General features: G+C 59.8%; 97 protein-coding genes, 7 tRNA genes and 3 rRNA genes (1 of these 107 running past the window's edge). 49 read left to right on the forward strand and 58 right to left on the reverse strand.

Annotated features, from left to right (window positions below; all coding sequences use genetic code 11):
* The 19 genes from rplJ to tyrS all read right to left on the reverse strand — a co-directional run.
* Positions 1-97: the 5' portion of a 50S ribosomal protein L10 gene (rplJ, locus tag CD58_RS25710; protein ID WP_025215759.1), read on the reverse strand. The gene continues 404 nt to the left of window position 1, outside the view; only the first 97 of its 501 coding nucleotides appear in the window; it begins with the start codon at positions 95-97; its stop codon lies off the left edge, out of view.
* Positions 98-295: 198 nt separating this feature from the next.
* Positions 296-991, reverse strand: a complete 696-nt coding sequence (gene rplA, locus CD58_RS25715) for a 50S ribosomal protein L1 (RefSeq protein ID WP_003186095.1) — start codon at positions 989-991, stop codon at positions 296-298.
* Positions 991-1,422 carry a 50S ribosomal protein L11 gene (gene rplK / locus CD58_RS25720; RefSeq protein WP_003176435.1) on the reverse strand — a complete coding sequence of 144 codons (432 nt, stop codon included), beginning with the start codon at positions 1,420-1,422 and terminating at the stop codon, positions 991-993. The genes rplA and rplK overlap by 1 nt, the downstream gene beginning before the upstream one ends.
* Before the next feature lie 117 nt (positions 1,423-1,539).
* A complete protein-coding gene (nusG, locus tag CD58_RS25725; RefSeq protein WP_003186097.1) occupies positions 1,540-2,073 on the reverse strand; it encodes a transcription termination/antitermination protein NusG in 534 nt (177 codons plus the stop codon).
* Between the two features lie 9 nt (positions 2,074-2,082).
* Positions 2,083-2,451 carry a preprotein translocase subunit SecE gene (gene secE, locus CD58_RS25730; protein WP_003186101.1) on the reverse strand — a complete coding sequence of 123 codons (369 nt, stop codon included), beginning with the start codon at positions 2,449-2,451 and terminating at the stop codon, positions 2,083-2,085.
* A gap of 45 nt (positions 2,452-2,496) precedes the next feature.
* Positions 2,497-2,572 (reverse strand) — tRNA-Trp (locus CD58_RS25735).
* A 53-nt stretch (positions 2,573-2,625) separates the two neighbouring features.
* Positions 2,626-3,819 (reverse strand): elongation factor Tu, encoded by a 1,194-nt coding sequence (gene tuf / locus CD58_RS25740; RefSeq protein WP_003186103.1) that lies wholly within the window; start codon positions 3,817-3,819, stop codon positions 2,626-2,628.
* A gap of 84 nt (positions 3,820-3,903) precedes the next feature.
* Positions 3,904-3,979, reverse strand: a tRNA-Thr gene (locus tag CD58_RS25745).
* A 26-nt stretch (positions 3,980-4,005) separates the two neighbouring features.
* A tRNA-Gly gene (locus CD58_RS25750) sits at positions 4,006-4,079 on the reverse strand.
* A gap of 24 nt (positions 4,080-4,103) precedes the next feature.
* A tRNA-Tyr gene (locus CD58_RS25755) sits at positions 4,104-4,188 on the reverse strand.
* Positions 4,189-4,330: 142 nt separating this feature from the next.
* Positions 4,331-4,777 (reverse strand): hypothetical protein, encoded by a 447-nt coding sequence (locus tag CD58_RS25760; protein WP_025215760.1) that lies wholly within the window; start codon positions 4,775-4,777, stop codon positions 4,331-4,333.
* A gap of 7 nt (positions 4,778-4,784) precedes the next feature.
* Entirely contained in the window at positions 4,785-5,534 is a 750-nt protein-coding gene (locus tag CD58_RS25765) for a pantothenate kinase (RefSeq protein ID WP_025215761.1), read from the reverse strand.
* The gene (birA, locus tag CD58_RS25770; protein ID WP_025215762.1) at positions 5,524-6,480 is read right to left on the reverse strand and encodes a bifunctional biotin--[acetyl-CoA-carboxylase] ligase/biotin operon repressor BirA; all 957 of its coding nucleotides are present in this window, start codon (positions 6,478-6,480) and stop codon (positions 5,524-5,526) included. The genes CD58_RS25765 and birA overlap by 11 nt, the downstream gene beginning before the upstream one ends.
* 133 nt (positions 6,481-6,613) lie before the next feature.
* Positions 6,614-6,729 (reverse strand): 5S ribosomal RNA (gene rrf, locus CD58_RS25775).
* Between the two features lie 167 nt (positions 6,730-6,896).
* Positions 6,897-9,788: ribosomal RNA gene (locus CD58_RS25780) — 23S ribosomal RNA — on the reverse strand.
* 246 nt (positions 9,789-10,034) lie between these two features.
* A tRNA-Ala gene (locus tag CD58_RS25785) sits at positions 10,035-10,110 on the reverse strand.
* Positions 10,111-10,120: 10 nt separating this feature from the next.
* A tRNA-Ile gene (locus tag CD58_RS25790) sits at positions 10,121-10,197 on the reverse strand.
* A gap of 123 nt (positions 10,198-10,320) precedes the next feature.
* A 16S ribosomal RNA gene (locus CD58_RS25795) occupies positions 10,321-11,857 on the reverse strand.
* Together the 16S, 23S and 5S rRNA genes with 2 tRNA genes alongside form the textbook arrangement of a ribosomal RNA operon.
* A 550-nt stretch (positions 11,858-12,407) precedes the next feature.
* Positions 12,408-13,607 (reverse strand): tyrosine--tRNA ligase, encoded by a 1,200-nt coding sequence (tyrS, locus tag CD58_RS25800; protein WP_025215763.1) that lies wholly within the window; start codon positions 13,605-13,607, stop codon positions 12,408-12,410.
* A 211-nt stretch (positions 13,608-13,818) separates the two neighbouring features.
* Here tyrS and CD58_RS25805 point away from each other — a divergent pair, with 211 nt between their 5' ends.
* Together CD58_RS25805 and CD58_RS25810 are read left to right on the forward strand one after the other, a co-directional pair.
* On the forward strand, positions 13,819-15,234 hold the full coding sequence (locus tag CD58_RS25805) for a peptidoglycan DD-metalloendopeptidase family protein (protein ID WP_025215764.1): 1,416 nt from the start codon (positions 13,819-13,821) through the stop codon (positions 15,232-15,234).
* Positions 15,235-15,237: 3 nt separating this feature from the next.
* Positions 15,238-16,329, forward strand: coding sequence for an anhydro-N-acetylmuramic acid kinase (locus tag CD58_RS25810; RefSeq protein ID WP_025215765.1), 1,092 nt, complete (start codon positions 15,238-15,240; stop codon positions 16,327-16,329).
* A 69-nt stretch (positions 16,330-16,398) separates the two neighbouring features.
* Here the strand turns inward: CD58_RS25810 and erpA are convergent, their stop codons facing one another.
* Both erpA and argC read right to left on the reverse strand, forming a co-directional pair.
* A complete protein-coding gene (gene erpA / locus CD58_RS25815) occupies positions 16,399-16,749 on the reverse strand; it encodes an iron-sulfur cluster insertion protein ErpA (protein WP_025215766.1) in 351 nt (116 codons plus the stop codon).
* A 155-nt stretch (positions 16,750-16,904) separates the two neighbouring features.
* Positions 16,905-17,939: an N-acetyl-gamma-glutamyl-phosphate reductase gene (argC, locus tag CD58_RS25820; RefSeq protein WP_025215767.1), complete on the reverse strand. Its 1,035-nt coding sequence runs from the start codon at positions 17,937-17,939 to the stop codon at positions 16,905-16,907.
* A gap of 134 nt (positions 17,940-18,073) precedes the next feature.
* On the opposite strand from argC, the gene hemJ reads away from it, so the two are divergent.
* The 6 genes from hemJ to coq7 all read left to right on the forward strand — a co-directional run bounded on the left by hemJ (position 18,074) and on the right by coq7 (position 22,542).
* Positions 18,074-18,505, forward strand: a complete 432-nt coding sequence (gene hemJ / locus CD58_RS25825; RefSeq protein WP_003206117.1) for a protoporphyrinogen oxidase HemJ — start codon at positions 18,074-18,076, stop codon at positions 18,503-18,505.
* Positions 18,506-18,541: 36 nt separating this feature from the next.
* Positions 18,542-19,510, forward strand: a complete 969-nt coding sequence (locus tag CD58_RS25830; RefSeq protein ID WP_025215768.1) for an NAD(P)H-dependent flavin oxidoreductase — start codon at positions 18,542-18,544, stop codon at positions 19,508-19,510.
* A 46-nt stretch (positions 19,511-19,556) separates the two neighbouring features.
* Entirely contained in the window at positions 19,557-20,546 is a 990-nt protein-coding gene (locus CD58_RS25835) for a DUF805 domain-containing protein (RefSeq protein ID WP_025215769.1), read from the forward strand.
* 62 nt (positions 20,547-20,608) lie between these two features.
* Positions 20,609-21,397 carry an SDR family NAD(P)-dependent oxidoreductase gene (locus CD58_RS25840; RefSeq protein WP_025215770.1) on the forward strand — a complete coding sequence of 263 codons (789 nt, stop codon included), beginning with the start codon at positions 20,609-20,611 and terminating at the stop codon, positions 21,395-21,397.
* Between the two features lie 82 nt (positions 21,398-21,479).
* Positions 21,480-21,818: a histidine triad nucleotide-binding protein gene (locus tag CD58_RS25845; protein ID WP_025215771.1), complete on the forward strand. Its 339-nt coding sequence runs from the start codon at positions 21,480-21,482 to the stop codon at positions 21,816-21,818.
* A gap of 76 nt (positions 21,819-21,894) precedes the next feature.
* On the forward strand, positions 21,895-22,542 hold the full coding sequence (coq7, locus tag CD58_RS25850; protein ID WP_025215772.1) for a 2-polyprenyl-3-methyl-6-methoxy-1,4-benzoquinone monooxygenase: 648 nt from the start codon (positions 21,895-21,897) through the stop codon (positions 22,540-22,542).
* Positions 22,543-22,631: 89 nt separating this feature from the next.
* Here coq7 and speD read toward each other — a convergent pair whose 3' ends face one another.
* Together speD and CD58_RS25860 are read right to left on the reverse strand one after the other, a co-directional pair.
* On the reverse strand, positions 22,632-23,426 hold the full coding sequence (gene speD, locus CD58_RS25855; protein WP_025215773.1) for an adenosylmethionine decarboxylase: 795 nt from the start codon (positions 23,424-23,426) through the stop codon (positions 22,632-22,634).
* Positions 23,427-23,665: 239 nt separating this feature from the next.
* Positions 23,666-24,088, reverse strand: coding sequence for an OsmC family protein (locus CD58_RS25860; protein WP_003206127.1), 423 nt, complete (start codon positions 24,086-24,088; stop codon positions 23,666-23,668).
* Positions 24,089-24,319: 231 nt separating this feature from the next.
* Here CD58_RS25860 and crp point away from each other — a divergent pair, with 231 nt between their 5' ends.
* Positions 24,320-24,964 (forward strand): cAMP-activated global transcriptional regulator CRP, encoded by a 645-nt coding sequence (crp, locus tag CD58_RS25865; protein ID WP_025215774.1) that lies wholly within the window; start codon positions 24,320-24,322, stop codon positions 24,962-24,964.
* Here the strand turns inward: crp and CD58_RS25870 are convergent.
* From CD58_RS25870 to CD58_RS25935, 14 genes are all read right to left on the reverse strand, one after another.
* Entirely contained in the window at positions 24,961-25,662 is a 702-nt protein-coding gene (locus tag CD58_RS25870; RefSeq protein WP_025215775.1) for a lipoate--protein ligase family protein, read from the reverse strand. The genes crp and CD58_RS25870 overlap by 4 nt on opposite strands.
* 4 nt (positions 25,663-25,666) lie before the next feature.
* Complete coding sequence (gene trpC / locus CD58_RS25875; RefSeq protein WP_025215776.1) at positions 25,667-26,503, reverse strand: indole-3-glycerol phosphate synthase TrpC; 837 nt, start codon at positions 26,501-26,503, stop codon at positions 25,667-25,669.
* Complete coding sequence (gene trpD / locus CD58_RS25880) at positions 26,500-27,549, reverse strand: anthranilate phosphoribosyltransferase (protein WP_025215777.1); 1,050 nt, start codon at positions 27,547-27,549, stop codon at positions 26,500-26,502. The genes trpC and trpD overlap by 4 nt, the downstream gene beginning before the upstream one ends.
* A 9-nt stretch (positions 27,550-27,558) precedes the next feature.
* Entirely contained in the window at positions 27,559-28,152 is a 594-nt protein-coding gene (locus tag CD58_RS25885) for an aminodeoxychorismate/anthranilate synthase component II (protein ID WP_025215778.1), read from the reverse strand.
* 84 nt (positions 28,153-28,236) lie between these two features.
* Positions 28,237-29,718, reverse strand: a complete 1,482-nt coding sequence (gene trpE / locus CD58_RS25890; RefSeq protein WP_025215779.1) for an anthranilate synthase component I — start codon at positions 29,716-29,718, stop codon at positions 28,237-28,239.
* Positions 29,719-29,788: 70 nt separating this feature from the next.
* Positions 29,789-30,607: a phosphoglycolate phosphatase gene (locus CD58_RS25895; RefSeq protein ID WP_025215780.1), complete on the reverse strand. Its 819-nt coding sequence runs from the start codon at positions 30,605-30,607 to the stop codon at positions 29,789-29,791.
* On the reverse strand, positions 30,604-31,278 hold the full coding sequence (gene rpe / locus CD58_RS25900; protein ID WP_025215781.1) for a ribulose-phosphate 3-epimerase: 675 nt from the start codon (positions 31,276-31,278) through the stop codon (positions 30,604-30,606). Before rpe ends, CD58_RS25895 begins: the two co-directional genes overlap by 4 nt.
* A gap of 78 nt (positions 31,279-31,356) precedes the next feature.
* Positions 31,357-32,505 carry an iron-containing alcohol dehydrogenase gene (locus CD58_RS25905; RefSeq protein WP_025215782.1) on the reverse strand — a complete coding sequence of 383 codons (1,149 nt, stop codon included), beginning with the start codon at positions 32,503-32,505 and terminating at the stop codon, positions 31,357-31,359.
* A 203-nt stretch (positions 32,506-32,708) separates the two neighbouring features.
* Positions 32,709-33,533 carry an ABC transporter permease gene (locus tag CD58_RS25910; RefSeq protein ID WP_025215783.1) on the reverse strand — a complete coding sequence of 275 codons (825 nt, stop codon included), beginning with the start codon at positions 33,531-33,533 and terminating at the stop codon, positions 32,709-32,711.
* Positions 33,534-33,546: 13 nt separating this feature from the next.
* Positions 33,547-34,794, reverse strand: a complete 1,248-nt coding sequence (locus CD58_RS25915) for an ABC transporter permease (RefSeq protein ID WP_025215784.1) — start codon at positions 34,792-34,794, stop codon at positions 33,547-33,549.
* Between the two features lie 226 nt (positions 34,795-35,020).
* Positions 35,021-36,064, reverse strand: coding sequence for an ABC transporter substrate-binding protein (locus CD58_RS25920; RefSeq protein ID WP_003206153.1), 1,044 nt, complete (start codon positions 36,062-36,064; stop codon positions 35,021-35,023).
* Positions 36,065-36,114: 50 nt separating this feature from the next.
* Positions 36,115-37,239, reverse strand: coding sequence for an ABC transporter ATP-binding protein (locus CD58_RS25925; RefSeq protein WP_025215785.1), 1,125 nt, complete (start codon positions 37,237-37,239; stop codon positions 36,115-36,117).
* 351 nt (positions 37,240-37,590) lie between these two features.
* Positions 37,591-38,220, reverse strand: a complete 630-nt coding sequence (locus CD58_RS25930) for a response regulator transcription factor (RefSeq protein ID WP_003177702.1) — start codon at positions 38,218-38,220, stop codon at positions 37,591-37,593.
* Positions 38,221-38,341: 121 nt separating this feature from the next.
* The gene (locus CD58_RS25935) at positions 38,342-40,738 is read right to left on the reverse strand and encodes a PAS domain-containing sensor histidine kinase (RefSeq protein WP_025215786.1); all 2,397 of its coding nucleotides are present in this window, start codon (positions 40,736-40,738) and stop codon (positions 38,342-38,344) included.
* A 74-nt stretch (positions 40,739-40,812) separates the two neighbouring features.
* Between CD58_RS25935 and CD58_RS25940 the strand changes: the two genes are divergently transcribed.
* Complete coding sequence (locus tag CD58_RS25940; RefSeq protein WP_025215787.1) at positions 40,813-41,808, forward strand: alpha/beta hydrolase family protein; 996 nt, start codon at positions 40,813-40,815, stop codon at positions 41,806-41,808.
* A gap of 177 nt (positions 41,809-41,985) precedes the next feature.
* On the opposite strand, the gene CD58_RS25945 is transcribed toward CD58_RS25940, so the two are convergent.
* Genes CD58_RS25945 through CD58_RS25955 form a run of 3 tightly spaced genes read right to left on the reverse strand, consistent with a single transcriptional unit; the run spans position 41,986 to position 44,448 of the window.
* Positions 41,986-42,753: a TerB family tellurite resistance protein gene (locus tag CD58_RS25945; protein WP_025215788.1), complete on the reverse strand. Its 768-nt coding sequence runs from the start codon at positions 42,751-42,753 to the stop codon at positions 41,986-41,988.
* Between the two features lies 1 nt (position 42,754).
* A complete protein-coding gene (gene murU / locus CD58_RS25950; protein WP_025215789.1) occupies positions 42,755-43,426 on the reverse strand; it encodes an N-acetylmuramate alpha-1-phosphate uridylyltransferase MurU in 672 nt (223 codons plus the stop codon).
* Positions 43,423-44,448, reverse strand: coding sequence for an aminoglycoside phosphotransferase family protein (locus CD58_RS25955; RefSeq protein WP_025215790.1), 1,026 nt, complete (start codon positions 44,446-44,448; stop codon positions 43,423-43,425). Before CD58_RS25955 ends, murU begins: the two co-directional genes overlap by 4 nt.
* 130 nt (positions 44,449-44,578) lie before the next feature.
* On the opposite strand from CD58_RS25955, the gene CD58_RS25960 reads away from it, so the two are divergent.
* The 11 genes from CD58_RS25960 to CD58_RS26010 all read left to right on the forward strand — a co-directional run bounded on the left by CD58_RS25960 (position 44,579) and on the right by CD58_RS26010 (position 58,669).
* Positions 44,579-47,377 carry an LPS-assembly protein LptD gene (locus tag CD58_RS25960; protein WP_025215791.1) on the forward strand — a complete coding sequence of 933 codons (2,799 nt, stop codon included), beginning with the start codon at positions 44,579-44,581 and terminating at the stop codon, positions 47,375-47,377.
* A complete protein-coding gene (locus tag CD58_RS25965) occupies positions 47,358-48,674 on the forward strand; it encodes a peptidylprolyl isomerase (RefSeq protein WP_038436953.1) in 1,317 nt (438 codons plus the stop codon). The genes CD58_RS25960 and CD58_RS25965 overlap by 20 nt, the downstream gene beginning before the upstream one ends.
* On the forward strand, positions 48,671-49,660 hold the full coding sequence (gene pdxA, locus CD58_RS25970; RefSeq protein ID WP_025215793.1) for a 4-hydroxythreonine-4-phosphate dehydrogenase PdxA: 990 nt from the start codon (positions 48,671-48,673) through the stop codon (positions 49,658-49,660). The genes CD58_RS25965 and pdxA overlap by 4 nt, the downstream gene beginning before the upstream one ends.
* Positions 49,657-50,475, forward strand: a complete 819-nt coding sequence (gene rsmA, locus CD58_RS25975) for a 16S rRNA (adenine(1518)-N(6)/adenine(1519)-N(6))-dimethyltransferase RsmA (protein WP_025215794.1) — start codon at positions 49,657-49,659, stop codon at positions 50,473-50,475. The genes pdxA and rsmA overlap by 4 nt, the downstream gene beginning before the upstream one ends.
* A gap of 114 nt (positions 50,476-50,589) precedes the next feature.
* Entirely contained in the window at positions 50,590-50,970 is a 381-nt protein-coding gene (apaG, locus tag CD58_RS25980; protein WP_025215795.1) for a Co2+/Mg2+ efflux protein ApaG, read from the forward strand.
* Entirely contained in the window at positions 50,970-51,848 is an 879-nt protein-coding gene (locus CD58_RS25985; protein ID WP_025215796.1) for a symmetrical bis(5'-nucleosyl)-tetraphosphatase, read from the forward strand. The genes apaG and CD58_RS25985 overlap by 1 nt, the downstream gene beginning before the upstream one ends.
* Positions 51,849-51,881: 33 nt before the next feature.
* A complete protein-coding gene (gene glpE / locus CD58_RS25990) occupies positions 51,882-52,211 on the forward strand; it encodes a thiosulfate sulfurtransferase GlpE (RefSeq protein WP_025215797.1) in 330 nt (109 codons plus the stop codon).
* 299 nt (positions 52,212-52,510) lie between these two features.
* Positions 52,511-54,433: a PrkA family serine protein kinase gene (locus CD58_RS25995; protein WP_025215798.1), complete on the forward strand. Its 1,923-nt coding sequence runs from the start codon at positions 52,511-52,513 to the stop codon at positions 54,431-54,433.
* A gap of 112 nt (positions 54,434-54,545) precedes the next feature.
* A complete protein-coding gene (locus CD58_RS26000; RefSeq protein WP_025215799.1) occupies positions 54,546-55,817 on the forward strand; it encodes a YeaH/YhbH family protein in 1,272 nt (423 codons plus the stop codon).
* Positions 55,814-57,379 (forward strand): SpoVR family protein, encoded by a 1,566-nt coding sequence (locus CD58_RS26005; RefSeq protein ID WP_025215800.1) that lies wholly within the window; start codon positions 55,814-55,816, stop codon positions 57,377-57,379. Before CD58_RS26000 ends, CD58_RS26005 begins: the two co-directional genes overlap by 4 nt.
* 63 nt (positions 57,380-57,442) lie before the next feature.
* The gene (locus CD58_RS26010) at positions 57,443-58,669 is read left to right on the forward strand and encodes a multifunctional CCA addition/repair protein (RefSeq protein ID WP_025215801.1); all 1,227 of its coding nucleotides are present in this window, start codon (positions 57,443-57,445) and stop codon (positions 58,667-58,669) included.
* 153 nt (positions 58,670-58,822) lie between these two features.
* Here CD58_RS26010 and folK read toward each other — a convergent pair whose 3' ends face one another.
* Both folK and folB read right to left on the reverse strand, forming a co-directional pair.
* Positions 58,823-59,341, reverse strand: a complete 519-nt coding sequence (gene folK, locus CD58_RS26015) for a 2-amino-4-hydroxy-6-hydroxymethyldihydropteridine diphosphokinase (protein ID WP_025215802.1) — start codon at positions 59,339-59,341, stop codon at positions 58,823-58,825.
* The gene (gene folB, locus CD58_RS26020; RefSeq protein ID WP_025215803.1) at positions 59,332-59,685 is read right to left on the reverse strand and encodes a dihydroneopterin aldolase; all 354 of its coding nucleotides are present in this window, start codon (positions 59,683-59,685) and stop codon (positions 59,332-59,334) included. Before folB ends, folK begins: the two co-directional genes overlap by 10 nt.
* A gap of 74 nt (positions 59,686-59,759) precedes the next feature.
* On the opposite strand from folB, the gene plsY reads away from it, so the two are divergent.
* Positions 59,760-60,329, forward strand: coding sequence for a glycerol-3-phosphate 1-O-acyltransferase PlsY (gene plsY / locus CD58_RS26025; protein ID WP_025215804.1), 570 nt, complete (start codon positions 59,760-59,762; stop codon positions 60,327-60,329).
* An 8-nt stretch (positions 60,330-60,337) separates the two neighbouring features.
* On the opposite strand, the gene tsaD is transcribed toward plsY, so the two are convergent.
* Positions 60,338-61,363, reverse strand: a complete 1,026-nt coding sequence (gene tsaD / locus CD58_RS26030; protein WP_025215805.1) for a tRNA (adenosine(37)-N6)-threonylcarbamoyltransferase complex transferase subunit TsaD — start codon at positions 61,361-61,363, stop codon at positions 60,338-60,340.
* 199 nt (positions 61,364-61,562) lie between these two features.
* Here tsaD and rpsU point away from each other — a divergent pair, with 199 nt between their 5' ends.
* The 7 genes from rpsU to CD58_RS26070 all read left to right on the forward strand — a co-directional run bounded on the left by rpsU (position 61,563) and on the right by CD58_RS26070 (position 73,490).
* Positions 61,563-61,778 (forward strand): 30S ribosomal protein S21, encoded by a 216-nt coding sequence (rpsU, locus tag CD58_RS26035; protein ID WP_002551877.1) that lies wholly within the window; start codon positions 61,563-61,565, stop codon positions 61,776-61,778.
* A gap of 482 nt (positions 61,779-62,260) precedes the next feature.
* Positions 62,261-64,219, forward strand: a complete 1,959-nt coding sequence (gene dnaG / locus CD58_RS26040; protein WP_025215806.1) for a DNA primase — start codon at positions 62,261-62,263, stop codon at positions 64,217-64,219.
* Positions 64,220-64,286: 67 nt separating this feature from the next.
* Positions 64,287-66,134 (forward strand): RNA polymerase sigma factor RpoD, encoded by a 1,848-nt coding sequence (gene rpoD, locus CD58_RS26045; protein WP_025215807.1) that lies wholly within the window; start codon positions 64,287-64,289, stop codon positions 66,132-66,134.
* Positions 66,135-66,257: 123 nt separating this feature from the next.
* Positions 66,258-70,001 carry a bifunctional diguanylate cyclase/phosphodiesterase gene (locus tag CD58_RS26050; RefSeq protein WP_025215808.1) on the forward strand — a complete coding sequence of 1,248 codons (3,744 nt, stop codon included), beginning with the start codon at positions 66,258-66,260 and terminating at the stop codon, positions 69,999-70,001.
* 15 nt (positions 70,002-70,016) lie between these two features.
* Positions 70,017-70,093, forward strand: a tRNA-Ile gene (locus CD58_RS26055).
* 536 nt (positions 70,094-70,629) lie between these two features.
* A complete protein-coding gene (locus tag CD58_RS26065) occupies positions 70,630-72,993 on the forward strand; it encodes a hypothetical protein (RefSeq protein WP_235195282.1) in 2,364 nt (787 codons plus the stop codon).
* 35 nt (positions 72,994-73,028) lie between these two features.
* Positions 73,029-73,490 carry an Lrp/AsnC family transcriptional regulator gene (locus tag CD58_RS26070; RefSeq protein WP_025215811.1) on the forward strand — a complete coding sequence of 154 codons (462 nt, stop codon included), beginning with the start codon at positions 73,029-73,031 and terminating at the stop codon, positions 73,488-73,490.
* A 35-nt stretch (positions 73,491-73,525) separates the two neighbouring features.
* On the opposite strand, the gene CD58_RS26075 is transcribed toward CD58_RS26070, so the two are convergent.
* Together CD58_RS26075 and CD58_RS26080 are read right to left on the reverse strand one after the other, a co-directional pair.
* On the reverse strand, positions 73,526-73,840 hold the full coding sequence (locus CD58_RS26075; RefSeq protein WP_025215812.1) for an XRE family transcriptional regulator: 315 nt from the start codon (positions 73,838-73,840) through the stop codon (positions 73,526-73,528).
* Positions 73,833-74,198: a type II toxin-antitoxin system RelE/ParE family toxin gene (locus CD58_RS26080; RefSeq protein ID WP_025215813.1), complete on the reverse strand. Its 366-nt coding sequence runs from the start codon at positions 74,196-74,198 to the stop codon at positions 73,833-73,835. The genes CD58_RS26075 and CD58_RS26080 overlap by 8 nt, the downstream gene beginning before the upstream one ends.
* Positions 74,199-74,560: 362 nt before the next feature.
* Between CD58_RS26080 and CD58_RS26085 the strand changes: the two genes are divergently transcribed.
* The 9 genes from CD58_RS26085 (at position 74,561) to CD58_RS26120 (ending at position 84,969) form a co-directional block, all read left to right on the forward strand.
* Positions 74,561-76,243: a flavin monoamine oxidase family protein gene (locus tag CD58_RS26085; RefSeq protein ID WP_025215814.1), complete on the forward strand. Its 1,683-nt coding sequence runs from the start codon at positions 74,561-74,563 to the stop codon at positions 76,241-76,243.
* A gap of 12 nt (positions 76,244-76,255) precedes the next feature.
* Entirely contained in the window at positions 76,256-77,050 is a 795-nt protein-coding gene (locus tag CD58_RS26090; protein ID WP_025215815.1) for a carbon-nitrogen hydrolase family protein, read from the forward strand.
* 90 nt (positions 77,051-77,140) lie between these two features.
* Positions 77,141-79,570, forward strand: coding sequence for a pyrroloquinoline quinone biosynthesis protein PqqF (pqqF, locus tag CD58_RS26095; RefSeq protein WP_025215816.1), 2,430 nt, complete (start codon positions 77,141-77,143; stop codon positions 79,568-79,570).
* 157 nt (positions 79,571-79,727) lie between these two features.
* Positions 79,728-79,802 carry a pyrroloquinoline quinone precursor peptide PqqA gene (pqqA, locus tag CD58_RS29620; RefSeq protein WP_003177660.1) on the forward strand — a complete coding sequence of 25 codons (75 nt, stop codon included), beginning with the start codon at positions 79,728-79,730 and terminating at the stop codon, positions 79,800-79,802.
* A gap of 81 nt (positions 79,803-79,883) precedes the next feature.
* The gene (gene pqqB, locus CD58_RS26100) at positions 79,884-80,795 is read left to right on the forward strand and encodes a pyrroloquinoline quinone biosynthesis protein PqqB (protein ID WP_025215817.1); all 912 of its coding nucleotides are present in this window, start codon (positions 79,884-79,886) and stop codon (positions 80,793-80,795) included.
* Positions 80,796-81,008: 213 nt separating this feature from the next.
* A complete protein-coding gene (gene pqqC, locus CD58_RS26105) occupies positions 81,009-81,761 on the forward strand; it encodes a pyrroloquinoline-quinone synthase PqqC (protein WP_025215818.1) in 753 nt (250 codons plus the stop codon).
* Positions 81,758-82,033: a pyrroloquinoline quinone biosynthesis peptide chaperone PqqD gene (gene pqqD / locus CD58_RS26110; RefSeq protein ID WP_025215819.1), complete on the forward strand. Its 276-nt coding sequence runs from the start codon at positions 81,758-81,760 to the stop codon at positions 82,031-82,033. The genes pqqC and pqqD overlap by 4 nt, the downstream gene beginning before the upstream one ends.
* Positions 82,005-83,174, forward strand: a complete 1,170-nt coding sequence (gene pqqE, locus CD58_RS26115) for a pyrroloquinoline quinone biosynthesis protein PqqE (RefSeq protein WP_025215820.1) — start codon at positions 82,005-82,007, stop codon at positions 83,172-83,174. The genes pqqD and pqqE overlap by 29 nt, the downstream gene beginning before the upstream one ends.
* Positions 83,140-84,969: an alpha/beta hydrolase family protein gene (locus CD58_RS26120; RefSeq protein ID WP_025215821.1), complete on the forward strand. Its 1,830-nt coding sequence runs from the start codon at positions 83,140-83,142 to the stop codon at positions 84,967-84,969. Before pqqE ends, CD58_RS26120 begins: the two co-directional genes overlap by 35 nt.
* 79 nt (positions 84,970-85,048) lie before the next feature.
* On the opposite strand, the gene CD58_RS29625 is transcribed toward CD58_RS26120, so the two are convergent.
* The 11 genes from CD58_RS29625 to bioB form a co-directional block, all read right to left on the reverse strand.
* Entirely contained in the window at positions 85,049-85,207 is a 159-nt protein-coding gene (locus CD58_RS29625) for a YqaE/Pmp3 family membrane protein (RefSeq protein ID WP_038436734.1), read from the reverse strand.
* A gap of 346 nt (positions 85,208-85,553) precedes the next feature.
* Complete coding sequence (locus CD58_RS26130; RefSeq protein WP_025215822.1) at positions 85,554-87,332, reverse strand: acyl-CoA dehydrogenase C-terminal domain-containing protein; 1,779 nt, start codon at positions 87,330-87,332, stop codon at positions 85,554-85,556.
* 139 nt (positions 87,333-87,471) lie between these two features.
* Positions 87,472-89,268, reverse strand: a complete 1,797-nt coding sequence (locus CD58_RS26135; RefSeq protein ID WP_025215823.1) for an acyl-CoA dehydrogenase C-terminal domain-containing protein — start codon at positions 89,266-89,268, stop codon at positions 87,472-87,474.
* A gap of 91 nt (positions 89,269-89,359) precedes the next feature.
* Positions 89,360-90,649, reverse strand: a complete 1,290-nt coding sequence (locus CD58_RS26140; RefSeq protein WP_025215824.1) for a GGDEF domain-containing protein — start codon at positions 90,647-90,649, stop codon at positions 89,360-89,362.
* Between the two features lie 331 nt (positions 90,650-90,980).
* Positions 90,981-92,786: a phenylacyl-CoA dehydrogenase gene (locus tag CD58_RS26145; RefSeq protein WP_025215825.1), complete on the reverse strand. Its 1,806-nt coding sequence runs from the start codon at positions 92,784-92,786 to the stop codon at positions 90,981-90,983.
* Between the two features lie 277 nt (positions 92,787-93,063).
* Complete coding sequence (locus CD58_RS26150; protein ID WP_025215826.1) at positions 93,064-93,360, reverse strand: hypothetical protein; 297 nt, start codon at positions 93,358-93,360, stop codon at positions 93,064-93,066.
* Positions 93,361-93,481: 121 nt separating this feature from the next.
* Positions 93,482-94,162 (reverse strand): dethiobiotin synthase, encoded by a 681-nt coding sequence (gene bioD, locus CD58_RS26155; RefSeq protein ID WP_025215827.1) that lies wholly within the window; start codon positions 94,160-94,162, stop codon positions 93,482-93,484.
* Entirely contained in the window at positions 94,159-94,971 is an 813-nt protein-coding gene (gene bioC / locus CD58_RS26160; protein WP_025215828.1) for a malonyl-ACP O-methyltransferase BioC, read from the reverse strand. Before bioC ends, bioD begins: the two co-directional genes overlap by 4 nt.
* Complete coding sequence (locus tag CD58_RS26165) at positions 94,964-95,695, reverse strand: alpha/beta fold hydrolase (protein WP_025215829.1); 732 nt, start codon at positions 95,693-95,695, stop codon at positions 94,964-94,966. The genes bioC and CD58_RS26165 overlap by 8 nt, the downstream gene beginning before the upstream one ends.
* A complete protein-coding gene (gene bioF / locus CD58_RS26170; protein WP_025215830.1) occupies positions 95,688-96,866 on the reverse strand; it encodes an 8-amino-7-oxononanoate synthase in 1,179 nt (392 codons plus the stop codon). The genes CD58_RS26165 and bioF overlap by 8 nt, the downstream gene beginning before the upstream one ends.
* A 153-nt stretch (positions 96,867-97,019) precedes the next feature.
* The gene (gene bioB / locus CD58_RS26175; RefSeq protein WP_025215831.1) at positions 97,020-98,075 is read right to left on the reverse strand and encodes a biotin synthase BioB; all 1,056 of its coding nucleotides are present in this window, start codon (positions 98,073-98,075) and stop codon (positions 97,020-97,022) included.
* A gap of 90 nt (positions 98,076-98,165) precedes the next feature.
* Here bioB and CD58_RS26180 point away from each other — a divergent pair, with 90 nt between their 5' ends.
* The 5 genes from CD58_RS26180 to rarD all read left to right on the forward strand — a co-directional run bounded on the left by CD58_RS26180 (position 98,166) and on the right by rarD (position 103,943).
* Positions 98,166-98,906, forward strand: coding sequence for a ComF family protein (locus CD58_RS26180; protein ID WP_025215832.1), 741 nt, complete (start codon positions 98,166-98,168; stop codon positions 98,904-98,906).
* Positions 98,907-98,964: 58 nt separating this feature from the next.
* Positions 98,965-99,729: a TOBE domain-containing protein gene (locus CD58_RS26185; protein WP_025215833.1), complete on the forward strand. Its 765-nt coding sequence runs from the start codon at positions 98,965-98,967 to the stop codon at positions 99,727-99,729.
* Positions 99,730-99,795: 66 nt separating this feature from the next.
* On the forward strand, positions 99,796-101,697 hold the full coding sequence (locus tag CD58_RS26190; protein WP_025215834.1) for a PhoX family protein: 1,902 nt from the start codon (positions 99,796-99,798) through the stop codon (positions 101,695-101,697).
* A 162-nt stretch (positions 101,698-101,859) separates the two neighbouring features.
* Positions 101,860-102,834: a serine/threonine protein kinase gene (locus CD58_RS26195; protein WP_025215835.1), complete on the forward strand. Its 975-nt coding sequence runs from the start codon at positions 101,860-101,862 to the stop codon at positions 102,832-102,834.
* 221 nt (positions 102,835-103,055) lie between these two features.
* Entirely contained in the window at positions 103,056-103,943 is an 888-nt protein-coding gene (rarD, locus tag CD58_RS26200; RefSeq protein WP_025215836.1) for an EamA family transporter RarD, read from the forward strand.
* 216 nt (positions 103,944-104,159) lie between these two features.
* On the opposite strand, the gene CD58_RS26205 is transcribed toward rarD, so the two are convergent.
* Positions 104,160-104,678 carry a glycine cleavage system protein R gene (locus CD58_RS26205; RefSeq protein ID WP_025215837.1) on the reverse strand — a complete coding sequence of 173 codons (519 nt, stop codon included), beginning with the start codon at positions 104,676-104,678 and terminating at the stop codon, positions 104,160-104,162.
* A gap of 445 nt (positions 104,679-105,123) precedes the next feature.
* Here CD58_RS26205 and CD58_RS26210 point away from each other — a divergent pair, with 445 nt between their 5' ends.
* Positions 105,124-107,301 carry a malate synthase G gene (locus CD58_RS26210; protein WP_025215838.1) on the forward strand — a complete coding sequence of 726 codons (2,178 nt, stop codon included), beginning with the start codon at positions 105,124-105,126 and terminating at the stop codon, positions 107,299-107,301.
* A 218-nt stretch (positions 107,302-107,519) separates the two neighbouring features.
* Here CD58_RS26210 and CD58_RS26215 read toward each other — a convergent pair whose 3' ends face one another.
* Positions 107,520-107,966, reverse strand: coding sequence for a response regulator (locus CD58_RS26215; protein ID WP_025215839.1), 447 nt, complete (start codon positions 107,964-107,966; stop codon positions 107,520-107,522).
* Between the two features lie 254 nt (positions 107,967-108,220).
* Between CD58_RS26215 and CD58_RS26220 the strand changes: the two genes are divergently transcribed.
* The 5 genes from CD58_RS26220 (at position 108,221) to CD58_RS26240 (ending at position 115,216) form a co-directional block, all read left to right on the forward strand.
* Positions 108,221-110,161: a putative nucleotidyltransferase substrate binding domain-containing protein gene (locus CD58_RS26220; protein ID WP_025215840.1), complete on the forward strand. Its 1,941-nt coding sequence runs from the start codon at positions 108,221-108,223 to the stop codon at positions 110,159-110,161.
* Entirely contained in the window at positions 110,158-110,865 is a 708-nt protein-coding gene (locus CD58_RS26225) for a PolC-type DNA polymerase III (RefSeq protein WP_025215841.1), read from the forward strand. The genes CD58_RS26220 and CD58_RS26225 overlap by 4 nt, the downstream gene beginning before the upstream one ends.
* Positions 110,866-111,036: 171 nt before the next feature.
* Positions 111,037-111,555 carry an RNA polymerase sigma factor gene (locus CD58_RS26230; RefSeq protein WP_025215842.1) on the forward strand — a complete coding sequence of 173 codons (519 nt, stop codon included), beginning with the start codon at positions 111,037-111,039 and terminating at the stop codon, positions 111,553-111,555.
* Complete coding sequence (locus CD58_RS26235) at positions 111,552-112,526, forward strand: FecR domain-containing protein (protein WP_025215843.1); 975 nt, start codon at positions 111,552-111,554, stop codon at positions 112,524-112,526. The genes CD58_RS26230 and CD58_RS26235 overlap by 4 nt, the downstream gene beginning before the upstream one ends.
* 251 nt (positions 112,527-112,777) lie before the next feature.
* Positions 112,778-115,216: a TonB-dependent siderophore receptor gene (locus tag CD58_RS26240; RefSeq protein ID WP_025215844.1), complete on the forward strand. Its 2,439-nt coding sequence runs from the start codon at positions 112,778-112,780 to the stop codon at positions 115,214-115,216.
* The last annotated feature ends 127 nt before the right edge of the window (positions 115,217-115,343 follow it).

Genomic DNA, 115,343 nt, shown 5'->3' on the forward strand with positions numbered 1-115,343 from the left:
CACCGCGGGCATCAGCCACAACAGCGGAAAGAGCGACTTTGGCAGCCTCGTTGACTTCAGCGACGATGGCCTTCTTGTCTTCGAGATTAATTGCCACGGGTTTAACTCCTGCTTGTTACCGTTTCATCCGGTCGAAACCGAATGTCGTTTTGGTGTCTGATTCGGTAAGGAACCGGGAGCACCATCTGCGTAGGCTTGTGGTTTAAGACTTGCGTCGCCTACGGTCTTGGACAGCCCCCGCCAGGCAGGGACCCCAATTTTTCGATTGGCGCAATCGCTTGCGCCAACCTGAGTCTTACGCGTCGAGCGAGCTCTGATCGATGACCAGACCTGGGCCCATGGTGGTGCTCAGGGTAACGCGCTTGACGTAGATACCTTTCGAAGAAGCTGGCTTGATACGCTTCAGATCAGCGATCAGGGCTTCAACGTTTTCTTTCAGCTTGACGGCATCGAAGCCAATCTTGCCAACGGAGGTGTGAATGATGCCGTTTTTGTCGGTGCGATAACGAACCTGACCAGCCTTGGCGTTTTTAACCGCGGTGGCTACGTCTGGCGTTACGGTGCCGACTTTAGGGTTAGGCATCAGACCACGTGGACCGAGGATCTGACCCAACTGACCTACAACGCGCATGGCATCCGGGGATGCGATAACCACGTCATAGTTCAGGTCGCCGCCTTTCATTTCAGCAGCCAGATCGTCCATGCCTACGCGATCAGCGCCAGCAGCCAGAGCAGCTTCAGCTGCTGGGCCCTGGGTGAAAACGGCAACACGAACAGTCTTGCCAGTACCGTGTGGCAGCACAGTAGCGCTACGAACGACCTGGTCGGATTTACGTGGGTCAACGCCCAGGTTTACAGCAACGTCGAACGACTCGCTGAACTTGACAGTCGACAGCTCGGCCAGCAGAGCTGCGGCGTCTACAAAGTTGTAGGCCTTGCCTGCTTCGATTTTGCCGGCGATAGCCTTTTGGCGCTTGGTCAGCTTAGCCATTACACACCCTCCACGTTAAGGCCCATGCTACGAGCAGAACCGGCGATAGTACGCACGGCTGCATCCATATCAGCTGCAGTCAGATCCGCGTTTTTGGTTTTCGCGATTTCTTCCAGCTGAGCACGGGTAACGGTGCCAACCTTAACGGTGTTTGGACGAGCGGAACCGCTGGTCAAACCTGCAGCCTTCTTCAGCAGAACCGAAGCAGGGGTGCTTTTTGTTTCGAAGGTGAAGCTACGGTCGCTGTAGACAGTGATGATCACTGGAGTCGGCAGACCTGGCTCAAGACCCTGAGTACGGGCGTTGAAGGCCTTGCAGAATTCCATGATGTTCACGCCGTGCTGACCCAGAGCAGGACCAACAGGTGGGCTTGGGTTAGCCTGAGCGGCCTTCACTTGCAGCTTGATGTAAGCGGTAATTTTCTTGGCCATGAGGCACTCCAATTACGGGTTCGAACGCCTCGAAAGGCTCCCCGGTTACTTGCGCGTTTATCCCAGTGACGACAAAACCCCACAGCCTAGGGCTGCGGGGTTGGGATGCCTGCTCAATCAGACCTTTTCGACCTGACTGAACTCTAGCTCTACCGGGGTAGAGCGACCGAAAATGAGCACTGCCACTTGGATCCGGCTCTTTTCGTAGTTAACTTCTTCAACCGTGCCGTTAAAATCGGCGAATGGACCATCGGTGACGCGTACAACCTCACCTGGTTCAAACAACGTTTTCGGCTTCGGCTTGTCGCTACCATCAGCGACGCGACGCAGAATCGCTTCTGCCTCTTTATCGGTAATCGGTGCAGGCTTATCGGCGGTACCGCCAATGAAGCCCATCACCCGAGGGGTATCCTTGACCAAGTGCCAAGTCCCTTCGTTCATATCCATTTGTACCAGCACGTAGCCCGGAAAGAACTTGCGTTCACTTTTGCGCTTCTGGCCATTACGCATCTCAACCACTTCTTCAGTGGGGACCAGAATCTCGCCAAAGCCATCTTCCATGCCAGCCAGCTTGACGCGCTCTACCAGCGAGCGCATAACATGCTTCTCGTAACCCGAGTAAGCATGCACAACGTACCAACGCTTAGCCACGGGACACCCTTAGCCAACAATCAAGGAAACAAGCCAGCCGAGCAGGGAATCAAGCCCCCACAACAGCAACGCCATTACCAGAACAACAGCCACAACGATCAACGTGGTCTGCGTGGTTTCTTGGCGAGTCGGCCATACGACTTTACGAATCTCGGTGCGAGCTTCCTTCGCGAGTACAAAGAACGACTTACCCTTGGCTGTTTGCAGACCAACGAAGGCAGCAACGGCAGCAATGGCAAGCAATGCGAGTACGCGGTACAGGATCGGCGAAGCAGAGTAATACTGATTACCAACAACGCCAACAACCACCAAAGCGACTACTACTAGCCACTTGAGCAGATCGAAGCGAGAGCCTTGAGCTTCAGCTTTAGGAGTCATCTATGAAGATCCTGTGAAAAGAAAGCCAGACACACCAAGTGAATCTGGCAGGTCAGGAGGGAATCGAACCCCCAACCTACGGTTTTGGAGACCGTCGCTCTGCCAATTGAGCTACTGACCTAAAACAAAATCAGGCCGACCATTATGCCGGCCCGAAAAAGACATTACAACTGTTTACTCGATGACTTTGGCTACGACACCTGCGCCGACGGTACGACCGCCTTCACGGATAGCGAAACGCAGACCATCTTCCATCGCGATGGTTTTGATCAGGGTAACAGTCATCTGAATGTTGTCACCCGGCATTACCATCTCAACGCCTTCTGGCAGCTCGCAGTTACCAGTCACGTCAGTTGTACGGAAGTAGAACTGTGGACGGTAGCCTTTGAAGAACGGAGTATGACGACCGCCCTCTTCCTTGCTCAGAACGTAAACTTCTGCAGTGAACTTTGTGTGCGGCTTGACGGTGCCTGGCTTGACCAGGACCTGGCCACGCTCAACATCATCACGCTTAGTGCCACGCAGCAACACACCGCAGTTTTCGCCAGCGCGACCTTCGTCGAGCAGCTTACGAAACATCTCAACGCCGGTGCAGGTAGTTTTCTGAGTATCACGCAGACCGACGATCTCAACTTCTTCCTGGATGCGGACGATGCCACGCTCAACACGACCAGTCACAACAGTACCGCGACCCGAGATCGAGAATACGTCTTCGATTGGCATCAGGAACGGCTTGTCGATAGCACGCTCAGGCTCTGGGATGTAGCTATCCAGAGTCTCCACCAGCTTCTTGACAGCAGTGGTGCCCATTTCATTGTCGTCTTGGCCGTTCAGAGCCATCAGAGCCGAACCAATGATGATCGGAGTGTCGTCACCTGGGAAATCGTAAGTGCTCAGCAGATCGCGCACTTCCATCTCAACCAGCTCCAGCAGCTCAGCGTCGTCAACCATGTCGGCCTTGTTCAGGAAGACAACGATGTACGGAACACCTACCTGACGGGACAACAGGATGTGCTCACGAGTTTGCGGCATCGGACCATCAGCGGCCGAGCAAACCAGGATCGCACCATCCATCTGGGCAGCACCGGTAATCATGTTCTTTACGTAGTCAGCGTGACCTGGGCAGTCAACGTGTGCATAGTGACGCACGGCCGAATCGTATTCAACGTGGGCGGTATTGATGGTAATACCACGAGCTTTCTCTTCCGGGGCGCTATCGATCTTGTCGAAGTCAACCTTGGCCGAACCGAAAACTTCGGAGCAGACCCGAGTCAGAGCAGCGGTCAGCGTGGTTTTACCATGGTCGACGTGACCGATAGTACCAACGTTGACGTGCGGCTTATTACGTTCGAACTTTTCCTTAGCCATCGAAATCACCCTCAGGAGAAGAATTTAACAAGTCACACAAGCCATTAAAACAAAGGCAGATATTTTCATATCTGCCTTGTTATATGGAGCTCTTGAGCGGATTTGAACCGCTGACCTCACCCTTACCAAGGGTGTGCTCTACCAACTGAGCTACAAGAGCAAAACACTATGCACAACCTGCAAACTTGGAGCGGGTAGCGGGAATCGAACCCGCATCATCAGCTTGGAAGGCTGAGGTTCTACCACTAAACTATACCCGCGGAGCTTGCAGCTCACGCTAAAAATGGTGGAGGGGGAAGGATTCGAACCTTCGAAGTCGTAGACGTCAGATTTACAGTCTGATCCCTTTGGCCGCTCGGGAACCCCTCCTAAGCGAGCCGGCATTCTATATTATGCCGACCTTCTGTCAAGCATTTTCTCATTAAAAACCTGAGGTTAGCTGCGTTGACCATGCTTCGCATCGTTAACCGTTAAAGGTCTTCACTGCGAAGCGGGCGCCATTCTATGCAAACTATCCTGCCGGTGCAACCCCTTCGCAAGGCATTATTTTATGTTTTAACTCATTGAATTCTTTAGAAAGGTTTTGAAGCAGCGCTTCATTCACTTTCCCCGCGCTATCAGGGGGAACCTGAACCCAAAACCCTGCACCCTCAGGCGAGCCCAACGCAGCAGGACGAGCTCCAACCCCCAATACCGTCAGTCGCTGCTCCAGCTGCTTCGCTATTTCCAGGCGAGCAAAACCACCCAAGTAAACACACGTCTTTTGCGCCTCAGCGGATTTTCCTGAATCACGCCTCACCAGCGCATCAGCTGTTTCGCTCAATAGATGAATATCCTGCTGCGAGCCACGGTACAAACTCAGCGGCGTAACATCCTTTGCGCGAAGCGGGGCCTCCTGTTGATGCCAGACGTAGTAGAAGACATTCAAAACCAGCAATAACAGGAACAGCCACCGCATAGATACCTCAGGACAAAGGACAGGCCATTGCCAATCCAACAAAAACCAGGTCAGGCACCACCTTGGCATCAGGAACGACCCCAGAAACCAAATTGGCATCTCCTCCCGTGAGAAACACCACGAAATTGCTCCCCCAATATTCCCGAGCCAACTCAAGCTGAGTCAGGACAAACCCCCTGAGCATCAGCATGCAACCACGCTCGACCGCTTCAACAGTCGTGCGACCCGGGACCAGACTTTCATGAGCTCGCTCGGCGGCCGTATCGTCATAACGAATTCGTCGTGTATGAGTACGCAATTGATTACGCATCAAAGGCATACCTGGACAAATGAACCCCCCAAGATGCTCACCATCAGCAGCCACGAAATCCGCCGTGATAGCCGTACCAAAATCGAGTACCAGGCAGGCCCCCGAAGCAAGATGAAACCCACCGAGTAGCGCTAGCCAGCGGTCAAGCCCCAACCGCTCGTAATCCTCATAGCCATTACTCACGCCCGCCATCTCCCGAGCAGGTACGGCACGAGCCACGGACACTCCAAATACATCCACCAGCGAGGCGACTAACGAGTCAGTCTCTTCTGGAGTTCTCACACTAACCAGGCGACATTTTTTGAGCTGGAATTTGTCAGCGCAACTCAGGCTTGCCAACAGATCGCCGTCAGAACTGACCACCCCCCCGTCAACCGGAGTAAGACCATCGGACTGAAGGACACGCCATTTGATAAAGCTATTGCCGCAGTCGAGCTCAAGAATCATCACGCAACCTCAAACTGAGCTCACCACCGCTAAAGATCTTTTCCACGCCATCCACCTTCAAACGCAGCGCACCCTGGCGGTCAATACCCATCACAACGCCGTCGATTTGATTAATGCCGGCAATCAATGATACAGCTCGCCCCTGCCACAGATGGTATCTCTCCCATTCCGACTGGATCGCAGCAAACCCCGATGCATGATGAAGCCTCAGATATTGCTGAAGCTGGGCCCCCAAGCGGGCCACCAGTTCATTCCGGTCGAAATCCCTACCCGCCTCTAGACACATGGACGTCCACTGCTGATCGACTTCGTCGGTCGATTGCATATTCACATTGATTCCTACACCGAGGACAACGTGGCAGACGTCCGCAGGATCCCCTACCAACTCAAGCAAAATACCTGCAATTTTTTTCTCACCAATCAGGACATCGTTAGGCCACTTAAGTCCTGCCTCCACAATCCCCATATCACGCAAAGCGTGCATGACAGCAAGCCCCACAACAAGACTGAGCCCTTCGATCTGCCTCATGCCGCCATCAATGCGCAATACCAGACTGAAATAGAGGTTATCGGCAAAAGGACTGACCCATTTACGACCGCGACGACCACGACCAGCCACCTGTCGCTCAGCCAACACCATGAAGGGAGCCGCCACTCCGCGCTCTATAGAGCGCAGCGCCTCTGCGTTAGTGGAATCGATGGAGTCAAATATGTGAATAGGCCATTCACATAGCCCTTGTGCGCCGATCTCAGCCGCCTCCAAAAGCAGCAGAGGCTTGGCCAGCTGGTACCCTTTGCCTCGAACCTTGTGAACAGACAACCCCAACTCTGCCTCCAGGTGCTGCAGTTGCTTCCATACAGCACTGCGACTGATACCCAGCGCAACGCCCAGCGCTTGACCCGAATGGAAGCGGCCATCCTTCAGAAGTTTTAGCAACGTGAGCATGCGAACTGCGCCCTGATAATGAGGCCCGCATGATAGCTATGCGCAAGACAGTTGCATAGAAACACAAAGTGCCTTTCCTGCGGGCAAAACAAAACCCCTACCTGCGTCAGCAGATAGGGGTTTCGGAATTTAATCTTGACGATGACCTACTCTCACATGGGGAAACCCCACACTACCATCGGCGATGCATCGTTTCACTGCTGAGTTCGGGATGGGATCAGGTGGTTCCAATGCTCTATGGTCGTCAAGAAATTCGGTAGCCAGCGCGTGCCTTGCGGGCACGTTCCAGCGAATGGGTATGCGATAGTTTGTGTGTTGCTTTGTGAGCAGCGTCGAACTTTCGGTTCGTGTCGTCTTCACACACCGCAATCTGATGCTCCGTATTAAAGAGCCGACTCAAATTGCTTGGGTGTTATATGGTCAAGCCTCACGGGCAATTAGTACAGGTTAGCTCAACGCCTCACAGCGCTTACACACCCTGCCTATCAACGTCGTAGTCTTCGACGGCCCTTCAGGGGACTCAAGGTCCCAGTGAGATCTCATCTTGAGGCAAGTTTCCCGCTTAGATGCTTTCAGCGGTTATCTTTCCCGAACATAGCTACCCGGCAATGCCACTGGCGTGACAACCGGAACACCAGAGGTTCGTCCACTCCGGTCCTCTCGTACTAGGAGCAGCCCCTCTCAAATCTCAAACGTCCACGGCAGATAGGGACCGAACTGTCTCACGACGTTCTAAACCCAGCTCGCGTACCACTTTAAATGGCGAACAGCCATACCCTTGGGACCGGCTTCAGCCCCAGGATGTGATGAGCCGACATCGAGGTGCCAAACACCGCCGTCGATATGAACTCTTGGGCGGTATCAGCCTGTTATCCCCGGAGTACCTTTTATCCGTTGAGCGATGGCCCTTCCATACAGAACCACCGGATCACTAAGACCTACTTTCGTACCTGCTCGACGTGTCTGTCTCGCAGTCAAGCGCGCTTTTGCCTTTATACTCTACGACCGATTTCCGACCGGTCTGAGCGCACCTTCGTACTCCTCCGTTACTCTTTAGGAGGAGACCGCCCCAGTCAAACTACCCACCATACACTGTCCTCGATCCGGATAACGGACCTGAGTTAGAACCTCAAAGTTGCCAGGGTGGTATTTCAAGGTTGGCTCCACGCGAACTGGCGTCCACGCTTCAAAGCCTCCCACCTATCCTACACAAGCAAATTCAAAGTCCAGTGCAAAGCTATAGTAAAGGTTCACGGGGTCTTTCCGTCTAGCCGCGGATACACTGCATCTTCACAGCGATTTCAATTTCACTGAGTCTCGGGTGGAGACAGCGCCGCCATCGTTACGCCATTCGTGCAGGTCGGAACTTACCCGACAAGGAATTTCGCTACCTTAGGACCGTTATAGTTACGGCCGCCGTTTACCGGGGCTTCGATCAAGAGCTTCGCGTTAGCTAACCCCATCAATTAACCTTCCGGCACCGGGCAGGCGTCACACCCTATACGTCCACTTTCGTGTTTGCAGAGTGCTGTGTTTTTAATAAACAGTCGCAGCGGCCTGGTATCTTCGACCGGCATGGGCTTACGCAGTAAATGCTTCACCCTCACCGGCGCACCTTCTCCCGAAGTTACGGTGCCATTTTGCCTAGTTCCTTCACCCGAGTTCTCTCAAGCGCCTTGGTATTCTCTACCCAACCACCTGTGTCGGTTTGGGGTACGGTTCCTGGTTACCTGAAGCTTAGAAGCTTTTCTTGGAAGCATGGCATCAACCACTTCGTCACCCAAAGGGTAACTCGTCATCAGCTCTCGGCCTTAGAATCCCGGATTTACCTAAGATTCCAGCCTACCACCTTAAACTTGGACAACCAACGCCAAGCTGGCCTAGCCTTCTCCGTCCCTCCATCGCAATAACCAGAAGTACAGGAATATTAACCTGTTTTCCATCGACTACGCTTTTCAGCCTCGCCTTAGGGACCGACTAACCCTGCGTCGATTAACGTTGCGCAGGAAACCTTGGTCTTTCGGCGTGGGTGTTTTTCACACCCATTGTCGTTACTCATGTCAGCATTCGCACTTCTGATACCTCCAGCAAGCTTCTCAACTCACCTTCACAGGCTTACAGAACGCTCCTCTACCGCATCACCTAAGTGATACCCGTAGCTTCGGTGTATGGTTTGAGCCCCGTTACATCTTCCGCGCAGGCCGACTCGACTAGTGAGCTATTACGCTTTCTTTAAAGGGTGGCTGCTTCTAAGCCAACCTCCTAGCTGTCTAAGCCTTCCCACATCGTTTCCCACTTAACCATAACTTTGGGACCTTAGCTGACGGTCTGGGTTGTTTCCCTTTTCACGACGGACGTTAGCACCCGCCGTGTGTCTCCCATGCTCGGCACTTGTAGGTATTCGGAGTTTGCATCGGTTTGGTAAGTCGGGATGACCCCCTAGCCGAAACAGTGCTCTACCCCCTACAGTGATACATGAGGCGCTACCTAAATAGCTTTCGAGGAGAACCAGCTATCTCCGAGCTTGATTAGCCTTTCACTCCGATCCACAGGTCATCCGCTAACTTTTCAACGGTAGTCGGTTCGGTCCTCCAGTTAGTGTTACCCAACCTTCAACCTGCCCATGGATAGATCGCCCGGTTTCGGGTCTATTCCCAGCGACTAGACGCCCTATTAAGACTCGCTTTCGCTACGCCTCCCCTATTCGGTTAAGCTCGCCACTGAAAATAAGTCGCTGACCCATTATACAAAAGGTACGCAGTCACCCAACAAAGTGGGCTCCCACTGCTTGTACGCATACGGTTTCAGGATCTATTTCACTCCCCTCTCCGGGGTTCTTTTCGCCTTTCCCTCACGGTACTAGTTCACTATCGGTCAGTCAGTAGTATTTAGCCTTGGAGGATGGTCCCCCCATATTCAGACAAAGTTTCTCGTGCTCCGTCCTACTCGATTTCACTTCTAAGATCCTTTCGCGTACAGGGCTATCACCCACTATGGCCGCACTTTCCAGAGCGTTCCGCTAAAATCAAAGAAGCTTAAGGGCTAGTCCCCGTTCGCTCGCCACTACTAAGGGAATCTCGGTTGATTTCTTTTCCTCAGGGTACTTAGATGTTTCAGTTCCCCTGGTTCGCCTCTTGCACCTATGTATTCAGTACAAGATAACCATCTTATGATGGCTGGGTTCCCCCATTCAGACATCTCCGGATCAAAGTCTGTTTGCCGACTCCCCGAAGCTTTTCGCAGGCTACCACGTCTTTCATCGCCTCTGACTGCCAAGGCATCCACCGTATGCGCTTCTTCACTTGACCATATAACCCCAAGCAATCTGGTTATACTGTGAAGACGACATTCGCCGAAAATTCGTACGCTTGCTCACTTAAGAGCAACTCACAAATTTTACCTTAGCCTGAGCCGTTACCAGTGAAAGTAACGTCCAGTCTATCTTTCTATCACATACCCAAATTTTTAAAGAACGATCTAATCAAAAGACTAGAAATCAACATTCACCATCACCTTGATGGAATGCTCATTTCTAAGCTTTCAGAAGCAGTTTATGGTGGAGCCAAGCGGGATCGAACCGCTGACCTCCTGCGTGCAAGGCAGGCGCTCTCCCAGCTGAGCTATGGCCCCATAACAAAATTGGTGGGTCTGGGCAGATTCGAACTGCCGACCTCACCCTTATCAGGGGTGCGCTCTAACCAACTGAGCTACAGACCCAATTTCGAGCTTGTAACTGTTAGCTATGAGCTATCAGCTTGGAGCTTAAAGCTGCTTCTATCGTCTTCTTCAATGAATCAAGCAATTCGTGTGGGAGCTCATGAAGCAGCTGCGGTCGTCGATTAAGGAGGTGATCCAGCCGCAGGTTCCCCTACGGCTACCTTGTTACGACTTCACCCCAGTCATGAATCACACCGTGGTAACCGTCCTCCCGAAGGTTAGACTAGCTACTTCTGGTGCAACCCACTCCCATGGTGTGACGGGCGGTGTGTACAAGGCCCGGGAACGTATTCACCGCGACATTCTGATTCGCGATTACTAGCGATTCCGACTTCACGCAGTCGAGTTGCAGACTGCGATCCGGACTACGATCGGTTTTGTGGGATTAGCTCCACCTCGCGGCTTGGCAACCCTCTGTACCGACCATTGTAGCACGTGTGTAGCCCAGGCCGTAAGGGCCATGATGACTTGACGTCATCCCCACCTTCCTCCGGTTTGTCACCGGCAGTCTCCTTAGAGTGCCCACCATAACGTGCTGGTAACTAAGGACAAGGGTTGCGCTCGTTACGGGACTTAACCCAACATCTCACGACACGAGCTGACGACAGCCATGCAGCACCTGTCTCAATGTTCCCGAAGGCACCAATCCATCTCTGGAAAGTTCATTGGATGTCAAGGCCTGGTAAGGTTCTTCGCGTTGCTTCGAATTAAACCACATGCTCCACCGCTTGTGCGGGCCCCCGTCAATTCATTTGAGTTTTAACCTTGCGGCCGTACTCCCCAGGCGGTCAACTTAATGCGTTAGCTGCGCCACTAAGAGCTCAAGGCTCCCAACGGCTAGTTGACATCGTTTACGGCGTGGACTACCAGGGTATCTAATCCTGTTTGCTCCCCACGCTTTCGCACCTCAGTGTCAGTATCAGTCCAGGTGGTCGCCTTCGCCACTGGTGTTCCTTCCTATATCTACGCATTTCACCGCTACACAGGAAATTCCACCACCCTCTACCATACTCTAGCTTGTCAGTTTTGAATGCAGTTCCCAGGTTGAGCCCGGGGATTTCACATCCAACTTAACAAACCACCTACGCGCGCTTTACGCCCAGTAATTCCGATTAACGCTTGCACCCTCTGTATTACCGCGGCTGCTGGCACAGAGTTAGCCGGTGCTTATTCTGTCGGTAACGTCAAGACAGTTACGTATTAAGCAACTGCCCTTCCTCCCAACTTAAAGTGCTTTACAATCCGAAGACCTTCTTCACACACGCGGCATGGCTGGATCAGGCTTTCGCCCATTGTCCAATATTCCCCACTGCTGCCTCCCGTAGGAGTCTGGACCGTGTCTCAGTTCCAGTGTGACTGATCATCCTCTCAGACCAGTTACGGATCGTCGCCTTGGTGAGCCATTACCCCACCAACTAGCTAATCCGACCTAGGCTCATCTGATAGCGCAAGGCCCGAAGGTCCCCTGCTTTCTCCCGTAGGACGTATGCGGTATTAGCGTCCGTTTCCGAGCGTTATCCCCCACTACCAGGCAGATTCCTAGGCATTACTCACCCGTCCGCCGCTCTCAAGAGAAGCAAGCTTCTCTCTACCGCTCGACTTGCATGTGTTAGGCCTGCCGCCAGCGTTCAATCTGAGCCATGATCAAACTCTTCAGTTCAAACATCTTTGGGTTTTGAGAAAACCCTAAACTTGGCTCAGCAATCGTTGGTTACATCTTTGATTTCTCGCGGAGTAACTTGTGATGCTGATAATCTGTTGACTAGCAGTCTGACTCCACAAGCACCCACACGAATTGCTTGATTCAGTTGTTAAAGAGCGGTGGGTTGAGCCTTTCGTCTCAACCGAGGCGCGCATTCTACAGCGCCCCGTGTATCTGTCAAGCGGTTATTTTCAGAAGTTTTCAAAGTTTCCTTTGCAACTTCAACCACTTGCGCTTCCGATCTCTCGTTAGCGGGAGGCGAATTCTACAGCGTTACTCGCTGCTGTCAACACCTCTTTTTCTCCGCTTTCGACCGAGAAGATCGAACCGTCGACAGGGCCAAACAACACCGCCCCATTGACTCCTTCCAGGCTTCGATGAACTGAAGCAGGCTGCTGTCGAAAACCATATAACTCTTTGAATCTCAAGGAGTTTTCCGTTTCGACTGCGCCGGAAGTGGGGCGAATTATAGACGTCTAGGACTTGCCGTCAACAGCTATTTTCAGCTTTATTCGGATTTCAGCGTAATACGGGCGAAAGCCTTTTTACCGGCCTGGCATACATGGGTAGAACCCAGCTCATATATATAGGCGCGATCCACAACCTCACCATCGATACGCACACCGCCGGAACCAAGGAGATCTCGCGCTACCGCCGCGTTCTTGACCAGGCCCGCCTTGTTAAGAACAGCCGCGATCGGCATATTCTCGGCCGCTGTCAGTTCGATCTCTGGCAGATCGTCCGGCAGCTCACCATCCTTCATACGATTACCTGCCGCACGGTGAGCATTAGCCGCAGCCTCTTCACCATGAAAACGAGCGACAATTTCTTCGGCCAGCTTGATCTTGATGTCCCGCGGATTAGCTCCAGCCTCAACATCTGCACGGAATGCATTGATTTCATCCATGGAGCGGAAGCTCAACAGCTCGAAGTAACGCCACATCAGTACATCTGGAATGGAAACCAGCTTGCCGTACATAACGCCCGGCGCTTCCTGAATGCCAACGTAGTTGCCCAACGACTTGGACATCTTCTTCACACCGTCCAACCCCTCAAGCAACGGCATGGTCAGGATGCACTGGGCCTCCTGGCCATAACCGCGCTGCAGCTCACGCCCCATCAACAGATTGAACTTCTGGTCGGTGCCGCCGAGTTCAACGTCCGCTCGCAACGCGACCGAGTCATAACCCTGCACAAGCGGGTAGAGAAACTCATGAATGGCGATTGGCTGATTGGTTGTATAGCGCTTGTCGAAGTCATCGCGCTCAAGCATACGAGCCACGGTGTACTGGGAAGTCAGGCGAATGAAATCCGCCGGCCCCATCTGGTCCATCCAAGTGGAGTTGAAAGCCACTTCGGTCTTGGCCGGATCAAGGATCTTGAAGACTTGAGTCTTGTAGGTCTCGGCGTTATCGAGAACCTGCTCGCGGGTCAGCGGCGGACGGGTAGCACTCTTGCCACTCGGATCACCGATCATCCCGGTGAAGTCACCTATAAGGAAGATGACCTGATGCCCCAGATCCTGGAACTGGCGCAGCTTATTAATAAGCACGGTGTGACCCAAGTGAAGATCAGGTGCCGTCGGGTCGAAACCAGCCTTGATACGCAGCGGCTGCCCGCGCTTGAGCTTTTCGATCAGCTCGGACTCGACCAACAGTTCTTCCGCACCACGTTTGATCAGCGCTAGCTGCTCTTCAACCGACTTCATAACAGACCCGCAAGGCTCAGATTCAAAGGGACCCAACCATACAAGAACGCACACCAAATACAAGGTTTGCCCGGCGCGGGGACGCCAATCCACAGACAGAGCGTCCGCGGGCTTGCTTCGAAGGGGTTTTGGTTATATTTTATACAGTTATTTCATCTTCATCATGTCATTCATCTTTTCCAATTCATCTTTTCAAAAGTCAAAATTACCTATGACCACAGAACCGTCTAAAGCGCCGCCGCTTTACCCAAAGACCCACCTGCTTGCCGCAAGTGGTATCGCAGCCCTCCTTAGCCTGGCGCTCCTGGTGTTCCCCTCCAGCGATGTTGAAGCCAAAAAGACGACTCTGAGTCTTGAACTGGAAAGCCCTGCTGAACAACTGACACAAGATCAAGACGCTGCCGAAGCCGCTCAAGCCACAAACGAACCGGCCGCCTCCCCTTTCGCGCAGATTGAAAACAGCCCTGAAGACACCACCGAGGCCGCTCAGTCAGAGCCTCCAGCTGTAGAAGAAAAGAAAGGACCGGACCACCGCGAGGTCATAGTCGCCAAAGGCGATACGCTCTCCACCCTCTTCGAAAAGGTGGGCCTGCCCTCGACTTCGGTCCACGAAATCCTGGCCAGCGACAAGCAAGCCAAACAATTCACCCAACTGCAGCGTGGCCAGAAACTCGAATTCGAACTTAATCCCGACGGACAGCTGACCAACCTGCACACCAAGTTAAGCGACCTGGAAAGCATCACCCTGACCAAGAATGACCAGGGTTATGTATTCAATCGGGTGACCGCCAAGCCTACCGTGCGTTCGGCGTACGTCCATGGCGTGATCAACAGCTCACTGTCGCAGTCCGCCGCGCGCGCAGGCCTTTCCCATAGCCTGACCATGGACATGGCCAGCGTGTTTGGCTACGACATCGACTTCGCCCAGGATATTCGCCAGGGCGACGAGTTCGACATCATCTACGAACAGAAAGTGGTCAACGGAAAGAGCGTCGGCAACGGTCCGATCCTTTCCGCGCGCTTCACCAACCGCGGCAAGACCTACACCGCGGTGCGCTACACCAACAAACAAGGCAACAGCAGCTACTACACTGCCGATGGCAACAGCATGCGCAAGGCTTTCATCCGTACGCCGGTTGATTTCGCCCGCATCAGCTCGAAGTTCTCCGCAGGCCGCAAGCACCCGATCCTGAACAAAATCCGCGCCCATAAAGGCGTCGACTACGCAGCGCCCCGTGGCACGCCAATCAAGGCCGCCGGCGACGGTAAAGTATTGCTGGCCGGGCGCCGCGGCGGTTATGGCAACACCGTGATCATCCAGCACGGCAACACCTACCGCACGTTGTACGGCCACATGCAGGGCTTCGCCAAAGGCGTGAAGACCGGCGGCAGTGTCAAGCAAGGCCAGGTCATCGGATATATCGGCACCACCGGCCTGTCCACCGGACCGCACTTGCACTATGAGTTCCAGGTCAACGGGGTCCACGTCGACCCTCTGGGCCAGAAGCTGCCGATGGCCGACCCGATCGCCAAATCCGAGCGCTCGCGCTTCCTGGCTCAAAGCCAGCCCTTGATGGCTCGCATGGATCAAGAGAAAGCCACCATGCTGGCTTCGAGCAAGCGCTAAGCCATGGCGCTCTATATCGGTGTGATGTCCGGGACCAGCCTGGATGGCCTGGATATCGCACTGATCGAACTGGCCCCGGCGATCCGATTGATCGCTACGCACTACATCCCCATGCCCGCCGCCCTGCGCACCGAATTGCTCGGATTGTGCAGCAGCGGGCCCGATGAGATCGCCCGCTCCGCCATTGCCCAGCAAAACTGGGTAGAGCTGGCTGCCCAGGGGGTTAATACCCTACTCAATGAACAGAACCTCAGGCCCGAAGACGTAACGGCGATTGGCAGCCACGGCCAGACCATTCGCCATGAACCAGCCCGTGGCTTTACCGTGCAGATCGGCAATCCCGCACTGCTGAGCGAGTTGACCGGCATCACCATCGTCAGCGACTTCCGCAGTCGTGACGTAGCGGCTGGCGGGCAAGGTGCGCCTCTGGTCCCAGCCTTTCACGAAGCACTGTTCGAAGAACGAGCCGGCAATCGTGCGGTGCTGAATGTTGGCGGCTTCAGCAATTTGAGCCTGATAGAACCCGCAAAACCGGTAGCCGGTTTCGATTGTGGCCCCGGCAACGTCTTGCTCGATGCCTGGATACACCAGCAACGGGGCGAGCATTTCGATCGCGACGGACAATGGGCCGCCAGCGGGACGGTCAAACCGGTTCTGCTCAAGGAACTGCTTAGCGACCCTTTCTTTGTCACCAAAGGTCCGAAAAGCACTGGGCGAGAAGTCTTCAACTTGGCCTGGCTGACCCAACACCTGTCACGCCTACCAGCCTTTGCCGCTGAAGATGTACAGGCAACACTGCTTGAGCTGACAGCCCTGACCATCGTCGAATCACTGCAAAACGCCCAGGCAGAGACTCAAGAGCTGCTGGTCTGCGGTGGCGGCGCGCATAACCATACACTCATGAAGCGTCTGGCCGATTTACTGCCGGATGCCAAAGTCAGCAGCACGGCAGCTTACGGTGTGGACCCGGACTGGGTCGAAGCCATGGCCTTCGCCTGGCTGGCCCATTGCTGCCTTGAAGGCATTCCAGCCAATCGCCCAAGTGTCACCGGCGCCCGGGGCTTGCGCATACTCGGCGCCATCTATCCCGCCTGAACCCAATAATCCCGGACAAAAAAACGCCGCAGGGCTGTAAGGCACTGCGGCGCTTTTTTGTTGAAGCGGTCAGATCGAGAACGATGAACCGCAACCGCAGGTCGTGGTGGCGTTCGGGTTCTTGATCACGAAACGCGACCCTTCCAAGCCTTCCTGGTAATCCACCTCAGCACCTGCCAGGTACTGGAAGCTCATCGGATCGACCACCAGACTGACGCCTTCGCGCTCGACGATGGTGTCGTCTTCAGCCACTTCCTCATCGAAAGTGAAGCCGTACTGAAAACCGGAACAACCGCCGCCCGTCACGAACACGCGCAGCTTCAAACGATCATTGCCCTCTTCATCGACCAGGCTCTTCACCTTGTGCGCGGCACCGTGGGTGAATTGCAAAGCCATGGGGGTGAAGGTTTCGACGCTCATGCTGAATATCTCCCGGCGCTTACGCCGCCATAATGCGTGATGGCGGGCATTATCCGCTTCTCCTAGAAAATCGGTCAACTATTTGAGGGGCAGCTGCAAGCTACAAGTTCAAAGCTGCAAGCTTGTAGCTTAACGCTTGCAGCTTTTAACTGCTGTTAAGGCAACATCCCCGCGTGGGAAAGCCCCAGACGCTCATCCAGCCCGAACAGGATGTTCAGGTTCTGCACCGCCTGGCCCGACGCGCCTTTGACCAGGTTATCGATGACCGACAACACCACCACCAGATCCCCGTCTTGCGGACGATGCACAGCGATCCGGCAAACGTTCGCGCCGCGCACGCTACGGGTTTCCGGATGGCTGCCGGCTGGCATTACGTCGACGAACGGTTCGTTCGCGTAACGCTTTTCGAACAATGCCTGCAGGTCCACCGAGCGATCAACGACGGTAGCGTAAAGCGTCGAGTGGATGCCACGGATCATTGGGGTCAGGTGCGGCACGAAAGTCAGGCCGACGTCCTTGCCCGCGGCCCGACGCAGCCCCTGGCGGATTTCTGGCAGGTGACGGTGACCCTTGACCGCGTACGCCTTCATGCTTTCCGACGTCTCGGAGTACAGCGAACCGACACTGGCACCGCGCCCAGCGCCACTGACACCGGACTTGCAGTCAGCGATCAGGCGCGAAGTATCGGCAAGACCGGCCTCGAGCAGGGGCAAGAACCCCAGTTGCGTTGCCGTCGGATAGCAACCCGGCACCGCGATCAGCCGGGCCTGCTTGATGTTCTCCCGATTGACTTCCGGCAATCCGTAGACCGCCTCGTCGAGCAGCTCCGGCGCCCCATGGGGCTGGCCATACCATTTGGCCCATTCGTCGGCGTCCTGCAGGCGGAAGTCTGCCGACAGGTCGATGACCTTGGTCCCGGCGGCCAGCAGCTCACCTGCCAGCGCGTGGGCGACACCATGGGGCGTGGCGAAGAACACCACATCGCAAGCGCCGAGGGTCTTGACGTCCGGAACGCTGAACGCCAGGCCGTCGTAATGACCTCGCAGGTTCGGATACATGTCGGCAACGGCCAGGCCGGCCTCGGATCGGGAGGTAATGACCACCACCTCAGCTTGCGGATGCTGTGCCAACAGACGCAGCAGTTCGACACCGGTGTAACCCGTGCCGCCGACGATACCGACCTTGACCATAAACCTGCCCTCAACGAACCCACTGGAAAGCCGTCGATGATAGGGGCCGCAGGACGCGGCGACAACCGCCAAGGTGACGTGTGGGCGCTCTAACCTCTACTATCGAGTCACCGTGAATCTGGGAATAACTAAAAATGCTCTATCTGTGGCTCAAAGCACTTCATATCGTCAGCATGGTCTGTTGGTTCGCCGGCCTGTTCTACCTGCCTCGCCTGTTTGTCTATCACGCCCAAAGCGAAGACAGCGTCAGCAAGGAACGTTTCAGCGTCATGGAGCGCAAGTTGTATCGCGGCATCATGGGCCCGGCGATGATCGCCACCCTGGTATTCGGCATCTGGCTGCTCAGCCTTAATGCCGGCGCCTACTTCACCCAAGGCGGCTGGATGCACGCCAAGCTGACCCTGGTCGTGCTGCTGATCGGCTATCACCATATGTGCGGCGCCCAAGTGAAGCGCTTCGCCCGTGGCGAAAACACCCGCAGCCACGTCTTTTATCGCTGGTTCAATGAAGTGCCGGTCCTGATATTGCTGGCTATCGTAATTCTGGTCGTGGTTCGGCCGTTCTAATCTCCAATCGGCACTACTTAATCCGGGGTACTTCCAATGTCGCTGCCCGCTCTGCTCGAACAACGCTTGCACCTGCCCGTCGTGGCGGCGCCGATGTTCCTGATTTCCAACCCACAGCTGGTGCTGGCCTGCTGTCGCAACGGCATTGTCGGCAGCTTCCCGGCGTTGAATCAGCGCGAAAGCAGTGGCTTCAAGGCCTGGCTGGAGGAAATCGAGGCAGGGCTGGCGCCCCTGGAAAAACCGGCGCCCTACGCCGTCAACCTGATCGTCCACCACAGTAACCCGCGGCTTCAGGCCGACCTGGCCATCTGCATCGAACATAAGGTGCCGATTGTCATCACTAGCCTGGGCGCAGTGAAAGAACTGGTGGACGCCGTTCACAGCTACGGCGGCCTGGTGTTCCACGACGTCACCACACGGCGTCATGCGGAAAAGGCCGCCGAGGCCGGTGTCGATGGTCTGATCGCCGTTGCCGCCGGTGCGGGTGGGCATGCCGGGACCTGGAGCCCATTCTCGCTGATCGCCGAGATCCGGCAGTTCTTCGACAAAACCGTTCTACTTGCGGGATGCCTGAACCACGGTCATCAGATTCTGGCCGCACAGTTGCTCGGTGCGGATTTGGCCTACCTCGGAACGCGCTTTATCGGCACGACTGAAAGCCATGCGCCTGACGCTTATAAAGAGATGTTGCTCACATCCCGAGCCGCAGACATCGTGCATACTCCTGCAGTGTCTGGGGTACCGGCCAGTTTCATGCGCCAGAGCCTGGAAAACGCCGGCTTCGACTTGGCCGCCCTGCAGGGCAAAGGCGAGATGGAGCCTGGTTCGAAACTCAAACCGTTGAACGATGAAGCCAAGGCCTGGAAAACCGTATGGTCCGCAGGCCAGGGCGTGGGGGAAATCCATGATTTGCCAAGCGTCGACCAATTGGTGGCACGCCTGGATGAAGAATACCGTCAGGCGCAGGCTCGGGCGGCACAGCTTGGGGGGCAATGGCCCCGCTGACCTGACAACAACAAATACTTAACCTTTAGAGACAAGGATGCCGGGCATGAGCGAAACCCGTTTCAACATCGTATTCGACGGAGCCCTGATGCCGGGCGTCGATACCACCACCGCCAAACTCAACCTCGCCGAGCTGTTCAAAAGCGATGTCAGCGCCATTGAGCGACTGTTCAGCGGCCGTAAGGTAGCCCTTAAAAGCAACCTGTCCCAGAGCGAAGCACAGAAGTACCTCGAAGCGCTCAACAAGAGCGGGATCGATGCACGAATCGAAGCCGAGCCTGCTCTCCATCTGAGCCTCGGCGAGGTACAGGAATCGCTACACCCGTCGGACGGACGCCACCCGGACGCCATCATCGACCCCGTATCGCCATACGCGCCGCCTCGGGCGGAAGTCGGTGAAGCAGTGGCCGGGTACAGCACACTCAAGCCCTTCAGCTTCGAGGGGCGTATCGGACGTCTGCGGTTCCTGGCCTGGACCATGGTGTTGACGCTGGCGATGCTGCCGGTGATCGGCGTGGCCTTTTGGTTCAGCCTGTCATGGCTCATCGCATCCAACTCGCTGGCTGCGATGATTGTCGGCGGGCTGGCAGGAGTGGCCATCGCGCTCGCCTTTGCTTTTGTGAGTCTCCAGTTCAACGTCCAGCGCCTGCATGACCTTGGTTGGTCCGGGTGGCTGTGGTTGCTCAATCTGGTGCCATTCGTAGGTAGCCTCTTCCCGTTCGTGCTCATGTGCATGCCTGGCAATGCCGGTGCGAATCGCTATGGCGCGCCACCACCGCCCAACAGCACCGCGGTCAAGGTACTGTCATCGCTGTGGGTCGTCATGATCGTCCTGATCATCGCCGCGGCAGTGGGCGGGGCGTTCAGCGATATCGGAGACGAATACAGCAACTCTGTGAGCAACTTTGAAAGCAGCGAGTCGAGCGAATATCAAAACAGCGACGACACCAATGCCGAGCCTGCCGCCGAAGCAGCAGCCGAAGCAGCAGAGGCGGCCTCGCCTTCTGTAGACTATGAGGAAGAAGAGGAACAATAAGCGCGCTTCGTGCCGGTGACAGCCCAGTCCACTGGCGGCGGGCTGTTGTGATGGAGAACTGCATGACCCGTTACGCACTGATCACTGGCGCCTCCGGCGGCCTCGGCCTAGCCATGGCCGAGGCATTGGCCCGGCGCGGCCGTAACCTGATACTGGTGGCTCGACAACGTGATCGGCTGGAAAGTATTGCAATCGAACTGACGCAACGGTTTGGCGTGGAGGTATTGTTCCGGGCTTGTGACCTGGGGGAGCCCCTAAGGCTTTCAGGTTTCTTGCTGGAGCTGGAGGAAGGCGAACGCCAGATCGACTTGCTGGTCAACTGCGCCGGCATTGGCACCAGTGGCCCGTTCCTGGGCCAGGACTGGATGACCGAACAGGACCTGATCGAACTCAATATCCTTGCCCTGACACGCCTCTGTCACGCAATAGGCAATAGCATGGCGCTGCAGGGTGGCGGTCAAATCCTCAACGTTGCATCGATCGCTGCATTCCAGCCAGGCCCCTGGATGAGTACTTATTACGCCAGCAAGGCCTATGTGCTGCACTTTTCCGAAGCCCTGCGGGTCGAACTCAAGAAATGCGCGATCAAGGTATCGGTGCTTTGCCCTGGCCCGATCCGCACCGGCTTTTTCGCCAGGGCCCAGCTCGATGAGCAGAAGTTCATCGATAACAAACGCCTGATGAGCCCGGAGGAAGTTGCGCTGTATGCCGTGCGTGGGCTGGACAGAAACCGGGCCATTATCATTCCCGGGTGGCGCAATCGCTGGCTCGCCGCGTTGCCGCGATGGGGATCGCGGTGGCTGGTACGGACGATCGCCGGCACGGTCAACAAGAGCTACTGCCCGCGCTGAATAACCCTTTGAAGCTAAAATCCAGGCTCGCCAGCCGCCCTTTCAGTACACTCGACCTCGACTAACCCAACGGAGAACAGCTGTGGATACCCTGTTTACCAAGATCATCAACCGGGAGATTCCGGCCAAGATCATCTACGAGGATGACCAGGTCCTGGCTTTCCACGACATCGCCCCACAGGCCCCGGTGCACTTCCTGGTCATTCCGAAGAAGCCGATCCGCACACTCAATGACCTGACTGAGGACGATAAAGGGCTGGCCGGGCATATTCTGTTCACTGCCCAGCGCCTGGCCAAGGAGCAAGGTTGTGAAGACGGTTTTCGTGTGGTGATGAACTGCAATGAACTCGGCGGGCAGACCGTCTATCACATTCATATGCACGTGCTTGGGCAGCGCCAGATGCACTGGCCGCCGGGTTGATACCCCTGACCCAACGCAAATCTTCAGCGGCCGATTGGTTTAAACTGGCCGCTGTGATTTTTCCCCGGAGATAAGCATGACTACCCAACGTCACTACTCGCCGATTGACCGCCTGCTGCTGCAAGCCGATACCGCGATGCGTACGCTGTTGCCCTTCAGTGGCCAGCCGTACCGCCCTTCACCGGCTATCGTGCAGCCAGACGCGCAGCTCAGTGACGAGCAGACCCGCCACGTCGCCGGGCTGATGCGCATCAACCACACCGGCGAAGTCTGCGCCCAGGCGCTGTACCAGGGGCAGGCACTGACAGCCAAGCTGCCCAAGGTGCGCGCGGCGATGGAACATGCTGCCGAGGAAGAAGTCGACCATCTGGTCTGGTGCGAGCAGCGTATTCGTCAGTTAGGCAGCCATACCAGCGTCCTGAATCCGTTGTTCTATGGGATGTCATTCGGAATCGGTGCAGTGGCCGGACTGATCAGTGACAAAGTCAGCCTCGGCTTCGTGGCGGCGACCGAGCATCAGGTGTGCAAGCACTTGAATGAGCACTTGGAGCAATTGCCAGCCGAGGATGAAAAGTCCCGGGCGATTCTGGAGCAGATGCGCGAGGACGAGGAGCACCATGCCGAAAGCGCCCTGGAGGCCGGTGGTTTTCGTTTTCCGGCACCGGTGAAGTTTGGCATGAGCCTGTTGGCCAAGGTCATGACCAAGAGCACTTATCGGATCTGACAGCGAACTGGAGACAGGCTCGAGAAAAATCGGGCCCGCACAAAAAAGGCGACTACCCAGCGGGAGTCGCCTTTTTTTGTACCGAAACTTCAGCGCGGCATGTTGCGTGCGTAGAAGATTTCCAGCATTTCGTGTTTTACACGCTCTTCCACCTGGTCGCGCTGTTCAGTAGACAGGTTGCTAGTGGCATCACCGAACAGGTAGTTATCCAGTTCGAAGTCCTTGAGCAGCATTTTGGTGTGGAACAGGTTTTCCTGGTACACGTTGACGTCGGTCATCTGGTATGCGTCGCGAGTGTCTTCGGACAGGTAGTTCTGAATAGAATTGATCTCGTGATCGATAAAGTGCTTGTGGCCTTCAACGTCGCGGGTGAACCCACGCACGCGGTAATCCACGGTCACGATGTCCGAGTCGAACTGGTGAATCAGGAAGTTGAGCGCCTTGAGCGGTGAAATGACGCCACAGGTCGACACATCAATGTCCACACGGAACGTCGCGATACCGTCGACCGGGTGTATTTCCGGATAGGTATGTACCGTGATGTGACTCTTGTCGAGGTGGGCCAGGATGATTTCGGGCAACGGGCCCGGGGACTCTTCGATCTGGCTGTCGGTCGGTGTCACCGGCTCTTCCGAGATCAGAATGGTCACGCTGGCACCTTGGGGTTCATAGTCCTGACTGGCGATGTTCAGGATGTTGGCACCAATGATATCGACAACTTCCGTGAGTATCTGCGTGAGGCGCTTGGCGTTGTACTCTTTATTGATGTACTCGACGTAGGCCTGCTGGTCTTGCGGAGTTTCCGCATAGCAGATGTCATAGATGTTGAAGCTCAAGGTCTTTGTCAGGTTATTGAACCCATGGAGCTTGAGTTTGCTTTTCACCGTTTGAAAACTCTCTGTGTATTGCGGCCTGGCCGCGTGATCAAGCATGCCCGTCAGATGCGAACGACGCACCTGCGTAGGACGGTTAACACCTCTTCGCGATGGCGATTTTGGTTGTCTGTCCAGACAAGCGACCGGTCGACCGACCGATCACTGCCCTGAAAAAAGTGGCGCATTATGCAGACGTCGGCTGCTGATCGCCAGAGCTTGCACTGCTTTTATGATAGTTGGATGTCGATTCAACCCAATTCGATGATTTCATAATCGTGGGTGATTTCCACACCGGCGGCGCCGAGCATGATGGAAGCCGAGCAGTATTTTTCGGCGGACAGCTCGATGGCACGCTTGACCTGGGCTTCCTTCAAGGCTCGCCCCTTCACCACAAAGTGCATGTGAATCTTGGTGAACACTTTTGGGTCTTCGGTAGCGCGCTCCGCTTCCAGGAAGGCTTCGCAACTTTCGACGGCCTGACGGGATTTCTTGAGGATGCTGACCACGTCGAAATTACTGCAACCGCCCACGCCCAGCAGGAGCATTTCCATTGGCCGCACCCCCAGGTTACGACCACCCGCTTCCGGCGGACCGTCCATGACGACCACATGACCGCTGCCTGATTCACCGAGGAACATGGCTTCGCCAGCCCATTGGATGCGTGCCTTCATCGCCAAGACTCCACTGTTAAAAAAGGGGCGCCAGCTTAGCACAGGCCCTGCCACGACAGTCCCTGCCGTAGGACGCCTGACTGGCGCACTGTAGGTAAATTCTTAAATCAACTGGGGATGCCTCTGTTAAGCTGGCCCCCATTGGCTGGCGTATGGCCAGCTATCGCGATTGCCGTCGCGCCCCTAAAAAAACCAAACCAACACACCGCGCAGGTCTTTCGGGATACAACCATGGTTGCCATTACTCCCACGCTCAAGATCAAGAACCTCGACAAACTCCTGATGCATTGTCAGCGTCGCCGCTACCCAGCCAAGCACAACATCATTTGCGCGGGCGATCGCTCTGAGACGCTGTTTTTCATCATCAAGGGATCGGTCACTATCCTGATCGAGGATGACGACGGTCGGGAAATGATCATCGCCTATCTCAACTCGGGGGACTTTTTCGGCGAACTGGGGTTGTTCGAACAGGCAGGCAAGGAACAGGTGCGCAGCGCCTGGGTACGCGCGAAGATCGAATGTGAGGTCGCGGAAATCAGCTACAGCAAGTTCCGGGAACTGTCTGTGCAAGACCCGGACATTCTTTACGTCCTCAGCGGACAAATTGCACAGCGCCTGCGCAATACCACCCGCAAGGTGGGCGACCTTGCCTTCTTCGACGTCACCGGTCGCGTCGCCCGATGCCTGCTGGAGTTGTGCAAACAACCGGATGCCATGACCCACCCGGACGGCATGCAGATCAAAGTAACCCGCCAGGAAATCGGCCGGATTGTCGGCTGCTCTCGGGAAATGGTCGGTCGAGTGCTCAAGGACTTGGAGGAGCGCAACCTGGTCAGCGTCAAAGGCAAGACCATGGTGGTGTACGGAACGCGTTAGGCCCCGGCGAGCGTGGCCGGCAATTGCCGGTATAACGCCTCGAGCCGTTCCAACGCGTGAGGGGCCGGGAATTTTTCATGCAGGGCAATGTGGCTCTCGGCACGCACTCGCTGCGCCAGGCCACAGGCTTCATTGAAGCAGTTGACCGCTGCGACCATGGATTGGCGTTCGTTCTCCAGCAACAGCGCGCCATGCACCAGGCCTACCGGGCGCTGGCCGCCCTTGCTCTGGCGCCAGCGCTGCGCGGTGCCGACCATTTTCCGACCGTCGAGATTGACGTTGAATCGCCCGTCGCAAAACGCGCCCTCCACTTCCCCCAGTGAAGCCAGCCCACCCAGCTCATCCAGCAACTGGCAGATGGGGTCGCACAACCGGCGATACGCGGTTTCGATTCGTCCATGATCACCTTCGCTGCGCGGTGGCGCGTAGACCAGGGCGATATTGACGGTAGCGGCTGATTGAGGCACCGGCTCACCACCGGTTTCCCGCAGCAGCACGGGCCAGCCGTTGGCGGCCGATACTTCACAGGCGTGTTCAAACCCCGGCAATCGACTCAAGCGACGCGGCATGACCAACGCACGGTCATGGGGCTGCCAGAACAACAGGCCGAACTCGGCATCGCCGGCACAGATGCTGGCCAGCAAATCCTGTTCGGCTTGCAGGCCGGCTTCGACGGTCAGGGAAATCACTGGCGACATCGACTCAGTCCAATGTCGAACCGCTTATCGGCAGACCCCGTTCAGGAAAGAACAACCGTTGCAACTCCGTGCCCGGGTTCTCTGCCCGCATGAACGCCTCGCCCACCAGGAACGAATACACATCGCTGACTTCCATCAACTCGACATCGGCCCGGTTAAGGATGCCGCTTTCGGTGATGACCAGGCGATCACGCGGAATGCGCGGCAACAGGTCCAAGGTGGTTTCCAGGTTGACTTCGAACGTGTGCAGGTTGCGGTTGTTCACCCCGACCAGCTTGGTATCGAGGGTCTTCAGTGCCCGCTCCAACTCATCGCCGTCATGGACCTCGACCAATACATCCAGGCCCATGTCTTTGGCGACGGCCGCCAGCTCGGCCATTTTTACGTCGTCGAGGGCGGAAACGATCAACAACACGCAATCGGCGCCCAGCGCGCGCGCTTCGACAATCTGATACGGGTCGACCATGAAATCCTTGCGGATCACCGGGAGTTTGCACGCCGCCCGCGCCTGCTTGAGGTAGTCGTCAGACCCTTGGAAAAAATCGATATCGGTCAGTACCGAGAGGCAGGTTGCACCGCCCTTCTCGTAGCTCCTGGCGATGTCGGCCGGAACGAAGTTCTCGCGAATCACGCCCTTGCTGGGAGAGGCCTTTTTGATTTCAGCAATCACCGCCGGCTGTTTTTTCTTGGCCTGATCGATCAGCGCCGTGGCAAAGCCGCGGGGCGCATCCGCTGAGCGCGCAAGGCTTTCCAGCTCGGCCAGACTGACTCGCGAACTGCGCTCGGCCACTTCTTCAGCCTTGCGAGCCAGAATTTTTTCCAGAACCGTTGGCACGCTCATCCTTCGTTCTCCACTTTGAATACGGCGGTAAATGCACCGAGTTCTTCGAGTTTTTCCCTGGCCAGGCCGGTGTGCAACGCATCATGGGCCAGTTCCACACCTTGCTTGAGGCTGCTGGCGTGGTCGGCGGCATACAGCGCGGCGCCAGCGTTGAGCACGATCATCTCAGCGGCTTTCTGACCGTTTTCGGTCTTGCGACGCCCCAAGGCATCGCGGATCAGTTCCAGCGACTGGGCCGGACTGTCAACCGCCAGGCCGTGCAGGCTTTGGCTCTTCATGCCCAGGTCTTCAGGTTCGACCCAATACTCGCTGATCTGATCATTTTTTAATTCAGCCACAAACGTTGGTGCCGCCAGACTGAACTCATCCAGGCCGTCCTTCGAATGGACCACCAGCACGTGCTTACTGCCCAAACGTTGCAGGACTTCTGCCAACGGCCGGCACAACGCCTGGCTGAACACGCCCACCACCTGATGTTTCACGCCGGCCGGATTCGTAAGCGGGCCGAGCATGTTGAACAGCGTACGCAGGCCCAACTCACGACGGGGTGCCGCAGCGTGTTTCATGGAGCTGTGGTGGTTTTGGGCAAACATGAAGCCGATGCCGACATGATCAATGCAGCGTGCCACCTGGATCGGTGTCAGGTTCAAGTAAATACCGGCCGCTTCCAGTAAATCGGCGCTGCCACTCTTGCCAGAGACGGCGCGATTGCCATGTTTGGCCACCGTGCAACCCGCTGCCGCGACGACGAATGCCGAGGCGCTGGAGACATTGAAAATATTAGCGCCGTCACCACCGGTACCCGCTACATCCACCACGCGGTCCAGGGTCTTGAGTTCGACCTTGTCCGCCAATTCGCGCATCACCGAGACCGCGCCGACGATTTCATCGATGCTCTCGCTCTTCATGCGCATGGCCATCATGAATGCGCCGATCTGCGCATCCGTGCATTGACCGGTCATGATTTCGCGCATCACGTCGCGCATCTCGTCAGTGCTCAAGTCGAGATGGCCGACGATACGGCTCAGGGCTGTCTTGATATCCATGAAAAGTCCTTAGCGCGTGCCGCCGGTTTGTTTGAGAAAGTTGGCGAACAGTTCGTGGCCCTGCTCGGTGAGAATAGACTCGGGATGAAATTGCACACCCTCGATATTCAGCGTCTTGTGCCGCAGCCCCATGATTTCATCCACCGAACCATCTTCAAGCTGGGTCCAGGCGGTCAGCTCCAGGCAATCAGGCAGGGTTTCACGCTTGACGATCAGGGAGTGGTAGCGGGTGACAGTCAGTGGAAGATTCAACCCTTCGAACACGCCCTTGTTCTCGTGGAATACCGGGCTGGTCTTACCGTGCATGACTTGACGAGCACGTACCACATCGCCGCCAAACGCTTGGCCAATTGACTGATGCCCCAGGCAAACGCCCAGGATCGGCAGTTTGCCGGCGAAATACTTGATGGCTTCGATGGAGATGCCTGCTTCGGTCGGTGTGCAAGGGCCAGGCGAGACCACGATGCGCTCAGGCTTGAGGGCTTCGATTTCAGCGATGGTCAGCTCGTCGTTGCGCACGACCTTGACCTCGGAGCCCAGCTCGCCGAGGTACTGCACAACGTTGTAGGTAAAAGAGTCGTAGTTATCGATCATCAGCAGCATGGCGTAGCAACCTTTGGATTCACTGACTTTATATACGGCCTTCGGAGCAAAAAAAGCCCCTGGCCACAGGTTGTTGTGGAGGACTCAGTCGCCTGAAGTCTGCTCCGCCAACGCCACGGCGCGGAACATCGCCCGACGCTTGTTCAGGGTTTCTTCCCATTCCAATGCCGGCACCGAGTCGGCGACGATGCCGCCGCCGGCCTGCACGTGCAGCTCACCGTTCTTGATCACGGCCGTGCGGATGGCAATGGCGGTGTCCATGTTGCCGTTCCAGGCAAAGTAACCCACGGCCCCGCCGTACACACCACGCTTGACCGGTTCCAGTTCGTCGATGATTTCCATCGCACGGATTTTCGGCGCGCCGGACAAAGTCCCTGCTGGCAGGATCGCCCGCAAAGCGTCCATCGCCGTCAGCCCGGCCTTCAGTTGGCCGGTGACGTTGGAAACGATGTGCATCACGTTGGAATAACGCTCGATGACCATTTTCTCGGTGAGCTTCACCGAACCGACTTCCGAGACCCGCCCGGTGTCGTTGCGGCCCAGGTCGATCAGCATCAGGTGCTCGGCAATTTCCTTGTCGTCCGACAACAGGTCCTCTTCCAGCGCCCGGTCGGCCTCCTCCGTGGCGCCACGGGGACGGGTGCCGGCGATCGGCCGCACGGTAATCAGGTTGTCTTCGACCCGCACCAGCACTTCCGGCGAACTGCCCACGACATGGAAGTCGCCGAAATTGAAGAAGTACATGTAAGGCGTCGGGTTGAAGCAGCGCAGCGCCCGGTACAGATCGATGGGCGCGGCCTTGAAGTCGATGGACATCCGTTGCGACGGCACTACCTGCATGCAATCGCCGGCCAGGATGTATTCCTTGATGGTATCGACGGCGCGTTCGTAATCGTCCTGGGTAAAACTGGAACGGAACACCGGATCGGCCGCCGACTGCTTGCTGAAATCCAGGCCAGGACGCGGGGTGATCGGCTGGCGGAGCTTTTCCAGCAAAGCCTGCAGGCTTTTCTGACCTTGCTCGTAGGCATCTTCCTGGGAAGGGTCGGCCAGGACGATGGCGTGCATCTTGCCAGCGAGGTTATCGAAAACCACGACCGCGTCGGAAACCATCAGCAAAATGTCCGGAACACCCAGCGGATCGGGGTTCGGGCAAGTGCCCAGGCGTTTTTCCACGTAGCGCACACAGTCGTAGCCGAAATACCCCACCAATCCACCGTTGAAACGCGGCAGGCCAGGAATGGTCGGCACGTTGTAGCGGGCCTTGAAGGTTTCGACGAAGGCCAGTGGGTCTTCGACTTCGAGGCTTTCGATCTCGACCCCGTCGTGGGTCACGCTGATGCGATGGTCATGGACCCGCAGCACCGTGCGGCACGGCAGGCCGATGATGGAATAACGCCCCCACTTCTCCCCGCCCTGCACCGATTCGAGCAGGTAGGAGTTGGGCTGGTCGGCCAGCTTGAGGTAGATCGACAGCGGCGTGTCGAAGTCGGCCAGGGTTTCGCAGGCAAGCGGGATGCGGTTGTAGCCGGCAGCGGCTAGACGCAGGAATTCTTCGCGGATCATGGGGTGCCTCGTGGCAAGAGGAGCTGACAGTCAGGTATGCAAACGCGCCGGATAACCGGCCAGGATCAGGTCAGGCGCGCCAACGCCAGCGGGCCAGGGCCTTCATGACTTTCATCCAGAGTTTGCGAGTGACCACCACGATGGCGTTTCCAGAAGAGGATTGAACAGCGTCGGGCAACGTTATCTCAGCGGCCGGGTCCAGGCAACTGGGAATTAGCAGGCGCAAATCGTCGATCACCAGCGTTGGGAATTCTTCAGCGATCGGGCGACCATGGTTATAGCCGTAACTCAGCGCCACGCATTTGACCCCTGCCGCTTTAGCCGCCAGCACATCACTGCGCGAGTCGCCCACAAACAACGATTGGGAGGCCGGGATGTTGGCCATTTTCATCACGAAGAACAGCGCGGCCGGGTCAGGCTTTTTCTGCGGCAAGGTGTCGCCGCCGATGATCCAGCGGAAATAGCGGCCGATTTTCATCTGGTCCAGCAGCGGCGCGACGAAGCGCTCCGGCTTGTTGGTGATCAGCGCCATTTCCACGCCTTGCTTTTGCAGCCACTTGAGTGTGGAGCGCACGCCGGGGTAAACCACGGTCAGCTCGTGATTGTCCTCGTAGGCTTCGTTGAACAGCTCCAGCGCTCGCTCGGCCTCGGCCTCATCGACACCCTGGGCATCGATGTGATTGGCCAGTGCCCGACGCACCAGCATGGGCGCGCCATTGCCAACCCACTGGCGCACGGCATCGAGTCCAGCAGGCGGGCGCCCGAGCTTGAGCAGCATGTTGTCCACGGCCGCCGCGAGGTCTGGAACAGAATCGACCAGTGTGCCATCGAGGTCGAACATCACCAGGCGCGGCAAGGTGCCGGGAAACAGCTGCTCGAAGCCGCTCATGGGCGTGCCAGGGCCAGTTCAGCGCGCATCTTTTCAATCACCTCTTTGTAGTCCGGTGCATTGAAGATCGCCGAGCCTGCGACAAAGGTATCGGCGCCAGCGGCAGCGATTTCGCGAATGTTGCCCACGTTCACGCCGCCGTCGATTTCCAGGCGGATGTCACGCCCCGAGGCGTCGATCAGCGCGCGGGCTTCGCGCAGCTTGTCGAGGGTGCCGGGGATGAACTTCTGCCCGCCGAAGCCCGGGTTGACGCTCATCAGCAGGATCATGTCGACCTTGTCCATCACGTACTTGAGCACGTCCAAGGGCGTTGCCGGGTTGAACACCAGGCCGGCCTTGCAGCCACCTTCACGGATCAACTGCAAGGAGCGATCGATGTGCAGCGTGGCTTCAGGGTGGAAAGTGATGTAGGTGGCGCCGGCCTCGATGAAATCGCCGACGATGCGGTCCACCGGGCTCACCATCAGGTGTGCGTCGATTGGCGCGGTGACGCCATACTTGCGCAACGCCGCGCAGACCATCGGGCCGATGGTCAGGTTGGGTACGTAGTGATTGTCCATGACATCGAAGTGCACGATGTCGGCCCCGGCGGCCAGAACGTTGTCCACTTCCTCGCCCAGGCGGGCGAAGTCGGCGGAGAGAATCGACGGAGCAATAGCGAAGGGCTGCATGACGCACCTGTTTTGAGCGAAATCACGATGGCGCGCATTGTATACCGCAAGATTTGGCGCGCCCACCGTGACAGTCGATCAATACGCCGCGCGGTAGATCTTCTCGATATCGCCGGCGCTCAGTTTGCGTGGATTGTTACGCATCAACCGCTCTATCCCCGCAGCCTCCACCGCCATCGAGGGGATCACCTCCTCGGTCACGCCCAGACCGCTCAGGCCCTTGGGAATTTCCACGGCAGCGCACAGCGCGATCATGGCCTCCACGGCTTCGTCGGCGGCCTCGATATCACTCAAGTGAGCGGTCTTGAGCCCCATGGCCTCAGCGATATCGCGCATACGCTCGACACAGGCCAGCTTGTTCCACGCCATGACATAGGGCAGCAACAAGGCGTTGGCGACGCCATGGGAGACATGAAAACGCCCGCCTAACGGATAAGCCAGTGCATGCACCGCCCCGACCCCGGCATTGCCGAACGCCATGCCGGCCATCAGGCTGGCGGTGGCCATGTCTTCACGGGCTTGCAGGTGGGCAGGGTTGGCATAGGCCTTGGGCAGTGCGGGGGTGATCAACTTGATTGCACCGATGGCCAGGGCATCGGTGATCGGCGAGGCATTGAGCGACAGGTAAGCCTCGATGGCATGCACCAGCGCGTCGACACCACTGGAAGCCGTTACGCCGCGAGGGCATGTGAGGGTCATTTGCGGGCTGACCAGCGCCACGTCTGGCAACAGATAATCGCTGACGATGCCTTTTTTCAGCTGCGCGGCCTTGTCGGAGAGGATCGCCACGTTGGTGACTTCCGAGCCCGTACCGGCCGTGGTGGGGATGGCAATCAACGGCGGGCCTTTGCGCGGTACCTGGTCGACGCCGAACAAATCTTCCAACTCGCCGTGATAACCGGCGTAGGCCCCTACGCACTTGGCGATGTCGATCGCGCTGCCACCGCCCAGGCCAATCAAGCCATCATGGCCACCTTCACGGTAGGCCTGCATGCAATCCTTGACGATGGCGATTTCCGGATCAGGCATCACCCGGTCGAAAATCTCGTAGTCACGCCCGCCCAGATGTTGCAGGGCCAGCTCCACGGTGCCGGACTTGACCAGCGCCGCGTCGGTGACAATCAGCGGGTTATCGACGTCCAGGCGCGTCAGCTCGGCCGCCAGTTGCTCGATGGCAGCGGCACCGGTGATCAGTTTGTGGGCGATCTTGAATGAGGAAAGACTCATGTGCGCGGCCTCTTGTTCGAGTATGGGCTGGCACAAGAATAGCTCGGTATTGGGGGTTGTCTGCTATTCAGCTTATGAATACGCCGCAAACCCATTGTGGGAGCGGGCTTGCTCGCGAATACGGCGGCACATTCAACATTTGTGTCGACTGGCACACCGCATTCGCGAGCAAGCCCGCTCCCACACTGGATCCATGTAAGAGGTTATACCTGGGTCGTACGCAGCTTCTCGCTACGCCCACGCAACCACTCCAGGGTCAGCAGCAGAATCACCGAGAAGGCAATCAGCAACGTCGCTGCGGCGGCGATGGTAGGGCTGAGGTTTTCGCGGATGCCGCTGAACATCTGCCGTGGCAAGGTAGCCTGCTCGGGGCCAGCCAGGAACAGGGTCACCACCACCTCATCGAACGACGTCGCGAAGGCGAACAACGCGCCGGAGATCACGCCCGGGGCGATCAGTGGCAGGGTCACCCGACGAAACGCCGTCAGCGGCGAAGCGCCAAGGCTGGCGGCCGCCCGGACCAGGTTGTGGTTAAAGCCCTGCAAGGTCGCCGACACCGTGATGATGACGAATGGCACACCCAGCACGGCGTGGACCACAATCAGCGAGAGGAAACTGTTGCCCATCCCCAACGGCGCGAAAAACAGATAGCTGGCGACCCCGATGATCACTACCGGCACCACCATCGGCGAAATCACCAGGGCCATCACCAGCGCCTTGCCCGGGAAGTCGCCACGGGTCAGGCCGATGGCCGCCAGGGTGCCGAAGATCATCGCCAGCAACGTCGCCGCCGGGGCCACGATGATGCTGTTCTTCAGGGCCCGCATCCATTCGGCCGAGGCAAAGAAGTCGTGGTACCACTGCAGTGAAAAGCCCTGCAATGGGTACACCAGGAAACTGCCGGAGTTGAACGACAGTGGAATGATCACCAGCACCGGCAGAATCAGGAACAACAGGATCAACCCGCAGAGTATGCGCAGACTGTAGAACCACACCCGCTCGATGGGGGACATGTAAGGACTCACCATTTTCGATCTCCCCTTAGCTCAGGCGCAGGCGACTGGCGCCCACCAGCCAGCTGTAAATCAGATAAAGCACGATGGTCGCCAGCAACAGCAGCCCACCGAGCGCCGTGGCCATGCCCCAGTTGATGCTGGTGTTGGTGTAGAACGCAACGAAGTAGCTGACCATCTGATCGTTCGGGCTGCCCAGCAGCGCCGGGGTGATGTAGTAGCCGATGGCGAGGATGAACACCAACAGGCAACCAGCGCCGACACCGGCATAGGTCTGCGGGAAGTACACCCGCCAGAAACTCGCGAACGGATGGCAGCCCAGGGAAATCGCCGCACGCATGTAGGTGGGCGAGATGCCCTTCATGACGCTGTAGATCGGCAGGATCATGAACGGCAGCAGGATATGGACCATGGAGATGTACACACCGGTGCGGTTGAACACCAGTTCCAAGGGTTTATCGATGACGCCCATGGCTATCAGGGCGCTGTTGATCAGGCCACCCGACTGCAGCAGCACGATCCACGCCGCCACTCGCACCAGGATCGAGGTCCAGAACGGCAGCAGCACCAGGATCATCAACAGGTTGCTTTGGCGCGACGGCAGGTTCGCCAGCAGGTAGGCCAGCGGATAGGCCAGCACCAGGCAAATCGCGGTGATCACCAGGCCCATCCAGAACGTGCGGGTGAAAATATCGAGATAAATCGCCTGGTCGGGGGTGGCCGGGGCCAGCTCACCGAGGTCGTCGATACGGTGATCGACAGCTGCCAGCAGGTAATACGGGGTGACATTGCTGGTGTTGCGGCGGATGACCTGCCAGTACGCCGGATCGCCCCAGCGCTCGTCGAGGCTTTCCAACGCTTCTTTATAAGAGGCCGGCTCGGTGGCAAATGGCAGCGCACGAGCGGTCTTGGTCAGCAGGCTGCGATAGCCGGCCAGTTCCATGTTCAGGCGCTTGGACAAGTCGCCCAGGGTCTGATTCTTGCGGGCTTCGGCCAGGTCTTCACTGGCGGCCTTGTACACCGGTTCACCCGGCAATCCACGTCCATCCCACACGGCGACCGCAGCCACGGTGCGCGGCATGGCGCCGACTACTTCCGGGTTGCTGACGCTTTTGAATAGCAGCGCCACGATTGGCACCAGAAACACCAGCAACAGAAACAGCACCAGCGGCGCGATCAAGGCCTGGGCCTTCCAGCGGTTGACCCGCTCGGCATGCTTGAGCCGCTGCTTCAGGGTGGGGCTGGTGCCCGCGTTCAGTGGAACGGCGATGGCCATGGCGAACTCCGCAAATCTTTTTGATCGTTACAGGGGCGGCGGGCCGCCTCTGTTCTTTTGAAACCGCAACCTGGCGGGCGGGTCATTGTGGCGAGCGAGCTTGCTCGCGCTGGGCTGCGAAGCGGCCCCAAAATTTTGTCGGCAACGCCAATTTTGTGAGTGCTGCGCACTCAAGCGGGAGCAAGCTCCCTCGCCACAAAAGCCCGTCCACTCATGAACGCTTTGGTTACTTGGCCGCCCAGGAGTTGAAACGCTGCTCCAGTTGCTCACCGTTGTCAGCCCAGAAGCTGACGTCGATCTGCACCTGGTTGGCGATGTTTTCCGGGGTGGTCGGCATGTCTTTGAGGACATCCTTGGCCAGCAACGGAACGGCTTGGGTGTTGGCCGGGCCGTAGGCGATGTTTTCCGAGTAGGTCTTCTGCTGCTGCGGCGCTACCGAGAAGGCGATGAATTTCTTCGCCGCTTCGGCACGGGTCTTGTCCAGGCCGCGCGGGATGGCCCAGGCGTCGAAGTCGTAGATACCACCGTTCCACACCACTTTCAGGTTGCTTTCCTTCTGTACCGCGGCAATCCGGCCGTTGTAGGCCGAGCTCATGACCACGTCACCGGAAGCCAGGTACTGCGGCGGCTGGGCGCCGGCTTCCCACCACTGGATGTTCGGCTTGAGCTCGTCGAGCTTCTTGAAGGCGCGATCCTGGCCGTCCTTGCCGGCCAGTACCTTGTAGACGTCCTTCGGCGCGACACCGTCGGCCATCAGGGCGAATTCCAGGGTGTACTTGGCGCCTTTGCGCAGGCCACGCTTGCCCGGGAATTGCTTGGTGTCCCAGAAGTCCGCCCAACTGGTCGGCGCGGTTTTCAGTTTGTCGGCGTTGTAGGCCAACACGGTCGACCAGACGAAGAAGCCTACGCCGCAAGGCTGGATGGCGCCCTTGACGTAGTCTTCAGCCTTGCCGAACAGGGCCGGATCCAGTTGCTCGAACATGTCTTCGTCACAACCACGGGACAATTCCGGGGACTCGACTTCCACCAGGTCCCAGGAGACGCTCTTGGTGTCGACCATGGCCTTGACCTTGGCCATTTCGCCGTTGTACTCGCCAGCCACGATCTTGCCGTTGCCGGCCGCTTCCCACGGTGCGTAAAAGGCTTTGACCTGAGCCGCCTTGTTCGCCCCGCCAAAAGACACCACTGTCAGGTCCGGGCCCGCCGCCATCGCGCTTGCCGCACCCATCATGCCCAGTGTCAGGGCTGTGAACTTCAGGGATCTCAACATTTATTGTTCTCTCCACGTGCAGGGTTGGTGTTGGTACAGCAGGGGGGCGATCAATTCGCCTCTAGAAGGGGATCGAGCGCACGCACATGCTCGACTTGCCAGCCAAGCGGAACCACGTCCCCAACGGCCAGCCCGGGGTCGAGCTCGGCAATCGGTTGTTTCACGAAGAAGTCGTTCTTGCCGCAGACTTCCAGGCGAACCCGGACGTGGTCGCCCAGATAGATGAATTCCGCCACCCTCCCTGAGAAGCGGTTGACACATTGTTCGCTTGCGCCGTTGAGGCTCACCCGCTCCGGGCGGATCGACAGGGTCACCGGCTCACCGGGCTGGCCGACATTCACTGCCAGTGCCTCGACCTTTTCACCGCGCCCCAGCTCCACCAGGCAGCGGTCGCCGGTGTGACTGTGCAGGCGGCCATTGAGGCGGTTGTTCTCGCCGATGAAGTTGGCGACGAAGGTGTTTTTCGGCTCTTCATAGAGCGTGCGCGGTGGAGCGATCTGCTGGATCTCACCCTGATGGAACACCGCCACGCGGTCGGACATGGTCAAGGCTTCGCCCTGGTCGTGGGTCACGTAGACCACGGTCACGCCGAGGCGCTGATGCAGGTGTTTGATTTCCATCTGCATGTGTTCACGCAGTTGCTTGTCCAGTGCGCCGAGAGGTTCGTCCATCAGCACCAGTTGCGGCTCGAACACCAGCGCCCGGGCCAAGGCCACCCGTTGCTGCTGGCCGCCGGACAATTGCGCCGGGTAGCGTTGGGCAAATGTGTCCAGCTGGACCATGCTCAAGACGCGCTTGACCCGATCACTCACGTCGCTCTTGTTCAGGCCACGCACGGTCAGCGGGAACGCGAGGTTCTCGGCAACGGTCATGTGCGGGAACAAAGCGTAATTCTGGAACACCATGCCGATATCACGTTTGTGCGGCGGCACATTGTTGATGGAACGCCCGGCCAGTTGGATTTCACCGGCGGTGGGGGTTTCAAACCCGGCGAGCATCATCAGGCTGGTGGTCTTGCCGGAGCCGGACGGCCCGAGCAGGGTCAGGAATTCACCTTTGCGAATGTCCAGGTTGAGGTCCTTGACGATCAGGTTCTCGCCATCGTAGCTCTTTTGCACACCACGAAAGCTGACCAGCACATCACTGGTCCCCGCGCTTGAATCAACCTGGCTCATACCCGCACCTTTTGTATTGATGACTGCTTGTGAGTCAAGCCTAGTGGAGCCTGGGGCCCGCGCAAATCGGGACGCAGGAGAGAATCGCCTCAGCCGGATGGAAGAGTCGGGGTAGGGATTGCCCTACAAGGATGGCGGGATTGGGTAAGTTTGGCGGCCAGTGATGGGCTGCAAGCAGCCAGCATGGGCAAAATCCGTGTTGGGCCGTGTCGTAAATAGGTATGTCAGCGCATTCCCCCTGTGGGAGCGGGCTTGCTCGCGAATGCGGTGTAACAGTCAATACAGATGTAACTGAAGCACCGCATTCGCGAGCAAGCCCGCTCCCACAAGGGGAAACTGCTGTGGGGGGGGTTAGAGCAACTTGTGCTCCATCGCATACTTCACCAGTTCCGCCAACGACGTGATGTTGAGCTTCTGCATCAATCGCGCCTTATGGGTGCTGATGGTTTTGCTGCTCAGGGCCAGTTGCTGGGCGATGTCGTTGACGTTGGCGCCCTGGGCCAGGCGCTCGAAAACCGAGAATTCGCGTTCGGACAGCAGCGAATGCAGCGGGCGGGTGTCGGTCAGGCCGACTTCGAAGACCATGCGGTCGGCCAGGTCCGGGTCGATGTAGCGTCCGCCGGCCGCGACCTTGCGAATCGCCATGAGCAGCAAGGCCGGGTCGCTGTCCTTGGTCGCGTAGCCGGCGGCACCGACCTTCAGCGCCCGGGCCGCCATTTGTGCCTCGTCATGCATCGACAACACCAGAATGGCCGGCGGGTTGTTCAGCGCCCGGATCCGCGGGATCGCCTCCAGGCCATTGACGCCCGGCATGGATATATCCAGCAGCACCACTTCGCAGGGTACATGCCGCAGGGTCTCGAGCAACTGTTCGCCATTGCTCGCCTCCCCCACCACTAAAAGATCCTTCGCCAGGCCAATCAACTGCTTGATGCCTTCACGGACGATGGTGTGGTCTTCGGCTACCAGTACACGGATCACATGCTTCTCCAGATTCAGGATCTCATCGCGAGCAAGCTCGCTCCCACAGGGTTTGTGTACACCTCAATCAATGTGGGAGCGAGCTTGCTCGCGATAGCGTCAGCCCAGGCAACCCAAACCATCAGGCCTCATTCAACGGCACACGTACCGACAGGGTCGTCCCCTCCCCCGGCTCACTTTCCAGTGACAACTGCCCGCCCATGATCAACACCCGTTCACGCATGCCGACCAGGCCAAAGGACGTCGGCCGCCCCGTATTGGCAATAAAGCCTACACCGTCATCGCTGACCGTCAGACACAATTCGTCACTTTCCTGCACCAGCGTCAGCTCCACAGTATGCGCCTGGGCATGGCGCATCACATTGGTCAGCGCTTCCTGGAGAATCCGGAACAGGCCGATGGCCTTGGCGTCGCTCAAGGGCGGCAGATTGTCCGGCACCTGCACCAGGCAGGGAATCTGGGTACGCGCCTCGAAGCGCCGGGCCTGCCATTCAATGGCCGAGGCAATGCCCGCATCGAGGATTGGCGGGCGCAGGGCCGTCGCCACGTCTCGCACCAGTTGGAACAACTGGGCAATCAGGCGCTTCATGCTGTTGAGCCGTTCCTGCAGGCCCGGATCGAGTTGCGCGTAGGCCAGTTCGCACATAGAGGTTTCAAGCTTCAACACCGTCAGCATCTGCCCCAGCTCGTCGTGGACTTCCCGGGCAATGCGCGCCTTTTCCTCTTCCCGCACGCTTTCCAGGTGCGCCGACAACTCGCGCAACTGCTCACGAGAGCTGGCCAGCTCCAGCTCGATGCGCTTGCTTTCGGTGATGTCCCAGACGATACCGTCCCAGACGTAGGCGCCGTCTTCGAGACGACGGGTGATCGCCTTGATCTCGGCCCAGCGCTCCTGGCCTTCGCGGGTCAGGATGCGACCCTGCCACGACCAGTCGCTGTCGCTGTCCAGTGCCTGGTCCTGGGTGCGGTGGTAGCCGGCCTTGTCGTCCGGGTGCACCAGGCTGCGCAAGCCGGTGTCACTACGGGCCAGGGTAGCGGGGGAATACCCCACCAAGCTTTCGCTGCCCTCACTGATGTAGGCAAAGTCGATCTGGCCGGTCACCGGCGCCCGTTCCAGACGAAAGACCAGGCCCGGCACGTTGGCGGCAATGCCTTGCAGCCGCGCCTCGCTCTCGCGCAACGCCGCCAGCGCACGGCGGCGCTCGGTCACGTCATTGAGGTAGACCACCAGGTATTCGGCGTCGCGAAAGCGTAGGAAACTCAAGGAGACATCCGCCGGCAAGATACTGCCATCGGCCCGTACGCATTCGGTTTCGAAACTTTGTGGCGCTTCATCGCTGGCCCGGGCGCGCTTCCACAGGTTCAGCCAGCGATCCATGTGCAGGCCCGGCTCGAAGTCGATCAAGGGCCTGTCGATGATGGCGCCCGATGCATAGCCAAGCATGATTTCGGCGGCGTGGTTGGCATAACGCACGTGGCTGTCCCAATTGACCCAGAGGATGCCGACGGTGCTTTGATCAATGGAAAACTGCGTCAGGCGCAAGGCTTCTTCGCTGGCGGCACGCAGGGCAATGTCCTCCCGCGCGGCGCGCAGGCGACGCTCCAGGGCTCGTTGCTGACGGCGCTGCCAGAACACGATGGCCACGCTGCTCAACAACAAGGCCACCATCAGCAGGGTCAGGTTTTGCCAGAACCCCGGGGTCTCGGTCAGGCGCGGATACTTGGGCTTGAGCCAGCGACTGTGCAACTGCTCCAGCTCCTTGGCCGGGATCGCCTGCAAACCGGCATCGATGATTTCGGCCAACTGCGGCCAATCCCGGCGCGTGGCGACCCGGAGCAGTTGCGGCAAGCCAATGTCACCTACCACCACCAACCCGGAAAATTCAGGCTCGACCATCAACCGCCCCAACTGCGCCTCATCGACCACCGCGTAACGGGCCTGCTGGCTCAGCAGCAATTGCAGGGCCTGGCGCTCTATCGGTACGCCTTGCAGATTCAGCATCGGGTAATTGCCGCGCAGGTAATCGGCCGTGGCACTGGGCATGCGCACCGCAACACGGCTCTGGGTGTCGAGTTTTTCCAGCTCCACGCCCTCGGCCCCCTTCTGCTCGCCGACGATCAACTGCGGCACGCGCATATAGGGGTCGGAAAACTGCCAGAGCCTGAGCCCGTCCGGCGTTTGGCTCAGGCCCGGAGCAACGTCCACCTCGCCGTCGCGCAGCGCAGCTTCCAACTGCGCCAGGTCCTGGAAATTGCGCCAGGTCAGCTCGACATTCAACGCCTTGCCCAGCCATTGCATCAACTCGACGTTGGTCCCCGACAAACGCTGCAAACGTCGGTCGTATTGCGCATAGGGCGCCTGCAATACCAGGCCGACACGCAATTGCGGATGCTGCGCCAGCCACTCGCGCTGCCCTGCATTCAATTGCACCCCATGCATCGATGGCGCGGGCGCGGCCCACGCCATCAAGGGAAGCCATAAACAGCCGATAACCCACAGGCAGCAAAAACGCATTATCGAAGTCTCATGCACTGACAAATACTGACCAACCCATTAGGCTGCCGGAAATACTTCTGGTCATGGAATATCCGATGTCCTCTGTTTATCGCCTGGCATTGCCAGCATTGTGCCTGTCGCTGATCCTGCCAAGTGCCTTTTCTGTGAAGGCCAGCGAACCGGCGCCCGCCGCAGCGGAGCAATCTGCCGAGGAAAAACCGGCCGAACGTCAGCCTTTGCTTGAGCGTAGCCAGGAAGAAGCGGCAGCACTGGAACGACAAGTCCCGCGTCAGGAACAACAACAGCTACAGACTGGCGGCGATACCTTCCTGGCACTCTGGAAACCGGCCAACACCGGCGACCCCAAAGGCGCGGTCATCATAATCCCCGGCGCAGGCGAAACCGCTGACTGGCCTCAAGTAATCGGCCCGTTGCGTAAAAAATTGCCTGATGTCGAATGGAGCAGCCTGAGTATCACCCTGCCAGACCTGCAAAGCGACGTCATCGCACCGCGCGTGGTGGAAACACCGCCCGAAACCAAACCGGCCGATACGGCTGCCGCGGCGCCGGACGCCACCACCGCCGCCCCCATCGAACAGGTGGCTGGGGGCGAAGCCGATGCGGCAGACCCAGCCGCCGTCGAAACGAGTGAGGAACACGCAAACGCCGACGCCGAGCGGATCTTCGCTCGCATCGATGCGGCACTGGCGTATGCCGAACAACAGAGCGCGCGCAGCATTGTCCTGCTGGGTCACGGTACCGGCGCCTATTGGGCCGCGCGCTACCTGAATGAAAAACAGCCCTCGCAGATCGAACGTTTCGTGATGGTCGCCGCCCAGACACCGGTCACCGCCAAACCCGGCTTGGCCGAACTGACGCCCACCCTGAAATTAGCCACCGCCGATATCTTCTACATGGACAAACCACTGGATCGCAACGCAGCGCTTGAGCGTTTGCAGGCGAGCAAACGCTTGAAAGGTTCGACCTTCAGCCAGGTTTCCCTCAAAGCCTTGCCGAACCCGTCGGCAGAGCAGGAACAGCTGTTTCGCCGGGTTCGCGGCTGGTTGAGCCCGCAGAAGCCGGGGGAGTGAGGCTTAAACAAACCTCAAGCCAAACAAGGACTGTGGCGAGGGGATTTATCCCCGCTGGGTTGCGCAGCAACCCCAAAGCCCATGCAGCAACACAATCTGATGGCGAGCGCTACGCACTCGAGCGGGGATAAATCCCCTCGCCACAGTTGCTACCCTCCTTTCTACTGTTATCGCCTTCTACCGAAAATCCCGCCGCTCCCGAATCAACCGATAGGCGTTATGCAGCTCCCGCGTCTTGTCGGTGGCTTCGCGCACTTGCAATGGGGTCGCCCCGCTGCCGGCAATCTTGTCCGGGTGGTGACGGCTGAGCAGGCGTCGGTAGGCACGCTTGATCTGCGACGGCTCGCTGGTGGCAGAAACCCCTAGCAAACGCAGCGCCTCCTGATACGTCACGCCACTGTTGGGCAGCGACAGTTTGTGCGGTTCGTAGTCACTCGCCAATGCCTGGACCTGCTGCTGTGTCCAGCCCAGCCACTTGCCCCACCGGGCAATCAGCTCACGCTCGCCTACGCCCGCCCTGCCATCAGCCCAAACCATTCGCCAGCAGGCCCGCAGCACGCCTTCCGCCGCATGCGGCTGGGTGCTGAGGCGGCGCAGATAACCGCGCAGGCGAACATCTCCGGACTTGCCCCGGTTGAACGCAGCGATGGCCCGGCGTTGCGCCGATTCGCTCAAGTCCAGGGCGCGCATTTCCTGGCGAGCCTGTTGGATGTGACCATCGACCACCCGCCCATCGCTTTTCGCCAAACGCCCCAGCAACACAAACAACAATTCATCGTTGCGCAACGCCGGGCGCCCACCCAGGCGCTCACGCAGCTGCGCCCAGCTCTGCAGGTTCAGGCGTCGATCCAACGCCTGTCCCAACAACGCACCCAGCAAGGCCCCCGGAATGCTGGCAATGGCAAAGCCCGCCCCGGCTCCAATCAGAGTCCCTGGCCACCACATATCAACGACTCGCTTTTATCAAGGTTTCGACCTGCGCCAAACGTTCATGAGTGCCGACATCGACCCAGTGCCCTTTCAGGTGCTCTCCACTGACGCGCCCCTCGGCCATGGCCTTGCGCAGCAGCGGTGCGAGCCTGAATGCACCGTCCGCGCAACCCTCGAACAGCTGCGGGTGCAGGATGGCGATGCCGCTATACGTCAGTTTGTCGGCAGCCGGCGCGTCATCGTGAACCTTTCCGTCGGCCAGGATGAAATCGCCGTCCGGGTGGTGCTCGGGATTATCCACCAGCACCAGATGAGCCAGCCCTTGAAGCGGTTGGCGCAAGGCGCTGAAGTCGTAATCGGTCCAAATGTCGCCATTGACCACCACGAACGCTTCATCGCCCAGCAGCGGCAAGGCCCGGAAAATTCCACCGCCGGTTTCCAGCGGCTCACCTTCCGGCGAGAATTGAATGCTCACGCCAAAGCGCGAGCCGTCCCCCAGATAGGCTTCGATCTGCTGACCGAGCCAGGCATGATTGACCACGATATCGGTAAAACCGGCCCTGGCCAGAGCCCGCAGATGGTATTCAATCAAGGGCACGCCGCCGGCGCGAACCAACGGTTTGGGTGTGGTGAGGGTCAGGGGGCGCATGCGCTCGCCCTTGCCCGCCGCCAGGATCATCGCCTTCATGCCGTCGCTCCGGCCGCTTGACGCAGACTGCGCAGCAGCTCGTCCAGCTGCGCCAGTTCGGGGCGACGAGCAATGACCGCGTCTATATAAGCAAAGAAACGCGGCACATCGCCCAGGTAACGCGGCTTGCCATCACGGTGACAAATGCGCGCGAAGATCCCGATGACTTTGAGATGGCGCTGTACGCCCATCAAGTCGCTGGCCCGCAGGAAATCCTCGAGATCCGGCTGGACCGGGATGCCAAGGGCGCCAGCCTGCTGCCAGTAATCCTCCAGCCAACCGCGCACGCGCGCCTCAGGCCAACTGAGGAAGGCGTCCTTGAACAGACAGGTCACGTCGTAGGTGACGGGGCCATAGACCGCATCCTGGAAGTCCAGCACGCCGGGATTTGGCTCGCTGAGCATCAGGTTGCGCGGCATGTAGTCGCGATGCACCAGCACTTTGGGTTGGGCCAGGGCGCTGTCGATCAGCAGGTCGCTGGCCTGTTTCCAGAGTTGCTGCTGGGCCGAATCGAATTCGATACCCAGTTCACGCTTGACGTACCACTCGGGGAACAGCTCGAGTTCCCGACGTAGCAAAGCGACGTCGTAACTGGGCAGCGGCGCCACCATGGGCAGTTGCTGGAAAGCCAGCAACGCTTGCAACGCATCGCGGAATAAATCGTCGGCATTGTCGCCGTTGATCACATCCAGATAGGTCTGGTTGCCCAGGTCATTGAGCAAAAGAAACCCGCGATCGAGGTCTTCGGCGTAAATTTTTGGCACGTTGATGCCGGATTTCGCCAGCAAAAAAGCGATATCCACGAAAGGTTTGCAGTTTTCCTGGGGCGGTGGCGCATCCATCACGATGAAACTACGGCCCTCGCCTTCCCAGCGGAAATAGCGACGGAAACTCGCGTCGCTGCTGGCCGCGGTCAACGTGGCCGGGGGTACGGCACCCCAGCCCTGTTGAGTAAAGAGGATCGGCAGCTGTTCATCGAGCCAAACTTTCAGGTGTTGCAAGCGTACATCTTGGTCGGGCATTGCAAGGGTCTCCGACGGCGCTAGCCGTCAAGCGGGTCATGCTTTATTATCCAGCATCTTTTTCAGACCATCGAGAGGCGTGCGGCCCACACCGCGGGCAGATGGCACGCAGGAAGCCCGGACTAATAAGATGGCATTGAAATCCCCCGCGTTTCGTAAAAAATTTCCGTTGCTGGTCACCGGCAGTCTGCTGGCCCTGCAACCCCTGGCCTCTTCATTCGTCGTCGCGGCGCAGCAGTATGACTGCTCCGTCTCCGCTTCGGGTGCCTGGGACTGCTCACCCAAGACGCCGGCCGCTGCATTGCCGCCACGTCCAGTGCATGACGGTAGCGCGGTCGCCGACAGCGGCGACGCTCCGGCCGACGCCGGTTCGGGTGAACAAGCCGGCGACAAGCCGATCCTGGTCACCGAAGCCAAGGGCCGCGGCCTGAAGTCACGCAGTGCAGACTACAGTCACCTGGACTGGGTTCCACGCGAGAACCTCACGCCTGCGCAATTGGCTGAAACCGGTCCTTACTGCTCGGGCGCCTATATCGAGCCGACCCGTCCTGGCATGAACGACAAGACGGCTAAAAGCGACGCGCCGACTTTCCTCGGTGCCAAGGCTTCGCGCTACGAGCAGGAACAGCAGGTCGCGACCCTGGCCGGTGACGTGGTCATGCGTCAGGGCAGCATGCAGGTCGAGGCCGACGAGGCCAGCCTGTACCAGGCCGAGAACCGTGGCGAGCTGAACGGCAACGTGCGGGTTCGCGACAATGGTGCACTGATCGTCGGCGACCACGCCGATGTACAGCTGGACACTGGCGAAGCCAAGGTCGACAACGCCGAATACGTGATGCACAAGTCGCGCATCCGCGGTAACGCGCTGTACGCCAAGCGTGCCGAGAACGCGATCATCCGTCTCAAGGACGGTACGTACACCACGTGCGAACCGAACAGCAACGCCTGGACGCTCAAGGGCAACAACATCACCCTGAACCCGGCCACCGGCTTCGGTACCGCGACCAACGTGACGCTGCGGGTCAAGGACATTCCAGTCCTGTACACGCCGTACATCTATTTCCCGATCGACGACCGTCGCCAGTCCGGCTTCCTGCCGCCGACCATCGGCAGCGGCAGCGATACCGGCTTCTTGCTGGTCACCCCGTACTACTTCAACCTGGCGCCCAACTACGACGCCACGTTGTACCCGCGCTACATGAGCAAGCGCGGCATGCTGATGGAAGGCGAGTTCCGCTACCTGACCAAGTCCAGCGAAGGTCAGTTCGGCGCCGCGTACCTCAACGACGAAGACGATGAGCGCAGCGGGCAGACCGACTACGACAAGACCCGCTACATGTACAACTGGCAGCACAAGGGCGGGCTGGATTCGCGCGTGCTGACGGAAGTCGACTACACCAAGATCAGCGACCCATACTATTTCCAGGATTTGCAGACCGACCAGATCGGTGTCGAGTCCAGGGATTATGTGAATCAACAAGGTTCGGTCAGCTATCGGGGCGACAACTACACCGCCCGCGTGAACGCCCAGGCTTATCAGATGGCGACGATTTCGAAGGTCACGCCTTACAACCGTCTGCCTCAGATCACGTTTAACGGCTCGCTGCCCGAGCATCCGTATGGCCTGGACTTCGCTTACAAGACCGAGGTTGTACGTTTTGATCGCGACCTGCGGACAGGCGACTATAGCGATGAAGATGGGAATACGAGCCCATTTCTCGACACAAACATTCGCGGTTTGGCACGGGCTAACGGCAATCGCCTGAATCTGGCACCCGTCATGAGCCTGCCGATGAATGCGAGCTATGGCTACATCAAGCCATCGCTCAAGTATCAATACACGCAGTACGATCTGGATCTTGATGGCCGAGGAAAATCGCAAATCGCCTCGCAAACCGCCGAGCAGGACCGTCTTAGAGGCACCTACAGTGGCAGCCAGAGCCGCGGCGTCCCAATCGCCAGCATCGACAGCGGCCTGTATTTCGACCGCGATACCCAGTGGTTCGGCACCAACTATCGCCAGACCCTGGAACCGCGCCTGTTCTACCTCTATGTACCGGAGAAGGACCAGAGCGACATTCCGGTCTTCGATACCAGCGAGTCGACTTTCAGCTATTCATCGCTGTTCCGGGACAACCGCTTCACCGGCTCCGACCGGGTTGGCGACGAGAACAAGCTGTCCCTGGGCGTGACCAGCCGCTGGATCGAAGAAAACGGCTTCGAGCGCCAACGCGTCAGCGTCGGCCAGGCGCTTTACTTCAAGGATCGCGAAGTCCAGTTGCCGGGTATCGACTTCAAGACCCGCGAAGACGCCAAGTCCGACGTGTCGCCTTATGCCCTGGAATACGAGTTCCGCTGGAACCGCGACTGGCGCACCACCGCGACCTACAACTGGGACCCGGATACCCACAGCCCTCGCTCGGGCAGCGCGATGTTCCACTACCAGCCGGAAGACAACCCGAACAAGGTCATCAACGCCGGTTATCGCTATCGCAATGACCAGGTTCGTTACGACGAGACCACCGGTCAGTGGTCCGTGGGCGGCGGCGACTATGGCACACCGGGTTCAGCGAACTACGTGAAGGATTACTACAAGATCAAACAGCACGATTTCTCGGTCATCTGGCCAATCGTGCCGCAGTGGAACGTGATCAGCCGCTGGCAGTATGACTACAACCGCAACCGTACCCTGGAAGCCTTCGGTGGTTTCGAATACGACAACTGCTGCTGGAAACTGCGCCTGATCAACCGTTACTGGGTCGACTATGAAGAGTTCAGTCAAGCCGCCCCGGAAAACGAAAAAGGCGACCACGGCGTCTTCCTCCAAATTGTTCTGAAGGGACTCGGCGGCCTCACCGGCGCCAAGGTAGAGAGCTTCCTCGACAAAGGCATCCAAGGTTATCGTGAACGTGAAGATCAAGCTTTCTGATTGTCTGCGCCCGCTGATGCTGGGCGCGCTGTTCCTGGGTACCGCGGCCAACGGCGCGGTACAGTCCATCGATAAAGTGGTGGCCATTGTCGACAACGACGTGGTCATGCAGAGCCAGCTGGATCAGCGCGTCCATGAGGTGCAGCAAACCATCGCCAAGCGCGGCGGTGGCCAGCCGCCACCGGGCGTGCTGGACCAACAAGTGCTCGAACGCCTGATCGTCGAAAACCTGCAATTGCAGATCGGCGAGCGCTCTGGCATTCGCATCACCGATGAGGAACTGAACCAGGCCGTTGGCACCATTGCCCAGCGCAACAACATGACCATCGACCAGTTCCGCGCCGCCCTGGCGCACGATGGCCTCTCTTATGAGGACGCTCGTGACCAGATCCGCCGCGAGATGGTCATCAGCCGTGTGCGCCAGCGCCGTGTAGCCGAGCGCATCCAGGTGTCCGAGCAGGAAGTGAAGAACTTCCTCGCCTCTGACCTGGGCAAGATGCAGCTTTCCGAAGAACTGCACTTGGCGAACATCCTGGTCCCTACACCTGAAAGCGCCAACTCCGAAGCCATTCAGTCGGCTTACCGCCAGGCGATGGACATCTACCAGCAGCTCAAGCAAGGCGCCGACTTCGCTCAGCTTGCCATTGCCAAGTCGGGCAGCGACAACGCCTTGGAAGGCGGCGACATGGGCTGGCGCAAACCCGCCCAACTGCCACCACCGTTCGACCGCGAATTGAGCAGCATGGCAGTAGGTGACATCACCCAGCCAGCGCGTACGCCCGGCGGCTTCATCATCCTCAAAGTGCTGGAAAAACGCGGTGGCGGCACCCAGGTGCGTGACGAAGTGCATGTTCGCCACATTCTGATCAAGCCCAGCGAAATCCGCAGCGAAGCTGAAACCAAGCGCCTGGCCGAGAAACTCTACGACCGCATCGAAGCGGGCGAAGATTTCGCCGAACTGGCCAAGAGCTTCTCGGAAGACCCGGGCTCAGCACTCAACGGTGGCGACCTGAATTGGGTTGATCCGAACGCACTGGTCCCCGAGTTCCGCCAGGTCATGGCCGACACGCCGCAAGGCCAGCTGTCCAAGCCGTTCAAGAGCCCTTATGGCTGGCACGTACTGGAAGTCCTTGGCCGTCGCGCCACCGACAGCACCACCCAGGCTCGCGAACAACAGGCGATGACGGTACTGCGTAACCGCAAATACGACGAAGAGCTGCAAACCTGGCTGCGTCAGATTCGCGACGAAGCCTACGTTGAAATCAAACTCCCTGGTGCAGACCAGGCAGCGCAGTGAAACCCAAGCGTTTCGCGCTGACCCCCGGCGAGCCCGCTGGCATTGGTCCCGACCTGTGCCTGCTGCTCGCCTCGCAACCCCAGCCACATCCTCTGATTGCCATCACCAGCCGCGACCTGCTCCTTGAGCGGGCCGCGCAGCTGGGGGTGGTCGTCGACTTGTTGCCAGTGTCGCCGAGCGCCTGGCCGGATATCCCGGCGCCCGCCAACAGCCTGTATGTCTGGGATACGCCTTTGGGCGCTCCGGTCGTCACCGGGCAGCTGGACCAGGCCAACGCGGCGTTCGTCCTCGAGACCCTGACCCGCGCCGGCCAGGGCTGCCTGGACGGGGCTTTCGCAGGGATGATTACCGCACCGGTGCACAAGGGTGTGATCAATGATTCCGGGATTGCCTTCTCCGGGCATACCGAGTTCCTGGCAGACCTGACCCACACCGCGCAAGTGGTGATGATGCTCGCCACTCGCGGCCTGCGCGTGGCCCTGGTGACCACTCACCTGCCCTTGCGGGACATCGCCGACGCCATCACCCCGGAACGCCTGGAGCGGGTCACCCGGATCCTGCATGCTGACCTGCAGGAAAAGTTCGGCATTGCCCGGCCCCGTATCCTGGTGTGCGGGCTCAACCCCCATGCCGGTGAAGGCGGTCACTTGGGCCGCGAAGAAATCGACATCATAGAACCCACATTGGAGCGCTTGCGCAGCGAGGGCATGGACCTTCGTGGCCCGCTGCCTGCCGACACTCTGTTTACCCCCAAATACCTGGAGCACTGCGACGCAGTGCTGGCGATGTACCACGACCAGGGCCTGCCCGTGCTGAAGTACAAAGGCTTCGGTGCGGCCGTCAACGTGACGTTGGGCCTGCCGATCATCCGTACCTCAGTGGACCATGGCACCGCCCTGGACCTGGCCGGCAGCGGAAAAATTGATACCGGCAGCCTGCAAGTCGCGCTGGAAACCGCCTACCAGATGGCCGAGACCCATTTATGACCGAGCAATACCAACACCGCGCGCGCAAGCGCTTCGGCCAGAACTTCCTGCATGACCCTGGCGTGATCGATCACATCCTGCGCTCCATCAATGCCAAGCCCGCCGAGCGCCTGCTGGAAATCGGCCCGGGCCAGGGCGCCCTGACCGAAGGCCTGCTCGACAGCGGCGCGCAACTGGACGTGGTGGAACTGGACAAGGATCTGGTCCCGATCCTCAACCAGCAATTCGCCGGCAAGAGCAATTTCAACCTGCACCAGGGCGACGCACTGAAGTTCGACTTCAACAGCCTGAACGCCGCGCCGAATAGCCTGCGGGTGGTCGGGAACCTGCCGTACAACATCTCCACGCCCCTGATCTTCCACCTGCTGAGCAACGCCGGGCTGATCCGCGACATGCATTTCATGCTGCAGAAAGAAGTGGTCGAGCGTCTTGCCGCCGGCCCTGGCGGTGGTGACTGGGGTCGCCTGTCGATCATGGTCCAGTACCATTGCCGGGTCGAACACCTGTTCAACGTTGGCCCCGGGGCGTTCAACCCACCGCCGAAAGTCGATTCGGCCATCGTCCGCCTGGTGCCCCATGCGGTCCTCCCGCACCCGGCCAAGGATCATCGGCTGCTGGAGCGCGTGGTACGCGAAGCGTTCAACCAACGTCGAAAAACCCTTCGCAACACCTTGAAACTACTGCTCAGCAGCGCCGAAATCGAAGCCGCTGGCGTCGACGGCAGCTTGCGTCCCGAACAGTTGGACCTGGCGGCTTTCGTGCGCCTGGCCGACAAGCTCAGCGAACAAGCCGCACTGAAAGACGACGCCAACTGACGGACGATGATGCCTATCGGGTGAGGCGCTACTCTGGTCTACTACCCGATACTTGGCCTAGACTGACTTCGTCAGCTACGCCCGCGTCCCGCTTCGCTTTTAAGGCCTTCTTGCATGTCTGATCCTCGTTATCAGGTCGACGTCAGCGTCACCACCCGTTTTCTGGCAGAACAGTCGCAACCCGAACATAACCGTTTCGCTTTTGCCTACAACATCACTGTGCGCAATAACGGCTCTTTGCCAGCCAGGCTACTGTCGCGGCACTGGGTCATCACCGACGGCGATGGGCATGTCGAAGAAGTGCGTGGTGAAGGGGTCGTCGGTCAACAGCCGCTGATTGAGGCCGGTAAAAGCCACAGTTATAGCAGCGGGACGGTGATGACGACCAAGGTCGGCACCATGCAGGGCACCTACCTGATGCTGGCCGAGGACGGCAAACGCTTCGATGCCATCATCAAGCCCTTTCGCCTCGCGGTACCCGGAGCCTTGCACTGATGGCCACGTATGCGGTCGGCGACCTGCAAGGCTGCCTCGATCCACTCAAGTGCCTGCTGGAACGGGTCGCCTTCGATCCGCAGAAAGACACGCTGTGGCTGGTGGGCGACCTGGTCAACCGTGGCCCGCAATCGCTTGAGACCTTGCGTTTTCTCTATGGCATCCGCCAGTCGCTGGTCTGTGTGCTCGGCAACCACGACCTGCACCTGCTGGCAGCCTGGCAAAACATCGAGCGCCTGAAAAAATCCGATACCCTGAGCGAAATCCTCGACGCCCCTGATTGCGTTGAACTGCTGGAATGGCTGCGTCAGCAGAAGCTCATGCACTACGACGAGCAACGCAACCTGGCGCTGGTTCATGCAGGCATTCCGCCCCAGTGGTCTCTGCGCAAGGCACTCAAATGCGCCGGCGAGGTTGAACAGGCGTTGCGTGACGACAACCTGTTCGCCCCCTATCTGGATGGCATGTATGGCAACGAACCCGTCAAATGGGACAGCAACCTCACGGGAGCTGCGCGCCTTCGAGTCATCACCAACTATTTCACCCGCATGCGCTTCTGCACCCGCGACGGCAAGCTTGACCTCAAGAGCAAGGAAGGCATCGAAACGGCACCACCCGGCTATGCCCCCTGGTTCAAGCACAAGGAACGCAAGACCCGTAACCTGAAAGTCATTTTCGGTCACTGGGCGTCGCTTGAAGGCCAAAGCGACGAACCCGGGGTTTTCGCCCTCGATACCGGCTGCGTGTGGGGCAGCGCGATGACGCTGATGAACGTCGACACCGGCGAGCAATTGCGTTGCGATTGCGACGAACGGGGCCATGCCAAATCCCATCACCACCCGACCACTGCACCATTGTCGGCCGGCACCGCCGTTTGACCGGCGCTGCGCTTCAGGCTACAGGAGTCCTACATGAGCGAATTCAAACGTATCCCCCCGGACCAGGCCCAGATCCTGCGCGAGCAAGGCGCGGTCGTTGTCGATGTCCGCGACCCAGCCACATTTGCCGCCCTGCATATCAGTGGCTCCACCCACCTGGATAACCACTCCATCGCCGACTTCATCCGTGCCGCCGACCTCGACGCACCGACCGTCGTGGTCTGCTATCACGGCAACTCCAGCCAGAGCGCAGCCGCCTATCTGGTCAGCCAGGGTTTCACCGACGTCTACAGCCTGGACGGCGGTTTTGAGCTGTGGCGCCTGGCTTATCCTTCGGAAACCGCGCAAGGCACTCAGGAATAATTTTTTATGCCGCCCAAGCCCGCGTGAACCGTGGGCTTGGGCGCTGGCAGACGAACGGTCTGCCACAACTAATTACGCATTCCACCTTTACCTCTCCGATTCCGAACTATCCTTAGCCACAGGCCATCCAAAACAGGGGAGAGCCGGTACACCGGCGCACGGGTCATCGGGAGTAAGCGTTCAGGAGCCTGTATTCCTGGAAGCATTCTGGGGGGTAAACGGCAGCTGGGTTCCCAGCGGCTGACCAGCATCGACTGATTGATCCGCCACCGGCTCCACGTATCGAGCGAGGTGACGTCATGAGCATTTTTAGCCACTTCCAGCAACGTTTCGAGTCCACGCGGCAGGAGGAATACTCGCTGCAGGAATACCTCGAACTCTGCAAGCAGGACCGCAGCGCCTATGCATCGGCTGCGGAGCGTCTGTTGCTGGCAATCGGAGAACCGGAACTGCTGGATACCTCGGCCAACTCGAGGCTTTCGCGGATCTTCTCCAACAAGGTGATTCGCCGCTATCCGGCCTTTGAAGACTTCCACGGGATGGAAGAATGCATCGATCAGATCGTGTCCTATTTCCGCCACGCCGCCCAAGGCCTGGAAGAGAAGAAACAAATCCTCTATCTGCTCGGTCCCGTCGGTGGCGGTAAATCGTCCCTGGCCGAAAAGCTCAAGCAACTGATCGAGAAAGTGCCCTTCTATGCGATCAAGGGCTCACCGGTGTTCGAATCGCCCTTGGGGTTGTTCAACGCCACCGAGGACGGCGCGATCCTCGAGGAAGACTTCGGTATTCCACGCCGCTACCTCAGTACCATCATGTCGCCATGGGCCACCAAGCGCCTGTCCGAGTTCGGCGGCGACATCAGTCAGTTCCGGGTGGTCAAGCTCTACCCCTCGATCCTTAACCAGATCGCGGTAGCCAAGACCGAACCGGGGGACGAAAACAACCAGGACATTTCGGCCCTGGTGGGTAAAGTCGATATCCGCAAGCTGGAAGAATATCCACAGAACGATGCCGACGCCTACAGCTATTCAGGTGCACTGTGCCGGGCCAACCAGGGCCTGATGGAATTCGTCGAGATGTTCAAGGCGCCCATCAAAGTGCTGCACCCGCTGCTGACCGCAACCCAGGAAGGCAACTACAACAGCACTGAGGGCCTGGGAGCCATTCCGTTCACCGGGATCCTGCTGGCCCACTCCAACGAGTCGGAATGGCATACCTTCCGCAACAACAAGAACAACGAAGCCTTCATCGACCGGATCTACATCGTCAAGGTGCCGTACTGCCTGCGAGTCACCGATGAGGTGAAGATCTACGACAAGCTGCTGTTCAACAGCTCGCTGTCCAAGGCCCACTGCGCGCCCGACACGCTGAAGATGCTCGCCCAGTTCACCGTGCTGTCGCGCCTCAAGGAGCCGGAAAACTCCAACATCTATTCGAAGATGCGGGTGTATGACGGTGAAAACCTCAAGGACACCGATCCAAAGGCCAAATCGATCCAGGAGTACCGCGACAACGCAGGGGTCGATGAAGGCATGAACGGCCTATCCACTCGTTTCGCGTTCAAGATTCTTTCCAAGGTCTTCAACTTCGACCCCCATGAGATCGCGGCCAACCCGGTGCATCTGCTGTATGTGCTGGAACAACAGATCGAGCAGGAACAGTTCCAGGCGGAAACCCGCGAGCGTTATCTGCGATTCCTCAAGGAATACCTGGCCCCGCGCTACATCGAGTTCATCGGCAAGGAAATCCAGACTGCCTACCTGGAGTCCTACAGCGAGTACGGCCAGAACATCTTCGACCGCTACGTGCTGTACGCGGACTTCTGGATCCAGGACCAGGAATACCGCGATCCGGAAACCGGCGAAATCCTCAACCGCGTAGCGCTGAACGAAGAGCTGGAAAAAATCGAGAAACCGGCCGGCATCAGCAATCCGAAGGATTTCCGTAACGAAATCGTCAACTTCGTGTTGCGCGCCCGGGCCAATAACAATGGCAAGAACCCAACCTGGCTCAGCTATGAAAAGCTGCGGGTGGTGATCGAGAAGAAAATGTTCTCCAACACCGAAGACCTGCTGCCCGTCATCAGCTTCAACGCCAAGGCCAGCAAGGAGGACCAGCAAAAACACAACGACTTCGTCACACGCATGGTCGAACGTGGCTACACCGACAAACAGGTACGGCTGCTCTCCGAGTGGTACCTGCGGGTCCGGAAATCGCAATAAGCAGCGGCAAGCTTCTAGCAACAAGCTGCGAGGGAACAGCGTTGGGCCCATGGCTCGGCGCTATCCCCTTGCCGCCTGAGGCTTACGACTTGAAGCTCCCCCGGAGGGGCCTATGAGCTATGTGATCGACCGACGCCTTAATGGCAAGAACAAGAGCACGGTGAACCGCCAGCGTTTCCTGCGGCGTTACCGTGACCACATCAAGAAGGCCGTCGAAGAAGCGGTTAGCCGGCGTTCCATTACCGACATGGAGCATGGCGAACAAATCAGCATTCCCGGCCGCGACATCGATGAGCCGGTGCTTCACCATGGTCGCGGCGGCAAACAGACGGTGGTGCATCCCGGCAACAAGGAATTCACCAGTGGCGAGCACATCCCTCGTCCGCAGGGTGGAGGCGGCGGCAAAGGACCCGGCAAGGCCGGTAACTCCGGCGAGGGCATGGATGAATTCGTGTTCCAGATCACCCAGGAGGAATTCCTGGAGTTCATGTTCGAAGACCTGGAACTGCCGAACCTGGTCAAGCGCAACCTGACGGGCACCGACACCTTCAAGACCGTACGCGCCGGCATCAGCAACGAAGGTAATCCTTCACGCATCAATATCATCCGAACACTTCGTTCGGCCCATGCCCGGCGCATTGCGCTGTCGGGCAGCAGCCGGGCCAAACTGCGGGAGGTCAAGGAAGAACTGGCTCGCCTCAAGCGCGAAGAACCCGACAATTTCGGCGACATTCAGGACCTTGAAGCGGAAATCGAGAAACTCAGCGCACGCATCCATCGCGTACCGTTCCTCGATACTTTCGACCTCAAGTACAACTTGCTGGTGAAACAGCCCAACCCCAGCTCCAAGGCCGTGATGTTCTGCCTGATGGACGTGTCCGGCTCCATGACCCAGGCGACCAAGGACATTGCCAAGCGCTTCTTCATCCTGCTGTACCTGTTCCTCAAGCGGAACTACGACAAGATCGACGTGGTGTTCATCCGCCACCACACCAGCGCCCGGGAAGTGGACGAGGAGGAGTTTTTCTACTCCAGGGAAACCGGCGGCACTATCGTTTCCAGCGCCCTGAAGCTGATGCAGGAGATCATGGCCGAGCGCTATCCGGCCAATGAATGGAACATCTATGCAGCCCAGGCGTCCGACGGTGACAACTGGAACGACGACTCGCCGATCTGCCGTGACATCCTGATCAACCAGATCATGCCGTTCGTCCAGTACTACACCTATGTGGAAATTACTCCACGGGAACATCAGGCGTTGTGGTACGAATACGAACGCATTGCCGAAGCTTTTTCCGACACATTTGCTCAACAGCAACTGGTCTCGGCCGGGGATATCTACCCGGTCTTCCGTGAACTCTTCCAGCGCAGGTTAGTGACATGACCGCCAAAAAAGAGCAGAAGCGCCAGCCCATTTCCACCGGCTCCGAATGGACGTTCGAGCTGATCCAGGCCTACGACCGCGAAATCAGCCGTATCGCGGACCGGTATGCCCTGGACACGTACCCGAACCAGATCGAGGTGATCACCGCCGAGCAGATGATGGACGCCTACGCGTCGGTCGGCATGCCGCTGGGTTATCACCACTGGTCCTACGGCAAACATTTCCTTAGTACCGAGAAATCCTACAGCCGCGGCCAGATGGGGCTGGCCTACGAGATCGTGATCAACTCCGACCCGTGCATTGCCTATCTGATGGAAGAAAACACCATCTGCATGCAGGCCTTGGTGGTGGCGCATGCCTGCTACGGCCACAACAGCTTCTTCAAGGGCAACTACCTGTTCCGTACCTGGACCGACGCCAGCTCGATCATTGATTACCTGGTGTTCGCCAAGCAGTACATCATGCAATGCGAAGAGCGCCATGGCATCGACGCGGTGGAGGATCTGCTGGATTCCTGCCACGCCTTGATGAACTACGGCGTGGACCGTTACAAACGACCGTATCCGATTTCAGCCGAAGAAGAGCGCCGTCGCCAAAAAGATCGTGAAGAACACCTGCAAAAGCAAATCAACGACTTGTGGCGCACCATTCCCAAAGGCGCTGACAAGTACAGCGAAAAAGACAACGCGCGTTTCCCTGCCGAACCGCAGGAAAACATCCTCTATTTCATTGAAAAACATGCGCCGCTGCTGGAGCCATGGCAGCGGGAAATCGTGCGCATCGTGCGCAAGATCGCCCAGTATTTCTATCCACAGCGCCAGACCCAGGTCATGAACGAGGGCTGGGCCACGTTCTGGCATTACACGCTGATGAACGATCTGTACGACGAGGGCCTGGTCACCGACGGCTTCATGATGGAGTTCCTGACGTCCCATACCAGCGTGGTGTTCCAGCCCGGCTTCGACAGCCCGTACTACAGCGGGATCAACCCTTACGCGCTGGGCTTTGCCATGTACCGCGACATCCGCCGCATGTGCGAACACCCCACTGAAGAGGATCGCCGCTGGTTCCCGGATATCGCGGGCTCGGACTGGTTGTCCGCTATCAAGTTCGCCATGAGCAGCTTCAAGGACGAGAGCTTTATCCTGCAGTACCTCTCGCCCAAGGTGATCCGCGACCTGAAACTGTTCAGCATCCTTGATGACGACCAGAAAGATGACCTGTTGGTACCGGCTATTCATGACGAAGGCGGTTATCGCATCATCCGCGAAACCCTGGCAGCGCAATACAACCTGGGCAATCGCGAGCCCAACGTGCAGATCTACAGCATCGACCGCCGGGGAGATCGTTCGCTGACCCTGCGCCACCAGGCGCACGACCGCAAACCGCTGGGTGACTCCACCGATGAAGTGCTCAAGCACTTGCACCGTCTCTGGGGGTTCGACATCCACCTGGAGACCCTGCAAGGCGACCAAGTGATGAAGACTCATCACGTACCGCCTCGAACCGAGCAAACCGAAGGAGACTATGGCCGCCTGGACTTGGCCGTCATTCATCTTTGATCCCGTTTTCACCTCCGAACGTCCGGCGCAAAGGTTATCCTGTCGGACCAACGGAGGTTTTTTATGCAGATCTATAAAGTCGGCGGCGCCGTTCGCGATCGCCTGCTGGGCATCCCCGTCACTGATATTGATCGGGTTGTGGTGGGTGCCACCGCCGAGGAAATGCTTGCCAAGGGATTTCGCCCCGTAGGGGCTGATTTCCCTGTGTTCCTCGACCCCAAGACCGGTGAGGAATACGCCCTCGCCCGCACCGAACGCAAAAGCGGTCGGGGCTATGGCGGCTTCATTTTCCACGCCAGCCCTGAAGTGACCCTCGAAGAAGACCTGATCCGCAGAGACCTTACGATCAACGCCATGGCTGAAGACGACAACGGCCATCTCACTGATCCGTACCACGGCCAGCGCGACCTCGAAGCCCGCATTCTTCGCCACGTTTCCCCCGCATTTGCCGAAGATCCCCTCCGAGTGCTGCGGGTTGCCCGTTTCGCCGCACGCTATGCTCCCCAGGGCTTCAAGGTGGCCAACGAAACCCTTGAGCTGATGCGTCAGCTCAGTGATTCCGGCGAACTGGAAGCGTTGACCGCCGAGCGCAGCTGGAAAGAAATTTCCCGTGCCCTCATGGAAAACCAACCGCAAGTCTTTATTCAGGTCCTGCGCGACTGCGCCGCCCTCAAGGTCTTGATGCCCGAAGTCGACGCACTGTTTGGCGTGCCGCAGCCTGAAGCCCATCACCCGGAAATCGACACTGGCCTGCACACCCTGAGCGTGCTGGAACAGGCAGCGCTGCACCGGCAGCCTCTGACAGTCCGCTGGGCGTGCCTGCTACACGACTTGGGGAAAGGCCTGACACCCGAACACGAATGGCCACGACACATCGCCCATGAGCACAAGGGCTTGAAACTGATCAAAGCGGTCAACGAGCGCTTCAAGGCGCCCCGCGACTGTCAGGAGTTGGCGCTGCTGGTCGGCCAATACCACACCCATGGTCATCGCGCACTTGAGCTGAAGGCTTCTACCTTGCTTGAGCTGCTGCAGAGTTTTGATGTGTACCGCCGGCCTCAGCGCTTCGAGGAATTCATCGCGGCCTGTGAGATGGATGCGCGGGGCCGCAAGGGGCTTGAAGACAGAAGTTATCCACAGGCTGAGTATCTGCGCGGAGCGGCTGCGGCGGCCCGTGGGGTGGCGGTCCAACCTTTGCTGGAAAAAGGCTTCAAAGGTCCGGAACTGGGTGAGGCGATCAAGCGCGAGCGGCTAAAGGCATTGAAAGCCTACAAGGAAGCGGCGAGCTGACGGGGGCTTCGTGTCAGCTTGGCATTTGCAGTGGATGTGCCATCGTCATCGCGAGCAAGCTCGCTCCCACATTAGCGTCTCAATGGACACATACCTTGTATTGGACCGAGATCCAGTGTGGGAGCGAGCTTGCTCGCGATGATGGCAGACGCCTCACAGCAGGTTGGACGGCGTAAGCGGCTGGCCTCGCCACTCAAACGCCACCGGCGCCAATACCTGATCAATCTGCGACTCATCCCACAACGTAGCGAAGCTTTTGCCTACGCCAGGATGAATCCGATCCGGCGCGATCAACGACAAAGGCCACAGAACAAAGGCGTTCTTGAGGATCTCGGCGCGCGGCAGGATCAGCCCGTCGAAGTTACCGACCCGCTCGCCATACAACAGCACGTCGATATCCAGCGGCAGCCCCTTGCGATCCGGCGCATAACGACCGTTGTCGGCCTCAATGAACTTGAGGCGACGATCCAGCTCCATCAGCGGCAGATCAGTGAAGGCCGACACGACGAAGTTGAAGAACGGCCCGCTCTTGATCCCCACTGGCTGGCTCTCGAACACGGCCGAACAGCGCATGTCCACCAGGAAGCCAGCCAGGGCTTCAAGACCGGCGCACAAATGGGTTTCGCGCTCGACATTGCTGCCGAGCCCGAGAAAAACCTGAGTCAGCGACATCCGCGCTCGATCTCCACGCCAACACCGCTGGCCGCCGGCACGGCACCGGGCTTGGTCACTTTCAGACGCAGCCAGGTGATCTCGAATTCGTCCATCAATTCTTGGGCCAGTCGCTCGGCGAAGGTTTCGACCAACTGGAACTGCGCCAGCTCGGCAAACGACTGGATGCGCGACGATACGCTGGCGTAGTCGAGCGCCAGGGTCAGGTCATCGCCTGCGGCGGCCGGGCGGTTGTCCCAAGCGAAACTCAGATCAAGCCGCAGACACTGTCGGATGCCTCGTTCCCAGTCGTAGGCACCGATTACCGTGTCGACTTCCAGGCCCTCGATAAACACTCTGTCCAAGCACTCTTCTCCGCAGCACGACAAGGGCGCAATGCGCCGTTAGAATCAGGGCGTCCTCGCCCGGAATAGTTAGCATGTTTTGGTTACTGGCGATTCTCGCCTACCTGCTCGGCTCGCTGTCCTTTGCCATTTTGCTCAGCCGCCTGACCGGTCGCCCGGATCCGCGAATGAGTGGCTCAGGCAATGCCGGTGCCACCAACATGCTGCGCCTGGCCGGACGCAAACTCGCCGTCCTGACCCTGCTTGGCGACCTCTGCAAAGGCCTTTTCCCGGTATTGATCGCCAGCCTTGCAGGGCTCTCGTTGCAGCAACAGGCCTGGATCGGCGTCTGCGCGGTCATCGGTCATCTGTTTCCAGTTTACTTTCGCTTTCGCGGCGGCAAGGGTGTCGCCACCGCTGCCGGCATGCTGCTGGGCCTGTATCCGCCCGCCGCCTTGCTGGCGGTCTGCGCCTGGCTGCTGACGTTCTACCTGACCCGCACCAGCTCACTGGCCGCGCTGATCGCCACACCGCTGACCCTGCCGCTACTGGCCTGGCAGGAACCGGCCGCCTTGCTGCCGATGAGCGCACTCGTTGCACTGATCGTCTGGCGCCACCGGGGCAATCTACGCGACCTGTTCGCCGGGCGCGAACGGCATTTTTAAATGTCGCTTCACAGCGGCGGCAACTGCTCCATCGGCCAACGAGCCTGGACACTGATCGCCAGGCTTTCATGCTGGCCAGCCTGCAAGCGCTGACAGCCAGCAAAGGCAATCATCGCGCCGTTATCGGTACAGAACTCCGGCCTGGCGTAGTAAACGTCGCCCTTCATGTCGCCGAGCATTTTCTCCAGCGATATTCGCAACGCCTTGTTCGCACTCACGCCGCCGGCGATCACCAGGCGCTTGAGTCCGGCCTGCTTCAGGGCGCGCTTGCACTTGATGGTCAAAGTCTCCACCACGGCCTGCTGGAACGCCAGCGAGATGTCGCAACGGACTTGCTCACTGTCGTCCCCAGCCCTGACGCATTGCTGCCAGGTGTTCAGGGCAAAGGTTTTCAGGCCGCTGAAACTGAAATCCAGGCCTGGTCGGTCGCACATCGGACGCGGAAACACGAAACGCCCGTCAAGGCCTTGAGCTGCAAGCCGCGCGATTTCCGGCCCGCCAGGGTAATTGAGGCCCATCATTTTCGCGGTTTTGTCGAAAGCTTCGCCGGCGGCGTCGTCAAGGGTTTCGCCCAACAGCGCGTATTGGCCGATTCCATCGACCCGAACCAACTGCGTATGACCGCCCGACACCAACAAAGCGACGAACGGAAATTGCGGTGGCTGCGGCTCCAACATCGGTGCCAGCAGGTGGCCTTCCATGTGATGCACGCCAAGGGCCGGGATGCCCCAGGCAAACGCCAGCGCCTGGGCACAAGACGCGCCTACCAGCAGCGCGCCCACCAGGCCCGGCCCGGCGGTGTAGGCGATGGCATCGATCTCGGTCGGCACACTGCCAGCTTCGGCCAGGACCTGGCGGATCAGGGGCAGCATGCGCTTGACGTGGTCGCGGGACGCAAGCTCGGGCACCACGCCACCGTAGGCGCGGTGCAGGTCGATCTGACTGAACAGCGCATCGGCCAGCAAGCCACGCTCACTGTCGTAGAGTGCAACGCCGGTTTCGTCGCAGGAGGTTTCTAATCCCAGTACTAGCATGGGTTTGCGCCTTGTAGAGGCTGAATTCGAAGGCGCGCATAATAGTCGCCGCGTTGTGCCCCGGCCAGCGGTTTTCGATCAGAGGCTTTGCATTCCGAGCGATGAGGGGTTAACATCCGCAACCCTTAAAAACCGACGTCTTCAAGTGCTCTTTTGCCACGAGGATGTTGACCCCGGTAATGAATGAAGGTAGCTCTGGATGCCAGCCGTCAAAGTAAAAGAGAACGAACCCTTCGACGTAGCTCTGCGTCGTTTCAAGCGCTCCTGCGAAAAAGCCGGTGTTCTGGCTGAAGTTCGTAGCCGCGAATTCTACGAGAAGCCGACTTCTGAGCGTAAGCGTAAAGCAGCAGCCGCTGTTAAGCGTCACGCCAAGAAAGTTCAGCGCGAACAGCGCCGCGCCGTACGTCTGTACTAATACACAGACGTCCGTAGCAAGCTTCTGCCAAGCCCGGCCCTCAAGCCGGGCTTATGGCATTTGCGGAATAACGCTTGATGCTTCACCGTCAAAGTCGCAGATGCGACCACGACAACCTGCTTCACCCACGTCAGACCTGGCTCTTTTGCCAGCGGTGCACGTCTCTTCTGACGAGCCTACCAAGGCTACTGACGAGCACACCCCTGATTCCTCTAACGACGATCAGCCCAAGGCACCTGCTTGCGTGCCCGCTTCATTGAGCTATCCGAGGCCTGACCGGCCGTTACCGGACTCAGCGCAACACATTCAAACAGTCGAATACTGATAGTTATTAACGTCAGTGGATTATCGGCAGATACACTTCCCGACAGCGATAATGCAGACGACCCGGTCGAGCCACCGATTCAGCGTGCCTCAAACCCAGACCCGGTTACGCCTGCCGATTTCGGGTCCATATTTCGCGCAGTGATGATGAGAACGCCATGGCCGGGCTGATTCCCCAGAGCTTTATTGACGACCTCCTGAACCGCACCGACATCGTCGACGTGGTCAGCTCTCGCCTGCAAATGAAGAAAGCGGGCAAGAACTACACGGCCTGCTGTCCGTTTCACAAAGAAAAAACCCCCTCCTTCAGCGTCAGCCCCGACAAGCAGTTCTACTACTGCTTCGGCTGCGGCGCTGGCGGTAACGCCCTCGGCTTCATCATGGACCACGACAACCTGGACTTCCCCCAGGCCGTCGAAGAACTGGCCAAAGCCGCCGGCATGGAAATTCCCCGCGAGGAGAGCGGTCGACAGCACAAACCGCGTCAACCGACCGACTCGCCGCTCTATCCGCTGTTGACTGCGGCCGCCGATTTTTATCGCCAAGCCCTCAAAAGCCATCCGTCACGCAAGGCGGCGGTCGATTACCTCAAGGGTCGCGGCCTGACCGGCGAAATCGCCCGGGACTTTGGACTCGGCTTCGCTCCGCCCGGCTGGGACAATCTCTATAGGCACCTGAGCAGTGACACGCTGCAGCAACGCGCCATGATCGATGCTGGCCTGCTGATCGAGAATGCCGAAACCGGCAAGCGCTACGACCGCTTTCGTGACCGGGTGATGTTCCCGATCCGCGACTCGCGCGGGCGGATCATTGCTTTCGGTGGCCGAGTGCTGGGCGACGACAAGCCCAAATACCTGAACTCCCCGGAAACCCCGGTTTTCCATAAGGGCCAGGAGCTCTACGGCCTGTACGAAGCACGCAAGAACAACCGCAACCTCGACGAGATCATTGTCGTCGAAGGCTACATGGACGTGATTGCCCTGGCGCAGCAAGGCTTGCGCAATGCCGTCGCAACCCTGGGCACGGCCACCAGCGAAGAGCACATGAAACGCCTGTTTCGCGTCGTGCCCAACGTATTGTTTTGCTTCGACGGCGACCAGGCCGGTCGCAACGCCGCCTGGCGCGCACTGGAAGCCACCTTGCCGTGCCTGCAGGACGGCCGTCGGGCACGCTTTCTATTCCTGCCCGAGGGCGAGGACCCGGACACCCTGGTGCGCTCCGAAGGCACCGATGCGTTCCGTGCGCGAATCAACCAGCACGCGCAACCATTGGCCGATTATTTTTTCCAGCAATTGACCGAAGAGGCCGACCCACGCTCTCTCGAGGGCAAGGCGCATATGGCCACCCTCGCGGCACCGCTGATCGACAAGGTGCCCGGCGCCAATCTGCGCACACTGATGCGCCAGCGCCTGACCGAAATCACCGGCCTCAACAGCGAAGCGGTCAATCAGCTGGTCCATAGCGCCCCCCAGGAAGCGCCACCGGCTTATGACCCGGGCATCGATTACGACGCGATGCCGGACTTCGCCGACTATCATCAACCTCAGCAGGATTACGCGCCGCAACAGGAATGGACACCGAAAAAACCCGGTAGCGGCGGCAAGAAATGGGACAAAAAACCCTGGGACAAGAATGGCAAGCGCGGCGATCGCGACGCGCCACGTGCCCCGCGCGTGCCGGCCGCCGTCGAACCACCGACACTGGCCGCTCTGCGCACCTTGCTGCACCACCCGCAGCTGGCTGAGAAAGTCGAGGACGCAGGACACTTCGCCGCCGAGGACCACAGCAATACGCAATTGCTGGTCGCACTCCTTGAAGCCGTGCAGAAGAACCCCAAGCTAAACTCTTTCCAGTTGATTGCACGGTGGCACGGCACTGAGCAGGGACGCCTGTTGAAGGCCCTGGCCGAGAAGGAATGGCTGATTAAAGGAGACAACCTTGAACAACAGTTTTTCGACACCATTACTAGCTTGTCCGCCCGCCAACGCGAGCGAAATCTGGAACAACTTCTGCGAAAAGCTCGCCAGAGCGAGTTGACCAGCGAAGAGAAAAACCAATTGCGCGACTTACTCAGCCGCAATGTTTGCGCATCAAACCCGACCTCAACTGGCGCGTGAGGTCACAGCTCAGGTATAATCCTCGGCTTGTTTTTTGCCCGCCAAGACCTTCAGTGGATAGGGTGTTATGTCCGGAAAAGCGCAACAGCAGTCTCGTATCAAAGAGTTGATCCTATTGGGTCGTGAGCAGGGTTACCTGACTTACGCGGAGGTCAACGACCACCTGCCGGAGGATATTTCAGATCCGGAACAGGTGGAAGACATCATCCGCATGATCAACGACATGGGGATCAACGTATTCGAGGTTGCTCCAGATAAGGATGCCCTTATGCTGGCCGACGCCGATACCGACGAGGCGGCCGCTGAAGAAGCGGCTGCAGCGTTGGCAGCGGTCGAGACCGACATTGGTCGCACCACCGACCCCGTGCGCATGTATATGCGTGAAATGGGTACGGTAGAGCTCCTCACACGTGAAGGCGAAATCGAAATCGCCAAGCGTATTGAAGAAGGCATCCGTGAAGTGATGGGCGCAATCGCGCACTTCCCTGGCACGGTTGACCATATTCTCTCCGAGTACACCCGCGTCACCACCGAAGGTGGCCGCCTGTCCGACGTTCTGAGTGGTTACATCGACCCGGACGACGGCATTGCGCCGCCTGCCGCCGAAGTGCCGCCGCCAATCGATGCGAAAGCCGTCAAGGCCGACGACGAAACCGATGACGACGACGCCGAAGCCAGCGACGACGAGGAAGAAGCCGAAAGCGGTCCGGATCCGGTCATCGCTGCGCAGCGTTTCGGCGCTGTGGCCGACCAGATGGAAATCACCCGCAAGGCGCTGAAAAAGCACGGTCGCAACAACAAGCAGGCGATAGCCGAGCTGTTGGCGCTGGCCGAGCTGTTCATGCCGATCAAACTGGTGCCTAAGCAGTTCGAAGGCCTGGTGGAGCGTGTTCGCAGTGCCCTGGATCGTCTGCGTCAGCAAGAGCGCGCGATCATGCAACTTTGCGTGCGTGATGCCCGCATGCCGCGTGCCGATTTCCTGCGTCAGTTCCCTGGCCACGAAATCGACGAAAGCTGGACCGATGCACTGGCCAAAGGCAAAAGCAAATACGCTGAAGCCATTGGTCGCCTGCAACCGGACATCATTCGTTGCCAGCAGAAACTGAGCGCGCTGGAGACCGAAACCGGCCTGACCATCGCCGAGATCAAGGACATCAACCGTCGCATGTCGATCGGCGAGGCCAAGGCCCGCCGCGCGAAGAAAGAGATGGTCGAAGCGAACTTGCGTCTGGTGATCTCCATCGCCAAGAAGTACACCAACCGCGGCCTGCAATTCCTCGATCTGATCCAGGAAGGCAACATCGGCCTGATGAAAGCGGTGGACAAGTTCGAATACCGTCGCGGCTACAAGTTCTCGACTTATGCCACCTGGTGGATCCGTCAGGCGATCACTCGCTCGATCGCCGACCAGGCCCGCACCATCCGTATCCCGGTGCACATGATCGAGACGATCAACAAGCTCAACCGTATTTCCCGGCAGATGTTGCAGGAAATGGGTCGCGAACCGACTCCGGAAGAGCTGGGCGAACGCATGGAAATGCCTGAGGACAAGATCCGCAAGGTACTGAAGATCGCCAAAGAGCCGATCTCCATGGAAACCCCGATCGGTGATGACGAAGACTCCCATCTGGGTGACTTCATCGAAGACTCCACCATGCAGTCTCCGATCGATGTCGCCACCGTTGAGAGCCTCAAGGAAGCGACTCGCGAAGTACTCTCCGGCCTCACAGCGCGTGAAGCCAAGGTACTGCGCATGCGCTTTGGCATCGACATGAATACCGACCACACCCTCGAGGAGGTTGGTAAGCAGTTCGATGTTACCCGTGAGCGGATTCGTCAGATCGAAGCCAAGGCGTTGCGCAAACTGCGCCACCCGACGCGAAGCGAGCATCTGCGCTCCTTCCTCGACGAGTGACCTTCAAACCCCCGGCCCTGCCGGGGGTTTTGTTATGTGCAGATAAAATCCCCCAGCTGTGTCCCCCCACCCTATTGCCCGTCTACACTCGAAACATCCTTTCCAAGCCATGACGAGACACTGATGCCCAGACTGACGGCCGCGCTTTTGCTGTCCTTGATCACCTGGACCGCAACAGCTGGCGCGTTGACGCTTACCGACGAAGAGCTCCGCTGGCTCAAGGACCACCCCGACCTGCGCCTGGGTGTCGATGCTTCATGGCCGCCGTTTGAATTTCGCGACGACCAAGGCCGCTATCAAGGCCTGGCCGCCGATTACGTCGATATCATCCGTGAGCGGTTGGCCGTCAGGCTCACACCCATCGAGCCGGCCAGCTGGACCGCCGTGCTGGAACAGGTCGCACAGGGCGAGATCGACCTTTTGCCAGGCATCATGTCCACCCCTGAACGGCAGAATTACCTGGCATTTACCCGGCCCTATCTCGACTTCCCAATCGTCATCCTGGCCCATCGCGGCGGCGCCCAACCTCACAACCTTAAAGAGCTGTACGGACTGAAAATCGCCGTGGTGGAGAACTACGCACCCCACGAGCTGCTGCGCAACCACCATCCCGACCTGAACCTGGTGGCGCTGCCCAATGTCAGCTCAGCCCTGCAGGCGCTGGCAACCGATGAAGTAGACGCAGTGGTGGGCGACCTGGCTTCCAGTGTCTGGAGCCTGCGCCAACTCAAGCTCGAGGGGCTTTATGTCAGCGGTGAAACGCCTTATCGCTATCAACTGGCAATGGCCGTCCCTCGAGACAACAAGATATTGGTGAGCATCCTGGACAAGGTCCTGGCGGACATGACCCCGGCCGAGATCGACGAGATCCAGCAGAAGTGGGTCGGCAATGTGCACGATTACCGCCAGCTCTGGTCCGACTTGCTGCTTTATGGCCTGCCTGCGCTGCTCCTCTTGATCGGCATCCTGGCCGTGGTCATTCGCATCAACCGCCGGCTCAGCTCGGAGATCGCCCGACGGGTCGAACTGGAGCAGGAACTGCGCAGCAGCGAATACCATTACCGTGGATTGGTGGAAAGTCTCTCGGCGATTGCCTGGGAAGCCAGGGTCAGTGATTTCACCTACAGCTACGTATCACCGCACGCCGAAGACCTCTTGGGCTACCCCCTCGCCCACTGGCTGATCCCGGGCTTCTGGCGCAACATTATTCACCCAGCCGACCTGATCCGCGCCCAGACCTATTGCGATCATGAAGTGCTGGCGGGCCGCGACCACTGCATCGATTACCGCGTGATCACGGCCGACGGCCGGTGCCTCTGGGTACGCGACATCGTCAGCCTGATCGAGCACGGCCACGAACCGGTGATGCGCGGGCTGATGATCGACATCAGCGAAGCCAAACGCACCGAGGAGGCATTGCGCCTATCGGAGCAGAAGTTTGCCTCGGTGTTCCGCCAATGCCCGGACATCCTAGTGATCGCACGCCTGATGGACGGCTGCCTGCTGGAGGTCAACAAGGCCTTCGAAGAGAAAATCGGCCTGAGTGCCGCAGAAGCAGTGGGTCGCAACGCAACCGAACTGAATATCTGGGGCATTCAGGGCGTTGGTCCGAGCCTGTTGCAGCGTTTGCAGGCCGGCAGTATTCGCAATCTGGAAATGCCCTTCCGCCGCAGCAACGGCCAGGTGTTCACAGGGCTGATCTCCGCCGAACCTTTCGACCTCGACACGACGCCAGCCCTGGTCGTGGTAGTGCGGGACATCAGCCAGCTCAAGGAAACCCAGCAGCAATTGCAGACGTCCGAAGAGAAGTTCGCCAAGGCTTTCCACGCCTCACCTGACGGTTTGCTGCTGTCCCGGCAAAGCGACGGCCTGCTGATTGAAGTCAACGAAGGTTTCAGTCGCATTACTGGTTTCAACAGTGCCCTGTCGGTAGACCGCTCGACCCTGGACTTGGGCATCTGGGTCAATCTCAACGAGCGCAAACAGATGCTCGACCTGCTGAAACGGGATGGGTTTGTCAGGGATTTCAGCTGCCATATTCGCCGCAACGACGGGCAGATCCGGCTCTGCGAAGTGTCCAGCCGACCGCTACCCATCGGCAACGAAGACTGCATGCTGACCATCGCCCGGGACATCACTGAACGCCATCTGATGCAGGAAAAACTGCAACAGGCCGCCACTGTGTTCGAAAGCACCGCCGAAGGCGTGCTGATCACCGATACGCAGCAGCACATCAGCGCTGTGAACCGAGCCTTCACTGAAATCACCGGCTACAGCGAAACCGAAGCCTTGGGCCATACGCCTCGTTTGTTGGCTTCCGGCCTGCACGACAGCGCGTTTTACGCCGCGATGTGGCACCAACTGACAGCGGAGGGGCACTGGCAGGGAGAGATTTCCAATCGACGCAAGAACGGCGAGCTGTACCCCAGCTGGCTGACCATCAGCGCGGTGCGTAATCGGGATCAACAAATCACCCATTTCGTCGCGGTCTTCGCCGACATCTCCAGCCTCAAACACGCCCAGGCCCGGCTCGACTACCAGGCTCACCACGATCCGCTGACCGGCTTGCCGAATCGAACACTGTTCGAAAGCCGTTTGCTCACAGCCCTGAACAGCCAGCAGGAAAACGGCGGCCAAGGGGCAGTGCTGTTCCTGGACCTGGACCGTTTCAAGCACATCAATGACAGTCTCGGGCATCCGGTCGGCGACCTGTTGCTCAAAGGCATCGCCGTGCGCCTGCGCGAGCAGTTGCGCGACATCGACACCGTGGCGCGCCTCGGGGGCGACGAGTTCATCATCCTGCTGCCGGGCCTGCAGCAGCCCAGCGATGCCGAGCACATTGCCCAGAAGCTGTTGAACGGCTTTGCCGCGCCGTTCCAGGCCGGCGAGCACGAGTTCTTCATCAGCGCCAGCATCGGCACTAGCCTCTACCCACAGGATGGCTGCGACGTCGCCACGCTGGTCAAGAATGCCGACGCGGCGATGTACCGCTCCAAGGCCAAGGGGCGTAACCGGGTGGAAAGCTACACCCGCGACCTCACCGCCCAGGCCAGCGAGCGCGTGGCCTTGGAACACGAGCTGCGGCGGGCGATTGAACGCAACGAGTTGTCACTGTCCTTCCAGCCCAAAATCAGCCTCGCCGACAACCGGCTAGTGGGTGCCGAGGCGCTGATTCGCTGGACTCACCCAACGTTTGGGGACGTGCCGCCGGAACACTTCATCCCGCTGGCGGAAGAAAACGGCATGATCCTGCAAATCGGCGACTGGGTACTGGAGCGCGCCTGCCGGCAACTGTGCGAATGGAACGACATCTACCACAGTCTCGGCCCGCTGTCGGTCAACCTGGCCGGCGCGCAATTGCGCCAACCCAACCTGCTGGGGCGTATCGAACAACTGCTGCGTGAGCACGGTCTCAAACCCGGCTTATTGCAACTGGAAATTACCGAAAACTTCATCATGAGCCAGGCAGAAGAAGCCCTGACGGTGCTACATCAACTGAAAAAACTCGGCGTGCAGTTGGCCATCGATGACTTCGGTACCGGTTACTCATCCCTGAGCTACCTCAAGCGCCTGCCGCTGGACATCCTCAAGATCGACCAGTCTTTCGTCCGCGGCCTACCCGATGACCCCCACGATGCGGCCATCGTACGGGCAATCATCGCCCTGGGCCGCAGCATGCAATTCACCATCATCGCCGAGGGCGTCGAAACCCTGGCCCAACAACAATTCCTGGCCGAAGAAGGTTGCGAACAGATCCAGGGCTACATCGTCAGCCTGCCCTTGGGCGCGGATGAGTTTGCCGCCACGTTTCTGCGTATGGCTGTATCGGATTTTTCGGATAGCACAGCCGAGAAACCGTCGCTATAATCCGCGGCCTACTGAGGGCCTATAGCTCAGTTGGTTAGAGCAGAGGACTCATAATCCTTTGGTCCACGGTTCGAGTCCGTGTGGGCCCACCAACTCCAAAGCCGCGCATTGCGCGGCTTTCGTCGTTTCCAGCGTCTGAAAACTCGCATCGGGAAACCCTGAAAAATGGTGTACCGTCCAAGATTCGTCCAATTTCATTTTTGGGCTGTCGCTTTCCCGGTCACTTTTTTCTCATAGATTCCCAGCGGATTCAGCGTAACGACCTCCGCCATATGCCCAGGCCTGAAGTGGAGCGTACTTCTGAGTCATGGCCAAGGTGGCATGGGTGTGCTTTTCCTGACCTATGACCACGCCAGTTCCCATTGAACAGGACCAGGCGCACAGGCACTCCTGCCCCCGAATCGACTTCAAAAGCTCGCCGTTGTTTGACCGCGAGAGCAACTTCGACAAACTGGCCGCCCCCATTTCTTGTTCCTGGCCTCACCTGAAGTAATACTCTGCGCAAGTAACGACGGGCTGGGCCCTACGTCCAAGCCGTTCAACCTCATCAAGCGAGACAGCAATCATCGCCAGCCCCAGCCTCCCCCGTTTATTTCTCGAACTGTTCTGGCAACTCGGCATCCTGCTGGTGCCGGCTTTTTTCGTCACGATATTGCCTCCGCCGCTGGCGCTGCTGGCGGTGTTGTTCTTCGGCCTGCTGATGGGTCTTGCCGCACGATTCGGTTTTCAGTCGGCCGGGCGATTCTGTGGCAGGTTGATCGTCGGCGCCGTGTTCGGCCTGGGGTTCAGCGTGGGCCGGGCCTTGCCTGAGTGGTGGGGGATCCTGGCGGCCATTGCCAGCATCGGCGGCGGGCTGGCGTGTGTCAGTACCTGGGAACGGCGTCTGGGCTTGGCGCCTGTTTCCGGCAAAGGCGCCAGCGCCTGGGGCGGAAGCGAGCCGCAACTGACGCCTGAAGGCGAGCCGATCCGGGTGTTCAACCACAGTGAAATCGCCATGGGCGGACCCACTTATTGCGACTATCTGTTCCCCGATGGTGTGCTCCTGCAAGGCCTTGGTTCTTCGTCACTGTTTTCCCGCGACGGGCGTTATTTTGCGGCAACGGTGCCGTCCCGGCAGAACTGGGGGCTGGTCGTCCTCGACCGTCACCAGCGCCAGGTGTACCGCTGTGCCGACAGCGAGCTCTGGGAGTTGGACGCGTTTGACCTCGACCTGTTGAGCGGCCGCCATAGCCCGTTGGTGGACAATAGCGTTCGCGAAACCCGGCTGGACGAGCTGTTGAAAACGGCCAGTGTTACCAACCTGGTGTCCGTCGCCGACCTGTGGCTGGAACCCGACTGGCATCCCGAAAGTGTTCAGCAGACGTTCGAACGGCGCTCCGCCGATGGCCAGCAATGCCTGCGGGGCGACATTGTCTTGCCCGCAACCTTTCGCGACCTGGCCCAGCCACTGGAACCTCTGCTTTCGCCGCGCTATACCGTCAGCGTCAACGGGCAACCGTCCGACTTGCTGATGGCAGCCGATGCGCCTTTGGTATGGAGCGGCGATCAACGCGCCCTGGTGTGCCTGGCCCAGGCGCAAACCCGTCACGCTGATGGCGATCAATACTGGTTGTGGCAGATCGACAAGGGCTGGCATGCCCTGCCCGCGCCTTGGGTGAAGAGTGACGCGGAACCGTCCTTCTATTGGCATGAGTTGCTCAGCCTCGACGCGAGCCATGTGCAGATCGGCTCGTACCTTGACTATCCGCGACCAGGCTCCGGGCGTTATGGCTACCGCCTGGACAGTATCCACAGCGATACCGAAACCCAGGCCGGCCACGACGCCCAAGGTCGCGTACAGGTCGCTGAATTCAAACTGACCCGCATGGCCATTGCGCTGCCGTTGGACAGCCAAGGCCTGCGCGGTGACGCGTACATCGAGACCCAGCCGATGCAGGGTGGTGTGTGCGCCCGGTTGATCTGGCTTGCCGATAACCGCGATGGACTCGGGGGCTATCGCTGCCAGATCGGTGATTGGCACCTGCCAGGCAGCTGGTTGCTGGATCATCGGGTCTCCGATTGCGGACGCTACCTGGCGCTGCTGCCCTTTGACGGTTCGACGACAGTGGCGACCCATGGGGTGATTGCAGACGTGAAGGAACGACGCCTGCTGGAAGGGCCCGCCATGTGGGTCGCTCGCCTGCTCGATTTTCGCGATGGCCGGCTGAGCTTGGCGGTGGTTGCCGGTCGTCTTGATCAAGACCTGGATAGCAGCGCGCTGCAACGCTTCAACATCCCTGCGCCGCAGAGTGATAATGACCCGTCGTTCTTTCAACCCGACGAACAATCCCGGCTGTTCTACAACACCGTGGAACTGCAGGTGACCGATTCACAACTGCACAGCGTTACCCCTTGGCGTCTGGTGGATCGTCCGCAAGCGGCCACCGCCGACGGTGACTTCATCCTGCCCGCGCCCGACCATCAGGATGCCGCCTGGTTGTTCGGCAGTGAGACGGAATATGCCGACAGTTGGGTGCGAGCACAGACGCCTCGGCTTGGCGGCTACCTGCTGACAGCCTCAGGCTGCGCGTTGAGCAACCTGGCACCCTCGATGATCTGGTCGGCGGATGGCCGCTATCTGGCCCTGACCTGCATGGCGACCGACGTGACCGAGCTGTGTGGCAACTATCGAGGCTGGCAATTGCTGCTTCTGGATCTCCAGGCGCACACGTTGCGAGTGCATCCGCAATGGCTGGGTAACCGGCCCTTGTTTGAAGGCTTCGACGACGATCAGGTGCGCGTGCGCTGTTTTGAGCATGACTGGGAAGCTGAAGACGATGACGACCAAGGTTCAGAACAGTCATTGCCACTGGCGCTTTTGCTGCAAGCCCCGGCTGAACAGCTGGTGTGCCAGGACGGTTTCTGGCTCAGGTCTTCACAGGTGCACCTTGCCGCCGCCTGGCGAGCGCTGACCTTACCCGCCATTGGCTATTTCGAACGCGAGAGCCTGTAACATGCTCGCCACCGATGCCCACGCCGGAGCCCACCTTGCCTGACACTCGCCCTCCCGTCCTCGACGAAATCGACCGCCAACTGATCGCGGCCCTGCAAATCAATGCCCGGGAAAGCGTCGCCATGCTGGCCCGGCAGTTGGGCATCGCCCGGACGACCGTAACCTCGCGCCTGGCGCGGCTGGAAAAAACCAAAGTCATTACCGGATACGGCGTGCGGCTGGGACAACGGGTGATTGATGGGGGTTTGCAGGCTTACGTGGGCATCAAGGTGCAACCGCGCTCCGGCAAGGATGTGCTGCGACGCTTGAGCGCCATGGCCCAGGTCCAGCAGCTGTGTGCGGTGAGTGGTGAATTCGATTACGTGGCCTGGCTGCGTACCGATTCACCGGAGCAACTGGATCAGTTGCTGGACCAGATCGGCAGTGTCGATGGCGTGGATAAGACCACCACCTCGATCATTCTCAGCAGCAAGATCGATCGGGGGCAGCCGGTCTAGCCCCTGCATGACTTAACCTGTGGGAATATCGCCAGTTACGGTGTTGGATGGGAGAAATTTTCGATCCTGACCTGCCCCTCTGGAAAGGTCGCGATAATCTCCAATTCCCCTCCCATGGCCCGGATGTAATTTCGCAACGTGCTGATGTACATATCCGTCCGGCGCTCCATTTTCGAGACTGCCGCCTGGTTGATATGCAGTGCCTTGGCCAAGGCCTCCTGGCTCAACTCCTGCGCCTGGCGCAACTCGTGCAACGGCATTTCTGCACGCAACGTCTGATACAGAGCCTGTGCACGAGCCTGGGAGTCAGGCGACCGACGCGCCATCAAGTCGGAAAATTTCTTAGCCATTGTCAAAGCCCTCTCTCTTCAATACTTCCAAATGCTCGTCATAGAGGCGTTCGGCCAAAGGCACATATTCCTGATACCAACGGCCCTGGCCGGTTTTGTCTCCCCCGATCAGCAGGATGGCGCAGCGGCGGGGATCAAACGCATAGAGCACACGATAAGGCCTACCTGCGTATTGCACTCGTAACTCACGAAGGTTGCCATGACGCGAACCTTTGATATCACTGGTGTGAGGAAAGCCCAGATACGGCCCGGTGTCGCCGAGCAGCATTACCGAGGCCTGTACCGAATCTTGCTCAGATTCACAGAGACGGTTCCACCACCTCTCAAATTCGTCTGTGTACTCAACGTCCCATTTCATTCAAATATGCCACCCAGGTCATATAACCTCAAGGGAATAATCATAGGAGTTGGGGCGGGTATCTGCTCCTGTTGATCACGCAAGCAATTGTTAAGGAGAGTTTCGGGGGGAGCGCGCTTGCTCGCGATGGCGGTCTGTCAGCCCATGAAAGTGCTGACTGAACCGCCGCTATCGCGAGCAAGCTCGCTCCCACAGGAATGCATTTCGTCATTACGCCTCACAGCCACATCAAAATGACTGATAACCACTCAAAACGACGACATATTGTGTCTTATTAACGTGTTTCACCCTCCCTAGAATGGCTGGCATCTTTCCTATACTCAGACGCGAACGCCGCGTCGAGTCGCCCATCAAGGTCAGCCATGAACAAGCACAATCGCCACCCCGCAGACGGTAAGAAGCCCATCACCATTTTCGGGCCGGACTTTCCTTTCGCCTTTGACGACTGGATCGAACATCCGGCTGGCCTGGGCAGTATTCCGGCGCACAACCACGGTGCGGAAGTGGCGATCGTCGGCGCCGGTATCGCTGGGCTGGTGGCGGCCTACGAGTTGATGAAGCTGGGCCTCAAGCCGGTGGTCTACGAAGCATCGAAAATGGGCGGGCGCCTGCGCTCACAAGCGTTCAACGGCGCCGAAGGGGTGATCGCCGAGTTGGGCGGCATGCGTTTTCCGGTCTCATCCACAGCGTTCTACCACTACGTCGACAAGCTTGGCCTTGAGACAAAACCGTTCCCCAACCCGCTGACCCCGGCCTCGGGCAGTACTGTCATCGATCTGGAAGGCCAGACCTACTACGCACAGAAATTGGCGGACCTTCCGGCATTGTTCCAGGAAGTCGCCGACGCCTGGGCCGATGCACTGGAAGACGGTTCGCGCTTCGGTGAAATCCAGCAGGCGATTCGCGACCGCGACGTGCCACGTCTCAAGGAGCTGTGGAACACCCTGGTGCCACTGTGGGACGACCGCACCTTCTACGACTTCGTCGCCACCTCCAAGGCGTTCGCCAAGCTCTCCTTCCAGCACCGCGAAGTGTTCGGCCAGGTCGGCTTCGGCACCGGCGGCTGGGACTCGGACTTCCCCAATTCGATGCTGGAAATCTTCCGCGTCGTGATGACCAACTGCGACGACCATCAGCATCTGGTGGTCGGCGGCGTCGAGCAGGTGCCCCACGGCATCTGGAGCCACGTGCCGGAACGCTGCGTGCACTGGCCGGTGGGGACCAGCCTCAGTTCCCTGCACCTGGGCGCGCCCCGCAGCGGCGTGAAGCGCATCGCCCGCGCTGCAGATGGTCGCTTCAGCGTGACGGACGTCTGGGACAACACCCGCGAATACGCCGCAGTGCTGGTCACCTGCCAGAGCTGGCTGCTGACCACCCAGATCGAGTGTGAAGAGGCGCTGTTCTCGCAAAAAATGTGGATGGCCCTGGACCGCACTCGCTACATGCAATCGTCGAAGACTTTCGTGATGGTCGACCGCCCGTTCTGGAAAGACAAGGACCCGGAAACCGGCCGCGACCTGATGAGCATGACCCTCACTGATCGCCTCACCCGTGGCACTTACCTGTTCGACAACGGCGATGACAAACCGGGGGTGATCTGCCTGTCGTACTCCTGGATGAGCGATGCGCTGAAAATGCTGCCGCATCCGGTGGAGAAACGCGTGAAGCTGGCCCTCGATGCCCTGAAAAAAATCTACCCCAAGGTGGACATTGCCGCGCGGATCATCGGCGATCCGATCACCGTGTCCTGGGAAGCCGACCCGCATTTCCTCGGTGCATTCAAGGGCGCCCTGCCCGGCCACTATCGCTACAACCAGCGCATGTACGCGCATTTCATGCAGGACGACATGCCGGCCGAACAACGCGGGATCTTTATCGCCGGCGATGACGTCTCATGGACACCAGCCTGGGTCGAAGGCGCGGTACAGACCTCGCTCAATGCCGTGTGGGGAATCATGAAGCACTTCGGCGGTGAAACTCACGCCGAGAACCCGGGTCCAGGAGATGTGTTCCACGAGATCGGTCCGATCGCCCTGCCCGAATAAAAGGAGTTTTAGATGCGTGTAGCCCTTTATCAATGCCCACCGCTGCCACTGGATCCGGCCGGCAACCTGCAACGCCTGCATCAAGTGGCGCTGGAGGCCAGGGGCGCCGATGTGTTGGTGCTGCCGGAGATGTTCATGACCGGCTACAACATCGGCGTCGACGCGGTGAATGTATTGGCCGAGGTCTACAACGGCGAATGGGCGCAGCAGATCGGCCGCATCGCCAAGGCAGCTGGCCTGGCGATTGTCTATGGCTACCCTGAGCGAAGCGAAGACGGGCAGATCTACAACGCGGTGCAACTGATCGACGCCCAGGGCGAGCGTCTGGCCAACTACCGCAAGAGCCATCTGTTCGGTGACCTCGATCATGCCATGTTCAGCGCTGGCGACTCAGCGCTGCCCATCGTGGAACTCAATGGCTGGAAGCTCGGCTTCCTGATCTGCTACGACCTGGAGTTCCCGGAAAACGCCCGCCGCCTGGCCCTGGCCGGTGCCGAACTGATCCTGGTGCCGACGGCCAACATGCAACCCTACGAGTTCATCGCCGATGTCACCGTGCGCGCCCGGGCCATCGAGAACCAGTGTTTCGTGGCCTATGCCAATTACTGCGGTCACGAAGGTGAATTGCAGTATTGCGGCCAAAGCAGCATCGCCGCACCGGATGGCAGCCGCCCTGCGCTGGCCGGGTTGGACGAGGCTTTGATCGTCGGTGAGCTGGACCGGCAGTTGATGGAAAACGCCCGAGCGGCCTATAACTACTTGCACGATCGTCGTCCCGATCTTTACGGCGACTTGCACAAGCATTGACCCTGATTCGAAACACGACACGATGGGGAAACTCATTGAGAACGCCCCTTAATCCGCTAGCATGAGCGCATCTCTGTTTTGGAAGCGCTCATGCCGGCCCCCGATTTCCTCCACTCTCACACTGAAACCCTGGCCAACGGCTTGCAGGTCACATTGCGCCATGTGCCCGGCCTCAAACGCAGCGCTGCGGTACTTCGGATCGCAGCCGGCAGCCATGATGTGCCCTTGGCCTGGCCGGGCTTGGCGCACTTCCTCGAGCATCTTTTCTTCCTCGGCACCGAGCGATTTCCTACAGGAGAGAATCTGATGGCCTACGTGCAGCGGCACGGTGGCCAGATCAATGCTCGCACCAGCGAACGGACCACGGACTTTTTCTTCGAACTGCCGCCCGCCGCCTTCACTGGCGGGCTGGAGCGGCTCGAGGACATGCTCGCTCATCCGCGCCTGGATGAAGCCGATCAGTTGCGGGAACGGGAAGTCCTGCACGCGGAGTTCATTGCCTGGTCCCAGGACGCGGCAGCCCAGCAACAGCTGGCCCTGCATGACGGACTGTCGGCGGCTCATCCGCTGCGCGGCTTTCACGCGGGCAATCGCGACACCCTTGCCGTGTCACAACCTGGATTCCAAGCGGCCTTGCACGGGTTCTATCGAACGTTCTACCAGTGCGGTCAAATGACCCTGAGCCTGGCCGGCCCGCAGAGCGTCGAAGCGTTGAAAGCACTGGCCGAACAGTTCGGCGGCAACCTGCCGGAGGGCAAAAGGGTTGCCAGGTCGTCGCCCCCGAAGCTGATGGAATCGCCATTGGGTGGTTATCAACAACTGCGCGAAGGCTGTCTCGATCTACTGTTCGCCTTCGAAGACTTACCCGCCGCGTCGCCTCAAGCCCTGGATTTTCTCTGTACGTGGCTGAGCTCCAGCAAACCGGGCGGCCTGCTCGCCACGCTGCGTCAGCGCGGCCTGGCCGACAGTCTCAAGGCCACGCCGCTGTATGCGTTTGCCGGCCAGGCGCTGCTGCACATCGAGTTCAAGCTCGACAACGATCAAGCGTCGAACGAAATCCAGCCGTTGCTGCACGATTGGCTAGGCTTTTTTGCCGCCCAGGACGACTGGGCACCGTTGCGCGCGGAATTCACCGCGCTGCTGCAGCGTCGGCAAGAGACCGGCACGGCGCTGCAATTGGCGCGTTGGGACAGTGAACAACGCGAAGGACCGCTGTCGGAAAACGACCTCGTAAGGCTCAGGGAAATCCTCAAGCAATTGCACCCTGTCGATACCGTCACCGGACAATGGCAGCTGCCCGCGCCCAACCCGTTCCTGCAATCGGCAAACGAGCCACCTCGCGCCGGCTTGATACGCGGCCAGACCAGCGCCCATCGCGGTTTGCGCACCTTCGCCCAGGATCGCTCCCGGGGTCGTCGGGAACGCTCGCCGATGCAGTTCAGCCAGGCGCTGCCAAACGACAGCCGAGAAGGCGCGGTGTATCTGCGTTGGCGGCTGGCGACCGAGGCACCGCTCGACCTTCAAGCCAGGCTCGACCGGCATTTGCAGGATCTGCGCGAGGATGCCCGTCAGGCTGGCGTGGATGTCACCTTCGAACCCGTTGGCAACCAATGGCTGCTGAAGCTGGTGGGCTTGCAGGCCCCCCTGCCGCTGGTACTCGAGCACATTCTGACCCAGCTGGACGAACCGCTGCCGATGGTCCAGCCCAGGACTGAAGTACCCCTGATGCCGATTCGGCACCTGCTGAAGGAATTGCCGAAGCATTGCCAGCAAAACGTGCAGCCTCCGGCCTTGCCGCTGCCCGACAGCATGTGGGCGACGGCCCGGTGGGATGGCTTGGCCATCGGCCTGTCGACGGCCACCCAGGCCGCCATGGGCTCCGCGCTGGCCCGGGTGCCCGGCATGGCCGACCAGGACATCGAACCGACGACACCTTCCAGACAACCTATCTGGCACAGCCTCCAGACCCACGGTGATGAACAGGCCGTATTGCTGTTCTGCCCCGCGCCAACCCAGGCCTTGCCCGACGCAGCGGCGTGGCGGTTACTGGCGCAGCTAAGCCAGACCCCGCTTTACCAGCGCTTGCGGGTTGAGTTGCAGTTGGGCTATGCGGTGTTCAGTGGGCTGAGGCAGATCAATGGGCAAACCGGCGTGTTGTTTGGCGTGCAATCGCCCAACGCCTCGGCGGGGCAGTTGATCACCCACGTCGAACACTTCCTGAACGGGTTACCGGAACTGATCCAGCAGATCGACGACTCGACCCTGGACCGCCAGCAGCAAGCCCTCGCCGCGCAGCTTCAGATCGACACCCTGCCCTGTGCCCAGGCGGCCGAGCTGCTCTGGCAGGGCAAACTGGCCGGCCTCCCGTCGGATTATCTCCAATCGTTAGCCGACGCCATCGTGCTTGTGGATCGCGAACAGCTACTCAATGCCGCCAGGCAGTTGATTGACGCTGAAGGTGGCCGGTATTGCCTGGCCACCGGGGACTGCCCAGGATCGCCCTGGCAAGTGGCGGATTGATCATTACAGCCGCTGCAATGAGCTTTCTTCGAGAATCGCGGCGAACGAATTTGTCAGATTTAGTAACATAGCCGCCTAAGCATCTGAACATCTCCGAACGGAGGTGGACTATATGTATAGATCCAAACCGTCTCCCCCCAACCAAAGGAGTATTCCCATGTCCTGGTCCAAACCCGCATATATCGACCTGCGTATCGGTTTCGAAGTCACCATGTACTTCGCCAGCCGTTGATTGCTGCAGGTACTTAAACACGCAGCACAACGCCTCGGTCAGCCGGGGCGTTTTTTATTTCGGATTGCAGATGGAGCGGCCATGTTTGTCCAGATTCTAGGTTCCGCCGCCGGTGGCGGTTTCCCCCAGTGGAACTGCAACTGCGCCAATTGCGCAGGTTTTCGCAACGGCAGCCTGCGGGCCCAGGCGCGCACCCAATCATCCATCGCGATTTCCGATGACGGTGTGAACTGGGTGCTGTGCAACGCCTCTCCGGACATTCGCGCCCAGCTTCAGAGTTTCGCCCCGATGCAGCCGGGCCGGGCCCTGCGGGACACCGGCATTGGCGCGATCATCCTGATGGACAGTCAGATCGACCACACCACGGGCCTGCTCAGCCTGCGGGAAGGCTGCCCGCACCAGGTCTGGTGCACCGACATGGTCCATGAAGACCTGAGCACCGGTTTCCCACTGTTCAACATGTTGACCCACTGGAACGGCGGGCTGAGCTGGAACCGTATCGAACTCGACCAGTCTTTCACCATCCCGGCCTGCTCGAACCTGCGCTTCACCCCGTTGCCACTGCGCAGCGCCGCGCCGCCCTATTCACCGCACCGCTTCGACCCGCATCCGGGCGATAACATCGGGCTGATCGTCGAAGACCTGCGCACCGGCGGCAAACTGTTCTACGCCCCCGGCCTGGGCAAGGTCGATGGACCATTGCTGGAGATCATGGCCGGCAGCGATTGCCTGCTGGTGGACGGCACGATGTGGGACGACGATGAAATGCAACGCCGTGGCGTTGGCACCCGCACCGGTCAGGAAATGGGCCACCTGGCGCAGAATGGTCCCGGCGGGATGCTGGAAGTGCTGGAGCAACTGCCCAATCAGCGCAAGGTCCTTATCCATATCAACAACACCAACCCGATCCTGGACGAAGACTCGCCCGAGCGGGCCGAGCTCGTACGCCGAAAGATTGAAGTGTCCTACGACGGAATGAGTATTGAGTTGTAGGAAGGACGGAACCAATGTGAGGGTGAAGTTGCGGTGTATCAGTCGACATTGGCATCGGCTGGTAGGACGCTATCGCGAGCAAGCTCGCTCCCACAGTGGTCCGAGTGGCACCGGATATCTGTTCCACTGCAAAAACCGTGTGGGAGCGAGCTTGCTCGCGATGAGGCCAGCCCTGACGCCACAGAATCCAACGGTTATTCCCCGGAGACCGAAATGACTGACACCCCCCTGTCCCCCGCCGAGTTCGAAGCGGCCCTGCGTGCCAAGGGCGCGTATTACCACATCCACCACCCGTACCATGTGGCGATGTATGAAGGCCGCGCCACTCGCGAGCAGATCCAGGGCTGGGTCGCGAACCGTTTTTACTACCAAGTGAATATACCGCTCAAGGATGCGGCGATCCTGGCCAACTGCCCCGACCGGGAGATCCGCCGTGAGTGGATTCAGCGCCTGCTTGACCATGACGGCGCGCCCGGCGAAGACGGCGGCATCGAAGCCTGGCTGCGGCTGGGCCAGGCGGTGGGCCTGGACCCCGATCAACTGCGCTCCCAGGAGCTGGTGCTGCCGGGGGTGCGTTTCGCCGTGGACGCCTATGTCAACTTCGCCCGCCGGGCTTGCTGGCAGGAAGCCGCCAGCAGCTCGCTGACCGAATTGTTCGCCCCGCAGATCCACCAGTCGCGCCTGGACAGCTGGCCGCAGCATTACCCGTGGATCGACCCGGCCGGCTATCAATACTTCCGCACCCGCCTGGGCCAGGCCCGGCGTGACGTGGAGCATGGCCTGGCGATTACCTTGCAGCACTACACCACCCGCGCAGGGCAAGAGCGCATGCTGGAGATTCTCCAGTTCAAACTGGACATCCTCTGGAGCATGCTCGACGCCATGAGCATGGCCTACGAATTGAACCGCCCGCCCTACCACAGCGTGACCGGGCAACGGGTATGGCACAAAGGGATCAGCTTATGAGTTTCGACCGCAGCAAAACCCCGCGCTGGCGCCCCGGCTATCGCTTCCAGTACGAACCGGCCCAGAAAGGCCACGTGCTGCTCTATCCTGAAGGCATGATCAAGCTGAACGACAGCGCTGCGCTGATCGGCGGCCTGATCGACGGTGAACGGGATGTCGCGGCCATCATCGGCGAGTTGGCGAAGCAGTTTCCCGACGTGCCGGAACTCGATGACGACATCGAGCAATTCATGGAGGTCGCCCGTGCACAGCACTGGATCGAACTTGCCTGACACCACCGGCCTGCCACCCAAGCCGGAGATCGGCCTGCCGCTGTGGCTGCTGGCGGAGCTGACCTACCGTTGCCCGCTGCAATGCCCGTACTGCTCCAACCCGCTGGACTTCGCCGAGCAGGGCAAGGAGCTGAGCACCGAGCAGTGGTTCAAGGTCTTTCGCGAGGCCCGGGAAATGGGCGCCGCGCAACTGGGCTTTTCCGGCGGCGAGCCGCTGGTGCGCCAGGACCTGGCCGAACTGATCGGCGAGGCACGCCGGCTGGGTTTCTATACCAACCTGATCACCTCCGGCATCGGTTTGACCGAGCAGAAAATCAGCGACTTCAAAAAAGCCGGCCTGGACCACATCCAGATCAGCTTCCAGGCCAGCGACGAACAGGTCAACAATCTGCTGGCCGGTTCGAAGAAAGCCTTCGCGCAAAAACTGGAAATGGCCCGGGCGGTGAAAGCCCACGGCTACCCGATGGTGCTGAACTTCGTGACCCATCGGCACAACATCGACAAGATCGACCGCATCATCGAGCTGTGCATCGCCCTTGAAGCGGACTTCGTCGAGCTTGCCACCTGCCAGTTCTACGGCTGGGCGCAGCTCAACCGCGTCGGCCTGCTGCCCACCCGGGAGCAACTGGTGCGTGCCGAGCGCGTCACCAACGAATATCGCACCAAGCTCGAAGCCGAAGGCAATCCGTGCAAGCTGATCTTCGTCACGCCGGACTACTATGAAGAACGCCCCAAGGGCTGCATGAACGGCTGGGGCAGCATTTTCCTCACCGTCACGCCGGACGGCACCGCATTGCCCTGTCACGGCGCCCGGCAACTGCCGGTGCAATTTCCCAACGTGCGCGACCACAGCATGCAGCACATCTGGTACGACTCGTTCGGCTTCAACCGCTTTCGCGGCTATGACTGGATGCCCGAGCCGTGCCGTTCCTGCGATGAAAAGGAGAAGGACTTCGGCGGCTGTCGCTGCCAAGCGTTCATGCTCACGGGGGATGCCAGCAACGCCGACCCGGTGTGCAGCAAATCCGAACATCACGGGATAATCCTGCAAGCTCGCGAAGACGCCGAGCACGCCACGCAAACCATTGAGCAACTGGCCTTCCGCAATGAACGAAACTCGCGCCTCATCGCCAAAGGCTGATCCTTTCAGCGCCGCCCAAGCCGTTGCCGCCGGCACCGACTTCTCCGAACTGCAGGTCGGGCCCCAGGGCCTGTTCTGGAATGAATACCGTCCCGAAGACGGCGCCTGCCGGATCTGGCATTGGCAGGACGCCAAGGCTCGCTGCCTGACGCCAGACGGATTCAGCGCCCGCAGCCGAGTCTATGAATACGGCGGCGGAGCGTTCTGCCTGAGCGATGACGGCGTGCTGTTCGTCAATGAGGCCGACCAGCAGGTGTACCAGCAGTCGCTGACCGGTGAGCGCCCCGTGGCGCTGACCTCGAGCGACTGTCGATATGGGGATCTCGGCTTCGCCGATGGTCAGGTGCTGGCGGTGGAGGAACAGGCCAATCAGCATCGCCTGGTGTCGATCGGGCTGACGGATCACCGGCGGCATCTGCTGGCTGAAGGCGCGGACTTCTATGCTTCGCCGACCATCAGCCCCGATGGGCAGCGGCTCGCGTGGATTGAATGGAGTCGTCCGCATCAGCCGTGGACGGCCACGCGGTTGATGCTGGCCGAGCGCACTATTTCAGGATGGGGTGCACCATATTGTGTGGCGGGCAACGCTGAAGAAGAGTCCATCCAGCAGCCCCGTTTCGACGACTCGAATCGTCTTTATTGCCTGACTGATCGCGGCGGCTACTGGCAGCCCTGGGTTGAGTCGGCCCGCGGCCTGGAACCGCTGTCCGCCGCCGCAGCCGATCACGCGCCCGCGCCGTGGCAACTGGGTGGCTGCACCTGGCTGCCGTTGGACGAGCATGCTTACCTGGCCAGTTGGACCGAAGCGGGGTTGGGTCGCCTGGGTCTGTGCCGCAGCGGCGATGCGAACGAGGACTTTACCGGCACTTACACTCGCTTTCGCAGCCTGGCGCTGGATGAGCAGTTCATCTACGCCATCGCTGCGTCCCCGACCAACCCGTCGGCGGTCATTGCGATTGGACGGAACAGCCACGAAGTAACGGAGCTGGCCGGTGGCGGCGCACCGCTCCCCGTCGAGCAGATCAGTCAGCCCCGCACCCTGCGATACCCTTCCGGCTCAAGCGAAGCCCATGGGTTCTTTTATCCGGCCATGAGTGCTATCGAGAAACCGCCGCTGGTGGTGTTTATCCACGGCGGACCGACCTCAGCCTGCTACCCCATCTTTGATCCACGCATCCAGTACTGGACCCAGCGCGGTTTCGCCGTCGCCGACCTCAACTACCGTGGCAGCACCGGCTATGGCCGGGCTTATCGACAAGCACTGCATTTGAACTGGGGGGTTGTGGATGTCGAGGACGCTTGCGCGGTGGTCGCGCACCTGGACGAGCAAGGCCTGATCGATGGTCACTGTGCGTTCATTCGTGGCGGCAGTGCCGGTGGGTATACGACCCTGTGCGCCCTGGCGTTCCATGAGGTGTTCCGGGCCGGCGCCAGCCTCTATGGCGTCAGCGACCCTGTCGCTCTCAGCCGCGCTACGCACAAGTTCGAAGGGGATTACCTGGACTGGCTGATCGGCGATCCGCAACAGGATGCCGAACGCTACCGCGCCCGGACGCCGCTGCTGCGTGCCGAGCGGATTCGCGTACCGGTCATCTTCTTTCAAGGCGAGCTGGACGCCGTGGTCGTGCCACAGCAGACGCGGGATATGGTCAGGGCTTTAGAGGCGAACGGCGTTACGGTCGAAGCGCACTACTACCCGGATGAGCGTCATGGCTTTCGCAAGGCGGCGAACCAGGCTCATGCGCTGGAGCATGAGTGGTTGTTTTATCGCCGGGTGATCGAGGACAGCCTGTAGGTAGAGGAAAAAACTGTGGGAGCGAGCAAGCTCGCTCCCACAGGGGGTTAGACCCTGTAATCAAATTCGCGCCAGGCCCTCAGCGCTTGGCGATGATGTACACCGCATGCACGATGCCCGGGATGTAACCCAGCAATGTCAGCAGGATATTCAGCCAGAAAGCCCCGCCAAAACCGACCTGCAGAAACACACCCAGTGGCGGTAGCAGGATGGCGATGATGATTCGAATGATATCCATGGATGACTCCCTGATTGGCGATGGCTACGTTGCCATACAGCTCATTGACCCCCGACCGCTCGTCAGGGTTCAGTGAAAAACCATCAAGAAAGGCGGCCCGAACGGCCAAACCCGCGCACTACAAAAAACGCAGGCAAAAGAAAACCCCGCCGAAGCGGGGCTTTGCAGACTGTTTCCCTGACATCCATTTCACTCCGCCATCCTGGCAGAATCCTACGTGTCCGTGCTGTTGCTTTGCGCATCCTGCGCGACGTCCATGTGAAGTAGATTAGCCTTGGATCCAACCTGCCGATAGAGGGAAAATGCCAGCACATTGTGTAAGCGTTTGCTTACACAATGTCAGTTTTTAGAACTGCCCGGGCTCCAGCAAGAACAGCGACTCGCTCCCCGCCTTCACCGAAGCACTCAGGGAATGAATACGTGGCAGCAGGCGGGCAAAGTAGAAGCGCGCCGTACCCAATTTGCTCGCGTAGAAATCATCCTGGTTTTCTTTGCCAAAGGCCGCCTTGGCCATCAACGCCCACATGTAGGCGTAAGCGGTGTAGCCGAACGCCTGGAGGTACTCCACCGAGGCGGCGCCAATTTCGTTGGGGTTGTTCTTCGCCCGGTCCAGCAACCATTCAGTCAACTCATCCAGCGTACCGACCGCGTCGTTCAGGGGTTTGGTGAACTCCGCCAGGTCGCTGCTTGCAGTGGCGGTGAAATGGCGGATTTCATCGGCAAACAGTTTGTAGAACGCACCGCCGGTGCCGACGATCTTGCGCCCCACCAGGTCCAGCGCCTGGATACCGTTGGTGCCTTCGTAGATTTGGGTAATACGCACATCACGGACCAGTTGTTCCTGGCCCCATTCACGAATGTAGCCGTGACCGCCGAAAACCTGCTGGCCGTGGACCGTGGTTTCCAGGCCCAGGTCAGTCAGGAAAGCCTTCGCCACCGGGGTCAGCAGTGCCACCAGGTCTTCGGCGCGCTTGCGGGTGGTCGGGTCTTCACTGAACTTGGCGGTGTCCAGTTGCATCGCCACGTAGGTGGAGAATGCCCGGCCCCCCTCGTTCGAGGCTTTCATGGTCAACAGCATCCGGCGTACGTCCGGGTGGACGATGATCGGGTCGGCCACCTTGTCCTTGTTCTGCGCGCCGGTTGGCGAACGGCTTTGCAGGCGGTCACGGGCATATTCGATGGCGTTCTGGTAGGAACGCTCACCGGAGGCCAGGCCCTGGATACCGACGCCCAGACGCTCGTAGTTCATCATGGTGAACATCGCCGCCAGGCCTTTGTTCGGCTCGCCGACCAGATAACCCACGGCTTCGTCGAAGTTCATCACGCAAGTGGCGGACGCCTGGATACCCATCTTGTGTTCAATCGAGCCGCAGTTGGCCGGGTTGCGGGCGCCCAGGCTGCCGTCGGCATTGACCATGAACTTGGGCACCAGGAACAGCGAAATGCCTTTCGGCCCAGCAGGGGCGTCCGGCAGCTTCGCCAACACCAGGTGAATGATGTTCTCGGTGAGGTCGTGCTCGCCGCCGGTGATAAATATCTTGGTGCCGCTGACTTTGTAGGAACCGTCGGCCTGGGGTTCGGCCTTGGTCCGAATGATCCCCAGGTCGGTGCCGGCATGTGGTTCGGTCAGGCACATGGAGCCCGCCCAGACACCGGCGTACATGTTCGGCAGGTACGCGGCTTTCAGCTCTTCGCTGGCGTGGGCATTGATCGACAGGCAAGCCCCGGCTGTCAGCATCGGGTACAGACCGAAGGACAGGCTGGCGGAGTTGACCATTTCCTCGACCTGGGCGGAAACGGCCTTTGGCATGCCCATGCCGCCGTAAGCCGGATCACCACCGACACCGACCCAGCCGCCTTCAGCATAAGTCTGATAAGCCTGTGGGAAACCGGCCGGCGTAGTGACGGCGCCGTCGGCCCAGTGGCAACCTTCTTCGTCAGCCGCACGACTGAGGGGGGCAATGCTCTTGCTGGTGACTTTGCCGGCTTCTTCAAGGATCGCTTCGACAGTTTCAGCGTCTACGGTGTCGGCCAACGCCGGCAATTGGGCCCAGAGTTTCGTGACCTCGAAGACTTCATTGAGGACGAAGCGCATATCGCGCAGGGGCGCTTTGTAGTCAGCCATGGCAAACCTCGCAGGATCTAAACAGTTGGTTCGTAAGAAAACGGTTTTTGCATGGGTCGGAGTGTACCTCAACAACTTTTGCGACACATAGGGTCAACCCATGACCGTTTTGTTATTTTTAGTCACAACCAATAGATTGTCAGAGGGCAAACAACTCCGCCGGCAGCTTCATCAGGCAGTCGCTCCCAGCCTCGACAGCGGCACGATGGGCGGTCGTACGTGGCAGCAGCCGCTTGAAGTAGAACTCGCAGGTCGCCAGTTTGGCCTGACAGAAATCCCCATCACCGTCACCGCTGTCGAGTTGCGCCTGGGCCACCAAGGCCATGCGCAACCACAGGTAGGCCAGGATGATGTAACCGCTGTACATCAAATAATCCACGGAGGCGGCGCCAACTTCATCTGGATTCTTCATGGCGGCCATGCCAACCCGAGTAGTCAGCTCGCCCCACTGCTGGTTGAGCCCGTCGAGTTGCGCGACGTACTCCTTGAGCTGCGGATGTTGCGCGTTGGCAGCGCAGAATTTATGGACGATTTTGGTGAAGCCGCGCAGCAATTTGCCCTGGCTGCCCAGCACCTTGCGCCCCAATAGGTCCAGGGCCTGGATGCCGTTGGTGCCCTCATAGATCGGCGCGATGCGGCAATCGCGCACCAACTGCTCCATACCCCACTCGCGAATGAAACCGTGGCCGCCGAACACCTGCATGCCGTGGTTCGTCACTTCCAGCCCGGTGTCGGTCATGAAGGCCTTGCAGATCGGGGTAAGGAAGGCCAGCAGGTCTTCGGCCTCTTGGCGCGCGGTTTCGTCCGGGCTCAGGTGCGCGGTGTCCAGCAGTTGCGCGGTGAAATAGGTCAGCGCCCGGTTGCCTTCGTTGAAGGCTTTCATGGTCAACAGCATCCTGCGCACATCGGGATGGACAATGATCGGATCGGCGGCCTTGTCCGGCGCCTTGGGGCCGGTCAGCGCGCGCATCTGCAAACGGTCATTGGCATACTTGATGGCGCCCTGGAAACTCGCCTCCCCCAGACACAGGCCTTGCATGCCGGTGCCGAGACGGGCGTGGTTCATCATGGTGAACATGCAGTTCAAGCCCTTGTTCGGCTCGCCGATCAGGAAGCCCTTGGCGTCATCAAAGTTCAGCACGCAAGTGGCCGACGCCTTGATGCCCATCTTGTGTTCGATCGAGCCGCAGGCAACGCCATTGCGCGCCCCCGCCTCGCCGCTGGTGTCGGGCAGGAACTTGGGCACGATGAACAGCGAGATGCCCTTGGTCCCCGCAGGAGCGTCCGGCAGCTTGGCCAGCACCAGGTGGATGATGTTGTCGCTCATGTCGTGTTCGCCGGCGGAAATGAAGATCTTGCTGCCGGAGATCGCATAGCTGCCGTCGGCCTGGGGCACGGCCCGGGTCTTGATGATGCCCAGGTCCGTGCCGCAGTGGGCTTCGGTCAGGCACATGGTGCCGGTCCACTGACCGGCGGTGAGTTTGCTCAGGTAGGTCTGCTTCTGCGCTTCGGTGCCATGGGCGTGAATGGCCGACATGGCGCCGTGGGTCAGGCCCGGGTACATGCCCCAGGAGGTATTGCTGGAGCCGATCATCTCGCTGATGACCAGGCCCAGGGAGCTGGGCAGGCCCTGGCCGCCATAGCTCGGATCCGCCGCCAGCCCGTGCCAGCCGCCCTCCACGTACTGTGCGAAAGCCTGCTTGAAACCGGTAGGCGTGGTGACGACGCCGTTGTCGAAGTGGCAGCCTTCTTCGTCACCCGGGCGATTGAGCGGCGCCAGCACGTTCTCACAGAATTTGGCGCCTTCCTCGAGGATCGCGCTGACCATGTCCGGGCTGGCATCGCTGGCGCCCAGCTCGGCATAACGGCCATGGAAATCGAAGACGTGATCGATCAGGAAACGCATGTCGCGCAGCGGGGCTTTGTACTCGGGCATGGTGGTTTTCTCCGGTAGCAGATCATTTCAACCTACTGCCGGCCACCGAGGCCCACAATCACAGTCCAGGCGCTGAATGCGCCATCATCACTCAACCCGCGGCGGCTTCCATGCGCACCGCGCCGCGGCGGTTCTGCCCAAAGGCAATCACACAGTTACGCCCCGCACCCTTGGCGTTATAGAGCGCCTGGTCGGCGGACTTGAGCACTTCCTCGGGGGTGCGTTGCTCGAGGCGTTCCGCGACGCCGATGCTGACCGTCACCGAGACACTGGACGCACCGGCCCCGGCGCGACGCTGACGGCCTTGTTGATCATCCTGGGGACGACTGTCGGGATTACGCAACTGAATGCTGTACGTCTCGATGGACTGGCGGATGACTTCCAGATGAGGCATGCACTCGTCGATGGTCTTGCCGGCAAACACCAGCGCGAATTCCTCACCGCCGTAGCGATACGCCCTACCCCCACCACCGATCTTTGACAACTTGCTGGCCACCAGGCGCAACACTTGGTCGCCCACGTCGTGGCCGTGGGTGTCGTTGAATTTCTTGAAGTGGTCCACGTCGCTCATCGCCAACACATAATTGCGTCCCAGGCGTTGCATGCGTTCATTCAGGGCCCGTCGCCCCGGCAGACCGGTCAGCTCGTCACGGAAAGCCATTTGATAGGCCTCATGAGCGACCGCGGCGGCGATCATCAACATCACCTGGCTGCACATGATGTTCAGGGTGAACGGCAGGATGAAGGTCTTGGGCAGCATCCAGAACACCCCCAGCAACCCCACCAATTGCGCGGCATGCAGGGGGCGGGGGTTGCGCCAGTATTGCCAGGCCAGCAACACAAACACCGCGGTGAACACCGGGTAGGACAATTGGATCAGGCTCATCCAGGCGCCATGCAACGCCGGCCAGCGGATCTCCGAGAGCCACAACAGCAACGCCTGGGGAAAACTCTGCTCCAGGGCCAGCGCCACGCTGCCAAAGACCAGCAACACCGCGAACCGCGCCACCATGTCCTGGAACAGGTGGGTGCGCTCCTGCCACGCCGCGAACAGCCCGAACAGCAACGGCAGCAGCAGGCAGACAAGGTGGAACACCACCGCGGCGTCTTCACGCACCTTGCCGTTGTCGCGATAGAAGTCAGTCTGGGTGTCCAGCAAAAAGTAGGCGATGTACACCGTGACCATCAGGAACAGTTCACGCTGGCGACGATAGACCGCGCAATACGCACCGCCCAGCAGCAACACCAACGTCGGAAGCACGTTGAACAGCGAGGTGAAGAAAACGTTGAGATCCTTGACGTAGGCAGCCGCGAGCCCCGCCAGCAACAGCAGCAATGACGGTAGGAAATGGCTGAAACGTACAGCGGAAGAACGCGGCAAAGGGTAAAGCTCCGACCGGGCTGAGCAAAGATGGCATTGTGCCTGCTATTGCGGCGTAAGGCACTGGAGATGCGACAGATGTCACACTGCCATCCCTGTAACGGCAGGAGGGAATATTTTCTTAGTGCTTTGTTGGATGAATGTTGTTTCACGAACTTCGAGCACTCCTGTGGGAGCGAGCTTGCTCGCGATAGCGGTACTTCTGCTGACAGTAATGCCGAATGTACCGCCGTCATCGCGAGCAAGCTCGCTCCCACAGGGGGGGTGTGCGGACATGAAAAAAGCCGCTGCTCCCGAGGGAAGCAGCGGCTTGTGAAGAACCGCTTGAGGCTTAGTAGCCCAGTGCGAAGTTCTCTTCTTTCATGTCCATCAGGTTGTTGGCGCCCGACAGCATGGTTGCCACGTGAGTACGCGTACGCGGCAGGATGCGCTGGAAGTAGAAGCGTGCGGTCTGCAACTTGGCGGTGTAGAAGGCTTCTTCGGTGGTGCCGGCGGCGAGCTTTTCCGCTGCCAGGCGCGCCATGTCGGCCCAGAAATAGGCCAGGCAGGCGTAACCGGAGTACATCAGGTAGTCCACCGACGCCGCGCCGACTTCCTCGCGATCCTTCATGGCCGCCATACCGACCTTCATGGTCAATTCGCCCCACTCTTTGTTCAGCGCAGCCAACGGTTCTACGAACTCCTTGACCGCTTCGTTGCCTTCGTTGCCCTGGCAGAACTTGTGGACGATCTTGGTGAAGCCCTTGAGTGCCTCGCCCTGGGTCATCAACACTTTGCGACCCAGCAGGTCGAGGGCCTGGATGCCGGTGGTGCCTTCGTACAGCATCGAGATACGGCTGTCGCGAACGTTCTGCTCCATACCCCACTCGGCGATGAAGCCGTGGCCGCCGTAGATCTGCACGCCATGGTTGGCCGATTCGAAGCCGACTTCGGTCATGAATGCCTTGGCGATTGGCGTCATGAACGCCAGCAGCGCATCGGCTTTTTTCTTCTCTTCCTCGTCCACGCCATACTTGACGATGTCGACCTGCTTGGCGGTGAAGTAGACCATCGCACGGTTACCTTCGGCGAAGGCCTTCATGGTCAGCAGCATGCGACGCACGTCAGGGTGCACGATGATCGGGTCGGCGGCCTTGTCCGGTGCTTTCGGGCCGGTCAGGGAACGCATCTGCAGGCGGTCACGGGCGTATTTCAGGCCACCCTGGAAACCGATTTCGGCGTGGGCCAGGCCTTGCAGCGCGGTGCCCAGGCGTGCGGTGTTCATGAAGGTGAACATGCAGTTCAGGCCTTTGTTCGCCGGGCCGATCAGGAAACCGGTGGCCGCGTCGAAGTTCATCACGCAAGTGGCGTTGCCGTGGATGCCCATCTTGTGCTCCAGGGAACCGCAGCTCACCGCATTGCGCTGGCCGATGGAGCCATCGGCGTTAGGCAGGAATTTTGGAACGATGAACAGCGAAATGCCCTTGGTACCGGCCGGTGCATCCGGCAGGCGCGCCAGGACGATATGGACGATGTTGTCGGCCATGTCGTGTTCGCCGGCCGAAATGAAGATCTTGGTACCGGAAACCTTGTAGGAACCGTCCGCTTGCGGCTCGGCCTTGGTGCGCAGCATGCCCAGGTCGGTGCCGCAGTGCGGTTCGGTCAAGCACATGGTGCCGGTCCATTCGCCAGACACCAGCTTGGTCAGGTAAGCCTCTTGTTGCTCAGGCGTACCGTGCTCGGAAATGGTGTTCATCGCGCCATGGGACAGGCCCGGGTACATGCCCCACGACCAGTTGGCTTCGCCGACCATCTCGCTGACCGCCAGGCCCAGGGACTCCGGCAGGCCTTGACCGCCGTGCTCGACGTCGTGGGCCAGGCTTGGCCAGCCGCCTTCGACGAATTGCTTGTAGGCTTCCTTGAAACCGGTCGGGGTTTTCACACCGGACTCGCTCCAGGTGCAGCCTTCGATGTCGCCCACGCGGTTCAGCGGCGCCAGCACCTGCTCACAAAACTTGGCGCCTTCTTCGAGAATGGCGTCAACCATGTCTGGCGTTGCGTCCTGGCAAGCCGGAAGGCTCTGATAATGCGCCTCGTAACCGAGCAGTTCGTCACGAACGAAGCGAATATCACGCAAGGGGGCCTTGTAGTCAGGCATAGCGATAAACCTCTGCTGATGTAACCGGGAATGAGCGACCGCGTGGATTTGTTGTAGCGATCAAACAGTTGTTTGAAACATACGTTTACGCCGAAATCTTGTCAAGGGCCGATCTTTTGCCGTTCGTCATCGGCTGGCAAAAAATGTCGGATACACGAAATCCATGGCGGTGAAGGGTCCGCAATGCGCGTAGGAAAAGATTAGTTGAGCAAGAAGACGTTAGAGACAAAAACGCCGCGAATAGTCGCGGCGTTTTTGCAAATCTGGAGATACAAGATCAGGCGAAGGTATCAATCAACGTACCGAGCATTTCGTCGGCTGCCTTGGCGACGTTGACGCCCAGTTGCACTTGAAACTTGCCTTGGGCCATATCGACCATGTTGCTGGCCACGTCCGATTGCTGGCTACGATCCACCGAACGCAGGCGATCGACCTGAACTTCGGACGACTGGCTGGTGACCGAACGCTCGATCGTGTTATTGGCGATCTGGCTGGACGCTTGATCGACGCGGTTCTGCCCTGTCTGAATAGTGCTCAGACCGGCATAGAACGCGGTGTTTCCTGAGATTTCCATGGCAGAGCTCGTCTTCTTGAAGGGTCGACAGTGGCCATTGAATCAGAAGCCAAGGGAAAAGACCCGACAAAAACACTAATGGCACAGTGCCTGGTCATAGTGAAAACCTTCCCCCTGGAAATTAATCCAGTAAATCCAGGTGCAGATGCTCGGCCACGATTTCGGCGGTCACGTTCTTGATTCTCGGTACTCGCCCCAGGCACGGCGCCGGGAGGCGTTCGGCCAGGGTGGCCAGGTTTTCTTCCAGGCGTGATGTCTTGGGATCAATGATGTTCGCCACCCAGCCAGCCAGCTGCAGGCCGTCCCGAGCGATGGCCTCGGCAGTCAGCAGCGCGTGGCTGATGCAGCCCAGGCGCACACCCACCACCAGGATCACCGGCAGGCCCAGTGCCATGGCCAGGTCCGAGAGGTTGTCCTGGTCGGCCAGCGGCACGCGCCAACCACCCGCGCCCTCGATCAGGGTGAAATCAGCCTCCAGGGCCAGCACTGCCCGCATGGGGCCCAGCAACGATTGCACCGTCAGCGCCACACCGGCTTCCCGGGCGGCCAAGTGAGGCGCGATAGCCGGTTCGAACGCCTGCGGGTTGACCTGCGTGTACTCAAGCGGTATCGAGCACTCAGCCAGCAGCGCCAGGGCATCGGCATTGCGCAGGCCCTTGGGCGTCACCTCACAACCCGAGGCCACGGGTTTACCGGCGGCGGTGCTCATGCCGGCCTGGCGCGCAGCGTGCAGCAGACCGGCCGCAATGGTGGTCTTGCCCACGTCAGTGTCGGTGCCGGTAATGAAATAGGCCTGGCTCATAGCGGTTTCTCCAAGACGGCGTAGACCACCTGATAGGTCGCGGGCAAACCCTGTGCCTGGCGAAACTGCTCGTAGGCTTCAACCAACGCCAGGATCCGTGCCCTGCCCGTCAACCCACCGGGTCGACCTGGATTCAGATTGTGGGCACCCAACGCTTTCAGTTCGTGGGTCAGCCCGCGCACATCCGGGTAATGCAACACATGGGGACGATTTTCAAGGCTGACGACCTTCAGCCCACTGCTCGCACACAGTTGTTGGTAGGTCTCGAACGTGCGAAAACGGTTGACGTGCACCAGGCCATCCACCTGACGCCAGCTGTCGCGCAATTCGTACAAGGTGCCGACGCAAAGGCTGGTAAAGGCAAATACTCCACCCGGTTTCAGTACACGATGGGCCTCGCTTAACACCGAGGTAAAGTCTGCACACCATTGCACCGCCAGGCTAGAAAACACCAGATCGCAGCTCGACGCCTGCAAGGGCAAGCGCTCGGCATCGCCGGCGACGAAATGCGCCGCACCGCCCTGGGGACGAGCGTGATTGAGCATGCCTTCGGCGATATCCAGCGCCAGGCCAGTCGCCTCACCAAAGCGCGCACCCAGCGCCCGGGTGAAATAGCCGGTGCCGCAGCCCAGGTCCAGCCATCGCCCCGGCAAGTGTGAGACAGGCAGGCGCGCGAGCAATTGCTGGCCCACATCGCGTTGCAACTCGGCCACGCTGTCATAGCTGGTCGCGGCCCGGGAAAACGAGGCTGCCACTTGGCGTTTGTCGGGTAAGGCACCGGGTAATTTGGGCTGGGATAGATCAGTCATCACCGGACTCATGCAAAAAAGCCTGGATCGCCCCCGCCACACCGTGGGGGTCCTCCAGAAGGAATCCGTGGCCGGCCTGTTCGATCAGACCGATTTCGACATCCGGCAGCAATACCAGCAACTCACCCGCGGCTTCAGCCGGGACCAGGGCATCGAGCCCGGCAAACAGATGCAGTTGCGGGCCTCGAAAGCTCTGCAACGCCTGGCGAGTATCCAGTTGCGCCAGCACCTCGAGCCCGGCCATCAACACCTCTGGCGCAGTATTCGGCGCACCGGCCAGCAGCAACCGCGACAACCCGCGCGGATCGCTGCAGCCCTGGGCGCACAACAAACTGAAACGCTTGAGGGTCTGGCGTGGATCGCCAGCGCATCCGGCGAGAAAGCCGTCGAAGGTTTCACCAGCCATCGCGCTCGGCCATTGCTCATGGGCGACGAATGACGGATTGCTCGCCAGGGTCAGCAGGCCGCAGCAGCGCTCTCCCCGCCGCGCCGCCAGCACCGAGGCCAGCATGCCGCCCAGGGACCAGCCACCCAGCCAGGCATCCTGGGGCACGGCGGCGTCCAGCTCTTCGAGCCATTCATCAGGATCATTCGACGCCAGTGCCGGCAACGGCTCGATTTCCACCCGCAGGTGTTCGTCGAGCCCTTGCAGCGCCGCCGCCAAAGGTTCCAACGGTGACACGCCCAAACCCCAGCCGGGCAGCAGTATCAGTCGATCACGCATGGCTTGGCTCCGGTCCCAGTTGGGCAAAACACTCCGCCAACGTACTTAACAATCGTTGCACTTGGGCTTCGCTGTGGGCGGCGGTGAGGGTGACACGCAACCGGGCGCTGCCGGCCGGCACGGTGGGCGGACGAATCGCGGTGACCATCAGCCCACGCTCGCGCAACATCTGCGACAAGCGCATCGCCCGCCCTGCATCGCCGACCAGGATCGGCTGGATCGGCGTGAAACTGTCCATCAATTGCAGGCCAATCTGCTCGGCACCGTGGCGGAACTGGCGGATCAGCACCTGCAAATGCTCCCGTCGCCAATGTTCGCTGCGCAGCAGTTCAAGACTCTTGAGGGTCGCACAGGCCAGGGCCGGCGGTTGGCTGGTGGTATAGATATAGGGGCGAGCGAACTGGATCAGGCTCTCGATCAGTTCTTCACTGCCGGCCACAAAGGCCCCTGCGGTGCCAAAAGCCTTGCCCAGGGTGCCGACCAATACCGGCACGTCATCCTGACTCAAGCCAAAATGCTCGACGATACCGCCGCCATTGGCCCCCAGCGGGCCGAAACCGTGGGCATCATCGACCATCAGCCAGGCGCCCTTGGCTTTGGCGGCATGGGCCAGGGCCGGCAGGTCGGCGATATCGCCGTCCATGCTGAACACGCCATCGGTGACCACCAGGGTATTGCCGGTGGCTTTCTCCAGGCGGTTGGCCAGGCTCTGGGCGTCGTTATGCAGATAACGGTTGAAGCGCGCACCGGACAGCAGCCCGGCGTCGAGCAACGAGGCGTGATTGAGCCGGTCTTCCAGCACCGTATCGCCCTGCCCAACCAACGCGGTCACCGCGCCGAGGTTGGCCATGTAGCCGGTGGTGAACAGCAACGCCCGCGGACGGCCAGTCAGGTCGGCCAAGGCTTCTTCCAGAGCGTCATGGGGGGTGCTGTGGCCGATCACCAGATGGGATGCGCCGCCACCGACGCCCCATCGGGCCGCCCCGGCGCGCCAGGCCTCGATCACTTGCGGGTGATTGGCCAGGCCCAGGTAATCGTTGTTGCAGAACGCCAGCAACGGCTGGCCATCCACCACCACTTCCGGCCCCTGCGGGCTTTCGAGCAACGGGCGCTGGCGGTAGAGGTTTTCGGCACGACGGGCAGCCAGGCGTGCGGCGAGATCGAAGGGCATGCAGGCCTCGGGGTGAACCGCTATTTAGACAACTAATGAAATCCAATGTGGGAGCGGGCTTGCTCGCGAAGGGGTCATCACATTCAACAGGTGTGCTGACTGTTGCACCGCCTTCGCGAGCAAGCCCGCTCCCACACTTGGTTTTGCGGCGACTCAAACAGCCGCGTTATAGAACTGCTCGCTACTCTTCTGCTCCACCAGCGCCTGCTCAATCGCCGCCTGATGCACTTCATCGGCATGCTCTTCACGGGCTTCCGGCTGGATACCCAGGCGTGCGAACAGTTGCATGTCCTTGTCGGCTTGCGGGTTGACGGTGGTCAGCAACTTGTCGCCGTAGAAAATCGAGTTGGCACCGGCAAAAAATGCCAGGGCCTGCATTTGTTCGTTCATCGCTTCGCGGCCGGCGGACAGGCGCACGTGGGACTGAGGCATCAGGATCCGCGCCACGGCGAGCATGCGGATGAAGTCGAACGGATCGACGTCCTCGGCATTCTCCAGCGGCGTGCCGGCGACTTTCACCAACATGTTGATCGGCACCGACTCCGGATGCTCCGGCAGGTTCGCAAGCTGGATCAGCAGGTTGGCGCGGTCGTCCAGGGACTCGCCCATGCCCAGGATGCCACCGGAGCAGATTTTCATCCCCGAATCACGCACGTAGGCCAAGGTTTGCAAGCGCTCGCCGTAGGTGCGGGTGGTGATGATGCTGCCGTAGAACTCCGGCGAGGTGTCGAGGTTGTGGTTGTAGTAGTCCAGGCCGGCCTGGGCCAGTGCGGCGGTCTGCTCCTGGTCGAGGCGACCCAGGGTCATGCAGGTTTCCAGGCCCATGGCCTTCACGCCTTTGACCATTTCCAGCACATAAGGCATGTCCTTGGCCGACGGGTGCTTCCACGCCGCGCCCATGCAGAAACGGGTCGAACCAATGGCCTTGGCACGCGCGGCCTCTTCGAGGACCTTCTGCACTTCCAGCAACTTTTCTTTTTCCAGCCCGGTGTTGTAATGGCCGGATTGCGGACAATATTTGCAATCTTCCGGGCAGGCACCGGTCTTGATCGACAGCAGCGTGGATACCTGGACGCGGTTGGCGTCGAAGTGCGCGCGGTGCACGGTCTGCGCCTGGAACAGCAGGTCATTGAATGGCTGGACGAAGAGTGCTTTGACTTCGGCCAAAGACCAGTCATGACGCAGGTTGGCAGTGGTGCTGGCGCTCATGGGCATTTCCTTGATTATGCTTGGCTGGCGCCTGGGGGACGGAATACCCACAGGCGCGACACGGATGTTCGGCATATTTAAGGAAGAGCCATGCGCTGTCAACCACGATACGAAGGACCGGTTTACATCTGGTTAAAAAACAAACAATTTTGCCTGCTATGCGGCGAATCCACCGACACCCCGCAGCCGATTTGCACGCCTTGCGAAAGCGAGCTGCCCTGGCTCGGCGATCAATGCGGCATCTGCGCCCTGCCGCTGCCCATGGCCGGGCTGAGTTGTGGACAATGCGCCGCGCATCCACCCGCCTTCGAACGGGTCCTGGCACCCTGGGCCTACGACTTTCCGGTGGACAGCCTGATCACCCGTTTCAAGCATCAGGCAAAATGGCCCTTTGGCCGGTTGATGGGCGAACTGCTCGCCCAGTCGCTGCAACATCATTTCGATGAAGGGCTGGAACGGCCCGACGCTTTGGTGCCGGTGCCGCTGGCGGTCCGGCGTTTGCGCCAACGGGGATTCAATCAGGCGACGTTACTCGCCCGCTGGCTCAGCGGGCCGTTGCAGATCCCTTGCGAAGAAAACCTGTTGCGCCGCATCCAGGACACCCCCGCCCAACAAGCACTCGATGCCCAAGCCCGGCGGCGAAACCTGCGCCAGGCCTTTGCCCTGGCCCCGGGTGCATCACTGCGCAACCGACACCTGGCACTGGTTGACGATGTGCTTACTACAGGCGCCACCGCCCAGGCGTTGGCTCGCTTGCTGCTCGATGCCGGCGCTGCGCGGGTCGATGTGTATTGCCTGGCCCGTACGCCGAAACCCGCTGACCCGGCTTGACGCGCCGCGCCCCAAGCGCCAACGTCCGTTCATCAACCCTTGCCCGCAGTTGTCCGTCATGTCATTACCCACCCTTCTGACCCAGCACATCGTTCGGCGCCCACAACGCATCGCCCTGTTGCAGCACATCGCCGAACAAGGCTCGATCACCCGCGCCGCCAAGAGCGCGGGGCTGAGCTACAAGGCGGCCTGGGATGCCATTGACGAGTTGAACAACCTGGCGGACCAACCCTTGGTGGAGCGCAGCGTCGGCGGCAAGGGCGGTGGCGGCGCCAAGCTGTCGACCGAAGGACAACGCGTGTTGCGCTTGTATCAGCGCCTGCAAGCCCTACAGGCACAGTTGCTGGAAGCGAGCGAAGACGCCGGGGATCTCGGCTTGCTCAGCCGCCTGATGCTGCGCACCAGCGCCCGCAATCAACTGCATGGCAAGGTCCTGAGCATCGAGGCCCAGGGCCACAACGACCGGATTTGCCTGGAGCTGGCCCGGGGCCTGGTCATCGAGGCCCAGATCACCCACGACAGCACGCTGCGCCTGGAACTGGAGATCGGCACCGAAGTGGTGGCCCTGATCAAGGCCGGCTGGTTGGAATTGCATGCGGTCGAGCCTGCGGAACAATCACTAATCAATACATTGCACGGTGTGATCGAACAGGTCGACGCCGCCGAAGACAACCCCAGCGAAGTGCGCATCAGCCTGCCCAACGGCCAGACGCTGTGCGCCCTGGCCGATCCACTCCAGCTGCGCGAACAGAACCTGGAAGTCGGCTCACCGGTGCAAGTGACGTTTTCACCGACAAATGTGCTGCTCGGCACGCCGTTATGACGCGCTGAAACAAAAGTTTCATCGACCCGCATTAAGGTGACTGCCAAAACCAGCAGGGAGCCTGAGATGAGCTTATTAGAAGAACACCAATCCACCGACCTGGAAAAAATCGTCGGCCTGAGCCGGCGCGGCTTCATCAGCGCCGGCGCCCTGTGCGGTGCGGCAATGTTCCTGGGCGGCAACCTGCTGAGTCGCAGCGCCCTGGCCGCCGCCGTGAGCGAGGGCAACAGCAAGTTGCTGGGCTTTGACAGCATCGCCGCCGCCACGACCGACACCCTCACGCTGCCGCCAGGCTATAAATCCTCGGTGCTGATCAGTTGGGGCCAGCCGCTGCAGAAAAATGCACCGGCGTTCGACCCGAGCGGCAACGGCACCGCCCGCGCACAGGAAGTGCAGTTCGGCGACAACAACGACGGCATGAGCCTGTTCCCGTTCCCCGACGACAACGACCGGGCGCTGATGGCGATCAACAACGAATACACCAATTACCGCTATCTCTTTGCCCACGGTGGCCAGCCGCAGTCGGCCGAAGACGTACACAAGGCCCAGGCCAGCGAAGGCGTGTCGGTGATCGAGGTGCGGCGTCAGGGCGGCCAATGGCAGTTCGTCCAGGCGTCGCGCTACAACCGCCGGATCCACGGCAACACACCGATTCACCTGAGCGGCCCGGCAGCCGGGCACGCCCTGCTGAAAACCGCCGCCGACAAGAGCGGCAAGAACGTGCTCGGCACCTTCCAGAACTGCGCCAATGGCATGACCCCGTGGGGCACTTACCTGACCTGTGAAGAGAACTTCACCGATTGCTTCGGCAGCAGCAAGGCTGATTTGCAGTTCGACGCTGCGCAAAAGCGTTACGGCGCCACCGTCACCAGCAATAAAATCGACTGGCATTTGCATGACCCGCGCTTCGACCTGGCGAAGAACCCCAACGAACTCAACCGCCACGGCTGGGTCGTGGAGATCGACCCGTTCGACCCGCAATCCACCCCGGTCAAACGCACCGCCCTGGGCCGCTTCAAACACGAAAACGCCGCCCTGGCGCAGACCCATGACGGTCACGCGGTGGTGTACATGGGCGACGACGAGCGCGGTGAGTTTATCTACAAATTCGTCAGCCGCGACCGCATCAACCACCGCAATGCCAAGGCCAACCGCGATCTGCTGGACCATGGCACCTTGTACGTGGCGCGCTTCGATGCCGGCGACAGCAACCCGGACCATCCGAAAGGCAAGGGCCAGTGGATCGAGCTGACCCACGGCAAGAACGGCCTGGACACCAGCAGCGGCTTCGCCGACCAGGCCGAAGTGCTGATTCATGCGCGCCTGGCCGCCAGCGTGGTTGGTGCCACGCGCATGGACCGCCCGGAATGGATCGTGGTCAGCCCGAAAGATGGCCAGGTCTATTGCACCCTGACCAACAACGCCAAGCGCGGCGAAGACGGCCAACCGGTGGGCGGCCCGAACCCTCGGGCCAAGAACGTCTACGGGCAGATCCTGCGCTGGCGCACCGACCGTGATGATCACGCCTCCAAGACGTTCGACTGGGACCTGTTCGTGGTCGCCGGCAACCCGACGGTCCATGCCGGCACGCCGAAGGCCGGTTCGTCCAACGTCAATGCACAGAACATGTTCAACAGCCCGGATGGCCTGGGTTTCGACAAGGCTGGCCGGCTGTGGATCCTCACCGACGGTGACGTCAGCAACACCGGGGATTTTGCCGGCATGGGCAACAACCAGATGCTCTGTGCCGACCCTGACAGCGGCGAGATCCGCCGTTTCATGGTCGGGCCGGTGGGCTGCGAAGTGACCGGGATCAGTTTTGCGCCGGACTTCAAGTCCCTCTTCGTCGGGATCCAGCATCCGGGGGAAAACGGTGGTTCGACCTTCCCCGAGCACCTGCCCAACGGCAAGCCGCGCTCGTCGGTGATGGTGATTACCCGGGAAGATGGCGGGGTCATCGGCGCCTGATAGGGCCTCATCGCGAGCAAGCTCGCTCCCACAATGGTTCCGCTATCCCTGTGGGAGCAAGCTTGCTCGCGATAGCATCAGCACAGCCACCACCTATCTGCCTCCGTCTGCGCTACCATGCTGGGCCGGACGCGGCAGCCCTGCCGCTGCGCAGGAGTCAGCATGTCTCATCCGTTTGAAACCCTCACGCCCGACCTGGTACTCGATGCCGTTGAAAGCATTGGCTTCCTCAGCGACGCCCGTGTGCTGGCCCTCAACAGCTACGAAAACCGCGTCTATCAGGTCGGCATCGAAGACGGCGAACCGCTGATCGCCAAGTTCTACCGCCCCCAGCGCTGGACCAACGAAGCGATCCTGGAAGAACACAGCTTCACCTTCGAGCTGGCCGAATACGAAGTGCCGGTGGTGGCGCCGCTGATCCACAACGGCGCCAGCCTGCATGAGCACGCCGGGTTTCGCTTCACCCTGTTTCCCCGTCGTGGCGGCCGTGCGCCGGAGCCGGGCAACCTTGATCAGCTCTATCGCCTGGGGCAGTTGCTCGGGCGCCTGCACGCCGTCGGGGCAACCCGCCCGTTCGAGCATCGTGAAGCCTTGGGTGTGAAGAACTTCGGCCACGATTCGCTGGCCACCGTGTTGGAGAGTGGTTTTGTACCCCGCAGCCTGCTGCCAGCCTACGAGTCGGTGGCCAGGGATCTGCTCAAGCGTGTCGAAGAGGTCTACGCCGTCACGCCCCACCAGAACATCCGGATGCACGGCGACTGCCACCCCGGCAACATGATGTGCCGCGACGAGGTGTTCCACATCGTCGACCTGGACGACTGCCGCATGGGCCCGGCGGTGCAGGATTTGTGGATGATGCTCGCCGGCGATCGCCAGGAATGCCTGGGGCAATTGTCGGAATTGATGGACGGCTACCGTGAGTTCCACGACTTCGACCCACGTGAGTTGGCGCTGATCGAGCCGCTGCGGGCCCTGCGCCTGATGCACTACAGCGCCTGGCTGGCGCGGCGCTGGGACGACCCGGCCTTCCCCCGCAGCTTCCCGTGGTTCGGCAGCGAACGTTACTGGGGCGACCAGGTATTGGCGTTGCGCGAGCAACTGGCGGCGCTTAATGAAGAGCCGTTGAAGCTTTTCTGATTGGCTCCAGCAGCCTCCGCGCGCCCTTGTGGGAGCGGGCTTGCTCGCGAAGACGGAGGAACACTCAATATTCATGTCGACTGACACACCGCTTTCGCGAGCAAGCCCGCTCCCACAGAGGGATCTGTGCTGGGGCCAGAACGCTCACAAAGGTTCACAGCACAACCCGAAAAATCTCCTTACAATCACGCCTTTGTTAGCTGCCTAAGCAAGGATTCTGCATGCAAGCCGCCAACCCGCGTCGCGGGTACATCCTGGGCCTGAGTGCCTATATCATCTGGGGCCTGTTCCCGATCTATTTCAAAGCCATCGCCAGCGTCCCGTCCGTGGAAATCATCATCCACCGGGTGCTGTGGTCGGCCCTGTTCGGCGCGGCGTTGCTGATGGTCTGGAAACACCCGGGCTGGTGGCGCGAACTGCGGGACAATCCGCGCCGGCTGGCGATCCTGGCCTTGAGCGGCACGCTGATCGCGGCCAACTGGCTGACCTACGTCTGGGCGGTGAACAACGGTCGCATGCTCGAAGCCAGCCTGGGTTACTACATCAACCCGCTGGTGAATGTGTTGCTGGGTATGTTGCTTCTGGGTGAGCGGTTGCGGCGCATGCAATGGCTGGCGGTGGGGTTCGCGGCGGTCGGCGTGGCGCAACAGGTCTGGCAAGTGGGCAGCCTGCCCTGGGTGTCGCTGGTGCTGGCGCTGACCTTCGGCTTCTATGGATTGATCCGTAAACAGGCGCCGGTCAAGGCGCTGCCGGGGTTGGTGGTGGAAACCTGGATGCTGGTGCCGATCGCCATAGCCTGGTTGCTGTTCAACCCGGCAGCCACCAGTGCCCAAGCGGCGTTCTGGACCACCTCCGAAGCCTGGTGGCTGGTGGCGGCTGGCCCCGTGACGCTGGTTCCATTGGTGTGTTTCAACGCCGCGGCAAGGCATTTGCCCTACACCACGCTGGGATTCCTCCAATACATCGCGCCGACGCTGGTGTTGCTGCTCGCCGTGCTGCTGTTCGGTGAGCATCTATCCTCCAGCACCCTGGTGGCGTTCCTGTTCATCTGGGCTGGGCTTGCGGTGTACAGCATCGATGCCGTGATCAGCATGCGTCGGCGCAACTGATCAAAAAACACTCAAACATCCACAGGCCACGGCTGGCGTGGCCTGTGCTGATCCTTCCCAAGGTTATCCACAACCTGATCCCCGCCGTTTGTGCACAAGCCCTTGAAAATTGGTGATTTTTTGATCATTCCCCGCTGAGCCCCGGCGGGCCTGGGCTGGCGCTGTGTCTCTACAGGTTATCCACAGGCAGGCGCAGTTTTTCCTTGGATAACCCCATCAGGCTTCGTCGCTGAGTTTGAGCTCCACCATCAACTCATCGGCCAGGGTTTCCAGGCGTTCCTGCAAGGTGTCCAGCGACAGGGTCAGGGGCACGCCCAGAATCGCTTCGGCGTGGAACAGCAACTCGCTGCTCATCGGTGCCGGAAGCACGTGGGTCACCAGTCGCTCGACGTTCACGCCCTGCTCGCTCAGCAAACGGGTGATGTCACGGACGATGCCAGGGCGATCGTTGCCCACCAGTTCCATGGCAATGGGTTTCCAGCTACAGGATTCTTCAACGGGACTTTCAGCAATCAACACACGAATGCCCTGGGTCGACAGTCCTTGCAAGGCTTCGATCAGTTCTTCATGGGATTCGGCCGGGGCGCTGATGCGCAGGATTCCGGCGAATTGCCCGGCTAGGCGTGACATGCGGCTCTCCAGCCAGTTGCCGCCATGCGCGGCGATACAGTCGGCGATGCGCTCAACCTGCCCGGGCTTGTCCGGGGCGAAAACAGTGATGACCAAGTGGTCCATGGCGCAGCCCTCTTGTTATGGAAGAAACAGTATAGGCAGGACGCACAAGTCCTGTTCCCTTAAGAAGACACAAGAACAATCGTGTACAACCTTTAAGATTTATCTGGAACAATCCACACTTTTTTTGAGAACATCCGATGCCCCGTCGTGACTGTACTGCTTTAGTCGGTCGCGGAACGACGCAATTAGTCTAATTTTCACAACCGCAGTTGATCATGTAGTATGCCGCAGCGCGCACTACATAACGTTGGACAGATGTCCGCTTAAGGCGCAGTCGCATCCCTGAAAGCCCCGTCAGCAAGGCTAAAAGCCCTTGATAGGTCCCAACCCAGCCGCCAGCGATGGCATGTACTGGTTCCGGGGTTTGTGGTTTAAATGTCCCGAGGCTTCATTGTCAAAATCGAAGAGCTGAAAAGCGAAATAGCTGAGCAGAGTGAGGCAAGCAATGACTGAACACGTTCAAGTCGGTGGCCTGCAGGTCGCCAAAGTCCTGTTCGACTTCGTGAATAACGAAGCCATTCCCGGAACCGGCCTTACCGCCGACGCGTTCTGGGCCGGTGCCGACAAGGTCATCCACGACCTGGCGCCGAAGAACAAAGCCCTACTCGCCAAACGCGACGATTTCCAGGCGCAGATCGATGCCTGGCACCAGGCTCGTGCCGGCCAGGCCCACGACGCCGTGGCTTACAAAGCCTTCCTGCAAGACATTGGTTACCTGCTGCCAGAAGCGGCGGATTTCCAGGCCACGACCCAAAACGTCGATGACGAAATCGCCCGCATGGCCGGCCCGCAACTGGTGGTGCCGGTAATGAATGCCCGCTTCGCCCTCAACGCCTCGAACGCCCGCTGGGGTTCGCTATACGACGCGCTATACGGCACCGATGCCATCAGCGAAACCGACGGCGCGGAGAAAGGCAAAGGCTACAACAAGGTACGCGGCGACAAGGTCATCGCCTTCGCCCGCGCCTTCCTCGACGAAGCGGCCCCGCTGGCAGCCGGCTCCCATGTCGATTCCACCGGCTACAAGATCGTCGACGGTAAACTGGTGATCGCCCTCAAGGGCGGCAGCAACAGCGGCCTGCGTGACGATGCCCAACTGATCGGTTTCCAGGGCGACGCCTCGGCACCCGCCGCCGTGCTGCTGAAGCACAACGGCTTGCACTTCGAAATCCAGATCGACGCCAACACCCCGGTCGGCCAGACCGACGTCGCGGGCGTCAAAGACATCCTGATGGAAGCCGCGCTGACCACCATCATGGATTGCGAAGACTCGGTCGCCGCCGTCGATGCCGATGACAAAGTGGTGATCTACCGCAACTGGCTCGGCTTGATGAAGGGCGATCTGGCTGAAGAAGTCGCCAAGGGTGGCCAGACGTTTACCCGCACCATGAACCCCGACCGCGTCTACACAGCCGTCGACGGTTCGAGCGTGACGCTGCACGGCCGCTCACTGCTGTTCGTGCGCAACGTCGGCCACTTGATGACCATCGACGCCATCCTGGACCAGCACGGCAACGAAGTGCCCGAAGGCATTCTCGACGGCCTGATCACCAGCCTGGCGGCGATCCACAGCCTCAACGGCAACACGTCGCGGCGCAACAGCCGCACCGGCTCGGTGTACATCGTCAAGCCGAAGATGCACGGCCCGGAAGAAGCGGCATTCACCAACGAGCTGTTCGGTCGCGTCGAAGACGTGCTGAACCTGCCACGCAACACCCTCAAGGTCGGGATCATGGACGAGGAACGCCGTACCACGGTCAACCTCAAGGCCTGCATCAAGGCCGCCAGCGAGCGCGTGGTGTTCATCAACACCGGTTTCCTCGACCGCACCGGCGACGAAATCCACACCTCCATGGAGGCCGGCCCGATGGTGCGCAAGGCTGACATGAAAGCCGAGAAGTGGATCGCCGCCTACGAAAACTGGAACGTCGACATCGGCCTGAGCACCGGCCTGCAAGGTCGTGCCCAGATCGGCAAGGGCATGTGGGCGATGCCGGACCTGATGGCAGCGATGCTCGAGCAGAAGATCGCTCACCCGCTGGCTGGCGCCAACACCGCCTGGGTTCCGTCACCGACCGCCGCCGCCCTGCACGCGCTGCACTACCACAAGGTCGACGTGTTCGCCCGTCAGGCCGAACTGGCCAAGCGCGCTCGCGCTTCGGTGGACGACATCCTGACCATCCCGTTGGCCGTCGAACCGAACTGGACGCCGGAGCAGATCAAGAACGAACTGGACAACAACGCCCAGGGCATTCTTGGCTACGTGGTGCGCTGGATCGACCAGGGCGTTGGTTGCTCCAAGGTACCGGACATCAACGACATCGGCTTGATGGAAGACCGTGCAACGCTGCGTATTTCCAGCCAGCACATCGCCAACTGGCTGCGCCACGGCATCGTCACGCAAGACCAGGTGATGGAAAGCCTCAAACGCATGGCGCCGGTAGTGGACCGCCAGAACGCCAGCGATCCGCTGTACCGTCCACTGGCGCCGGACTTCGACAGCAACATCGCCTTCCAGGCGGCGGTCGAGCTGGTGATCGAGGGCACGAAGCAGCCTAACGGCTACACCGAGCCAGTGCTGCACCGTCGTCGTCGCGAGTTCAAGGCAGCCAATGGGTTGTGATTGAACGGTAGAAGCGACATAAAAAAGCCCTGATCGAAAGATCGGGGCTTTTTATTGGCAATACATTTGTGGCGAGGGAGCTTGCTCCCGCTCGACTGCGCAGCAGTCGTCAGTCAGCCGATGAGGTTTCGAATGCTGGAAAATGAGGGCTGCTTCGCAGCCCAGCGGGAGCAAGCTCCCTCGCCACAACAGCACTTCGGCACAAGGGATACGACAGGCTACAGATCCATCCCCAACTCATGCTTGACCAACCCCAGCAGCTTGTCGGTATCGATCGGCTTGAGCAGGAAATCCACCACGCTCAGGTGCATGGCTTCGATGGCGTCCTTCACGTCGGCGTCGCCGGACACGATGATGATCGGCAGCGCCGCTCGCGGCGACTCGCGCACCAGGCGGACCAGTTCCAGGCCATCGACGTTGCCCATGCGCAGGTCGGTGATCAAAAGACCTATCGACGGCTTGGTTTCCAGCATCTTGAGTGCCGTTTCACCACTGGCGGCGGTCATGCAGTGAATCCCGTCCAGCGCCAGAATCTCCGACAGCAGCTCGCGAGCGTCCTTATCGTCATCGACGATCAAGACTCGCTGCGGCGGCAGGTCAGGTTCCAGCATGACGGCACTCAGCGCCTCGCGCTCGGCGTCACTCAAAATATCGTGGTCGGACATGATGCTCTCTACGTTCTTTAAATCGATCCCCTGGCACAGTGGTCAGACATCGTTCTGCGGCGCTTCAATGTGCACTTCGTCGGATTTTTTTCCAAGTGCATTCACTGAAGATTTTTCAGACGTCCAACATCGGCTTTTTCTGTAGTCCCGGCCCTTTTGCGGCGACCTAGACTTACGTCCAATGGGCACTCCGTGCTCAGGGGCCGACCATGGGGGAACAGATCCGACCACAACAATTCGAAAAAGACTGCGTAATGGTTATGAAAAGAACGGACGCCTTCATCCAGGCAGGGAAAACCGCGGTGTTGCAAAACATCCAGGGCACGTTGCAGTTTCTTCAACGCTTCCCGCCGTTCAACCAAATGGAAAACACTCACCTGGCCTATCTGGTGGAGCAATGCCTGCTGCGTTTTTACGCAATGGGCGAGAGCATCATCAAACCGGCCGACGGCCCGGTGGAGCACTTTTACATCGTCAAGCAAGGCCGGGTGGTGGGCGAGCGTCCGCATACGGCCAAGGGCGGCACCGAGACCACCTTCGAAATCACCACCGGCGAATGTTTCCCCCTTGCCGCGCTGCTAGGCGAGCGAGCGACCCGCACTGAGCACCTGGCCGGCGAGGACACGTTCTGCCTGCAACTGAACAAGCAGGCCTTCATCAAGCTGTTCGCCCTGTCCAGCCCGTTTCGCGACTTTGCCTTGCGCGGCGTCAGCAGCCTGCTTGACCAGGTCAACCAGCAGGTCCAGCAAAAATCTGCGCAAACCTTGGGCACCCAGTACTCGCTCAATACCCGGCTGGGTGAGCTGGCGATGCGGCATCCGGTGAGTTGCAGCCCCGACACGCCGCTGCGCGAAGCCGTGAAACTGATGCATGAGCAACAGGTCGGCAGCATCGTGGTGGTGAATGAGCATAAAGCACCGGTCGGGATTTTTACCTTGCGCGACCTGCGGCAGGTGGTGGCCGATGGTTCCGGGGACTTTTCCCAGGCGATCGCCGAACACATGACCCAGGCCCCGTTTTTCCTCTCGCCGGACCACAGCGCCTTTGACGCGGCCATCGCCATGACCGAGCGCCACATCGCCCATGTCTGCCTGGTCAAGGAACAGCGCCTGTGTGGCGTGGTGTCGGAGCGCGACCTGTTTTCCCTGCAACGCGTCGACCTGGTGCACCTGGCCCGGACCATCAGCAGCGCCCCGAAGGTGGAGAACCTGGTGGCCCTGCGCGGCGAGATTGGCCAACTGGTGGAACGCATGCTGGCCCACGGTGCGTCGTCGACCCAGATCACCCAGATCATCACCCTGCTCAACGACCACACCGTGTGCCGGGTCATCGAACTGACCCTGGCCGACAAGGGCGACCCAGGCGTGCCCTTCAGTTGGTTGTGCTTTGGCAGCGAAGGCCGGCGCGAGCAAACCCTGCACACCGATCAGGACAATGGCATTTTGTTCGAAGCCCGGGACGCCGCCCATGCGGCGCAGATCCGCGGGTTGTTGTTGCCCATCGCCCAACAGATCAACCAGAGCCTGGCCCTGTGCGGCTTCACCTTATGCAAGGGCAACATCATGGCCGGCAACCCCGAGCTGTGCCTGTCCCGCGCCGAATGGGCCCGGCGCTTTGCGGCATTCATCCGTGAAGCCACACCGGAAAACCTGCTGGGCTCAAGCATCTATTTCGACTTGCGGGTGGTCTGGGGTGATGAGCAAGGCTGCGAGCAGCTGCGCCAACAGGTGCTTGCCCAAGTGGCCGATAATCGTTTGTTCCAGCGCATGATGGCCGAGAACGCGCTGCGCCATCGACCGCCGGTGGGACGTTTCAGGGACTTCGTACTGAGCCGCAAGAATGGCGAAAAGGCGACCCTCGACCTTAAAGTGCAAGGCCTGACCCCCTTCGTCGACGGCGCCCGTCTGCTGGCGCTGGCCAATGGCATCGAAGCCAACAATACCCTGGAGCGCTTGCGGCAACTGGTCGTCAAGGAAGTGATCGAACCCTTGGATGGCGCGGCCTATGAAGAGGCCTATCACTTCATCCAGCAGACCCGCATGCAGCAACATCAACTGCAAACCCGCGAGAACCTGCCCTACTCCAATCGCGTCGACCCCGACAGCCTCAATCACCTGGACCGACGCATCCTGCGCGAGTCCTTGCGCCAAGCCCAACGCCTGCAAAGCAGCCTGACGGTGAGGTATCAGCTGTGAGTATTTTTTCCTGGCTGCGTCCGGCCCAGCCGACGTTGCCCGACGTACTGCAGCAGCGCCTGGAACGCCTGCCCGCGCCCTCGCCACTGGATGAGCGCAGCTGGCGAGAACAGCGCTGGGTCATGCTGGATCTGGAAACCACCGGCCTGAACCTGAACAAGGATCAGGTGCTGTCCATTGGTGCAGTGGTCATAGAAGACGGCGCTATCGATTTCAGCCAGCAATTCGAACGCACCTTGCAATGCGACAAGCAGAAGCTGGGGCCCAGTGTGCTGATCCACGGCCTGGCCCCCAGTGCCATCGCCGCCGGCAGCAATCCGGCCGAGGCGCTGCTGGCGTTCATGGAATTCGTCGGCGACAGCCCGCTGCTGGCCTTTCACGCGCCGTTCGATTCCCACATGCTCGGGCGGGCCCTGAAGGATTACCTGGGTTATCGCTTGCAGCATCTGTTCCTGGATGTGGCAGACCTGGCACCCATGCTTTGTCCCCAGGCCCATTTACGCAAGGCGGGTCTGGACGAATGGATCGACTGGTTCAAGCTGCAAGTCTTCGACCGCCACAACGCCAGCGCCGACGCCCTGGCCACCGCCGAATTGGCGCTGATTCTGTTCAGCCGCGCTCGCCAGCAACAGATCCAGAGCCCGCTGGACCTGCAACAGCGGTTGGGCCAGTGGAAGCGGCGGCAGCAGGCGCCTTCGCTTTAACCTGAAGCTTACGAACATAGAGCTTTTGTGGGAGCGAGCTTGCTCGCTCCCACACAGAGCCCGGCCTCAATCTCCTTCCCACACCGCCCGACCAGCGCCAATTGCTTTCACGTCCCCGCCTCTGCCACAATCGCGAACAATTCTCGTTACTTAAAACGTCGGTGATGCTCCGTGTCGTCAGTTCCTAGCCCCCACAGTGATCTGGTTGGTGCGTTATACCGTGACCATCGCGGTTGGCTATTGGCCTGGCTGCGGCGCAATGTGGCCTGTCCACAGCGGGCCGAAGACTTGAGCCAGGACACCTTCGTGCGGCTGCTGGGCCGTGACGAGCTGAAGGCGCCCCGCGAGCCGCGGGCGTTTCTGGTGGCGATTGCCAAGGGCCTGCTGTTCGATTATTTTCGACGGGCAGCCTTGGAGCAGGCTTACCTCACCGAACTGATGCTGATCCCCGAAAACGAACAACCGTCGGTGGAAGAACAACAGCTGATTCTCGAAGACCTCAAGGCCATTGATCGTCTGCTTGGCAAACTGTCGAGCAAGGCCCGTGCGGCCTTTCTCTATAACCGCCTCGACGGCCTCGGCCATGCTGAAATCGCCGCGCGCCTGGGGGTTTCGGTGCCCCGGGTACGGCAGTATCTGGCCCAAGGCATTCGACAGTGCTACATCGCACTCTATGGTGAGCCAACATGAGCGCGGCCCACGCCAAGCCGGTCTCGGCCAGTGTGTTGGATGCAGCCATCGCCTGGCAGTTGTCCCTGGATTCAGGCAGTGCCCAAGAGCATGAAGCCTTCGCCCGGTGGCATGCCGCCGACGAGGAACACGCCCGGGCCTGGCGGCAATTGGGCATGCTCGACCAGCGTTTCAGTGTTGCCAGCGGACCGGCGCGGGCCGCGTTGCTGCAATCGCGAGTCAGCATTCGACGCCGGGTTCGCAAGGTCGGCAGCGGCCTGGCCAGTCTTGTCGCGGTCATCGGCCTGGCGCTGTTTGCCGGGGAGCGTTACCTGCCGCTGGATTACTGGCTGGCCGACCAGCGCACCGCCACAGGCGAACAACGCACCCTGCGCCTGGCCGACGGCACAGTGATTAACCTCAACACCCACAGTGCCCTGGACGTGCGTTTCGATGACAAGCAGCGCCGCATCGTCCTGCAGGAAGGCGAGATCCTGGTGGAAACCGGCCACAACGACCCGCGCCCGTTTATCGTCGAGACACGCGAAGGGCGCATGCGCGCCCTGGGCACGCGTTTTTTGGTCAAGCGCGAAGACGAAGGCACACGTCTGAGCGTGTTGAAATCCGCGGTGGCGGCGCAGCCGCAAGCAACCGACGAAGAACGGATTCTGCGCGAAGGCCAGCAGGTGCTGATGCGCCGCGACGGCCTTGGACCGTTGCTCGCCCTGAGCCCCGGCGCCGATGCCTGGACCCGCGGCATGCTGGTGGTGGATAACGCGCGCCTCGAAGATCTGGTCCACGAGTTGGGCCGCTATCGTCACGGCTATCTGGGCGTCGAGCCACAAGTGGCCGATTTGCGCATCACCGGCAGCTTCCCGCTGCACGACACTGATCTGGCCCTGACGGCGCTGCTGCCGACCTTGCCGGTGCAGGTCGAGCATCACACCAAGTGGTGGGTGGTGGTAGGGCCGAGGACCGAGGCCAAGCCCTGAGAGATGTTATATCAGGCAGGCCGCCTTCGCGGGCAAGCCCGCTCCCACAGGGGAATAGCGGCGCACACAATATTGCGGGCGGCTCGGTCAGTGTGGGAGCGGGCTTGCTCGCGAAGACGCTACCCCACACAACACAAAACCCAAGCCAGCCTTAAAACTGAATCTAAATTATTTTCATCCCGCCCTATCACTTTTCGATTTTCATCCGGCACTCAGGCAATTGAGAAATATTTCCATTCAGGAGCCGCCGTATGTCCCGCCCGCTAGAGACCCTGTTGCGCCCCAGCCTGCTGGCCGTCGCCATTGCCTTTGCCGTTCCGCTCGCCAGCGGCCCGCTACTGGCGGCCGAACAGGCTTCCAGCGTGCGCGCCTACAACCTGCCCGCCGCGCCGTTGGCCAGCACCCTGAACCAGATCGCCAGCCAGGCCGGTCTCGCCCTGAGCCTGAATCCGTCCCTGGCCTCGGGCAAAACCTCGGCACCGGTCCAGGGCCAGTTCGATGCCACGGGCGCATTGCGCGAGGCCCTGCGCGGCACCGGCCTGCAATTGGAACAAAGCAGCGCCGGCACCTACAGCCTGGTGGCGGTGCCCGAGGGCGCCATGGCGTTACCGGAAACCAGCGTGATCGGCGCCGGGGTCAGCGAAACCGCGTGGGGCCCGACCGAGGGCTACGCCGCCACCCGCACCGCTGCCGGTACCAAGACCGATACGCCGATAGTCGAACTGCCACGCTCGGTTTCAGTGGTCACGCGCCAGCAGATGGAAGACCGCTCCGTCCTCAACCTCAATGACGCCCTGCGCTACACCGCCGGCGTGCAGAGCAGCGGCTACGGCTCGGACTCGCGCAACGACTGGCTGCTGGTGCGCGGCTTCATACCGACCCAGTTCCTCGACGGCCTGCCGCTGCCCAAGGGCAACTACATCACGCCGAAAATCGAGCCCTGGAACCTGGAGCGCATCGCCGTGCTGCGCGGCCCGGCGTCTTCGGTCTACGGCCAGACACCACCCGGCGGCATGCTGGACATGGTCAGCCGTCGCCCCCAGGCCGAAAGCAGCCATGAAGTCGAGTTGCAGGCCGGCAGCTACGAGCACAAGCAGATCAACTTCGACAGCACCGGCAAGGTCGATGACGAAGGCCAGTTCCTCTATCGGCTCAGCGGCACCGTGCGCGACAGCAACTCCCAGGTCGACCACATCCCGGACAAGCGCTACAACATCGCCCCGAGCCTGACCTGGAACATCAACGACGATACCCGCCTGACCTTCCTGTCCCAGTACACCCGCGACGACACCGGCATCACCGGGCAATTTCTGCCGTTGCAAGGCACCAAATTGTCTTCGCCGGCGGGCAAGATTTCCCATCACAAGAACCTGGGCGACCCGGATTGGGAATTCTATGATCGTACCTACTACGCCCTCGGCTATGCGTTCGAACACCGTCTGAACGACACTTGGCAGTTCCGCCAGAACCTGCGCTACACCAAGAGCGACCTGGAAACCCAGGGCATCTCCGCTGGCGGGCAATTCTGGCCGGCAGGGCCTGAAGAAGCAGTCAGCGCCGATGGCACCGTCAAGCGCAGTGCCAGTGTCGTTGACGAAGACATCAGCCAGTTCGCCGTGGACAACAATTTCCAGGCAGACTTCCAGACCGGCGCCCTCACCCACACCCTGCTGCTGGGCCTGGATCACCAGCGCTCCAACAGCAATTCGCGTTGGTTGTGGGGCTCGACCGGCGTGCCGACCAGCAACATCCACAACCCGATCTATGGACAGGACTTCTCCAACGTCCAGTACTTCACCATGTACGACTACAACCAAAAGACCAACCAGACCGGCCTGTATGTCCAGGACCAGATCGCCCTGGACAATTGGCGCCTGACCCTCGGTGGTCGTGAAGACTGGATTCACACCGGCACCGAATTCCATAACCAGAACAACGTCACCAACACCCAGCGCGACAAAAAATTCAGCGGTAACGCGGCCCTGAGCTACGTCTTCGACAACGGCGTGACGCCTTACATTTCCTTTGCCCAGTCGTTCCAGGCGGCGGCGGGTTCAACCGTCAACAGCACCGACGCGTTCAAGCCAACCGAAGGCGAACAGTACGAGGCCGGCATCAAATACCAACCGCCGGGAACCAAGACCCTGCTGACGGCTGCTGTGTTCGACCTGACGCAGCAGAACAACTCCGTCACCGAAAACAACATCACTCGCCAGGTGGGCGAAGTTCGGGTGCGCGGCCTGGAACTGGAAGCCTCGGGCGACGTGACCGACAACCTGAAGCTGATCGGTTCCTACACCTACAACGACAGTGAAATCACCAAGGGCACCGCCGCTGAAAAAGGCAAGCGCATGGCCCAGGTACCGCGTAACCAGGCCACTGCCTGGGCTGACTACACCTGGCACAACGGCCCGCTGGATGGCTTCGGGGTCGGTGCCGGCGTGCGTTATGTCGGCGACACCTATGGCAACACCACCAACACCGATTGGGGCCATGTCGGCTCCTACACCGTGTACGACGCATCGGCCCACTACGATCTCGGGCGTTTGAACAAGACCCTCAAAGGCGTCACGGTGGCGGTGGATGCGAAGAACATCTTCAACAAAGACTACCTGTCCACCTGCGATGGTTTCTATTGCTACTACGGCGATCAACGCAACGTCGTCGCCAGCGTGAATTACAAATGGTAAACGGTTAGCATTTGCAAAACCTTTTTGAGGGCACCTGTACCTGAGACCCGTCAGTCAAATGAAACCCCTGTGGGAGCGAGCTTGCTCGCGAAGACGGCGTAACAGTCAACATTGATGTTGTCTGGCA

It is taken from the genome of Pseudomonas brassicacearum (assembly GCF_000585995.1).
Classification (GTDB): domain Bacteria; phylum Pseudomonadota; class Gammaproteobacteria; order Pseudomonadales; family Pseudomonadaceae; genus Aquipseudomonas; species Aquipseudomonas brassicacearum_A.

What these genes read in the sequence shown, in the direction of transcription:
- erpA (WP_025215766.1), bottom strand. Translation starts at nt 16,749, where the DNA reads ATGAGCGTCGAAACCTTCACCCCCATGGCTTTGCAATTCACCCACGGT.
- trpE (WP_025215779.1), bottom strand. Translation starts at nt 29,718, where the DNA reads ATGATCCGCGAAGAATTCCTGCGTCTAGCCGCTGCCGGCTACAACCGC.
- CD58_RS26165 (WP_025215829.1), bottom strand. Translation starts at nt 95,695, where the DNA reads ATGCGTGATCGACTGATACTGCTGCCCGGCTGGGGTTTGGGCGTGTCA.
- CD58_RS25955 (WP_025215790.1), bottom strand. Translation starts at nt 44,448, where the DNA reads ATGCCCGACCAAGATGTACGCTTGCAACACCTGAAAGTTTGGCTCGAT.
- CD58_RS25885 (WP_025215778.1), bottom strand. Translation starts at nt 28,152, where the DNA reads ATGCTGCTGATGATCGATAACTACGACTCTTTTACCTACAACGTTGTG.
- CD58_RS26235 (WP_025215843.1), top strand. Translation starts at nt 111,552, where the DNA reads ATGAGCGCGGCCCACGCCAAGCCGGTCTCGGCCAGTGTGTTGGATGCA.
- CD58_RS25810 (WP_025215765.1), top strand. Translation starts at nt 15,238, where the DNA reads ATGGCGCTCTATATCGGTGTGATGTCCGGGACCAGCCTGGATGGCCTG.
- pqqC (WP_025215818.1), top strand. Translation starts at nt 81,009, where the DNA reads ATGACTGACACCCCCCTGTCCCCCGCCGAGTTCGAAGCGGCCCTGCGT.
- CD58_RS26135 (WP_025215823.1), bottom strand. Translation starts at nt 89,268, where the DNA reads ATGCCCGAGTACAAAGCCCCGCTGCGCGACATGCGTTTCCTGATCGAT.
- CD58_RS29625 (WP_038436734.1), bottom strand. Translation starts at nt 85,207, where the DNA reads ATGGATATCATTCGAATCATCATCGCCATCCTGCTACCGCCACTGGGT.
- CD58_RS25895 (WP_025215780.1), bottom strand. Translation starts at nt 30,607, where the DNA reads ATGAGCGGCTTCGAGCAGCTGTTTCCCGGCACCTTGCCGCGCCTGGTG.
- bioF (WP_025215830.1), bottom strand. Translation starts at nt 96,866, where the DNA reads ATGCCCTTCGATCTCGCCGCACGCCTGGCTGCCCGTCGTGCCGAAAAC.
- pqqD (WP_025215819.1), top strand. Translation starts at nt 81,758, where the DNA reads ATGAGTTTCGACCGCAGCAAAACCCCGCGCTGGCGCCCCGGCTATCGC.
- CD58_RS25915 (WP_025215784.1), bottom strand. Translation starts at nt 34,794, where the DNA reads ATGGCCATCGCCGTTCCACTGAACGCGGGCACCAGCCCCACCCTGAAG.
- crp (WP_025215774.1), top strand. Translation starts at nt 24,320, where the DNA reads ATGGTTGCCATTACTCCCACGCTCAAGATCAAGAACCTCGACAAACTC.
- CD58_RS25905 (WP_025215782.1), bottom strand. Translation starts at nt 32,505, where the DNA reads ATGAGTCTTTCCTCATTCAAGATCGCCCACAAACTGATCACCGGTGCC.
- CD58_RS25945 (WP_025215788.1), bottom strand. Translation starts at nt 42,753, where the DNA reads ATGTGGTGGCCAGGGACTCTGATTGGAGCCGGGGCGGGCTTTGCCATT.
- glpE (WP_025215797.1), top strand. Translation starts at nt 51,882, where the DNA reads ATGAGCGAATTCAAACGTATCCCCCCGGACCAGGCCCAGATCCTGCGC.
- bioB (WP_025215831.1), bottom strand. Translation starts at nt 98,075, where the DNA reads ATGAGCGCCAGCACCACTGCCAACCTGCGTCATGACTGGTCTTTGGCC.
- tuf (WP_003186103.1), bottom strand. Translation starts at nt 3,819, where the DNA reads ATGGCTAAGGAAAAGTTCGAACGTAATAAGCCGCACGTCAACGTTGGT.
- plsY (WP_025215804.1), top strand. Translation starts at nt 59,760, where the DNA reads ATGTTTTGGTTACTGGCGATTCTCGCCTACCTGCTCGGCTCGCTGTCC.
- tsaD (WP_025215805.1), bottom strand. Translation starts at nt 61,363, where the DNA reads ATGCTAGTACTGGGATTAGAAACCTCCTGCGACGAAACCGGCGTTGCA.
- bioD (WP_025215827.1), bottom strand. Translation starts at nt 94,162, where the DNA reads ATGAGCCAGGCCTATTTCATTACCGGCACCGACACTGACGTGGGCAAG.
- CD58_RS26080 (WP_025215813.1), bottom strand. Translation starts at nt 74,198, where the DNA reads ATGAAATGGGACGTTGAGTACACAGACGAATTTGAGAGGTGGTGGAAC.
- CD58_RS26085 (WP_025215814.1), top strand. Translation starts at nt 74,561, where the DNA reads ATGAACAAGCACAATCGCCACCCCGCAGACGGTAAGAAGCCCATCACC.
- apaG (WP_025215795.1), top strand. Translation starts at nt 50,590, where the DNA reads ATGTCTGATCCTCGTTATCAGGTCGACGTCAGCGTCACCACCCGTTTT.
- rpoD (WP_025215807.1), top strand. Translation starts at nt 64,287, where the DNA reads ATGTCCGGAAAAGCGCAACAGCAGTCTCGTATCAAAGAGTTGATCCTA.
- CD58_RS26220 (WP_025215840.1), top strand. Translation starts at nt 108,221, where the DNA reads ATGGTTATGAAAAGAACGGACGCCTTCATCCAGGCAGGGAAAACCGCG.
- CD58_RS25985 (WP_025215796.1), top strand. Translation starts at nt 50,970, where the DNA reads ATGGCCACGTATGCGGTCGGCGACCTGCAAGGCTGCCTCGATCCACTC.
- CD58_RS26145 (WP_025215825.1), bottom strand. Translation starts at nt 92,786, where the DNA reads ATGCCTGACTACAAGGCCCCCTTGCGTGATATTCGCTTCGTTCGTGAC.
- CD58_RS25925 (WP_025215785.1), bottom strand. Translation starts at nt 37,239, where the DNA reads ATGAGCCAGGTTGATTCAAGCGCGGGGACCAGTGATGTGCTGGTCAGC.
- CD58_RS25920 (WP_003206153.1), bottom strand. Translation starts at nt 36,064, where the DNA reads ATGTTGAGATCCCTGAAGTTCACAGCCCTGACACTGGGCATGATGGGT.
- CD58_RS26150 (WP_025215826.1), bottom strand. Translation starts at nt 93,360, where the DNA reads ATGGAAATCTCAGGAAACACCGCGTTCTATGCCGGTCTGAGCACTATT.
- rarD (WP_025215836.1), top strand. Translation starts at nt 103,056, where the DNA reads ATGCAAGCCGCCAACCCGCGTCGCGGGTACATCCTGGGCCTGAGTGCC.
- CD58_RS25830 (WP_025215768.1), top strand. Translation starts at nt 18,542, where the DNA reads ATGTCGCTGCCCGCTCTGCTCGAACAACGCTTGCACCTGCCCGTCGTG.
- coq7 (WP_025215772.1), top strand. Translation starts at nt 21,895, where the DNA reads ATGACTACCCAACGTCACTACTCGCCGATTGACCGCCTGCTGCTGCAA.
- hemJ (WP_003206117.1), top strand. Translation starts at nt 18,074, where the DNA reads ATGCTCTATCTGTGGCTCAAAGCACTTCATATCGTCAGCATGGTCTGT.
- CD58_RS26185 (WP_025215833.1), top strand. Translation starts at nt 98,965, where the DNA reads ATGTCATTACCCACCCTTCTGACCCAGCACATCGTTCGGCGCCCACAA.
- CD58_RS25805 (WP_025215764.1), top strand. Translation starts at nt 13,819, where the DNA reads ATGACCACAGAACCGTCTAAAGCGCCGCCGCTTTACCCAAAGACCCAC.
- pqqF (WP_025215816.1), top strand. Translation starts at nt 77,141, where the DNA reads ATGCCGGCCCCCGATTTCCTCCACTCTCACACTGAAACCCTGGCCAAC.
- dnaG (WP_025215806.1), top strand. Translation starts at nt 62,261, where the DNA reads ATGGCCGGGCTGATTCCCCAGAGCTTTATTGACGACCTCCTGAACCGC.
- CD58_RS25940 (WP_025215787.1), top strand. Translation starts at nt 40,813, where the DNA reads ATGTCCTCTGTTTATCGCCTGGCATTGCCAGCATTGTGCCTGTCGCTG.
- CD58_RS26195 (WP_025215835.1), top strand. Translation starts at nt 101,860, where the DNA reads ATGTCTCATCCGTTTGAAACCCTCACGCCCGACCTGGTACTCGATGCC.
- CD58_RS26130 (WP_025215822.1), bottom strand. Translation starts at nt 87,332, where the DNA reads ATGGCTGACTACAAAGCGCCCCTGCGCGATATGCGCTTCGTCCTCAAT.
- birA (WP_025215762.1), bottom strand. Translation starts at nt 6,480, where the DNA reads ATGCTCACGTTGCTAAAACTTCTGAAGGATGGCCGCTTCCATTCGGGT.
- CD58_RS26000 (WP_025215799.1), top strand. Translation starts at nt 54,546, where the DNA reads ATGAGCTATGTGATCGACCGACGCCTTAATGGCAAGAACAAGAGCACG.
- CD58_RS25960 (WP_025215791.1), top strand. Translation starts at nt 44,579, where the DNA reads ATGGCATTGAAATCCCCCGCGTTTCGTAAAAAATTTCCGTTGCTGGTC.
- CD58_RS25765 (WP_025215761.1), bottom strand. Translation starts at nt 5,534, where the DNA reads ATGATTCTTGAGCTCGACTGCGGCAATAGCTTTATCAAATGGCGTGTC.
- CD58_RS25870 (WP_025215775.1), bottom strand. Translation starts at nt 25,662, where the DNA reads ATGTCGCCAGTGATTTCCCTGACCGTCGAAGCCGGCCTGCAAGCCGAA.
- CD58_RS26090 (WP_025215815.1), top strand. Translation starts at nt 76,256, where the DNA reads ATGCGTGTAGCCCTTTATCAATGCCCACCGCTGCCACTGGATCCGGCC.
- pqqB (WP_025215817.1), top strand. Translation starts at nt 79,884, where the DNA reads ATGTTTGTCCAGATTCTAGGTTCCGCCGCCGGTGGCGGTTTCCCCCAG.
- rpsU (WP_002551877.1), top strand. Translation starts at nt 61,563, where the DNA reads ATGCCAGCCGTCAAAGTAAAAGAGAACGAACCCTTCGACGTAGCTCTG.
- CD58_RS26180 (WP_025215832.1), top strand. Translation starts at nt 98,166, where the DNA reads ATGCGCTGTCAACCACGATACGAAGGACCGGTTTACATCTGGTTAAAA.
- CD58_RS26050 (WP_025215808.1), top strand. Translation starts at nt 66,258, where the DNA reads ATGCCCAGACTGACGGCCGCGCTTTTGCTGTCCTTGATCACCTGGACC.
- CD58_RS25995 (WP_025215798.1), top strand. Translation starts at nt 52,511, where the DNA reads ATGAGCATTTTTAGCCACTTCCAGCAACGTTTCGAGTCCACGCGGCAG.
- CD58_RS25835 (WP_025215769.1), top strand. Translation starts at nt 19,557, where the DNA reads ATGAGCGAAACCCGTTTCAACATCGTATTCGACGGAGCCCTGATGCCG.
- CD58_RS26205 (WP_025215837.1), bottom strand. Translation starts at nt 104,678, where the DNA reads ATGGACCACTTGGTCATCACTGTTTTCGCCCCGGACAAGCCCGGGCAG.
- trpD (WP_025215777.1), bottom strand. Translation starts at nt 27,549, where the DNA reads ATGGATATCAAGACAGCCCTGAGCCGTATCGTCGGCCATCTCGACTTG.
- tyrS (WP_025215763.1), bottom strand. Translation starts at nt 13,607, where the DNA reads ATGAAGTCGGTTGAAGAGCAGCTAGCGCTGATCAAACGTGGTGCGGAA.
- CD58_RS26240 (WP_025215844.1), top strand. Translation starts at nt 112,778, where the DNA reads ATGTCCCGCCCGCTAGAGACCCTGTTGCGCCCCAGCCTGCTGGCCGTC.
- CD58_RS26215 (WP_025215839.1), bottom strand. Translation starts at nt 107,966, where the DNA reads ATGTCCGACCACGATATTTTGAGTGACGCCGAGCGCGAGGCGCTGAGT.
- secE (WP_003186101.1), bottom strand. Translation starts at nt 2,451, where the DNA reads ATGACTCCTAAAGCTGAAGCTCAAGGCTCTCGCTTCGATCTGCTCAAG.
- CD58_RS26075 (WP_025215812.1), bottom strand. Translation starts at nt 73,840, where the DNA reads ATGGCTAAGAAATTTTCCGACTTGATGGCGCGTCGGTCGCCTGACTCC.
- CD58_RS26010 (WP_025215801.1), top strand. Translation starts at nt 57,443, where the DNA reads ATGCAGATCTATAAAGTCGGCGGCGCCGTTCGCGATCGCCTGCTGGGC.
- CD58_RS26210 (WP_025215838.1), top strand. Translation starts at nt 105,124, where the DNA reads ATGACTGAACACGTTCAAGTCGGTGGCCTGCAGGTCGCCAAAGTCCTG.
- murU (WP_025215789.1), bottom strand. Translation starts at nt 43,426, where the DNA reads ATGAAGGCGATGATCCTGGCGGCGGGCAAGGGCGAGCGCATGCGCCCC.
- bioC (WP_025215828.1), bottom strand. Translation starts at nt 94,971, where the DNA reads ATGACTGATCTATCCCAGCCCAAATTACCCGGTGCCTTACCCGACAAA.
- rsmA (WP_025215794.1), top strand. Translation starts at nt 49,657, where the DNA reads ATGACCGAGCAATACCAACACCGCGCGCGCAAGCGCTTCGGCCAGAAC.
- trpC (WP_025215776.1), bottom strand. Translation starts at nt 26,503, where the DNA reads ATGAGCGTGCCAACGGTTCTGGAAAAAATTCTGGCTCGCAAGGCTGAA.
- CD58_RS26005 (WP_025215800.1), top strand. Translation starts at nt 55,814, where the DNA reads ATGACCGCCAAAAAAGAGCAGAAGCGCCAGCCCATTTCCACCGGCTCC.
- CD58_RS26120 (WP_025215821.1), top strand. Translation starts at nt 83,140, where the DNA reads ATGAACGAAACTCGCGCCTCATCGCCAAAGGCTGATCCTTTCAGCGCC.
- folK (WP_025215802.1), bottom strand. Translation starts at nt 59,341, where the DNA reads ATGTCGCTGACTCAGGTTTTTCTCGGGCTCGGCAGCAATGTCGAGCGC.
- CD58_RS25910 (WP_025215783.1), bottom strand. Translation starts at nt 33,533, where the DNA reads ATGGTGAGTCCTTACATGTCCCCCATCGAGCGGGTGTGGTTCTACAGT.
- argC (WP_025215767.1), bottom strand. Translation starts at nt 17,939, where the DNA reads ATGGTCAAGGTCGGTATCGTCGGCGGCACGGGTTACACCGGTGTCGAA.
- CD58_RS25840 (WP_025215770.1), top strand. Translation starts at nt 20,609, where the DNA reads ATGACCCGTTACGCACTGATCACTGGCGCCTCCGGCGGCCTCGGCCTA.
- CD58_RS25760 (WP_025215760.1), bottom strand. Translation starts at nt 4,777, where the DNA reads ATGCGGTGGCTGTTCCTGTTATTGCTGGTTTTGAATGTCTTCTACTAC.
- CD58_RS25860 (WP_003206127.1), bottom strand. Translation starts at nt 24,088, where the DNA reads ATGAAGGCACGCATCCAATGGGCTGGCGAAGCCATGTTCCTCGGTGAA.
- CD58_RS26190 (WP_025215834.1), top strand. Translation starts at nt 99,796, where the DNA reads ATGAGCTTATTAGAAGAACACCAATCCACCGACCTGGAAAAAATCGTC.
- rplK (WP_003176435.1), bottom strand. Translation starts at nt 1,422, where the DNA reads ATGGCCAAGAAAATTACCGCTTACATCAAGCTGCAAGTGAAGGCCGCT.
- rpe (WP_025215781.1), bottom strand. Translation starts at nt 31,278, where the DNA reads ATGCAGCCCTTCGCTATTGCTCCGTCGATTCTCTCCGCCGACTTCGCC.
- rplA (WP_003186095.1), bottom strand. Translation starts at nt 991, where the DNA reads ATGGCTAAGCTGACCAAGCGCCAAAAGGCTATCGCCGGCAAAATCGAA.